Annotated in this window: 98 protein-coding genes and 2 pseudogenes (1 of these 100 running past the window's edge); 51 read left to right on the top strand and 49 right to left on the bottom strand. The window is 65.5% G+C overall.

Features of this window, described 5'->3' with window-relative positions; translation table 11 throughout:
• The 3 genes from O6P39_RS04485 to O6P39_RS04475 all read left to right on the top strand — a co-directional run.
• Window positions 1-710, top strand: the 3' portion of a protein-coding gene (locus O6P39_RS04485; RefSeq protein ID WP_275610220.1) for a nucleotidyltransferase domain-containing protein. It extends 97 nt beyond the left edge of the window; the window shows 710 of its 807 coding nt (coding positions 98-807); its start codon lies off the left edge, out of view; it ends in the stop codon at window positions 708-710.
• The gene (gene rtcA / locus O6P39_RS04480; RefSeq protein WP_275610219.1) at window positions 710-1,735 is read left to right on the top strand and encodes an RNA 3'-terminal phosphate cyclase; all 1,026 of its coding nucleotides are present in this window, start codon (window positions 710-712) and stop codon (window positions 1,733-1,735) included. Before O6P39_RS04485 ends, rtcA begins: the two co-directional genes overlap by 1 nt.
• 103 nt (window positions 1,736-1,838) lie before the next feature.
• On the top strand, window positions 1,839-2,198 hold the full coding sequence (locus tag O6P39_RS04475) for a hypothetical protein (protein ID WP_275610218.1): 360 nt from the start codon (window positions 1,839-1,841) through the stop codon (window positions 2,196-2,198).
• Between the two features lie 150 nt (window positions 2,199-2,348).
• On the opposite strand, the gene gdhA is transcribed toward O6P39_RS04475, so the two are convergent.
• Window positions 2,349-3,683, bottom strand: coding sequence for an NADP-specific glutamate dehydrogenase (gene gdhA, locus O6P39_RS04470; RefSeq protein WP_275610217.1), 1,335 nt, complete (start codon window positions 3,681-3,683; stop codon window positions 2,349-2,351).
• A gap of 213 nt (window positions 3,684-3,896) precedes the next feature.
• Here gdhA and O6P39_RS04465 point away from each other — a divergent pair, with 213 nt between their 5' ends.
• Window positions 3,897-4,196: a hypothetical protein gene (locus O6P39_RS04465; RefSeq protein ID WP_275610216.1), complete on the top strand. Its 300-nt coding sequence runs from the start codon at window positions 3,897-3,899 to the stop codon at window positions 4,194-4,196.
• A gap of 67 nt (window positions 4,197-4,263) precedes the next feature.
• Here the strand turns inward: O6P39_RS04465 and ettA are convergent, their stop codons facing one another.
• On the bottom strand, window positions 4,264-5,928 hold the full coding sequence (ettA, locus tag O6P39_RS04460; protein WP_275610215.1) for an energy-dependent translational throttle protein EttA: 1,665 nt from the start codon (window positions 5,926-5,928) through the stop codon (window positions 4,264-4,266).
• A 384-nt stretch (window positions 5,929-6,312) separates the two neighbouring features.
• Here ettA and O6P39_RS04455 point away from each other — a divergent pair, with 384 nt between their 5' ends.
• Together O6P39_RS04455 and glyA are read left to right on the top strand one after the other, a co-directional pair.
• Window positions 6,313-10,479 carry an EAL domain-containing protein gene (locus O6P39_RS04455; RefSeq protein WP_275611886.1) on the top strand — a complete coding sequence of 1,389 codons (4,167 nt, stop codon included), beginning with the start codon at window positions 6,313-6,315 and terminating at the stop codon, window positions 10,477-10,479.
• Between the two features lie 199 nt (window positions 10,480-10,678).
• On the top strand, window positions 10,679-11,932 hold the full coding sequence (glyA, locus tag O6P39_RS04450) for a serine hydroxymethyltransferase (RefSeq protein WP_275610214.1): 1,254 nt from the start codon (window positions 10,679-10,681) through the stop codon (window positions 11,930-11,932).
• A 187-nt stretch (window positions 11,933-12,119) separates the two neighbouring features.
• On the opposite strand, the gene O6P39_RS04445 is transcribed toward glyA, so the two are convergent.
• Window positions 12,120-12,611, bottom strand: a complete 492-nt coding sequence (locus tag O6P39_RS04445) for a hypothetical protein (protein ID WP_275610213.1) — start codon at window positions 12,609-12,611, stop codon at window positions 12,120-12,122.
• Between the two features lie 277 nt (window positions 12,612-12,888).
• On the opposite strand from O6P39_RS04445, the gene O6P39_RS04440 reads away from it, so the two are divergent.
• The 3 genes from O6P39_RS04440 (at window position 12,889) to O6P39_RS04430 (ending at window position 15,986) form a co-directional block, all read left to right on the top strand.
• Complete coding sequence (locus O6P39_RS04440; protein WP_275610212.1) at window positions 12,889-14,184, top strand: NCS2 family permease; 1,296 nt, start codon at window positions 12,889-12,891, stop codon at window positions 14,182-14,184.
• 124 nt (window positions 14,185-14,308) lie between these two features.
• Window positions 14,309-15,394 (top strand): tRNA (uridine(54)-C5)-methyltransferase TrmA, encoded by a 1,086-nt coding sequence (trmA, locus tag O6P39_RS04435; RefSeq protein WP_275610211.1) that lies wholly within the window; start codon window positions 14,309-14,311, stop codon window positions 15,392-15,394.
• A gap of 97 nt (window positions 15,395-15,491) precedes the next feature.
• The gene (locus O6P39_RS04430; protein WP_275610210.1) at window positions 15,492-15,986 is read left to right on the top strand and encodes a DUF4136 domain-containing protein; all 495 of its coding nucleotides are present in this window, start codon (window positions 15,492-15,494) and stop codon (window positions 15,984-15,986) included.
• A 15-nt stretch (window positions 15,987-16,001) separates the two neighbouring features.
• On the opposite strand, the gene O6P39_RS04425 is transcribed toward O6P39_RS04430, so the two are convergent.
• Both O6P39_RS04425 and O6P39_RS04420 read right to left on the bottom strand, forming a co-directional pair.
• Window positions 16,002-16,304, bottom strand: coding sequence for a DUF1883 domain-containing protein (locus tag O6P39_RS04425; RefSeq protein WP_152220377.1), 303 nt, complete (start codon window positions 16,302-16,304; stop codon window positions 16,002-16,004).
• A 122-nt stretch (window positions 16,305-16,426) separates the two neighbouring features.
• Window positions 16,427-16,900: a DUF4345 family protein gene (locus O6P39_RS04420; protein WP_275610209.1), complete on the bottom strand. Its 474-nt coding sequence runs from the start codon at window positions 16,898-16,900 to the stop codon at window positions 16,427-16,429.
• Between the two features lie 201 nt (window positions 16,901-17,101).
• Between O6P39_RS04420 and O6P39_RS04415 the strand changes: the two genes are divergently transcribed.
• Window positions 17,102-17,536 carry a DUF411 domain-containing protein gene (locus O6P39_RS04415; RefSeq protein WP_275610208.1) on the top strand — a complete coding sequence of 145 codons (435 nt, stop codon included), beginning with the start codon at window positions 17,102-17,104 and terminating at the stop codon, window positions 17,534-17,536.
• A 63-nt stretch (window positions 17,537-17,599) separates the two neighbouring features.
• Here O6P39_RS04415 and alaC read toward each other — a convergent pair whose 3' ends face one another.
• On the bottom strand, window positions 17,600-18,817 hold the full coding sequence (gene alaC / locus O6P39_RS04410) for an alanine transaminase (protein ID WP_275610207.1): 1,218 nt from the start codon (window positions 18,815-18,817) through the stop codon (window positions 17,600-17,602).
• A 173-nt stretch (window positions 18,818-18,990) separates the two neighbouring features.
• Between alaC and O6P39_RS04405 the strand changes: the two genes are divergently transcribed.
• Complete coding sequence (locus O6P39_RS04405) at window positions 18,991-19,851, top strand: PhzF family phenazine biosynthesis protein (protein WP_275610206.1); 861 nt, start codon at window positions 18,991-18,993, stop codon at window positions 19,849-19,851.
• 66 nt (window positions 19,852-19,917) lie between these two features.
• The gene (locus O6P39_RS04400; RefSeq protein WP_275610205.1) at window positions 19,918-20,826 is read left to right on the top strand and encodes a neutral zinc metallopeptidase; all 909 of its coding nucleotides are present in this window, start codon (window positions 19,918-19,920) and stop codon (window positions 20,824-20,826) included.
• A gap of 182 nt (window positions 20,827-21,008) precedes the next feature.
• Here O6P39_RS04400 and O6P39_RS04395 read toward each other — a convergent pair whose 3' ends face one another.
• A complete protein-coding gene (locus tag O6P39_RS04395) occupies window positions 21,009-21,449 on the bottom strand; it encodes a response regulator (RefSeq protein WP_275610204.1) in 441 nt (146 codons plus the stop codon).
• 139 nt (window positions 21,450-21,588) lie between these two features.
• A complete protein-coding gene (locus O6P39_RS04390; protein WP_275611885.1) occupies window positions 21,589-23,484 on the bottom strand; it encodes a propionyl-CoA synthetase in 1,896 nt (631 codons plus the stop codon).
• A 234-nt stretch (window positions 23,485-23,718) separates the two neighbouring features.
• On the opposite strand from O6P39_RS04390, the gene O6P39_RS04385 reads away from it, so the two are divergent.
• Both O6P39_RS04385 and O6P39_RS04380 read left to right on the top strand, forming a co-directional pair.
• A complete protein-coding gene (locus tag O6P39_RS04385) occupies window positions 23,719-24,600 on the top strand; it encodes an AraC family transcriptional regulator (RefSeq protein WP_275610203.1) in 882 nt (293 codons plus the stop codon).
• 105 nt (window positions 24,601-24,705) lie between these two features.
• Complete coding sequence (locus tag O6P39_RS04380; protein WP_275610202.1) at window positions 24,706-24,885, top strand: hypothetical protein; 180 nt, start codon at window positions 24,706-24,708, stop codon at window positions 24,883-24,885.
• A gap of 6 nt (window positions 24,886-24,891) precedes the next feature.
• Here the strand turns inward: O6P39_RS04380 and O6P39_RS04375 are convergent, their stop codons facing one another.
• The 3 genes from O6P39_RS04375 to O6P39_RS04365 form a co-directional block, all read right to left on the bottom strand.
• Window positions 24,892-26,067 (bottom strand): Bcr/CflA family multidrug efflux MFS transporter, encoded by a 1,176-nt coding sequence (locus tag O6P39_RS04375; RefSeq protein ID WP_275610201.1) that lies wholly within the window; start codon window positions 26,065-26,067, stop codon window positions 24,892-24,894.
• A gap of 188 nt (window positions 26,068-26,255) precedes the next feature.
• Complete coding sequence (locus O6P39_RS04370) at window positions 26,256-29,402, bottom strand: efflux RND transporter permease subunit (RefSeq protein WP_275610200.1); 3,147 nt, start codon at window positions 29,400-29,402, stop codon at window positions 26,256-26,258.
• A gap of 12 nt (window positions 29,403-29,414) precedes the next feature.
• Window positions 29,415-30,599, bottom strand: coding sequence for an efflux RND transporter periplasmic adaptor subunit (locus tag O6P39_RS04365; RefSeq protein ID WP_275610199.1), 1,185 nt, complete (start codon window positions 30,597-30,599; stop codon window positions 29,415-29,417).
• 155 nt (window positions 30,600-30,754) lie between these two features.
• Between O6P39_RS04365 and O6P39_RS04360 the strand changes: the two genes are divergently transcribed.
• On the top strand, window positions 30,755-31,387 hold the full coding sequence (locus O6P39_RS04360) for a TetR family transcriptional regulator (protein WP_275610198.1): 633 nt from the start codon (window positions 30,755-30,757) through the stop codon (window positions 31,385-31,387).
• Window positions 31,388-31,444: 57 nt separating this feature from the next.
• Here O6P39_RS04360 and O6P39_RS04355 read toward each other — a convergent pair whose 3' ends face one another.
• Window positions 31,445-31,642 (bottom strand): cation transporter, encoded by a 198-nt coding sequence (locus O6P39_RS04355; protein WP_275610197.1) that lies wholly within the window; start codon window positions 31,640-31,642, stop codon window positions 31,445-31,447.
• Window positions 31,643-31,795: 153 nt separating this feature from the next.
• Between O6P39_RS04355 and O6P39_RS04350 the strand changes: the two genes are divergently transcribed.
• The 4 genes and pseudogenes from O6P39_RS04350 to O6P39_RS04335 form a co-directional block, all read left to right on the top strand.
• Complete coding sequence (locus O6P39_RS04350; protein WP_275610196.1) at window positions 31,796-32,248, top strand: hypothetical protein; 453 nt, start codon at window positions 31,796-31,798, stop codon at window positions 32,246-32,248.
• A 98-nt stretch (window positions 32,249-32,346) separates the two neighbouring features.
• Window positions 32,347-34,749: a heavy metal translocating P-type ATPase gene (locus tag O6P39_RS04345; RefSeq protein WP_275610195.1), complete on the top strand. Its 2,403-nt coding sequence runs from the start codon at window positions 32,347-32,349 to the stop codon at window positions 34,747-34,749.
• A 46-nt stretch (window positions 34,750-34,795) separates the two neighbouring features.
• The gene (gene cueR, locus O6P39_RS04340) at window positions 34,796-35,197 is read left to right on the top strand and encodes a Cu(I)-responsive transcriptional regulator (protein ID WP_275610194.1); all 402 of its coding nucleotides are present in this window, start codon (window positions 34,796-34,798) and stop codon (window positions 35,195-35,197) included.
• A gap of 113 nt (window positions 35,198-35,310) precedes the next feature.
• Window positions 35,311-35,502, top strand: a pseudogene (locus tag O6P39_RS04335) (type II toxin-antitoxin system HicB family antitoxin); the annotation flags it as partial.
• Window positions 35,503-35,581: 79 nt separating this feature from the next.
• Here O6P39_RS04335 and O6P39_RS04330 read toward each other — a convergent pair.
• The 5 genes from O6P39_RS04330 to O6P39_RS04310 form a co-directional block, all read right to left on the bottom strand.
• Window positions 35,582-36,472, bottom strand: coding sequence for an EamA family transporter (locus tag O6P39_RS04330; protein WP_275610193.1), 891 nt, complete (start codon window positions 36,470-36,472; stop codon window positions 35,582-35,584).
• Window positions 36,473-36,683: 211 nt separating this feature from the next.
• Complete coding sequence (locus O6P39_RS04325) at window positions 36,684-37,184, bottom strand: nucleotidyltransferase family protein (RefSeq protein WP_275611884.1); 501 nt, start codon at window positions 37,182-37,184, stop codon at window positions 36,684-36,686.
• Between the two features lie 56 nt (window positions 37,185-37,240).
• A complete protein-coding gene (locus O6P39_RS04320) occupies window positions 37,241-38,137 on the bottom strand; it encodes a PA4780 family RIO1-like protein kinase (RefSeq protein ID WP_275610192.1) in 897 nt (298 codons plus the stop codon).
• Between the two features lie 73 nt (window positions 38,138-38,210).
• Complete coding sequence (locus O6P39_RS04315; protein WP_275610191.1) at window positions 38,211-39,392, bottom strand: two-component system response regulator; 1,182 nt, start codon at window positions 39,390-39,392, stop codon at window positions 38,211-38,213.
• Window positions 39,393-39,459: 67 nt separating this feature from the next.
• The gene (locus tag O6P39_RS04310; RefSeq protein WP_275610190.1) at window positions 39,460-41,802 is read right to left on the bottom strand and encodes a transporter substrate-binding domain-containing protein; all 2,343 of its coding nucleotides are present in this window, start codon (window positions 41,800-41,802) and stop codon (window positions 39,460-39,462) included.
• A 124-nt stretch (window positions 41,803-41,926) separates the two neighbouring features.
• Between O6P39_RS04310 and ada the strand changes: the two genes are divergently transcribed.
• From ada to O6P39_RS04265, 9 genes are all read left to right on the top strand, one after another.
• Window positions 41,927-42,988, top strand: coding sequence for a bifunctional DNA-binding transcriptional regulator/O6-methylguanine-DNA methyltransferase Ada (gene ada, locus O6P39_RS04305; protein WP_275610189.1), 1,062 nt, complete (start codon window positions 41,927-41,929; stop codon window positions 42,986-42,988).
• Between the two features lie 317 nt (window positions 42,989-43,305).
• Window positions 43,306-44,214: a glutamate/aspartate ABC transporter substrate-binding protein gene (locus O6P39_RS04300; RefSeq protein ID WP_275610188.1), complete on the top strand. Its 909-nt coding sequence runs from the start codon at window positions 43,306-43,308 to the stop codon at window positions 44,212-44,214.
• A 219-nt stretch (window positions 44,215-44,433) separates the two neighbouring features.
• A complete protein-coding gene (locus O6P39_RS04295) occupies window positions 44,434-45,180 on the top strand; it encodes an amino acid ABC transporter permease (RefSeq protein WP_275610187.1) in 747 nt (248 codons plus the stop codon).
• Window positions 45,177-45,845, top strand: a complete 669-nt coding sequence (locus tag O6P39_RS04290; protein WP_275610186.1) for an ABC transporter permease subunit — start codon at window positions 45,177-45,179, stop codon at window positions 45,843-45,845. The genes O6P39_RS04295 and O6P39_RS04290 overlap by 4 nt, the downstream gene beginning before the upstream one ends.
• Window positions 45,842-46,576 carry an amino acid ABC transporter ATP-binding protein gene (locus O6P39_RS04285; RefSeq protein WP_275610185.1) on the top strand — a complete coding sequence of 245 codons (735 nt, stop codon included), beginning with the start codon at window positions 45,842-45,844 and terminating at the stop codon, window positions 46,574-46,576. The genes O6P39_RS04290 and O6P39_RS04285 overlap by 4 nt, the downstream gene beginning before the upstream one ends.
• Window positions 46,577-46,660: 84 nt before the next feature.
• Window positions 46,661-48,334, top strand: coding sequence for a gamma-glutamyltransferase (ggt, locus tag O6P39_RS04280; RefSeq protein ID WP_275610184.1), 1,674 nt, complete (start codon window positions 46,661-46,663; stop codon window positions 48,332-48,334).
• An 83-nt stretch (window positions 48,335-48,417) separates the two neighbouring features.
• Complete coding sequence (locus O6P39_RS04275; protein WP_275610183.1) at window positions 48,418-50,310, top strand: ATP-binding protein; 1,893 nt, start codon at window positions 48,418-48,420, stop codon at window positions 50,308-50,310.
• Between the two features lie 47 nt (window positions 50,311-50,357).
• Window positions 50,358-51,641, top strand: a complete 1,284-nt coding sequence (locus O6P39_RS04270; RefSeq protein ID WP_275611883.1) for a sigma-54 dependent transcriptional regulator — start codon at window positions 50,358-50,360, stop codon at window positions 51,639-51,641.
• 190 nt (window positions 51,642-51,831) lie between these two features.
• Window positions 51,832-52,281 (top strand): hypothetical protein, encoded by a 450-nt coding sequence (locus O6P39_RS04265; RefSeq protein WP_275610182.1) that lies wholly within the window; start codon window positions 51,832-51,834, stop codon window positions 52,279-52,281.
• Between the two features lie 373 nt (window positions 52,282-52,654).
• Here the strand turns inward: O6P39_RS04265 and O6P39_RS04260 are convergent, their stop codons facing one another.
• Window positions 52,655-53,623 (bottom strand): AraC family transcriptional regulator, encoded by a 969-nt coding sequence (locus O6P39_RS04260; RefSeq protein WP_275610181.1) that lies wholly within the window; start codon window positions 53,621-53,623, stop codon window positions 52,655-52,657.
• Window positions 53,624-53,792: 169 nt separating this feature from the next.
• On the opposite strand from O6P39_RS04260, the gene O6P39_RS04255 reads away from it, so the two are divergent.
• Both O6P39_RS04255 and O6P39_RS04250 read left to right on the top strand, forming a co-directional pair.
• On the top strand, window positions 53,793-54,686 hold the full coding sequence (locus O6P39_RS04255) for an NAD(P)H-binding protein (protein WP_275610180.1): 894 nt from the start codon (window positions 53,793-53,795) through the stop codon (window positions 54,684-54,686).
• A 116-nt stretch (window positions 54,687-54,802) separates the two neighbouring features.
• Window positions 54,803-55,045, top strand: a complete 243-nt coding sequence (locus O6P39_RS04250) for a hypothetical protein (protein WP_275610179.1) — start codon at window positions 54,803-54,805, stop codon at window positions 55,043-55,045.
• Window positions 55,046-55,051: 6 nt separating this feature from the next.
• Here O6P39_RS04250 and O6P39_RS04245 read toward each other — a convergent pair whose 3' ends face one another.
• Entirely contained in the window at window positions 55,052-55,717 is a 666-nt protein-coding gene (locus tag O6P39_RS04245) for a class I SAM-dependent methyltransferase (protein ID WP_275611882.1), read from the bottom strand.
• 176 nt (window positions 55,718-55,893) lie between these two features.
• Here O6P39_RS04245 and O6P39_RS04240 point away from each other — a divergent pair, with 176 nt between their 5' ends.
• From O6P39_RS04240 to prpF, 5 genes are all read left to right on the top strand, one after another.
• Window positions 55,894-56,616 (top strand): GntR family transcriptional regulator, encoded by a 723-nt coding sequence (locus O6P39_RS04240; protein ID WP_275610178.1) that lies wholly within the window; start codon window positions 55,894-55,896, stop codon window positions 56,614-56,616.
• Complete coding sequence (prpB, locus tag O6P39_RS04235; RefSeq protein ID WP_275610177.1) at window positions 56,613-57,500, top strand: methylisocitrate lyase; 888 nt, start codon at window positions 56,613-56,615, stop codon at window positions 57,498-57,500. The genes O6P39_RS04240 and prpB overlap by 4 nt, the downstream gene beginning before the upstream one ends.
• A gap of 215 nt (window positions 57,501-57,715) precedes the next feature.
• Entirely contained in the window at window positions 57,716-58,876 is a 1,161-nt protein-coding gene (gene prpC / locus O6P39_RS04230; protein ID WP_275610176.1) for a 2-methylcitrate synthase, read from the top strand.
• Window positions 58,876-61,485, top strand: a complete 2,610-nt coding sequence (gene acnD, locus O6P39_RS04225; protein ID WP_275610175.1) for a Fe/S-dependent 2-methylisocitrate dehydratase AcnD — start codon at window positions 58,876-58,878, stop codon at window positions 61,483-61,485. Before prpC ends, acnD begins: the two co-directional genes overlap by 1 nt.
• 190 nt (window positions 61,486-61,675) lie before the next feature.
• Entirely contained in the window at window positions 61,676-62,863 is a 1,188-nt protein-coding gene (prpF, locus tag O6P39_RS04220; RefSeq protein WP_275610174.1) for a 2-methylaconitate cis-trans isomerase PrpF, read from the top strand.
• Window positions 62,864-63,108: 245 nt separating this feature from the next.
• On the opposite strand, the gene O6P39_RS04215 is transcribed toward prpF, so the two are convergent.
• The 3 genes from O6P39_RS04215 to O6P39_RS04205 are packed head-to-tail and all read right to left on the bottom strand — an operon-like array spanning window position 63,109 to window position 64,794.
• On the bottom strand, window positions 63,109-63,699 hold the full coding sequence (locus tag O6P39_RS04215) for an LON peptidase substrate-binding domain-containing protein (RefSeq protein ID WP_275610173.1): 591 nt from the start codon (window positions 63,697-63,699) through the stop codon (window positions 63,109-63,111).
• Window positions 63,700-63,718: 19 nt separating this feature from the next.
• Entirely contained in the window at window positions 63,719-64,432 is a 714-nt protein-coding gene (locus O6P39_RS04210) for an LrgB family protein (protein ID WP_275610172.1), read from the bottom strand.
• On the bottom strand, window positions 64,432-64,794 hold the full coding sequence (locus O6P39_RS04205; protein ID WP_275610171.1) for a CidA/LrgA family protein: 363 nt from the start codon (window positions 64,792-64,794) through the stop codon (window positions 64,432-64,434). Before O6P39_RS04205 ends, O6P39_RS04210 begins: the two co-directional genes overlap by 1 nt.
• Window positions 64,795-64,976: 182 nt before the next feature.
• Between O6P39_RS04205 and O6P39_RS04200 the strand changes: the two genes are divergently transcribed.
• From O6P39_RS04200 to O6P39_RS04185, 4 genes and pseudogenes are all read left to right on the top strand, one after another.
• Complete coding sequence (locus O6P39_RS04200) at window positions 64,977-65,432, top strand: MaoC family dehydratase (protein WP_243805255.1); 456 nt, start codon at window positions 64,977-64,979, stop codon at window positions 65,430-65,432.
• Between the two features lie 79 nt (window positions 65,433-65,511).
• A pseudogene (locus tag O6P39_RS04195) lies at window positions 65,512-65,634 on the top strand (TM2 domain-containing protein); the annotation flags it as partial.
• 175 nt (window positions 65,635-65,809) lie between these two features.
• Window positions 65,810-67,528: a C13 family peptidase gene (locus O6P39_RS04190; protein WP_275610170.1), complete on the top strand. Its 1,719-nt coding sequence runs from the start codon at window positions 65,810-65,812 to the stop codon at window positions 67,526-67,528.
• Window positions 67,529-67,569: 41 nt separating this feature from the next.
• Complete coding sequence (locus O6P39_RS04185; RefSeq protein ID WP_275610169.1) at window positions 67,570-68,211, top strand: oxidoreductase; 642 nt, start codon at window positions 67,570-67,572, stop codon at window positions 68,209-68,211.
• A 168-nt stretch (window positions 68,212-68,379) separates the two neighbouring features.
• Here the strand turns inward: O6P39_RS04185 and O6P39_RS04180 are convergent, their stop codons facing one another.
• The 4 genes from O6P39_RS04180 to O6P39_RS04165 all read right to left on the bottom strand — a co-directional run bounded on the left by O6P39_RS04180 (window position 68,380) and on the right by O6P39_RS04165 (window position 73,017).
• On the bottom strand, window positions 68,380-68,667 hold the full coding sequence (locus tag O6P39_RS04180; protein ID WP_275611881.1) for a YceK/YidQ family lipoprotein: 288 nt from the start codon (window positions 68,665-68,667) through the stop codon (window positions 68,380-68,382).
• Entirely contained in the window at window positions 68,657-69,286 is a 630-nt protein-coding gene (gene ubiX, locus O6P39_RS04175; RefSeq protein ID WP_017521701.1) for a flavin prenyltransferase UbiX, read from the bottom strand. The genes O6P39_RS04180 and ubiX overlap by 11 nt, the downstream gene beginning before the upstream one ends.
• Window positions 69,287-69,289: 3 nt before the next feature.
• Window positions 69,290-70,642, bottom strand: a complete 1,353-nt coding sequence (gene mpl / locus O6P39_RS04170) for a UDP-N-acetylmuramate:L-alanyl-gamma-D-glutamyl-meso-diaminopimelate ligase (protein WP_275610168.1) — start codon at window positions 70,640-70,642, stop codon at window positions 69,290-69,292.
• A gap of 458 nt (window positions 70,643-71,100) precedes the next feature.
• Window positions 71,101-73,017, bottom strand: a complete 1,917-nt coding sequence (locus O6P39_RS04165) for a sigma-54-dependent Fis family transcriptional regulator (RefSeq protein WP_275610167.1) — start codon at window positions 73,015-73,017, stop codon at window positions 71,101-71,103.
• A 320-nt stretch (window positions 73,018-73,337) separates the two neighbouring features.
• On the opposite strand from O6P39_RS04165, the gene O6P39_RS04160 reads away from it, so the two are divergent.
• Window positions 73,338-74,858, top strand: coding sequence for an aldehyde dehydrogenase family protein (locus O6P39_RS04160; protein WP_275610166.1), 1,521 nt, complete (start codon window positions 73,338-73,340; stop codon window positions 74,856-74,858).
• A gap of 314 nt (window positions 74,859-75,172) precedes the next feature.
• Here the strand turns inward: O6P39_RS04160 and O6P39_RS04155 are convergent, their stop codons facing one another.
• The gene (locus tag O6P39_RS04155; protein WP_275610165.1) at window positions 75,173-76,225 is read right to left on the bottom strand and encodes an AraC family transcriptional regulator; all 1,053 of its coding nucleotides are present in this window, start codon (window positions 76,223-76,225) and stop codon (window positions 75,173-75,175) included.
• A 331-nt stretch (window positions 76,226-76,556) separates the two neighbouring features.
• Between O6P39_RS04155 and eat the strand changes: the two genes are divergently transcribed.
• The 8 genes from eat to ppa all read left to right on the top strand — a co-directional run bounded on the left by eat (window position 76,557) and on the right by ppa (window position 84,205).
• Window positions 76,557-77,921 (top strand): ethanolamine permease, encoded by a 1,365-nt coding sequence (eat, locus tag O6P39_RS04150; RefSeq protein WP_275610164.1) that lies wholly within the window; start codon window positions 76,557-76,559, stop codon window positions 77,919-77,921.
• 11 nt (window positions 77,922-77,932) lie between these two features.
• A complete protein-coding gene (locus O6P39_RS04145; RefSeq protein ID WP_275610163.1) occupies window positions 77,933-79,327 on the top strand; it encodes an ethanolamine ammonia-lyase subunit EutB in 1,395 nt (464 codons plus the stop codon).
• Window positions 79,328-79,337: 10 nt separating this feature from the next.
• Window positions 79,338-80,135, top strand: coding sequence for an ethanolamine ammonia-lyase subunit EutC (gene eutC, locus O6P39_RS04140; protein WP_275610162.1), 798 nt, complete (start codon window positions 79,338-79,340; stop codon window positions 80,133-80,135).
• A 340-nt stretch (window positions 80,136-80,475) separates the two neighbouring features.
• Window positions 80,476-80,940, top strand: a complete 465-nt coding sequence (locus O6P39_RS04135; RefSeq protein WP_275610161.1) for a GNAT family N-acetyltransferase — start codon at window positions 80,476-80,478, stop codon at window positions 80,938-80,940.
• Between the two features lie 93 nt (window positions 80,941-81,033).
• Window positions 81,034-81,906, top strand: a complete 873-nt coding sequence (locus tag O6P39_RS04130; protein ID WP_275610160.1) for a transporter substrate-binding domain-containing protein — start codon at window positions 81,034-81,036, stop codon at window positions 81,904-81,906.
• Window positions 81,907-82,108: 202 nt separating this feature from the next.
• On the top strand, window positions 82,109-82,768 hold the full coding sequence (locus O6P39_RS04125) for a DedA family protein (RefSeq protein WP_275610159.1): 660 nt from the start codon (window positions 82,109-82,111) through the stop codon (window positions 82,766-82,768).
• Window positions 82,769-82,775: 7 nt separating this feature from the next.
• Entirely contained in the window at window positions 82,776-83,594 is an 819-nt protein-coding gene (locus O6P39_RS04120) for a zinc-dependent peptidase (protein WP_275610158.1), read from the top strand.
• An 80-nt stretch (window positions 83,595-83,674) separates the two neighbouring features.
• Window positions 83,675-84,205: an inorganic diphosphatase gene (gene ppa / locus O6P39_RS04115; protein WP_254471204.1), complete on the top strand. Its 531-nt coding sequence runs from the start codon at window positions 83,675-83,677 to the stop codon at window positions 84,203-84,205.
• Window positions 84,206-84,459: 254 nt separating this feature from the next.
• Here the strand turns inward: ppa and O6P39_RS04110 are convergent, their stop codons facing one another.
• The 22 genes from O6P39_RS04110 to tssB all read right to left on the bottom strand — a co-directional run bounded on the left by O6P39_RS04110 (window position 84,460) and on the right by tssB (window position 112,836).
• Window positions 84,460-85,683, bottom strand: a complete 1,224-nt coding sequence (locus O6P39_RS04110; protein ID WP_275610157.1) for an OmpA family protein — start codon at window positions 85,681-85,683, stop codon at window positions 84,460-84,462.
• Window positions 85,684-85,703: 20 nt separating this feature from the next.
• A complete protein-coding gene (gene tssE / locus O6P39_RS04105; RefSeq protein WP_275610156.1) occupies window positions 85,704-86,141 on the bottom strand; it encodes a type VI secretion system baseplate subunit TssE in 438 nt (145 codons plus the stop codon).
• 3 nt (window positions 86,142-86,144) lie between these two features.
• Window positions 86,145-86,684: a type VI secretion system lipoprotein TssJ gene (gene tssJ / locus O6P39_RS04100; protein WP_275610155.1), complete on the bottom strand. Its 540-nt coding sequence runs from the start codon at window positions 86,682-86,684 to the stop codon at window positions 86,145-86,147.
• A complete protein-coding gene (gene tssG, locus O6P39_RS04095) occupies window positions 86,665-87,747 on the bottom strand; it encodes a type VI secretion system baseplate subunit TssG (protein WP_275610154.1) in 1,083 nt (360 codons plus the stop codon). Before tssG ends, tssJ begins: the two co-directional genes overlap by 20 nt.
• Window positions 87,711-89,480, bottom strand: coding sequence for a type VI secretion system baseplate subunit TssF (gene tssF, locus O6P39_RS04090; protein ID WP_275610153.1), 1,770 nt, complete (start codon window positions 89,478-89,480; stop codon window positions 87,711-87,713). The genes tssG and tssF overlap by 37 nt, the downstream gene beginning before the upstream one ends.
• Before the next feature lie 25 nt (window positions 89,481-89,505).
• Entirely contained in the window at window positions 89,506-91,089 is a 1,584-nt protein-coding gene (gene tssA, locus O6P39_RS04085) for a type VI secretion system protein TssA (RefSeq protein ID WP_275610152.1), read from the bottom strand.
• Entirely contained in the window at window positions 91,086-94,157 is a 3,072-nt protein-coding gene (locus O6P39_RS04080) for an ImcF-related family protein (RefSeq protein WP_275610151.1), read from the bottom strand. Before O6P39_RS04080 ends, tssA begins: the two co-directional genes overlap by 4 nt.
• 302 nt (window positions 94,158-94,459) lie before the next feature.
• Window positions 94,460-95,653: a hypothetical protein gene (locus O6P39_RS04075; protein WP_275610150.1), complete on the bottom strand. Its 1,194-nt coding sequence runs from the start codon at window positions 95,651-95,653 to the stop codon at window positions 94,460-94,462.
• Between the two features lies 1 nt (window position 95,654).
• A complete protein-coding gene (locus tag O6P39_RS04070; protein ID WP_345774675.1) occupies window positions 95,655-95,834 on the bottom strand; it encodes a PAAR domain-containing protein in 180 nt (59 codons plus the stop codon).
• 108 nt (window positions 95,835-95,942) lie between these two features.
• Complete coding sequence (locus O6P39_RS04065) at window positions 95,943-96,413, bottom strand: hypothetical protein (RefSeq protein WP_275610148.1); 471 nt, start codon at window positions 96,411-96,413, stop codon at window positions 95,943-95,945.
• 43 nt (window positions 96,414-96,456) lie between these two features.
• Complete coding sequence (locus O6P39_RS04060; protein ID WP_275610147.1) at window positions 96,457-96,666, bottom strand: hypothetical protein; 210 nt, start codon at window positions 96,664-96,666, stop codon at window positions 96,457-96,459.
• A gap of 22 nt (window positions 96,667-96,688) precedes the next feature.
• Window positions 96,689-97,693, bottom strand: coding sequence for an SUMF1/EgtB/PvdO family nonheme iron enzyme (locus tag O6P39_RS04055; RefSeq protein WP_275610146.1), 1,005 nt, complete (start codon window positions 97,691-97,693; stop codon window positions 96,689-96,691).
• 36 nt (window positions 97,694-97,729) lie between these two features.
• A complete protein-coding gene (locus tag O6P39_RS04050; protein WP_275610145.1) occupies window positions 97,730-98,728 on the bottom strand; it encodes an SUMF1/EgtB/PvdO family nonheme iron enzyme in 999 nt (332 codons plus the stop codon).
• Between the two features lie 15 nt (window positions 98,729-98,743).
• Window positions 98,744-101,110, bottom strand: coding sequence for a hypothetical protein (locus O6P39_RS04045; protein WP_275610144.1), 2,367 nt, complete (start codon window positions 101,108-101,110; stop codon window positions 98,744-98,746).
• Between the two features lie 17 nt (window positions 101,111-101,127).
• A complete protein-coding gene (gene vgrG / locus O6P39_RS04040) occupies window positions 101,128-103,647 on the bottom strand; it encodes a type VI secretion system Vgr family protein (RefSeq protein ID WP_275610143.1) in 2,520 nt (839 codons plus the stop codon).
• Between the two features lie 2 nt (window positions 103,648-103,649).
• Entirely contained in the window at window positions 103,650-106,310 is a 2,661-nt protein-coding gene (gene tssH, locus O6P39_RS04035; protein WP_275610142.1) for a type VI secretion system ATPase TssH, read from the bottom strand.
• A 140-nt stretch (window positions 106,311-106,450) separates the two neighbouring features.
• Window positions 106,451-106,942 (bottom strand): Hcp family type VI secretion system effector, encoded by a 492-nt coding sequence (locus tag O6P39_RS04030; protein WP_275610141.1) that lies wholly within the window; start codon window positions 106,940-106,942, stop codon window positions 106,451-106,453.
• Window positions 106,943-106,957: 15 nt separating this feature from the next.
• Window positions 106,958-108,697: an OmpA family protein gene (locus tag O6P39_RS04025; RefSeq protein WP_275610140.1), complete on the bottom strand. Its 1,740-nt coding sequence runs from the start codon at window positions 108,695-108,697 to the stop codon at window positions 106,958-106,960.
• A 9-nt stretch (window positions 108,698-108,706) separates the two neighbouring features.
• Complete coding sequence (gene tssL / locus O6P39_RS04020) at window positions 108,707-109,387, bottom strand: type VI secretion system protein TssL, short form (RefSeq protein WP_275610139.1); 681 nt, start codon at window positions 109,385-109,387, stop codon at window positions 108,707-108,709.
• Entirely contained in the window at window positions 109,384-110,739 is a 1,356-nt protein-coding gene (gene tssK / locus O6P39_RS04015; RefSeq protein ID WP_275610138.1) for a type VI secretion system baseplate subunit TssK, read from the bottom strand. Before tssK ends, tssL begins: the two co-directional genes overlap by 4 nt.
• A gap of 24 nt (window positions 110,740-110,763) precedes the next feature.
• Complete coding sequence (gene tssC, locus O6P39_RS04010) at window positions 110,764-112,302, bottom strand: type VI secretion system contractile sheath large subunit (protein WP_275610137.1); 1,539 nt, start codon at window positions 112,300-112,302, stop codon at window positions 110,764-110,766.
• Between the two features lie 30 nt (window positions 112,303-112,332).
• On the bottom strand, window positions 112,333-112,836 hold the full coding sequence (gene tssB, locus O6P39_RS04005; protein ID WP_275610136.1) for a type VI secretion system contractile sheath small subunit: 504 nt from the start codon (window positions 112,834-112,836) through the stop codon (window positions 112,333-112,335).
• Window positions 112,837-113,355: 519 nt separating this feature from the next.
• On the opposite strand from tssB, the gene O6P39_RS04000 reads away from it, so the two are divergent.
• The 3 genes from O6P39_RS04000 to O6P39_RS03990 all read left to right on the top strand — a co-directional run bounded on the left by O6P39_RS04000 (window position 113,356) and on the right by O6P39_RS03990 (window position 115,290).
• A complete protein-coding gene (locus O6P39_RS04000) occupies window positions 113,356-113,601 on the top strand; it encodes an exodeoxyribonuclease VII small subunit (protein ID WP_024764669.1) in 246 nt (81 codons plus the stop codon).
• A complete protein-coding gene (ispA, locus tag O6P39_RS03995) occupies window positions 113,598-114,485 on the top strand; it encodes a (2E,6E)-farnesyl diphosphate synthase (RefSeq protein ID WP_275610135.1) in 888 nt (295 codons plus the stop codon). The genes O6P39_RS04000 and ispA overlap by 4 nt, the downstream gene beginning before the upstream one ends.
• A gap of 136 nt (window positions 114,486-114,621) precedes the next feature.
• Window positions 114,622-115,290, top strand: a complete 669-nt coding sequence (locus tag O6P39_RS03990) for a GntR family transcriptional regulator (protein ID WP_275611880.1) — start codon at window positions 114,622-114,624, stop codon at window positions 115,288-115,290.
• Window positions 115,291-115,343 lie beyond the last annotated feature (53 nt).

Here is a 115,343-nt window from a genome sequence, read left to right as displayed (position 1 = left end):
TCTACGCGTGCGAATCCGGCAGCCGTGCCTGGGGCTTCGCCTCACCGGACAGCGATTACGACGTGCGCTTCGTCTATGTGCATCAACCGGAGTGGTACCTGCGCGTGAGCGAGCCGCGCGACGTGCTGGAGCGTCCGCTGACCGACGAGCTGGACCTCAGCGGCTGGGAGCTGCGCAAGACACTGCGTCTGCTGCGCAAATCCAACCCGACGCTGCTGGAATGGCTGGACTCGCCGCTGGTGTATCGCTGCGAGGCCGCAGCGACTGACGGGTTGCGCCAACTGGCGCAGGCGTTCTACTCGCCCGCTGCGGCGCGGGCGCACTACCTGTCGATGGCGCGGAAGAACTTCCGTGGCTACCTGCAAGGGGCGGAAGTTCGCTACAAGAAGTACCTCTACGTGCTGCGCCCGTTGCTCGCCGTACGCTGGATCGACCTGGGGCTTGGCATGCCGCCCATGGTGTTCGAAAGCCTGCTCGAAGCCACCCTGCACGATGCAGCGCAACGGGCCGAGGTGGACGAGCTGCTGACGCTCAAGAGGCGGGCCGTGGAGGCCGAATACGGGCCGGCACGCCCGGCCCTGCATCGGTTGATCGAAGCGGAATTGCAGCGGGCGGAAACACTGAGCGCGCCGCGCGAAGGGAGCAACGACATGTCGCGGCTGGATGAGTACCTGCGCGAGCAGGTATGGACGTACGCAAGGAGTACGTGATGAACAAGGACAGGATCGAACTCGATGGCGCCGAAGGCGGCGGCCAGATCCTGCGCAGCGCGCTGAGCCTGTCGATGATCAGCGGACAGCCGCTGCGCATTATCAACATCCGTGGCCGGCGTTCGCGGCCAGGGCTGTTGCGCCAGCACCTCACGGCGGTGCGGGCGGCGGCGGAAATCTGCGGCGCGACGGTGGAAGGCGCGGAGCTGGGTTCGCGCAGCCTGACCTTCCGTCCTGGTGCGATCCTCGGCGGCGACTACCGCTTCGCCATCGGTAGTGCGGGCAGCGCCGTGCTGGTGCTGCAGACCCTGCTGCCGGCGCTGCTGTTCGCCGACGCACCGAGCAGCCTGGCGATCAGCGGTGGCACCCACAACCCGCTGGCGCCGCCGGCCGATTTCATCGAGCGCACCTGGCTGCCACTGCTGCGGCGCATGGGTGCGAGGGTGGATTTCGAGCTGCTGCGCCACGGCTTCATGCCGGCGGGAGGCGGCGAGCTGGTGGTGAGGGTGCTGCCCAGCGAGCTACAGCCGTTGCACCTGATGGTCGCTGGCGCCGAGCGCTCCCGCTCGGCCCGCGCCCTGCTGACGGGCGTACCCGGCCACGTTGCCGAACGCGAACTGGAACGGGTCCGCCGCCACCGTGGATGGAGCGCCGCCAACACCAAGGTAGTGCGCCTGCCCGAGGACCAGGGGCCGGGCAACGCCCTGCTGCTGGATATCGAGTGCGAGCACCTGACGCTGGTGTTCTGCGCCTTCGGCCAGCCGGGCGTCAGCGCCGAGCGGGTTGCCGGCCAGGCGCTGCAGCAGGCGGATGCGTGGCGCACCAGCGGTACCGCCGTCGACGAACACCTGGCGGATCAGTTGCTGCTGCCGATCGCCCTGGCAGGCGGCGGCAGCTTCACCACTCCGCTGCTGAGCGATCACTTGCGGAGCAACCGCGCGGTAATCGAAGCTTTCCTGCCCGTACGAATCGACTGCCAGGCCCATTCGGCAGGTGGCCAGCACATCCGCATCACACCGGTTTGACGCGTTCCTCACAGCTCGCCGGATAGATTGCTGACACGTCCCCTGCCGGGACGTGCCTCTCCATCCGGCGCGTGCGCCCGCCCATTGGCACACGGGAGTTCCCATGGCGCCCCGCGCCATCCTCATTCTGCTTCTGCTCGCACCGCTGGCCGGCTGCGAGACCACCCACCAGACGCTCATCGCCCAGGGCTATCCGCCCGCCTACGCCGACGGCTTCGACGACGGTTGCAGCAGTGGTCGCCAGGCGGCGGGTGCCATCACCGGTGAGTTCCGCAAGAGCGTGCCGCGCTACCTGGCGGACAAGCAGTATGCGTTGGGCTGGGGCGACGGTTTCCAGCAATGTCAGGGGCAGTACGTCAGCCAGGAGCGCCAGCGCTATGAGTCGCAGCGCCAGAGCGATCGTGACCGCGAGTGGAAACAGGAGAAGGACCGCGCACTAGGGCGCGCCCTGCGTGGCGAATGAAACGTCGATATCGCAAACCCGTAGGAGCGGACTCCGTCCGCGATGCTCGTTCGCTCGGGCGATCGCGGACAAAGTCCGCTCCTACGGCATGCTCCTCAACTGGAATGAAAAACGGGCCCGATGGGCCCGCTCTTCATGCTGCCGGAATGATCAGACCACGCCCTGCGCCAGCATGGCGTCGGCGACCTTGACGAAGCCGGCGATGTTGGCGCCTTTCACGTAGTTGATCCGGCCATTCTCTTCGCCGTAGGCGACGCAGGCATGGTGGATGTTCTGCATGATGCTGTGCAGGCGCTGGTCCACTTCACCGGCGGTCCACAGCAGGCGCATGGCGTTCTGGCTCATTTCCAGGCCGCTGGTGGCCACGCCGCCGGCGTTGGAAGCCTTGCCCGGTGCATAGAGGGTGCCGGCCTCGAGGAAGATATCCACAGCCTCCAGGGTCGACGGCATGTTGGCGCCCTCGGCCACGCAGACACAGCCGTTGGCCAGCAGGGTGCGCGCGTCGTTGGCATCCAGTTCGTTCTGGGTGGCGCAGGGCAGCGCGATGTCGCAGGCGAGCGCCCACGGACGCTGGCCGGCGAGGAAGCGCAGGCCGGGGCCGGACATTTCGCTGAGACGACCACGACGGACGTTCTTCAGCTCCATGACTTCCTCCCACTGCTCCAGGGTCAGGCCCGCCTCGGCGAACAGGGTGCCTTCGGAATCGGACAGCGAGATCACCTTGCCGCCCAGTTCCATCACTTTCTGTGCCGCGTACTGGGCAACGTTGCCGGAGCCGGAAATCGCCACGCGCTGGCCGTCGAAGCCGCTGTCGCGCGCCTTGAGCATTTCCTGGGCGAAGTACACGCAGCCGTAGCCGGTGGCCTCCGGGCGGATCAGGCTGCCGCCGTAGGCCAGGCCCTTGCCGGTCAGCACCGAGGTGAATTCGTTGGACAGGCGCTTGTACTGGCCGAACAGGTAGCCGATCTCGCGGGCGCCCACACCGATGTCACCGGCCGGCACGTCGAGGTCCGCGCCGACATGGCGGAACAGCTCGCTCATGAACGACTGGCAGAAGCGCATGACTTCGGCGTCGCTCTTGCCCTTGGGGTCGAAGTCCGAACCGCCCTTGCCGCCGCCCATGGGCAGGGAGGTCAGCGAGTTCTTGAACACCTGCTCGAAGGCCAGGAACTTGAGCACGCCCAGATTCACCGAGGGATGGAAACGCAGGCCGCCCTTGTACGGGCCGATGGCGCTGCTCATCTGCACGCGGAAACCACGGTTGACTCGCACACGACCGGCGTCATCCACCCACGGTACGCGGAACAGGATCGCGCGTTCGGGTTCGACGATACGCTCGACGATGCCGGCTTCCAGGTAGTGCGGATTGGCTTCGAGGAACGGCCAGAGGGAGCGCAGCACCTCTTCCACCGCCTGGTGGAACTCGGGCTGATCGGGGTCGCGCCGCTTGAGGCGCTCAAGGAACGAGTCAACGGATTGCGTCATGTCTACACCGGTACTTTTCTGGTTATGTGATGCTTTTTTGCCGGCAGACTCTAACAAGCTGAAACGCACACAGATAGTGCAAGGTGACGCTTTTATGAATCTTTTTGGTGCAAATATATAAACCAAGGCTCGCCGGCATGTGCAGAAAACCAGATTTTTGTATACAAAATCAATAGAAATCGCATGCAAACAAATAGCCGAATGAGGAGCGCCATGACCACCCGACTCGCCGTTCTCCTGCTGAGCACAGCACTCGCCAGTGCCAGCCTTCCCGCCCAGGCGGCCATGAAGCTGGGCAACTTCACCCAGTCCGGGACACTGCTGGTGGCGGATACCTTCGACAGCGAGACGCTTCACAAGTCGGACTTCAGTACCGACGACCTCAAGCGCATGGCCCGGCAACTCGAAGAACAGCAGCGCACCCTGGCGGACCAGGCACGGCTGATCGACAAGCTGGAGCGCCGGCTGGAAGAGCAGCAACGCGCGCTGGACGATCTCAAGCGCAGCCGCTGAAGAGCCGGGAAGAAAAACGCGGAAACGAAAACGGGGCCCGAAGGCCCCGTTTTCATGCAGCAGCGGCTTACGCCAGCTTCTTGTAGCGCACGCGGTGCGGCTGGGAAGCCGCGTCGCCCAGACGCTTCTTGCGGTCGGCTTCGAACTCGGTGTAGTTGCCTTCGAAGAAGGTCACCTTGCCGTCGTCCTCGTAGGAGAGGATGTGGGTGGCGATACGGTCCAGGAACCAGCGATCGTGGGAAATCACGATGGCGGCGCCGGGGAAGTCCAGCAGTGCTTCTTCCAGCGCACGCAGGGTTTCCACGTCGAGGTCGTTGGACGGTTCGTCGAGCAGCAGCACGTTGCCGCCCTGCTTCAGGGTCAGGGCCAGGTGCAGACGGCCACGCTCACCACCGGAGAGGTCCTTGACGAACTTCTGCTGGTCGGCGCCCTTGAAGTTGAAGCGGCCGACATAGCTGCGCGACGGGACTTCGTAGTTGCCGATCTTGATCTGCTCGAAACCGTCGGAGACCTGCTCCCATACGGTCTTGGTGCCTTCCAGGCTGTCGCGGCTCTGGTCGACGCTGGCGATCTGCACGGTATCGCCGATCTCGATGGTGCCCGAGTCCGGTTGCTCCTTGCCGGTCAGCATGCGGAACAGGGTGGATTTACCCGCTCCGTTACCACCGATCACGCCGACGATGGCGCCCTTGGGAATGCTCAGGGACAGGTCGTCGATCAGTACGCGATCGCCGTAGCCCTTGCAGACGTTGTGCAGCTCGATGACCTTGTCGCCCAGGCGCGGACCGGCCGGGATGTAGATCTCGTTGGTCTCGCTGCGCTTCTGGAATTCCTGCGACTGCATTTCCTCGAAGCGCTGCAGACGGGCCTTGGACTTGGCCTGACGGCCCTTGGCGCCCTGGCGCACCCATTCCAGTTCGGCCTTCATGGCCTTGGCGTGGGAGGCTTCCTGCTTGGCTTCCTGGGCCAGACGGTTGGCCTTGGATTCCAGCCAGCCGGAGTAGTTGCCTTCGAACGGGATGCCGTGGCCACGGTCCAGTTCCAGGATCCAGCCAGCGACGTTGTCGAGGAAGTAACGGTCGTGGGTGATCGCCACCACGGTGCCCGGGAAGTCGTGGAGGAAGTGTTCCAGCCAGGCGACGGAGTCGGCATCCAGGTGGTTGGTCGGTTCGTCCAGCAGCAGCATGTCCGGGGCGGACAGCAGCAGACGGCACAGTGCTACACGGCGCTTCTCGCCACCGGAGAGGTGTTCGATCCTGGCATCCCACGGCGGCAGGCGCAGGGCGTCGGCGGCGACTTCCAGCTGGCGCTCCAGGTTGTGGCCGTCGGAGGCGTGGATGATGGCTTCCAGCTTGGCCTGCTCGGCGGCCAGGGCGTCGAAGTCGGCATCCGGATCGGCGTAGGCGGCATAGACTTCATCCAGGCGGGCCTGGGCGGCCTTGATCTGGCCGACAGCCTCTTCGACGATTTCACGCACGGTGGCCTGCGGGTCGAGCTTGGGCTCCTGCGGCAGGTAGCCGACGTTGATGCCCGGCATCGGGCGGGCTTCACCTTCGATCTCGGTGTCGACGCCAGCCATGATGCGCAACAGGGTGGATTTACCCGCGCCGTTCAGGCCGAGCACGCCGATCTTGGCGCCGGGGAAGAATGACAGGGAGATGTCCTTGAGGATTTCACGCTTGGGCGGTACGACTTTGCCGACCCGATGCATGGTGTAGACGTATTGAGCCATGGATACCTGACTTCTGAGATGAAAAGTGATCGGAATGAGCCGGAATGGACTGCGGCAGTGCCGGCGCTGCTGGCCGGATACGGTGGAGCGCCCCACCGGCGGGCGCAGAAGGCCGGTTCAGGGCCTTCGCGCGAATCATGGCGCGGTCATGTTTACCCGCGCGCGTGCGGCAAAGCTACCGGAATGGGCCAGGAAGGGCAAACGACGCTCGTCGGCCGTACTGGCACATCGCCGTACTTCCGGGCATCCTAACCGTGCCGAATTCCGCCGTATCGCCCCCCAGGTAACAGGTCCTTGTCTACAACACCCCGCCCATCCCCGGACACCCTGACCCGACCTGGCCGCGTGGCGACCCGGACCGCCCTGTTGCTGCTGGTGCTGCTGATGCTCGGCCTGCTGGCCTGGCAGCTGCACCAGGAGTTCCGTAACCAGGAGCGCTTCGAACGCGAGCGAGTGACGCTGCACAGCGAGCAACTGGCCCAGCGTATCTCGCTGACCCTGGAGCTCAAGGCCATGGCTGCGCAGGCCCTGCTCAAGCAACGCGACGACCGCGGCGACATCGACGGCGAGCCCGCCCTGCTCAGCGGGCTGCGCCGCATCTATCCGGCCTTCCACAGCCTGGTGCGCCTGGGCAGCAACGGCGTACCGCGGCGTGACTCCGCCATCGGCTTCAAGGACGCAGCCTTCCTGGTCGCCCTGCGCGAGCGCGGCGGCCACCAGGACTATCACTACGCCTTCAGCGAAGAGAACGGCGGCGTGTTCTACATCTGGCTGCGCGCCACCGAGCCCGGCGAAGGGGACAGCATCATCCGCCTCGACGAGCGGCTCGCCCGCCGTGGCTGGAGCGCGCAACTGCGCCCGAATGCGCCGCCGTGGATTCTCGAAGACCAGGTACGGCACAAGGTCCTCGGCCGTTCCAGCGGTTCGCGTCCCGGCCCGCTTACCGCCGCCTCGCCGCTGGAACAGGCGCAGAGCCTCGCCGCACTGCCGATCCCGAACACCGACTGGCAATTGCGCCCGCTGTTCGACGCCCAGCGCGTGCGCACCGCGCTGCTGCCGCGGCTGGTCGGGGAACTGGCGCTGCTGCTGTTGCTCGCCGGCGTCACCGGCGGCGCCCTGCTGCGCCTGCAGCGTGAACAACAGAACCTGCGCGCGCTGACCGTCGACTCCCAGCAACGCCTGCGCCAGGCCGCGCAGGCGCTGGGCGCCATCGACGAACGGGTGCTGGTGACCCGCGCCGACGGCCGCCTTGCCTACCTCAACCCGCAGGCGGAGCAACTGTTCGGCATCCCGGCCGACCAGGCCGCCAACCATCATCTGCTGGAACTCCTGCCGGGGCTGGGCGCCCAGCAGGGCGGCGAGGCCAGCCTGCTGGACAACGGCAGCACAGAACTGGTCCGGGTCACCCACACCGGGCAGGCGCGCCTGTTCGCGGTCAGCCGCCGCCCGCTGGACGACAATCCCCTCGCCGCCGAGCTGCCATGGCTGCTGCGCGACAACTTCGCGCATGGCGGCCAGGTCTGGGTGCTGCGCGACGTCACCGAGGAGCAGCAGGCGCTGCACATCCTCGAAGAGACGCGGCGACGCTACCAGGACATCTTCGACGGCGTCGGCGTCGCCCTCTGTGTGCTCGACCTGTCGGCATTGCGGCAGAACCTGGTGGACCTCAACCTGCGCCGGCAGAACGATCTGCAGGACTGGATTGCCGCGCAACCCGAGCGCCTGCCCGGGCTGCTGCGCCAGGTGCGCATCACCGAAATCAACAACGTCGCCAAGCGCCTGATGGGCGTCAGTACCACCGAGCAGGCCTGGCAGGTGCTGTTCGGCAGCGCCGGCATGCGCCCGGACGGGGTGCGCAGCAAGATGCTCGACGCGGTGCTGGCCGGCCACGGCATGATCGAGCTGGAAGCCTGCATCCAGACGCGCCAGGGCGAGCAGCGCCACCTCTGGCTGCAACTGCGCGTGCCGGAGATGATCCAGGACTTCCACGCGGTCACCCTCAGCCTTTCCGACATCACCTCGCGCAAGCAGGTCGAACTGTCGCTGGTGGAGCGCGAGAAGTTCTGGTCCGACGCGGTGCGCGCGGTGCCCGACACCCTGTACATCCACGACATCGCCGCGCGCCGGGTGATCTTCAGCAATCACAACCTCGGCTACCAGCTCGGCTACAGCGCCGACGAACTGCGGGCGATGGGCGAGCGCTTCTGGGAAAAGGTCCTGCACCCGGACGACGTCGAATACTACTGGCGCGTGCGCAACCTGCAGCAGGTGGTGGGCGACGGCCTGCTGCTCGACAGCCAGCTGCGCTGGCGCCACCGCGACGGCAGCTGGCACTGGTTCGACGTCCGCGAGCAGGCCTTCACCCGCGATGCCGCCGGCCGCGTGGCCCGGCTGATCGGCGTGGCCAAGGACATCACCGACACCGTCGAGGCGCACAACTCCCTGCGCGAGAGCAGCCGCCGCTACCGCATGCTGGCCGAGAGCATCAGCGACGTGATCGTCTCCACCGACGCCCAGGTCAAGCTCAACTATGTCAGCCCGTCGATCCAGCAGGTGTTCGGCTACAGCGCCGACTGGGTGCTGCACAACGGCTTCCAGCAGGTGGCCGCCAACCCGGCGCAACTGGAACGCCTGAGCGCACTGCTGGAGCGGCTGCACGACGCCATCGGCGAGCCCACGCGCCTCGCCGAACTGCGCGAGAACACCGAGCCGCAGCTGTTCACCCTCGACTGCATACATGCCGATGGGCACAAGATTCCGGTGGAGCTGCGCATCGCCCTGATGTGGGACGACCACGGTTGCTTCGAGGGCCTGCTCGGCGTCGCCCGCGACATCAGCCAGCAGCGCCGCGCGGAACGCGAAATGCGCATGGCCGCGACGGTATTCGAGCACTCCACGGCGGCGATCATGGTCACCGACCCGGTCGGCTACATCGTGCAGATCAACGACTCCTTCACCCGCCTCACCGGCTACCAGGCCGAGGAAGTGCTGGACCAGCTGCCGCGCCTGCTCACCGCCGACCGCCAGGAGGCCAACCAGCTCAAGCACGTGCTGGACAGCCTGCGCAAAAGCGGTAGCTGGGAAGGCGAGATCCTGCAGAAGCGCAAGAACGGCGAGCTGTATCCGTCCTGGGTCGGCATCACCGCCGTGCACGACGAGGAAGGCGACCTGGTGAGCTTCGTCTGCTTCTTCAGCGACATCAGCGAGCGCAAGGCCAGCGAGCGGCGCATTCACCGCCTGGCCTACTACGACGCCCTGACCCACCTGCCCAACCGCACGCTGTTCCAGGACCGCCTGCACACCGCGCTGTTGCAGGCCGAGCGGCACCAGCAGTGGGTGGTGCTGATGTTCCTCGACCTCGACCGCTTCAAGCCGATCAACGACTCCCTCGGCCACGCCGCGGGCGACCGCATGCTCAAGGAAGTGGCCGAGCGCCTGAGCCACTGCGTCAGCGACGACGACACCGTGGCGCGCATGGGCGGCGACGAGTTCACCCTGCTGCTGCCCGGCCAGGGCGACCGTGAGCGGGCGCTCCGGCAGGCGATCCAGGTGGCCGAGCAGATCCTCGCCAGCCTCGCCCGTCCCTTTACCCTCGAAGGCCGCGAATTCTTCGTCACCGCCAGCATCGGCGTGGCGCTGTCGCCGCAGGACGGCGCCGAGCTCAGCCAATTGATGAAGAACGCCGATACGGCGATGTACCACGCCAAGGAGATGGGCAAGAACAACTTCCAGTTCTACCAGGCCGAGATGAACGCCCGCGCGCTGGAGCGCCTGGAACTGGAAAGCGACCTGCGCCGCGCCATCGAGCAGGAAGAATTCATCCTGCATTACCAGCCGCAGTTCACCGGTGACGGCCGCCGCCTCACCGGTGCGGAGGCGCTGCTGCGCTGGCAGCATCCCAAGCGCGGGCTGATCCCGCCGACGGAGTTCGTCCCGGTGCTGGAAGAGCTCGGCCTGGTGGCCCAGGTCGGCGACTGGCTGCTGGAGCAGGCCTGCCTGCAGCTCAAGGCCTGGCACCGCGACAAGGTGCGGGTGCCGAAGATCTCGGTGAACCTCTCCGCCCGGCAGTTCGCCGACGGCCAGTTGGGCGAGCGCATCGCCGGCATCCTCCGCGACACTGGCATTCCGCCGGCGTGCCTGGAGCTGGAGCTGACCGAAAGCATCCTGATGAGCGACGTGTCCCAGGCCATGCAGATTCTCCGCGGTCTGAAGCGCCTGGGCCTGGCGATCGCGGTGGACGACTTCGGCACCGGCTACTCCTCGCTCAACTACCTCAAGCAGTTCCCCATCGACGTGCTGAAGATCGACCGCAGCTTCGTCGACGGCCTGCCCCACGGCGAACAGGACGCGCAGATCGCCCGCGCCATCATCGCCATGGCCCACAGCCTGAACCTGATGGTGATCGCCGAGGGCGTGGAGAGCCACGATCAGCTGGAGTTCCTGCGCCAGCACGGTTGCGACGAGGTGCAGGGCTTCCTCTTCGGCCGCCCGGTGCCGGCGGACCAGTTCGCTGCGCTGTTCGCCAGCAATGCCATCTTCCTGCTGGGCTGAGGCCCTGCGGTCTCCCCGCAGAGGTACGGCCTGCTCCTACATCCGGCCCGCCATCGGTGTTGAACCGCTCCCAATTCCGCGCGCCTACTGGCCTTGAACCCCGCTTGTCAGCCACATGACCGCCTTTCATGTGCCAGCACAGCCGCCTTGGGTTAGAATGCGCGCCTTTCCCCAGCACCCGATCCTTAAGAGGACCGCCATGTTCAGCCGTGATTTGACCCTCGCCCGCTACGATGCCGAACTCTTCGCCGCGATGGAGCAGGAAGCCCAGCGCCAGGAAGAGCACATCGAGCTCATCGCCTCCGAGAACTACACCAGCCCGGCGGTGATGGAAGCCCAGGGTTCGGTGCTGACCAACAAGTACGCCGAAGGCTACCCGGGCAAGCGCTACTACGGTGGTTGCGAGTACGTCGACATCGTCGAGCAACTGGCCATCGACCGCGCCAAGCAACTGTTCGGCGCCGACTACGCCAACGTCCAGCCGCACGCCGGCTCCCAGGCCAACTCCGCCGTCTACCTGGCCCTGCTCAACGCCGGTGACACCATCCTGGGCATGAGCCTGGCCCACGGCGGTCACCTGACCCACGGCGCCAGCGTTTCCTCCTCCGGCAAGCTGTACAACGCCATCCAGTACGGCATCGACGCCAACGGCCTGATCGACTACGACGAAGTCGAGCGTCTGGCTGTCGAGCACAAGCCGAAGATGATCGTCGCCGGCTTCTCCGCCTACTCCCAGGTGCTGGACTTCGCCCGCTTCCGCGCCATCGCCGACAAGGTCGGTGCCTACCTGTTCGTCGACATGGCCCACGTGGCCGGTCTGGTCGCCGCTGGCGTCTACCCGAACCCGGTGCCGTTCGCCGACGTGGTCACCACCACCACCCACAAGACCCTGCGCGGCCCGCGCGGCGGCCTGATCCTCGCTCGCAAGAACGAAGAGATCGAGAAGAAGCTGAACTCCGCCGTCTTCCCGGGCGCCCAGGGTGGCCCGCTGGAGCACGTGATCGCCGCCAAGGCCGTGTGCTTCAAGGAAGCCCTGCAGCCCGAGTTCAAGGCCTACCAGCAGCAGGTCCTGAAGAACGCCCAGACCATGGCCAGCGTGTTCATCGAGCGCGGCTTCGACGTGGTTTCCGGCGGCACCCAGAACCACCTGTTCCTGCTGTCCCTGATCAAGCAGGACATCACCGGTAAGGACGCCGACGCTGCCCTGGGTCGCGCCTTCATCACCGTGAACAAGAACAGCGTGCCGAACGACCCGCGTTCCCCGTTCGTCACCTCCGGCCTGCGCATCGGCACCCCGGCCGTCACCACTCGCGGCTTCAAGGAAGCCGAGTGCCGCGAGCTGGCTGGCTGGATCTGCGACATCCTGACCAACATGGGCGACGAGTCCGTGGTGGACAGCGTGCGTGAGAAGGTCAAGGCCATCTGCGCCAAGTTCCCGGTATACGGCGCCTAAGCCGAACCCGCGAACCGCGATACGAAGAAGCCCGGCATCTGCCGGGCTTTTTCATTTGAGGTGGGAGTCAGCGTCGTAGGGCGCATAACGCGCCAGCGTTATCCGCCACCGGGCTATCGGCGGATAACCTGTTCCAGGTTATTCGCCCTACGAAAAGCCACTTCCCTCGGGCATCTCTATAAAGAAGCTACGGCTGCCCACCCGACTTCTGCTCCGGCTGCACCGGAACCTGTCGTAGCTCATTGAGCTGCCGCACCAGCGTTTCTGCCTCGGCCTGGCTGGCGAAGCCCTGCAGCGTGACCCGGCCATCGGTCACCGGACGCTCGACCCTGGGCAACAGGCGCAGTTGCCCATCGATCACCACCGCCAGGGCCTTGCCCTGCTCCTCGCGGGTCAGGCGTGCCAGGCGCTGGCTGGCGTCGGGGGTGAACTGCACCCGCACAGCCGGCTTGCCGTCGGCGACGCTGGCCAGTTCGGCCTGCTGTACGTCGCGCTGGGTCAGGGTCGGCTGGGTCGTCACCAGCACCGCCTTACCCTGCGGGTCGGCCAGGGTGCGGGTGCTGGCCGAGGGGCGCTCGGCCAAGGCGTGGACGTCGAAGCTGTGCTGCGGGGCGGTTGGCGGAGCACCGGCGCAGGCGGCCAGCAGCGTGGCGAATAGGAACGGTATCGAGCGTTTCATCGGATGCGAGTCAGGCAGAACGGCCAGTCAGGCCAGGGTCATAGAGAGTCAGACCACCTTCGTGGCACAAGTTGCACTCCCTTGGTCGGCACCCGCGACTATGCTGGATGACGAACGGATGCTGGCGGTCCGGTCAGAAATTCTCCGGTGCAGGACGAGCTGGTATCATGCGCGCCTTTTGCCGGTCACAAGAAAAGGCGCAGGGCCCATCTGGGCATGCACTTTGCTTTTCCCGGCCAGAACGATAACGGCGCGAGAGCGTCACGGGGAGCCAAACATGCTGGAAAAGCTGTTCCAACTCAAGGCGCACAACACCAATGTGCGCACCGAGATCCTGGCGGGTATCACCACCTTCCTGACCATGGCCTACATCCTTTTCGTCAACCCGAGCATCCTCGGCGAGACGGGCATGGACAAGGGCGCGATCTTCGTCGCTACCTGCCTTGCCGCCGCCATCGGTTCGGCAGTGATGGGCCTGATCGCCAACTACCCGATCGCCCTGGCTCCCGGCATGGGCCTGAACGCCTTCTTCACCTACACCGTGGTCCTGCACATGGGTCACACCTGGCAGGTGGCGCTCGGTGCGGTGTTCCTCTCCGCGTGCATGTTCTTCATCATTTCGATCTTCCGCATCCGCGAATGGATCATCAACAGCATCCCACTGGCGCTGCGCTCGGCCATTGCCGCGGGCATCGGCCTGTTCCTCGCGCTGATCGCGCTGAAGGAATCGGGCATCGTCGTCGCCAACGCTGCCACTCTGGTGGGCATGGGTGACCTGGCCAAGCCCGAGCCGCTGCTGGCGATCCTCGGCTTCATTCTGATCGTCGCCCTGGAAGCCCGCCGCGTGACCGGCGCGGTGATGATCGGCATCCTGGTGGTGACCTTCATCGCCATCGCCCTGGGCGTTTCCAAGTTCGGAGGCGTGGTGTCGATGCCGCCGTCTCTGGCGCCGACCTTCCTGCAACTGGACATCAAGGGCGCCCTGGACATCGGCCTGACCAGCGTGATCTTCGCCTTCCTCTTCGTCGACCTGTTCGACAACTCCGGCACCCTGATCGGCGTGGCCAAGCGCGCCGGCCTGATGGGCAAGGACGGGCACATGCCGAAGATGGGCCGCGCCCTGATCGCCGACAGCACCGCCGCCATGTTCGGCTCGCTGCTGGGCACCTCCACCACCACCAGCTACATCGAGTCGGCGGCGGGCGTTTCCGCCGGCGGCCGCACCGGTCTGACCGCCATTGTGGTCGCCGTGCTGTTCCTGCTGGCACTGTTCTTCGCCCCGCTGGCGGGCAACGTCCCGGCCTTCGCCACCGCGCCGGCGCTGTTCTTCGTCGCCGTGCTGATGGCCTCGGGCCTGGCCGAGATCGACTGGGACGACTTGACCGTCGCCGCCCCGGTGGTGGTGACCGCGCTGGCCATGCCGCTGACCTTCTCCATCGCCAACGGCATCGCCTTCGGCTTCATCACCTGGACGGCCTGCAAGATCCTGTCCGGCCGCTTCCGCGAGCTGAACCCGGCGCTGGTCATCCTGTCCGTGCTCTTCGTGATCAAGCTGGGCTGGTTCAACGCCTGATTTTTCTTTCGCGGCATGGGTATCGCTGCGCCCCACCCATCCTACAAGCGGCACTGATGTAGGATGGCGTGGAGCGAAGCGATACCCATCAAATGCCGCCGCCTCCACACGAGTTACCCGCCCCATGAGCAGTCCGCGTTTCGATCCCTCCCAATACGACAGCCAACTGGCCGACAAGGCCGCCCGCCTGCGCGAGCTGCTGGCGCCCTTCGCCGCGCCGGAGCCGGAGGTGTTCGATTCGCCCCGCGAGCATTACCGCCTGCGCGCCGAGTTCCGCCTGTGGCGCGAGGGCGAGGCACGCCATTACGCGATGTTCGAGCAGGGCGACAAGCACACGCCGATCCTGATCGAGCAGTTCCCCATCGCCAGCCAGCGCATCAACGAACTGATGCCGCGCCTGAAAGCCGCCTGGGCCGAGCCGACGCTGGGCCACAAGCTGTTCCAGGTGGAGTTCCTCACCACCCTGGCGGGCGACGCGCTGATCACCCTCTGCTACCACCGCCCGGTGGACGCTGCCTGGCAGGCCGCCGCCGAGAAGCTGGCTGCGGAGCTGGGCGTCAGCATCGTCGGCCGTTCGCGTGGCAAGCGCCTGGTCGTCGGCCGTGATTACGTGAATGAAGAACTGACCGTCGCCGGCCGCAGCTTCCGCTACCGCCAGCCGGAGGGCGCCTTCACCCAGCCCAACGGCGAGGTCTGCCAGAAGATGCTCAACTGGGCGTACGAAGCCCTGGGCCAGCGCGACGACGACCTGCTGGAGCTGTACTGCGGCAACGGCAACTTCACCCTGCCGCTGGCCACCCGTGTGCGCAAGGTGCTGGCCACCGAGATCAGCAAGACATCGGTGAACGCCGCCCTGGCGAACCTGGCCGACAACGCCGTGGACAACGTGACCCTGGTGCGCCTGTCCGCCGAGGAGCTGACCCAGGCGCTCAACGACGTGCGCCCGTTCCGCCGCCTGGCCTACGTGGACCTGAAGTCCTATGACTTCGGCAGCGTATTCGTCGACCCGCCGCGCGCCGGCATGGACCCGGACACCTGCGAGCTGACCCGCCGCTTCGACAGCATCCTGTACATCTCCTGCAACCCGGAGACCCTGGCGCAGAACATCGCCCAGCTGCACGACACCCACCGGGTCAGCCGTTGCGCCCTGTTCGACCAGTTCCCCTACACCCACCACATGGAAGCCGGAGTGCTGCTGACCCGCCGCTGAGCACTCTTCGCCCAACAGCGGGCCGCCCAACCAAGGGTTGGGCGGCACCCTCCGCGCCAGGGGCTAGGCTAGGGGGACAATAATCAGAGTACCGTCCATGTCCCGCCTGATCCTGCCCCTGCTCTTCCTCCTGCTGGCCGGCTGCGCCAGCGACCCCGCCACCGTCAGCGTCTCGCCGAGCGCCGACGGTCACCAGAGCACCTTCTTCATCCAGGCCGTGCGCGCGCCGGGCCACCGCGACGACCTCGAAGACCGCTTCGACCTCGGCGTCCGCCGGGCGCTGGAGGCCAAGGGTTATCGCTACCAGGAAAGCGCGGGGGACATGCGGGTGATCTACATGCTCGGGCTGGATACCCAGACCGGGGTGGTCCAGCGGCCAGTGGCAACCCAGGCGGGCGTGATCACCCAGACGCAGATCGCCGACTCCGAACAGGCCCGGCTGGCCCTGCGGATTCTCGACGAAGCCTCAGGTGAGGTGCTGCTCCAGGCCCAGGTGGCGCGCCAGCTGCACGATCCGTCCCTGACCCAGCAGGCGTTCGACGACGCCATCGCCCGGCTGCTGCAGGAATTCCCCGCGCACGCCGGACGCTGAGAGAGACTCTGGATATCAGCTGTAGTTGGACGGTGACTTGCGGACGAACTTGATGCTGTACTTGAAGTCGGCCTTGCGCGTGACGCTGATGGCGCGGCGGGTCACGGTGTCGATGGTGACGTTCCAGTAGCCGGTGCTGGGCACCTTGATCTTCGCGGGGAAACGGTCGAACGCGCCGCCGTGGTAGGCGTGGCGGCCGCCGTTCTTGAAGCTGCGGAAGTTGGCGTCGGTCATCAGGCGGATGTTGCAGGTCATGGAGCACTCGATGACCACCAGATCGCCTTCGTTCAGGTGTTCACGTTGATGTACGAACTTCATCTTTGGCCCCGCACCGGTTCTTCCGCAAAATCAATACGATAGCACGACACGCGGGGTAACCCGGCATTCCGGGTGCGTTGAGCCGCGCCGCTCATCCGGAGACAACCGTTGCCTCCCGCGGCTCACAGGCCTTCGAAGTCCGCGCGATGCTCGTCCGGCTCGTCATGGTCATCAGGCTTCCTGGTCGAGGGCGGGGTCGAGCGGTTGCGCGACTGCCGCTCCAGCCAATACAGCGCGAAGATCGCCAGTGCGGAAATCACCCCGCGATAGATGACGCCGGCCAGTTGCGCATCCACCGCCATCCCGCCTTCGGTCCAGGCGATCAGCAGGCGCGACAGGGTCAGGGTGAGCTGCACCAGGATCACCAGGATCAGCGCCGGGCGCACCAGCAGGCGGCGGCGCAGGGCGAATACCAGGAACAGGGCGAGGGCGAACTGGTGCCCGCCATAGAACACCCGGGCATCGCTCACGGAGGAAGGTTCCATCAGCAGCATGCCGCTGAGGTTGGCCATTTCGTAGGGGCGTATCCAATACAGCAGCCCCAGGCCACCCCACACCAGAGCCTGGACCAACAGGACGAGACGGGCGAAGAGCATGCTCTTTCTCCTTGGCCGAACAGCCATTTCCAACACGTCCACACCTGCGACCCAGTGCCGCGGACGCATCACCGATCAGCTAGAGACCCCGGAAGACGCGGCAAGTTCGGGGCCTCCGTCATATATAGATACAGCTGATGGATGGGGTGGTCCAGCCACCGGGAGTATCCTCGAGCGCTTCCGGTCCTCGAGGTTTCCACCATGCGTACCCTGCTTCTGCTCACCGCCCTTGTCGCCGGCGCCGCCCAGGCCGCCGAGCCGCTGACCATCGACGTTCACCGCGATGCCAACTGCAGCTGCTGCAAGGACTGGATCAAGCACCTGGAAAGCAACGGTTTCACCGTCAACGACCATGTCGAGGCGGACATGAGTGCAGTGAAGACCAGACTCGGCGTGCCTTACAGCATGGGCTCGTGCCATACCGGGGTGATCGACGGCAAGTTCGTCGAGGGCCATGTGCCGGCAGCCGACGTACTCAAGCTACGCGAGCGCGCGGACCTGGCCGGCGCCGCCGTACCCGGCATGCCGGTGGGCTCGCCGGGCATGGAAATGGGCGACCGCCACGACGCCTACCAGGTGGTTGGCCTGACCAGGACCGGTAAGCGTGAAGTGCTGGCGGACTACCCCGCGCACTGACTCGGCTCGCTGCTACCGGGAAATGCTGCAAATGAAAGGGGCGGCCAGTTGGCCGCCCCTTTTTTATTCCGCCTTCGCCGGCAACAGGCCGTCGGCGCGGAACATCGCCTTGATCCCCCGCACCGCCTGGCGCAGGCGGTCGCGGTTCTCGATCAGGGCGAAGCGCACATGGTCATCGCCGTAGTCGCCAAAGCCGATGCCCGGCGACACCGAGACCTTGGCGTCCTTGAGCAGCTTCTTGGCGAACTCCAGCGAGCCCAGGTGTGCATACGGCTCGGGGATCTTCGCCCAGATGTACATCGATGCCTTGGGGTTCTGCACCATCCAGCCGGCTTCGTGCAGGCCTTTCACCAGCACGTCGCGACGCTTCTGGTATTGGTCGGCGATGTCACGCACGCACTGCTGATCACCTTCCAGCGCGGCGATGGCCGCCACCTGCAGCGGGGTGAAGGTGCCGTAGTCGTGGTAGCTCTTGATCCGCGCCAGGGCCGAGACCAGCTCCGGGTTGCCGACCATGAAGCCGATCCGCCAGCCGGCCATGTTGTAGCTCTTGGACAGGGTGAAGAACTCCACCGCGATGTCCTTGGCGCCGGGCACCTGCATGATCGACGGGGCCTTCCAGCCGTCGAAGGTAATGTCCGCATAGGCCAGGTCGTGCACCACCAGTACGTCGTAGCGCTTGGCGAGATCGACCACGCGCTCGAAGAAGTCCAGCTCCACGCACTGCGCGGTGGGGTTGGACGGGAAGCCGAGGATCATCATCTTCGGCTTGGGAATCGATTCGCGGATCGCCCGCTCCAGCTCGTTGAAGAAGTCGATCCCCGGCACCAGCGGCACCGAGCGCACCTGGGCACCGGCGATCACCGCGCCGTAGATGTGGATCGGGTAGCTGGGGTTGGGCACGAGGATGGTATCGCCGTGGTCCAGGGTGGCGAGCATCAGGTGCGCCAGGCCTTCCTTGGAGCCGATGGTGACGATGGCCTCGGACTCGGGGTCGATCTGCACGTCGTAGCGATCGCGGTACCAGTGCGAGATGGCGCGGCGCAGGCGCGGAATGCCACGGGAGGTGGAATAGCCGTGGGTGTCCTCGCGCTGGGCGACCTGGCAGAGCTTCTCGACGATGTGCGGCGGCGTGGCCCCGTCCGGGTTGCCCATGGACAGGTCGATGATGTCCTCGCCACGGCGGCGGGCAGCCATCTTCAGTTCGGCGGTGATGTTGAAAACGTAGGGGGGCAGGCGATCGATGCGCGCAAAGCGACGAGCTGAACGGGGTTCAGTCATGGTGTCCTCTGATGAACGTAGGCGCCCGGAACCGTCCGAGCGACGCCGGCCACTGCGGTGGCCTGGAAAGCGCGGCGCTGTGACCTGCGCTTTCTTGTCGGCGAACATATAGCTCGCTAGGCTGGCTGTCGAGTTTTTCTTATCGGCCGCTCAAATGCGGCCCCTGGAGTCCCATGTCCCCCCTTCAGTACTGGCAGCTCGACGTCTTCGCGCAACAGCCGCTGAGCGGCAACGGCCTGGCGGTGTTTCCCGACGCGCGCGGCCTGCCAGACTCGACGCTTCTGGCGCTGACGCAGGAGCTGCGTCAGTTCGAGTCCATCTTCCTGTTCCCCTCCGCCTCGCTGGATACCTATTCGGCGCGCATCTTCACCGTCGACGAGGAGCTGCCCTTCGCCGGCCACCCGGTGCTGGGTGCCGCAGCGCTGCTGCACCACCTGCACCAGCGCGGCGAGGAAGAACTCTGGACCCTGCAACTGCCCGCCAAGGACGTGAAGGTCGCCACCCGCAAGCGTGGTGCCGGCTTCCACGCCGAGATGAACCAGGGTGCGGCGGATTTCGGCGATGTGCTGGATGACGAGACGCGAAGAGGGTTTGCCGAGGCCTTCTCGCTGTCCGCCGCCGACCTCGCCGACTACCCCGCCGCCGTGGTCAGCACCGGCCTGCCCTACGTGCTGCTGCCCGTGAAAGGCGAAGCGCTGGGACGGGTGCGCCAGCGCGCGGACCTGAGCGCCGAGCTGGCGAAGCTCCACGCCGCCTTTGTCTTCGTGCTGGATGTGGATAACCGCGAGGGCCGTACCTGGGATGGCGCCGGCATCATCGAGGACGTCGCCACCGGCAGCGCCGCGGGCCCCGTCGCCGCCTACCTGGTGGAGCTGGGCAAGGCCCGCCATGGCGAGCCGTTCCACCTCTCCCAGGGCCGCTTCGTCGGCCGCCCGAGCCGCCTCGACGTACTGGTCGGGCACGACGACGAGGTCCGCGTTGGCGGCGATGTACAACTGCTCGCCCGCGCCGAACTGCTGCACCGCCTGGCCTGACGATCGGGCTGGCGGCGCACGCCCCTCGCGACAACACTGAATCAACTTCCTCAAGGAGACGCCGCCATGCTCTGGCGCAAAGGACGACGTAGCGACAACGTGGTGGACGCACGGGATGGCTCTGATGGCGGGGCAGGCGGCATGGGCGGTGGCGGCGGCCCGCGCATCGGCGGACGCGGCCTCAGCCTGGGCGGCGTGGCCATCGTCGTGGTGGTCGGCCTGCTGATGGGCCAGGACCCCATGCAGATCCTCGGCTCGCTGCTCGGCCAGATGGATGTCTCGCAACAGGCGCCGAGCCGCCCGGTGCAGGGCAAGCCGGCCAACCCGAACGACCCGCAGGTGGAATTCGTCCGTTCCATCCTCGGCGACACCGAGGACACCTGGGGCGAAATCTTCGCCCGCAGCAACGCACAGTACGAACAACCCAAGCTGATCCTGTTCAACGGCGGGGTGAACTCCGCGTGCGGTTTCGCCTCCTCGGCGGTCGGGCCCTTCTATTGCCCGGGCGATCATCGCGTCTACCTCGACCTCGGCTTCTTCCGCGAGATGGAGCAGAAGTTCTCCGCCGCCGGCGACTTCGCCCAGGCCTACGTGATCGCCCACGAGGTCGGCCACCACGTGCAGAACCTGCTGGGCATTTCCGCCAAGATCCAGGCAGCCCGCCAGCGCGGCGCGCGCATGGAGGGCGCCGACGGCCTGTCGGTGCGCCAGGAACTGCAGGCCGACTGCTTCGCCGGGGTCTGGGCCAACCACGCCCAGCAGCGTCTGAACTGGCTGGAGCCAGGCGACGTGGAAGAAGCGCTGAACGCCGCCAACGCCATCGGTGACGACCACCTGCAGCGCCAGGCGCGCGGTACTGTGATGCCCGACTCCTTCACCCACGGCTCGTCGGCGCAGCGCGTGCGCTGGTTCAAACTGGGCTTCCAGAGCGGCTCGCCGAGCAAGTGCGATACGTTCAAGGCGCAGGCGCTGTAATCCCCCGTTCGCGGTTGTACGCCCTACACGCTCGCCGCCATCCGTAGGGGCAACTGTCTATCTCCGGACAATCTGTGCCTGCGCTTTCCCCCTCACCCCGGCCCTCTCCCTCAGGGAGAGGGGGCAGACCGTGCAGACTGACACCGCGTTTTCATCCTGCACCGAGCGGACAGAGTCCGCTCCTACAAACAACGATTGAGCGTGCTCAGGAAGTACGCCGGGTCCACCGGCTTGAGCATGAAATCCATCACGTTCAGCCGCATCGCCTCGATCACATCGCGGGTATCGGCCTGGCCCGACAGCACGATGATCGGCAGGAAGGTGCCGATGGCGTTGAGTTCGCGGATCAACTCCAGCCCCGCCCCCTTGCGCTCCATCTGCAGGTCGGTGATCAGCAGGTCGATGTCCGACTCGTCCCGGCGGATGCGGCGCAACGCGCTGGCGGCGCTGTGTGCAACCAGGCAATGGATGTTGGCGGTCTCGATCAGCTCGCGCATCTCAGCCAGTACCGCGGGGTCATCATCGACCAGCAGTACCACGGGCTTGCGCGGGGTCGACGCGGTGACTTCCCGCAGCGCCGCCCGTTCTTCCTCGTCGAGAATGTCCTGGGTGACCGTGACCATAGCCGCAATACCACTCGTAGAGGCTCATCGAACAGTATAGAAGCACCTGGCCACCACCCACCCTGACCAGGGACGGCGGATAAAAAAGGGCCGCCCGAAGGCGGCCCTGGAAAGACGCCGGCAAGGCCGGCGCGTGGGATCAGCTCGCCTTGGCCAGCCCGGCCGCGCCCAGGCGCTCGGCGATCTCGCCAAGGATGCTCGGGTCGTCGATGGTGGAAGGCGGCGCGTATTCCTCGCCATCGGCGATCTTGCGCAACACCGCGCGGAGTATCTTGCCGGAGCGGGTCTTGGGCAGGCGCTTGACCACCACCGCGCGCTGGAAACAGGCCAGTGCACCGATGCGTTCGCGCACCAGCGCCACCAGCTCGCGCTGCAACACGTCCTCGGCAATCCTGGCGTCGTCCTTGAGCACCACCAGGCCCAGCGGCACATGGCCCTTGAGATTGTCCGCCACGGCCAGCACCGCACACTCGGCCACCGCATCATGCAGCGCCAGCAGCTCCTCCATCTCGCCAGTGGAGAGGCGGTGGCCGGAGACGTTAATCACATCATCGGTCCGGCCCATGATGTAGACGAAGCCCTCCTCGTCCACATAGCCGCCATCGCCGGTGTGGTAATAGCCGGGATAGGTCTTCAGGTAGGCCTGCAGGTAGCGCGGATGATCATTCCACAGGGTCTGCGCGCAGCCGGGCGGCAACGGCAGCGCGATGACGATGGAACCCTGCTCGTTCGGGCCCAGCACGTGGCCTTCGTCGTCCACCACCTGCACGTGGTAGCCGGGCACCGCACGGTTGGTGGAGCCGGCGCGCAGGTCGTGGCCGTCCAGGCCGGTACAAGGCGCGGTCACCGGCCAGCCGGTCTCGGTCTGCCACCAGTGGTCGTGCACCGGCTTGCCGGTGAGTTCCTCCAGCCAGTGCTGGGTGCTGCTGTCGAGCTTCTCGCCGGCGAGGAACAGGTGGCGCAGCGAGCTCAGGTCGTAGCGTTTGAGCAGATCGCCGTGGGGGTCTTCCTTGCGGATCGCGCGGATCGCCGTGGGCGCGCAGAACAGGCTGTTGACCTTGTGCTCCTCGATCACCCGCCAGTAGCTGCCGGCATCCGGTGTGCGCACCGGCTTGCCCTCGTAGAACACCGTGGTGCAGCCGTTCATCAACGGGCCATAGACGATCAGCGAGTGGCCAACCACCCAGCCGACATCCGAAACACCCCACCAGACATCACCCGGCTGCAGGCCGAAGATGGTCGGCAGCGCATAGTGCAGCGCCACCGCATGGCCGCCGTTGTCACGCACGATGCCCTTGGGTTTCCCGGTGGTGCCGGAGGTGTACATGATGTACAGCGGGTCGCCGCTGGCCAGTTCCACCGGCTCCGCCGGCTGGGCGCGGGCCAGGGTTTCGCGCCAGTCGAGATCGCGCCCGGCGAACAGTTCTGCCATCGCCTGCGGGCGCTGTAGCACCAGCACATGGGCGGGCTGGTGCAGCGCCAGCTCCAGGGCCTTGTCCACCAGCGGCTTGTATTCGATGACCCGGTCGAACTCCAGCCCGCAGGAGGCGGTGAGGACCAGCTTGGGCTTGGCGTCGTCGATGCGCAGCGCCAGTTCGTAGGGCGCGAAGCCGCCGAATACCACCGAGTGCACCGCGCCGATGCGCGCGCAGGCGAGCATCGCCATCGCGGCCTGCGGCACCATCGGCATGTAGATGATCACCCCATCGCCCCGCTCCACCCCCAGCGCGCGCAGGGCGCCGGCCAGGCGGGCGACTTCGTCGCGCAGCTCGAGGAAGGTGAAGCGTTGCTGGGTCCGGGTGACGGGGGAGTCATAGATCAGCGCGGTCTGCTCGCCGCGACCGAGTTCGATCTGGCGGTCGAGCGCGAGGTAGCTGGAGTTCAGGCGGCCATCGGCGAACCAGCGGTGGCTGCCGTCGGGCAGGGACTGCAGGGTGTCCTGCGGGGCGCGGTACCAGGCCACGCGGCGGGCCTGCTCGGCCCAGAAGGAGGACGGCTCCGCAATGGAGCGGTCGTAGCACTGCCGGTAGTTCATCATCTGAGCCTCTTATTTGTTGTTATCGAGGTCGAACAACGAGTATGGCCGGGGTTTACCACCCCACCATCAACCTTTGGTCGTACGCCGACCGCTCTCAGACGACAGCCGGCTTTTATTGCGCAAGGGACGGCAGAACACTTCGCGCAAAGGCAAAGCTATCACCGGCACACAGCGCCGGAGATCGACTAAATTGTGCTCTTGCTGGATTAAATTGCTGAGCGGACTACTCATATGTCGAGAACCTCGGACTGGCCCCTTCCCGCCGACAGCCTGCGTCTGGTGCTACCGCCGACACTGCTGCAGAAGCTCTCCACCCACCCGCTCAGCCGCGACCTCTATCCCAGTTCCCTGGGCCACTACCGGCGCGCCCGCGACCACCAGATGAGCCGCGAGCAGCACGACGATCACCTGCTGATCTACTGCAGCGAAGGCCAGGGCGAACTCGCTGCCCAGGGGCGGACCCAGGCGGTCGGCTGTGGCGACCTGATCTGGCTGCCACCGGGCATGGCCCACGCCTACCATGCCGATCCCGCCAATCCCTGGACGATCCACTGGGTGCACCTGCGCGGCGACGGCGCCGACTGGCTGCGCCATGCCGCCGGCTACGAAGATTCGCCGGTCCGCCACTGGGGCCTGCAGCACATCCTGGTCAGCGGCTTCGCCCAATTGCTGGAGGCGCGCCTGAGCGGCTACCGCTTCCAGCCGTTCCTGCTCGCCGCCAGCCGACTGCGCGCCCTGCTCTGCCAACTGCCGCTGCTGCGCCCGGTTCGCGATGCCGGGCTCGACCTGGATGGCCTGCACTCCTACATGCGCGACAACCTGCACCAACGTCTGGAACTGCCGCAGCTGGCGGCCTTCTGCAACCTCTCCAAGTTCCACTTCGTCAACCGCTACCGGGCGCTCACCGGGCGCACGCCGATCCAGCACTTCCTGCACCTGAAAATCGAATACGCCTGCCAACTGCTGGACAGCAGCGCCTGCGGCATCGCACAGGTCAGCCAGGCCGTCGGGTATGACGACAGCTATTACTTTTCAAGACTTTTCAGCAAGGTGATGGGGCTCTCGCCCAGCGCCTACCGCAGGCGCCTGAGCCAGGGCCGCGGCGGCGCATGAAAGGCGGACCGGCCGGCCGTCGGCGACCCCGTGTCGCATCCTTTACCGTTCGGTGACGGGTCTACACTGAGATTCCCTTCAAGAGACCGTCCAGGGGTGCCCATCATGCACATCCTCGTTCGCCCGTCCTCCGCCAACAAGAACCAGCCGTGGGAAGTCTGCCTGGATCAACAGGCCGTCGGCTTCCGCAGCGAGCGGGAAGCTCGCACCTTCGTCGATACCCTGGAAGCCCGGTTGCGGGCACCGCACCACTTGCCCGAGCTGCGCCAGCGCGCCGCGGGCTGATTCAGTTCAGGCGGCGCGTTCGCTGATCTGTCCGCTGGACCAGCCGAGCAGCGCGGCCGCCAGACCACAGGCGGTGATCACCAGGGCCATCGGCAGCGCCGAGCCATCGTGCAGCGCGCCGACCAGCGCCGAGGCGCCCGCCGCCACGGTGAACTGCAGACTCCCCATCAGGGCCGACGCGCTTCCGGCGTGCCGCCCCTGGCTGGCCATCGCACAGGCCGAAGCATTGGGCAGCAGGAAGCCCAGGCAGGCGATGGCGCCGAACAGCGGGATCAGCAGCGGCCACAGTTCAGCCGGCCTCGCCAGGGTGATCGCCAGCAGCGTCGCGCCGCAGGCGAAGTACACCCACACCGCCCTGCGCAACCAGAAACCCGGCCCGCGATAGCGCAGCAGCCGTGCGTTCACCTGCGCCATCAGGATGAACCCCGCCGCGTTGCTGCCGAAGATCCAGCCGTAGTGCTCGGCCGGTACGCCGTAGAGCTGGATGAACACGAAGGGCGAGCCGGCGATGTAGGAGAACATCCCCGCGACGGCGACGCCGCCGGTCAGCGCGTAGGTGAGGAAGGAGCGATCGGAAAACAGCGACAGATACTGCCGCCCTGCCCCACGCAAGGGGGCGCGTGGGCCCGCCGGGATGGTTTCCGGCAACCACAGGGCGATGGCCGCGCCGGCCAGCGCACTGAACAGCATCAGGCAATAGAAGATCGACTGCCAGCCGGCCAGGTCCAGCAGCAGGCCGCCGCACAACGGCGCGAGTATCGGCGCCAGCCCCATCACCAGCATCAGTTGCGAAAAGGCCTTGGCGGCGGCAATCGGGTCGCACAGATCACGCACCACCGCCCGCGAGATCACCATGCCCGCGCAGCCCCCCAGCGCTTGGACGAATCGCGCAGCGATCAGCCACTCAAGGTTCGGCACGAAGGCGCAGGCCAGCGAGGCCAGGGTGAAGATGCTCACCCCCAGCAACAGCGGAATGCGCCGGCCAATGCGATCGGCCAACGGACCGTAGAGCAGTTGGCCAATGGCAAGGCCGGCGAAGTACGCCGACAGGCTCAGCTGAATGTGCTCGACGTCGGTGTCGAAGGCGTGCGCCAGCGCCGGGAAGCTGGGCAGATAGAAATCGATGGCCATTGGCCCGAAGGCACTCAAGGCGCCAAGGATCAGCAGGATACGGAGATTCATGAAGTCACCTGGGCACACACCGGCGATGGCGGCTCAGGCGCCAGGGCGGACGGGGTGTAAGGTTCTGCCGCGAGCGCGCTGCGCGACGAAGCCTTGCATTGTGACAATGGTCGGGAAATTAGCAAGCTCACTAATCAATTCCCGAAAAGATGGTAGGCGGACCGGCGCATTGCCGGTCCGCCCTGGCTTCAGGCCTTGTGACCCTCGGCCTCCGCAGGCTTCTTCTTGCGGGCGGCGAGCTTGTCGGACAGCGACTCCACCAGCATGTAGAACATCGGGATGAGGAAGGTCGCCAGCAGGGTAGCGGCGAGCATGCCGCCGATCACGCCGGTACCGATCGAGTGACGGCTGGCCGAGCCCGCGCCGGTGCTGATCGCCAACGGCACGCAACCCAGGATGAAGGCCAGCGAGGTCATGACGATCGGGCGGAAGCGCAGCTTGGCCGCTTCCAGCGCCGCCTGCATCGGGCCCATGCCCTGTTCTTCGCGGCAGAGCACGGCGAACTCGATGATCAGGATGGCGTTCTTCGCCGCCAGACCGATCAGCGTCACCAGGCCCACCTGGAAGTACACGTCGTTATCGAGGCCGCGCAGCCAGATGGCGAGGATGGCGCCGAATACCGCGAAGGGCACCGCGGTGACCACCGCCAGCGGCAGCGACCAGCGTTCGTACTGGGCCGCAAGGATGAGGAACACCAGGATCAGGCCGAAGAGGAAAGCCTGGCTACCCGAGCCCTGTGCTTCCAGCTCCTGGTAGGCCGAACCGATCCAGGTCAGCATGTAGTCCTCGCCGAGGGTCTCGTCGGCCACCTGCTGCATCGCCGCCAACGCCTGGCCGGAGCTGTAGCCCGGCGCCGGACCGCCGAGCAGCTTGGCCGCCGGGAACACGTTGAAGCGCGAGAAGGTATCCGGACCGAGGATGCGGCGTACCTCCACCAGCGTCGAGAGCGGCACCAGGTCGCCGGTGGCGGAGCGCACGTAGACCTGCTTGAGGTCCTCCGGCTTGCGGCGGAAGTCCGACTCGGACTGCAGGTTCACCTTCCAGGTACGGCCGTAAAGGCTGAAGTCGTTGACGTAGTATGCGCCGAAGGTCGCCTGCATGGCGGTGAACACATCGTCGATCGCGACACCGAAGGCGCGCGCCTTGGTGCGGTCCAGGTCGATGTAGTACTGCGGCACGTCAGCGTTGAAGGTGGTGGTCACGCCAGCCAGTTCGGGGTGCTTGGCCGCCGCGGCCATGAACTTCTGCACCATCGCCTGCAACTGTTCGGGGGTGCCGCCGCTGCGGTCCTGGATATAGGCCTCGAAGCCGCCGGTGGTGGACATGCCGGTGATCGGCGGCGGGTTGAAGCTCAGGGTCACGCCGTCCTGCTCACGCATGCCCATGCCCATGAAGGTGCGCGTCAGGTTGCGCGCGTCCAGCGACGGTTCCTCACGTTCCTTCCAGTCCTTGAGGGTCACGAAAGACACACCAGCACTGGTGACGTTGGTGTTGGTCAGGATGTTCAGGCCGGAGAAGGTCACCACGTCCTTGACCGCCGGGTGCTTGCGCAACTGATCGGAGACCGCCCCGGTCAGATCCTCGGTACGCTTGAGCGAGGAAGCCGGCGGCAGGAGGTAGGCGTTGAGCACGTAACCCTGGTCTTCGTCAGGCACCAGCGAGCCGGGCACCCGGCCGAACAGCACCACCAGCAGCGCGATCATCCCGCCGACCAGCAGCAGGCCGATGGAGGCGCGCTTGAGGAAGAACTGCACACCGGCGCCATAGCCTTCGGTGGCCTTGTCGAACATGCGGTTGAACCAGCGGAACGGTGCTGCCGGCTCCTTGTGCTCGGGTTTGAGGATCAGTGCGCAGAGCGCCGGTGACAGGGTGAGCGCGACGATGCCGGAAATCACCACCGACACCGCGATGGTGATCGCGAACTGCTGGTACATCTGCCCGGCGAGACCGCCAAGGAAGCCAACCGGGATGAACACCGCACAGAGCACCAGGACGATGGCGACGATCGGCCCGGTCACCTCTTCCATCGCCTTGATCGCCGCCTCCCGTGGGCCGAGCTTCTCCGTTCGCATCACCCGTTCGACGTTCTCCAGCACCACGATGGCGTCGTCGACCACGATGCCGATCGCCAGCACCAGGCCGAACAGGGTCAGAAGGTTGATGGAGAAGCCCAGCAGGTACATGCCGGCGAAGGTACCGACCAGCGACACCGGGATCGCCAGCACCGGAATCAGGGTGGCGCGCACGTTCTGCAGGAACAGGTAGACCACCAGCATCACCAGCACCAGGGCCTCGAAGAAGGTGTGCACCACCTCCTCGATGGACACCTTCACGAACACCGTGGTGTCGTAGGGGATGGTGTAGACGATGCCCTGCGGGAAGCGCTTGGACAGCCGGTCCATGGTGCTGCGCACGGCCTCGGCGGTATCCAGGGCGTTGGCGCCGGGTTGCAGGTACACACCGAAGGCCGCGTTCTGCTGGCCGTTCAGCGTGGTTTTCATCGAGTAGTCCTGGGCCCCCAGTTCGACCCGGGCGACGTCCTTGAGCAACAGACTGGCGCCGGTGCTGTCGGTACGCAGGATGATGTTCTCGAACTGTTTAGGATCGGAGAAGCGGCCCTGGGTGCTCACCGTGTAGGTGAAGTCCTGCGGAGTGTGCAGGGGCTCCTTGCCGAAGTTGCCGGCGGCGAACTGCGAGTTCTGTTCTTGAACGGCGTTGACCACGTCGGTCGGCGTCAGGTTGTACTGCGCCAGCTTGTCCGGGCGCAGCCAGATGCGCATGGAGTAGTCCTTGGCGCCGAACTGGGTGACGTCGCCCACGCCGGGCAGACGCTTGAGTTCATCGATCACGTTGATCAGCGCGTAGTTACTGATCTGCACCGGATCGACCGAGTTGTCCGGCGAGTACAGGATGACCAGCTGCAGAATGTCCGAGGACTTCTTCTGCACCTTCACGCCCTGCCGGCGCACTTCCTGCGGCAGCTTGGCCAGCGCGGCCTGCACCTTGTTGTTGACGTTGATGGTGGCCTGGTCGGGATCGGTACCGACCTGGAAGTACACGGTGAGGGTCATGGCACCGCTGCTGTCCGAGGTGGACAGCTGGTAGATCATGCCTTCCACGCCGTTGATTTCCTGCTCCAGCGGCGCAGCGACGGTCTCCGCGATCACCTGCGAACTGGCGCCCGGATAGTTGGTGGTCACCGACACCTGCGGCGGCAGGATCTCCGGGTACTGGGCAATCGGCAGGGCATGCATGGCCGCCATCCCGCCGAGCAGGATGACGATGGAGATCACCATGGCAAAGATCGGACGATCGATGAAGAAGCGCGAAATCACGATGGGCGCTCCTTAGGACTGGGTCTGGGCAGTATTGGCCGCAGAGGGCTGCGCACCACCTTCGACCGGCTTCACCGGCTGATCGGGACGGACCTTGATCAGGCCATCGACGATGACCCGGTCACCGGCATCCACGCCGGCGTCGATGATCCAGCGGCCATCCACGGTCTGCGAGGTGGTGACCTGCCGCACGCGGGCGAAGCCGTCCTTGTCCACGACGTAGACGAAGGTGCCGCGCGGGCCCTGGGCCAGCGCCCGCTCGGGCAGCGTGACCGCGTTCTTGCGGGTGATGCCCTTGACCAGCACACGTACGAACTGGCCGGGAATCAGCTGGTTTTTCGGGTTGGGCACCACGGCGCGGGCATTCACAGTGCCGGTGCCGGTGTTGACGAAGCTGTCGGTGAAATCGACCACGCCCTCGATGGGGTACTGGCTACCGTCGCCGAAGTGCAGCTCGGCGCTCAGCTTGCCGTCCGCGGGCAGGCTCAGCCGGCCACTCTGCACGCCGTCGCGCAGGCGCGCCGCCTCGGTGTCGGGGTAGGCGAAGTTGACGTACACCGGGTCGAGCTGGGTGAGCTTGGTCAGCAGGCTGGAGCCTGGATCAGCCGCGGCCACCAGGCTGCCTTCGGAGCGGACTTCCTTGCTCGCCATGCCGGAAATCGGCGCGGTCACCGTGGTGTAGTTCAGGTCGATCTGCTTGGCCTGCACGTTGGCGCGGGCAGCTTCGACGTCGGCCTTGGCCTGTTCGAAGTTGGAGATGTAGCGGTCCAGCTCGCTCTCGCTGGCGAAGCCTTTCTTCTGCAGTTCGCGGATACGGCGCAAGTCGCGGTCGGTCTGGCGGTAGCGCGCCTGGGCCTGCGCCAGCGCTCCCTGGGCCTGGCCCAGCGCGGCCTGGTAAGGACGCGGATCAATGCGGAACAGCACCTGGCCTTCCTTGACCGGACGGCCTTCTTCATAGGTGCGGCGTTGCAGGATGCCGCTGACCTGGGCACGCACCTCGACTTCGCGGTAACCGGCGGTGCGGGCGGCGTATTCCAGCGTCACGGGGACGACGGAGCTCTTGGCGACTTCCACGGTCACCGGCGGCGGAGGCGGTGCGGCAGCAGCAGGTTTGTCCTCAGCCTGTAGCGCCGTGGCGAACAAGGCAGGTATGCCGAATACAGCAATTGCAACGGGCAAACGGCGGACGAACTGCATGTAACCTCTCCATGGAATGACAAAAATAACGAAGCGGTAGGAATATTGACTGAGAGGAGTTCACTTGCGCCAGTGCCTGCAAGGGACTGTTCGTACTTTAAAATCAGTAAACTGCCAACTGAGTAGTGATCCTAGCCTGTATACCAGTAAGTGCCATGCGAAGAACTAAAGAAGATTCGGAAAAGACGCGCCAAACGATTCTCGACTCGGCCGAGCAACTGTTTCTGGCCAAGGGCGTCTCCAACACGAGCCTGGAGGAGATCGCCAGAAGTGCCGGCGTGACCCGTGGCGCGGTGTATTGGCACTTCCAGAACAAGGCTCATCTGTTCAACGATCTGCTCAACCAGGTACGCCTGCCGCCCGAGCAACTGGCACAACGTCTCTCCGGCTGCGACGGGCACGACCCGATACAGTCATTGTTCGAATTGAGCGTGGAAGTCATCGAGAACCTGGCGCGCCACCCGCAACGCCGGCGCATCCTCACCATCCTGCTGCAACGCTGCGAGTTCACCGACGAACTGCGCGATGCGGAGGAACGCCACAACCACTTCATCCGTCAATTCATCGAACTGTGCGAGCAGTTGTTCACCCGCGAGAGCTGCCGTAGTCGGCTGATGCCGGGCGTGACGCCGCAGATCGCTTCGCGCGCGGTGCATGCGATGATTTTCGGCCTGCTCAGCGACTGGCTGCGCGACCCGGAACTGTTCGACGCGGAGCGGGAGACCCGTTTCCTGTTCGATGTGCTGTTCAGAGGGCTGGTGCGCGACTGGAACGCGCCCCCGGCCTGATGGGCCGGCGTGGAACCGGCCCGGAAGGAACGAAAGAAGGACAGAAGGAAAGAAGACTCAGGCCGCCTTGGCCTCGTAACCCTCTTCGCGGATCGCTGCGAGAATGGCCGCCTCGTCCAGGCGGCTGGCGACGCGCACTTCGCCCTGCCCCAGGTCGACCTGGACTTCCGCGGCCGCATCCAGAGCCTGGACAGCCTGGGTGATGGCGCGGACGCAGTGACCACAGCTCATGCCTTTGACTTGGAAGGTATGCATGGGAAAGCTCCTGTCGTGTGATGATTCGCTGGACGCAGTCTCGACCTTCCCCTCGTGGCAAGGTCAAGCCCCCTGGTGATTTGTTTCCACACGCTTGTCCTGCGTCAGGCTCTCAGCCAAGCTGCCCGGATGATCCCCTCCCGGAGAACGCCCATGCGCCGTTCCCTCCTTTTCACCCTCGGCCTGCTGGTCTGCGCACTGGCGCAGGCCGACGGCTCGTCCGATACGCCACCGGCCCCGCCGCCTCCTGCCCAGCCGGCGCCCGCCACGCCCAGTCCCTGGCCGGTCCCCGATGCCCAACCAGTGGCCTACGCCGTGCTGATCGTCAGCCGCGAACGCCTGGACACCGGCACCGCCTGCGACATCGACCTCTACGTGCAGGACCAGAAGGTCTCGCGCCTGCAGCCCGAAGGCGAGGTCGCCCTCAACCTGCCGCCGGGCGAAACCTCCCTGCGCCTGCAGACCGCCAACTCCGGCCTCTGCCACGGCGGCATCGAGCCGCTGCGCGCACAGTCGGTGATGCTGCGCGCCGGCGAGGTGCGCAAGTTCCGCATTGCCAACAGCGAGAGCGGCCTGTACCTGACGCCGGTTTCCAGCGGCGGTTGAACGGGGAGCAATGACCTGCGGCAAGGGACCGCAGGGAAGGGGTTGACCTTACCCTTGTGTCAAGGTTGATCCTGTTGGGGAACTTCAGGGAGAGCCCCATGAACAGCGCAACCTCCATCGAACTCGACCTCCCGGTCTCCGGGATGACCTGCGCCAGCTGCGCCGGCCGCGTGGAACGCGCCCTGCGCAAGGTACCCGGCGTGCAGGAAGCCAGCGTCAACCTCGCCAGCGAGCAGGCACGCATCCAGTTGGCCGGCCCCTCCAACGGCGACACCCTGCCCGCCCTGGTGGCAGCTGTCGAACAGGCCGGCTATGCAGTGCCGGCGCACAGCCTGGAGCTGGCCATCGACGGCATGACCTGCGCCAGCTGCGTTGGCCGCGTCGAGCGCGCCCTACGCAAGGTCCCCGGCGTACGCGAGGTCAGCGTGAACCTCGCCAGCGAGCGCGCCCACCTGGACCTGCTCGGCGCGGTAGATATCGCCGAGCTGATCGCCGCTGTCGACAAGGCCGGCTACAAGGCCCGCCCCATTGAATCCGACCAGCGCAGCGTCGACCCGCAGGTAGCCCGCCTGGCTCGCGAACGCTGGTGGCTGGCTGCCTCCATCGCCTTGTCGCTGCCGCTGGTGCTGCCGATGATCGGCGACTGGTTCGGCCTGCACTGGATGCTCCCGGCCTGGGTGCAGTTCCTGCTCGCCACACCCGTGCAATTCCTCATCGGCGCGCGCTTCTACGTCTCCGCCTGGAAAGCCGTGCGCGCCGGCAGCGGCAACATGGACCTGCTGGTCGCTCTCGGCACCAGCGCCGGCTACGGCCTGAGCCTGTACCTCTGGTACGCCGCAGCGCCAGGGCAGATGCCGCACCTGTACTTCGAAGCCAGCGCCGTGGTCATCACCCTGATCCTGCTCGGCAAGTACCTGGAAAGCCGCGCCAAGCGCCAGACCGCCGCCGCCATCCGCGCCCTCGAAGCCCTGCGCCCGGAACACGCCACCCGCGTCCGCGACGGCATCGAGGAAGACGTCGCCATTGCCGAGCTGCGCCTGGGCGATGAAGTGCTGGTGCGCCCCGGCGAGCGCTTCCCGGTGGACGGCGAGGTGCTCGACGGCCAGAGCCATGCCGACGAGGCGCTGATTACCGGCGAGAGCGTACCGGTGGCCAAGGGCGTGGGCGATGCCGTCACCGGCGGGGCCATCAACGGCGAAGGCGTGCTGCGGGTGAAGGCCACTGCCCTGGGCGGCGAGACCGTGCTGGCGCGGATCATCCGCCTGGTGGAAGACGCCCAGGCCGCCAAGGCACCGATCCAGAAGCTGGTGGACAAGGTCAGCAACGTGTTCGTCCCGGTAGTGATCGGCATCGCGCTGGTTACCCTGGTCGGCTGGCTGCTCGCCGGCGCCGGCTGGGAACATGCGCTGATCAACGCCGTGGCGGTGCTGGTGATCGCCTGTCCATGCGCCCTGGGCCTGGCCACTCCCACCGCGATCATGGCCGGCACCGGCGTGGCGGCGAAACACGGCATCCTGATCAAGGACGCCGAGGCCCTGGAAGTCGCCCATGCGGTCGACGCCGTGGCCTTCGACAAGACCGGCACCCTCACCTCCGGCCAGCCGCGCGTCACCAACCTCGCCGCCTCTGACGAAGCCCAGGCCCTCGCCCTGGCCGGCGCCCTGCAGCGCGGCAGCGAACACCCGCTGGCCAAGGCCGTGCTCGATGCCTGCACCGAGCGCGGTCTGGCCCCCACCACCGCCGACGCCATCCAGGCGCTGGCCGGACGCGGCATCCAGGGCCAGGTCGACGGTCGCCTGTTCGCACTGGGTAACCGCCGCCTGCTGGACGAACTGCAACTGCCGCCCGGCGACCTGGCGGAATCCGCGCAGAAATGGGAAACCCAGGGACGCACCTTGTCCTGGCTGATCGAGCGCGAGCCGCAGGCCCGCGTGGTGGCCCTGTTCGCCTTCGGCGACAGCCTCAAGGACGGCGCCAAGCCCGCCATCGACGCCCTGCGCCAGCGCGGCATCGCCAGTCACCTGATCACCGGCGACAACCGCGGCAGCGCCAAGGTCGTGGCCGATGCACTGGGCCTGGACGACGTGCACGCCGAAGTATTGCCCGGCGACAAGGCCGAGGTAGTCGGTGCCCTGCGCAAGAACGGCAAGGTGGTGGCCATGGTCGGCGACGGCATCAACGACGCCCCGGCGCTCGCCGCCGCCGACGTGGGCATCGCCATGGGCGGTGGCACCGACGTGGCCATGCACGCTGCCGGCATCACCCTGATGCGCGGCGACCCGAGGCTGGTGCCGGCGGCGCTGGACATCTCCCGGCGCACCTACGCGAAAATCCGCCAGAACCTGTTCTGGGCCTTCATCTATAACCTGGTGGGCATCCCCCTGGCCGCCTTCGGCCTGCTCAACCCCATGGTCGCCGGCGCGGCGATGGCCGCCTCCAGCGTCAGCGTGGTGAGCAACGCCCTGCTGCTCAAGCGTTGGAAACCGCAGGATCACCAGTGACACCCACGCCCCGCGCAAGCGGGGCGTTCGATCGAGAGGAATCGGCATGAACATCGGCGAAGCGGCGAAGAAGAGCGGCCTGACCGCAAAGATGATCCGCTACTACGAATCCATCGGCCTGCTCGCCCCCGCCGGCCGCAGCGCCAGCGGTTACCGCCACTACAGCGAGCAGGACCTGCACACCCTGGCGTTCATCCGCCGCTCGCGGGACTTCGGCTTCTCCCTGGAGGAAGTCGGCCACCTGCTCGCCCTCTGGCAGGACCGCCAGCGCGCCAGCGCCGATGTGAAGGCCCTGGCCGCCCGGCACATCGACGAACTGAACCGCAAGATCGCCGAACTCAGCAGCCTGCGCGACACCCTGCAGGAACTGAGCGACCACTGCCAGGGAGACCATCGCCCGGACTGCCCGATCCTGAAGGACCTCGAGTCGGGGAATTGCTGTCATTGAGGAGCTTTCGGACAGGGCTGAGCGCCCCGTCCGATTTGTGGTCATCGCGGTTACCGATAGATACCAAAGCCCGAGGGCAGAACGACTGCCCAACAGAGCGGGACAATTCCTTCATGAGATATCAAGGCTACGCCGCCCGCATCGAATACAGCGATGACGACGGGCTGTTCATCGGCCACATCGCCGGTATCCGCGACGTGATGGGTTTTCACGGCGAGTCGGTGAGCGAGTTGCGTGGGGCGTTCGAAGAGGCCGTGGACGACTACCTGGCTACCTGCGAGAAACTCGGCCGCGAACCGCAGCGGCCAGTCTCTCACTGATGCCCCAAGACAACTGGTGATGGATCACCGCGGCACAGCAATCTGACGCTTTTGTAGGTACGGGTCAGCCTTGGGCGCTCACTGTCGTACGGCGGCGCCACAGCGACGCCGGCAGCACGGTCACGGCGAGGCCGACGAAGACCAGTACACAGGCCATCCAGTCCTGGGTGGTCAGCGCTTCGCCAAGGAACAGCCACCCCGACAGCAGGCCGGAAACCGGCACCGCCAGCGCGAACGGCGTGACCTGGCTGGCCGGGTAACGGCGCAGCAGGAAGCTCCACAGGCCGAAACCGACGGTGGTGGCGAGGAAGGCGATGTAGAGCAGCGCGCCGGCGCCGGTCCAGTTGATATTCAGCACGGCATGCTCGATCGTCTCGGGACCTTCGAATATCCACGACAGCACCAGCAAGGGCAGCGGCGGGATCAGGCTGACCCAACTGATCAGGCGCAACATGTCGCTGGCGCCGGAGCGCTTGGTGGCGATGTTGGAGAAAGCCCAGGCCAGGGCCGCGGCAATCACCAGCAGGAAGGCCAGCAGGCTGTCGCCCAGCGGGCGCTCCAGACCGATCAGCAGCAGCCCGCCGGCGGCCAGCGCCAGGCCCAGCAAGGCGCGCGGGGTGGGGCGTTCACCCAGCAGTGCGGCGGCGATCAGCACGGTGAAGAAGACCTGGCTCTGCAGCACCAGAGAGGACAGCCCGGCGGGCATGCCCAGGTGCATACCGACGAACAGCAGGCCGAACTTCACCACACCCAGCAGCAGGCCGATCTGCACGATGCGCCAGAACGGCGCGGGCAGCGGGCCGCGCAGGAAGATCAGCGGCAATGCGGCCAGGGCGAAGCGCAGGGCGCAGAACAGCAGCGGCGGGAAGTCGTGCAGGCCGACCTTGATCACGACGAAGTTGACGCCCCAGATCAGGGTGACCAGCAGGGCGAGCAGGATATGGCGCAGGGGCATGGCGGGTAGCTCGGGGTGGGATGGGGTAACGCTACCAGTCTGGCCGGCCGCTGTATGGATACAGTTGGCGCCGTACAGTTTGCCTCGTTACGTCGCCGCGACCGGGCTGGACTCGGAAGGCCCTGAAGCCGGGGGCAAACAGAGCGTCAGGGCTTTTGCTCTCGTAGGGTGTGGGGGAAAGCCCAGGCACAGACTTCCCGGATAAGGACAATTACAGGAGCTCGATCTGCAGGTTGGGCCAGTGGGTCAGCCAGTTCTTGGCGGCGAGGCGCTCGCGGTATATTTCGGGCTTCGTGCGGAAGCGTTCGGTTGGCCGAACACGCAGGTTCAGCAGATCGTCGACGCCCAACGGTGCCAGCAATTCCAGCGCGTCGCCACGCAAACGCACCGCCACCGCCGTGCAGACTTCCGCCCAGTGCCGCAGTGCGTCGGCGCAATCCCGGTAAGCTCTATCGCCATTGCGCAAATGCATGCGTGCCTGGTTGCGCACCGACCAGGGCGCGCCCGGGCAAGCCTCCCGCAAGCGGCGCTCCCAGGTGTCGTCCGCTTCGGCGTCCAGGCAGTCTTCGGCGAAATACAGCACATCCACATCGGCCAGCGGCGTCGGGTCGATATAGCCGTGCAACGCATCCCACACGGCATTGCGCACGAAGCCGGCGCCGATCCAGGCGTCGGCCGGGCCGTGATCGCGCACGCCGCGCAGCAGGCGCATGCGCTCGGGCTGGGCCGCGATCAGCGTCAGGATGTCAGAAGGGTCGTTCAACCCGATCAAGCCTGCTCCCACGGCGGAGGCGGCGGTTCGTCGCGGGTCTGCGGCGTGTCCTGGGCGGCGCGACCGGCCTCGCGGCGGGCCTGTTCGCGCAGGGCGTCGGCGATTTCGCGCAGTACGGAGTCGACGTCCGCTTCGTCCTCGGGATCGTCGAAATGGCCGGTCAGCGGGGTATCCGGCAGCAGTTTCCCTTCCTCGTAAAGCGCCCACATTTCCTTGGCGTAGTGGGTGTACTTCAGTTCCGGGGCGAAGCGGCCGAAGTAGGCGGCCATGTTGCCCACGTCACGCTCCAGCATGCGGAAGGCGTGGTTGTTGCCGGCGGCGTCCACCGCCTGGGGCAGGTCGATGATCACCGGGCCATCCGGCCCTACCAGCACGTTGAACTCGGACAGGTCGCCATGCACCAGGCCGGCGCAGAGCATCATCACGATCTGGCGGATCAGGAAGGCGTGGAATTCGCGCGCCAACTCCGGCTCCATCACCACGTCGTTCAAGCGTGGTGCGGCATCGCCGTCCTCGTCGGCGATCATTTCCATCAACAGCACGCCGTCGAGGAAGTCGTAGGGCTTGGGCACCCGCACGCCGGCATTGGCCAGGCGGAACAGCGCGGCGACCTCGGCGTTCTGCCAGGCCTCCTCCTGTTCCTTGCGGCCGTACTTGCTGCCCTTGGCCATGGCGCGCGCCTGGCGGCTGTTGCGCACCTTGCGCCCTTCCTGGTACTCGGCGGCCTGGCGGAAGCTGCGCTTGTTGGCTTCCTTGTAGACCTTGGCGCAGCGCAGCTCATCGCCGCAGCGCACCACATAGACCGCTGCTTCCTTGCCACTCATCAGCGGTCGCAACACTTCGTCGATCAGTCCGTCTTCGATCAGCGGCTCAATGCGTTTCGGGGTCTTCATCGGGCTTCCTGGCATACCTCTCTACGGGCGCTGCGCACCTTATACGGCAATCCCCGGCAGTCGCCCAGCGCCATCAGGGGGCGGGCGGCGTCAGTTCGATGTTTTCGATCACAGCGTCCTCCAGGCGCAGCAATTCCAGCCCCAGGGCCTCGTCGCTGTCGGCGTAGCGCAGGGCGATGCTGGCGAAGCCTTCGGCGGCTTCGCTGAAGGCCTCCACCATGCGCGGGTCGAACTGGCTGCCGGCGCCGGCCTTGATCTTCGCCGCCGCTTCGTCCGGGCCCAGCGAGGTGCGGTAGGCGTGGCGACTGGTCATCTCGTCGTAGCAGTCGATCAGCGTCAGCATTCGCGCGGCCATCGGAATACGTTCGCCGGAGAGGCCTTCCGGATACCCCGCGCCGTCCCAGCGCTCATGGTGACTGCGGGCGATCTCCTTGGCATAGCGCAGGAAGTCGGCCGGATAGCCCAGCTTGCGCTCGGCCGCCGCCAGGGCGTCGTGCCCCACCGTGGTGTGGCTTTGCATGATCGCCTGGTCAGCCTCGTCGAGCTGGCCGGGGTGGTGCAGGATGCGGTCGGGCACCGCGACCTTGCCGATATCGTGCAACTGCGCCGAGCGCGCCAGCAGTTCGATGTTTTCCACCGAGAGCTCGTTGGAGAACTCGTTGCGCAGCGCCAGGGTGCTGCCCAGCAGGCGCATGTAATGCTCGATGCGTACCAGGTGCTGGCTGTGGGCGTTGTCGCGCAGGTCGCAGAGGGTCGCCATGGCCTCCAGCGTGGCGTCCTGGATGGCTTGCAGTTCGCGGGCGCGGCGGCGCACTTCCAGCTCCAGGTACTCGCTCTTGTCGCGCAGGAAGTCGGCGTTGGCCTTGAGGTTGAGGTGCGCGCGGATGCGCGCCAGAGTCACCGGCGGGCTGATCGGCTTGGTGATGTAGTCCACTGCTCCCAGGTCCAGGCCCTTCTGCTCATCGGCGGCGTTGACCATGCCGGTGAGGAAGATCACCGGGATGTCACGGGTAGCCGGGTCGCCCTTGAGTTGGCGGCAGACCTCGTAGCCGTCCATCTCCGGCATCATGATGTCGAGCAGCACCAGGTCCGGGCGCGGATCGCTCTGCACCAGGCGCAGCGCCTTGGCGCCGCTGGAGGCGACGCGCACCTGATAGCGATCCATGAGCAGCTCGCTCATGAGCATCAGGTTGTCCGGCTGGTCATCCACCACCAGGATCAGCTCCTGTTCGGGCCGGTCCAGCATGCTATCCATCGCATTCCCCTCTAATTGTTCAGACTGCCACGCGGCGCCGGATCGGACCATTCATCCGCGCCGGCGTTCAGATCCTGATATCGCACTCCCTCGCGAGATTCACCAGATGCTCCAGGGCGCGTTCGAACTCGAAGCGCCTGACGTTCGTCGCGATGCCCTCGTATCCCTCATTGAAGACGCTGCGCAGCAGGCTTGCACGCTCGCCCAGCAAACGCCCGGCACGCGGGTCGTCGGCCGCCAGCAACTGCGCCAGGCGCCGGCAGACGCGCTCAACCTCGACCCCGTCGCCGCTGGAGGTCGGCGCGGGCGCCACCGTCTTTGCCGCTGGCTCGGGGAGCGGGGGCGCGGCATGGCTGATGCTGTCCAGGTTCACTTCCGCCGCATCGTCCACCCGTCCCATCGGCAGGCGGCACCAGAACAGGCTGCCCTGCCCCGCCTCGCTTTCCACGCCGACGCTGCCGCCCATCGCCTCGGCCAACCGCTTGCAGATCGCCAGCCCCAGACCGGAGCCGCCGTAGCGCCGGGTGATCGAGCTGTCGGCCTGGCGGAACGACTCGAACAGCCGGCCCTGCTGCGCCGGGGAGATGCCAATGCCGGTATCGCGCAGGCCGAAGTACAGCTGCAGGCTGTCCTCGTCTTCCTCCTCCAGTTCGACGACCAGCACCACCTCGCCGTGCTCGGTGAACTTCAGCGCGTTGTTGGCGTAGTTCATCAGGATCTGCCGCAGGCGCAGCGAGTCGCCCACCACCTTGGCCGGCACCCGCGGGTCGATCTCGCAGCGCACCGCGAGCCCCTTGCTCGCCGCGCGGATGCTGAGCAGGTCGAACAACTCGCCGAGCATGCGTTCAAGGTCGAAATCGATGTGCTCGAACTCCAGCTTGCCGGCTTCCACCCGCGACAGGTCGAGGATGTCGCTGATCAGCTCCAGCAGGTACTGACCCGAGCCCTGGATCTTGCCCAGGTAGTCCAGCTGCTGCTCGTCCAGGGTGGTTTCCTGCAGCAGGTGGGCAAGGCCGATGATGATGTTCAGCGGCGTGCGGATTTCGTGGCTCATGTTGGCCAGGAAGTCGCTCTTGAGCTGCGCGGCCTCCTCAGCGAGGTCGCGGGCCTGGGCCAGGGCGACTTCGGTGGACTTGCGCGCGGTGACGTCGCGGCTCACGCCGACCAGCCCCAGCAGGCGCCCGTGGTCATCCTGGAACGCGCTGCGCAGGGTATCGAACAGCACCTGCCGGCCATCCGGGTAGATCACCCAACCCTCGCTGGCATAGGGCCCGCTGCCGGTCAGCGCCTGGTGGTCGCGGTCGTGCCGGCCGGCGGCGGCAGTGCGGCTGAACAGCTGGCGGTCGCTGCGCCCGACGATCTCGTCCGGGCGACGCCCCAGGCAGTCGGCGAACGCCTGGTTGACCCCCAGGTAGCGGCCCTGGGTGTCCTTGAACCAGATCGGGTCGGGGATCGCGTTGATCAGCGCCAGCAGCGTGCTGCGCTGGCGGCGCTCCTCGGCTTCGGCACGGGCGCGCTCGGCGACCTGGATCGACAGCCGCCGGTTCCACACCAGGACGAAGGCCAGCAGGGCGAGCACACCCACCACCCAGGGCCAGGCGATCTGCAACAGGTGCATCCAGTCGAACACGTTCAGAGACGGCAGCCAGCGCGCCTGGATCGCCTCCTCCTCGCTGCGACTGATGTTGCCCAGGGCGCGGTCGAGCAACGGTACCAGCGGCTCCAGTTCCTTGCGCACGGCGAAGCGCACCTGACTGTTGCCCAGGCCGCTGTCGCCCCGGACTTCCAGGTTGCTCAGGCTCAGTTTCTCGATCAGGTAAGTGGAGGTGATCAGGTTGCCTACATAGGCATCGGCCTTGCCGGTGGAAACCGCCTTCAAGGCGCTGGAGGAATCGTCGCTGACCACGAAGACGACGCCAGGCACGGCCTTCGTCAGCAGCTCCTGCACGGCATAACCCTGCTCCACCGCCACCCGCCGCCCGGACAGGTCGTCGAGCACGCGGATGGTGCTGTCGCGGCGGGCGAAGATCAGGCTGCTGGTCAACAGGTACGGCTGGCTGAAACTGAGGAAGCGCTTGCGCTCCTCGGTCATCGCCACCGACGGCACCAGGTCCACCTCGCCGGCATGCACGGCGGCCAGCACGTCTTCCCAGGTGTTGTAGATCACCGGCCGGACCTGCATGCCCAGGCGCTCGGAAATCAACTGCAGGTAGTCGGCGCTGATACCGTGGAACTGGTCGAACTCGTCGATCACCTCGAATGGCGGCCAACCGGCGCGGAACAGGCCGACGCGGATCGGCTCGTGGGCACTGACGAAGGCCCGTTCCTGTTCGTTCAACGCAAGGCTCGCCGCATGCACCGGGGCATACAGCGTGACGAGCAGCAGGCAGCAGAAGCAGAATCGCAGCAAGGCAACGCTCTCTGAAGGCGGACATCGGCAAGCGTAGCCCGCAGTTTGAAAACGCGATGCGGATTGCCCGCCCGCAACGGCGGACAGACAATTTCCCCATCGCCGAATTCCATGGAGACCCACCATGATGAGCCTCGAACTGAACCCTGAGCGTTGCTGGCAGGCCGTCTGCGAGCGGGACGCGCACTTCGAGGGGCGCTTCGTCTTCAGCGTGCGCTCCACCGGCGTCTACTGCCGCCCCAATTGCCCGGCCCGCCGGCCTTCGCGTGGCAATGTGGCCTTCCACGAAAGCCCGGCCGCCGCCGAGGCCGCCGGTTTCCGCCCGTGCAAGCGCTGCTCGCCGAACGGCCCGAGCCCCCGCGAGCAGCTGGATGCACTGGTCGCCGCGGCCTGCGACCTGCTCGACCGCGCGGAGAAGCCACTGACCCTGGACGAACTGGCTGGCCGCATCGGTCTCTCCGCCTCGCACCTGGCCCGCGCCTTCAAGGCACGCACCGGCCTGACCCCGCGCGCCTGGGCCGAGTCACGCCGCGAACAGCGCCTGGCCGCCGCCCTGCCGCAAGCGCGCTCGGTACTGGATGCGGCGTTGGAAGCCGGCTACTCCGGGACCCGCGCCCTCTACGAAAGCGCCACCCCGCTGACCCCGGCGCAGCGCCGGCAAAAAGGTGCAGGAGAACGCCTGCGCTACGTCATCGCACCCTGCCCGCTCGGACAGATGCTGCTGGCGGCTACCGACAAGGGCGTCTGCGCCTTGCTGTTCGCCGACGAGGCCAGCGAGCTGGAACAACAACTGGCCGAGCGTTTCGGCGCCGCCGAGCGCGTGCGCGACGATGCGGGTCTGGGCGACTGGCTGCAGCAGGTCCTGGCGCAGCTGGCGGAGCCCGAACAGGCCGCCCACCTGCCGCTGGACCTGCACGGCAGCGCCTTCCAGCTGCGCGTCTGGCGCGCCCTCACGCGCATCCCCAGCGGCGAAACGCGGCGCTACGGCGAGCTGGCCGAACAGTTGGGCAGCCATCCCCGCGCCATCGCCCGCGCCTGCGCCAGCAACAATGTCGGCCTGCTGGTGCCCTGCCACCGGGTGGTCGGCGGTACCGGTGAAGGCGGCTACCGCTGGGGGCTGCCGCGCAAGCGCGAGCTGTTGCGCCGCGAGGGACTCGCCGCCGCACAGGCCAGCGACCAGGACTGAAGCCACTCCCCCTGGAACCGCCGCCTCGCTCCGGCGGTTCCGACACTGGCGCGGCCTCCAGGCAAAGTTCCCAGGCGAAGCTCCGGCAGCAATCGTTCGGATTTCCGAACGTGAATTCGTCGAATATCCGGATTACCGAACAGCGCGCCACGCACCAGTCTCGGCTATAAATCAAAATATCCTTTATATTCAGTCACTTAAAAACAGGTGCAGAAGTTGGCACAGAGCCTGCTCCTGTCAATCCCGAGCATGCGGCATGGCTACCCCTCGCCAGTCGCAGGACTGAATAACAAACACAACCAGTCGAGGTAGATTCCATGCGTTTCGCACCCCGTGCGTTGGGCGCCGCCATTGTCGCAGCCCTGCTCGCCACTCCCGTCGTCGCTGAAGAGCTCACCGGTACCCTGAAGAAGATCAAGGACTCCGGCACCGTCGTCCTCGGCCACCGTGACGCGTCCATCCCCTTCTCCTACCTCGCCACCGATCCGCGCCAGCCAGTGGGCTACTCCCATGACCTGCAGCTGAAGGTCGTCGAAGCCCTGAAGAAAGAGCTGAACCTGCCGGACCTGAAGGTGCGCTACAACCTGGTCACCTCCCAGACCCGTATCCCGCTGGTGCAGAACGGCACCGTGGACATCGAGTGCGGCTCCACCACCAACAACCTGGAGCGCCAGAAGCAGGTCGACTTCTCCGTCGGCATCTTCGAAGTCGGCACTCGCCTGCTGACCAAGACCACCTCGGGCATCAACGATTTCGCCGACCTGAACGGCAAGAACGTGGTGACCACCGCCGGCACCACCTCCGAGCGCCTGCTCAAGCAGATGAACGCCGAGAAGAAGATGGGCATGAACATCATCTCGGCCAAGGACCACGGCGAGTCCTTCCTGATGCTCGAATCCGGCCGCGCCGTGGCCTTCATGATGGACGACGCGCTGCTCTACGGCGAAATGGCCAAGGCCAAGAACCCGGCCGACTGGCACGTGGTCGGCAAGCCGCAGTCCTACGAAATCTACGCGTGCATGGTCCGCAAGGGCGACGCACCGTTCAAGAAGGTGGTCGACAAGGCCATCGCCGACACCTTCGCCTCGGGTGAAGTCAACAAGATCTACGACCAGTGGTTCATGAAGCCGATCCCGCCGAAGAACCTGAACCTCAATTTCCCGATGAGCGATGAGCTCAAGAAGCTGATCGCCACTCCGACCGACAAGTCTGCCGAGCAGATGTAACGGTCGCGCGCGGCTGCGCCCATAAGGCACAGCCACGCGGGGGATCGGGAGCGCAGGCCCTGCGCTCCCGGCCCACTCCTCCTGATGACGATGCCGGAACACCCGCTACCCGCGGGTGGCGGGCCGCTGCATGCCCGCTTCCGGCTTCGTGCCGTGAATACAAATACCTGTTCACTCTCCGCGCAACGGAGCGTGAACGACTCTGAGGGGAAACCCGACATGGACTACAACTGGGACTGGGGCGTGTTCTTCAAGTCCACCGGGATCGGCGATGAGCGCTACCTGGACTGGTACATCACCGGCCTTGGCTGGACCATCGCCGTCTCGCTCGCGGCCTGGGTCATCGCCCTGGCGCTCGGCTCGCTGCTGGGGGTGATGCGCACCCTGCCCAACCGCTGGCTGTCCGGCATCGCCACCGCCTACGTGGAGCTGTTCCGCAACGTGCCGCTGCTGGTGCAGCTGTTCATCTGGTACTTCCTGGTGCCGGACTACCTGCCGCAGCCGATCCAGGACTGGTTCAAGCTGGGCCTGGCGCCGGAAACCTCGGCCTTCGTCAGCGTCGTCGTGTGCCTGGGCCTGTTCACCGCCGCGCGGGTCTGCGAACAGGTGCGCACCGGCATCCAGGCGCTGCCCAAGGGCCAGCTCGCCGCCGCCAGCGCCATGGGCTTCCGCCTGCCGGCGATCTACCGCCACGTGCTGCTGCCGCAGGCCTTCCGCATCATCATTCCGCCGCTGACCTCCGAATTCCTCAACGTCTTCAAGAACTCCTCGGTGGCGTCGCTGATCGGCCTCATGGAGCTGCTGGCACAGACCAAGCAGACCGCCGAGTTCAGCGCCAACCTGTTCGAGGCCTTCACCCTGGCCACGCTGATCTACTTCACCCTGAACATGAGCCTGATGCTGTCCATGCGCATGGTCGAGAAGAAGGTCGCGGTACCGGGCCTGATTTCCGTGGGAGGTAAATGATGGACTTCAGTCAGATCGTCCCCGCCCTCCCCGGCCTGTGGGAAGGCATGCTCACCACCCTGCAGCTGATGGCGCTGGGCGTGCTGGGCGGCGTGGTGCTGGGCACCATCCTGGCGCTGATGCGCCTGTCCAACAGCAAGCTGCTGTCGAACATCGCCGGCTTCTACGTGAACTACTTCCGCTCGATCCCGCTGCTGCTGGTGATCACCTGGTTCTACTTCGCGGTGCCCTTCATCCTGCGCTGGATCACCGGCCAGGACACCCCGGTGGGTGCGTTCACCTCGTGCCTGGTGGCCTTCATGATGTTCGAGGCGGCCTACTACTGCGAGATCGTCCGCGCTGGCATCCAGGCCATCCCGAAGGGCCAGATCGGCGCGTCCTACGCCCTGGGCATGACCTATGGCCAGGCCATGCGCCTGATCATCCTGCCCCAGGCGTTCCGCAAGATGACCCCGCTGCTGCTGCAGCAAAGCATCATCCTGTTCCAGGACACCTCGCTGGTGTACTCGGTGGGCCTGATGGACTTCCTCAACGCCGCTCGCTCCCGTGGCGACATCATCGGCCAGCCCCATGAGTTCCTGATCTTTGCCGGTCTCGTCTACTTCGTCATCAGCTTCGCCGCGTCCTTCGGCGTGAAGCGCCTGCAGAAAAGGTTAACCGTATGATCTCCATCGATAACGTCAGCAAGTGGTACGGCGACTTCCAGGTTCTCACCGACTGCAACACCCAGGTCGCCAAGGGCGAAGTGGTGGTGGTCTGCGGTCCGTCCGGCTCGGGCAAGTCGACCCTGATCAAGTGCGTCAACGCGCTGGAACCCTTCCAGAAGGGCGACATCACCGTCGACGGCACCTCCATCGCCAACCCCAAGACCGACCTGCCGAAACTGCGCTCGCGCGTCGGCATGGTGTTCCAGCACTTCGAGCTGTTCCCGCACCTGTCCATCACCGAGAACCTGACCATCGCCCAGCGCAAGGTCCTGGGCCGGAGCAAGGAAGAGGCGATGGACAAGGGCATGAAGCTGCTCGACCGCGTCGGCCTCAAGGCCCATGCCCACAAGCACCCCGGCCAGCTCTCCGGCGGCCAGCAGCAGCGCGTGGCGATCGCCCGCGCGCTGGCCATGGACCCGATCGTCATGCTGTTCGACGAACCGACCTCGGCGCTGGACCCGGAGATGGTCAACGAGGTGCTCGACGTGATGGTCCAGCTCGCCCAGGAAGGCATGACCATGATGTGCGTGACCCACGAGATGGGCTTTGCGCGCAAGGTCGCCGACCGGGTGATCTTCATGGATCGTGGGCAGATCGTCGAAGACTGTCCGAAGGAAGAGTTCTTCGGCGACCTGCAGAACCGTGCCGAGCGCACCCAGCAGTTCCTCGCCAAGATCCTGCCGCACTGATCCAGCTTCTTGTTCTACCCGAACGCCCCGGTTCGCCGGGGCGTTCAGCCTCACCGCAAGCACAACAATAAATAAGGAAAACCCATGCGCCTGCTTCACTTCACGAAACTTCCCCTGGGCGTCGCGATCCTCGCCGCCAGCTCCTCGGTCTTCGCCGCCACCCTCGACGGCGGCGCGGTGGCCGCGCCTGACCAGTACGGCGCCAAGGTCGCCGCCGAGATCCTGAAGAAGGGCGGCAACGCCGTCGACGCTGCGGTCGCCACCGCCTTCACCCTCGCAGTCACCTACCCCGAAGCCGGCAACATCGGCGGCGGCGGCTTCATGACCCTGTACGTCGACGGCAAGCCGTACTTCCTCGACTACCGCGAGATCGCGCCCAAGGCCGCGACCAAGACCATGTACCTGAACGACAAGGGCGAGGTGATCGAGAACCTCAGCCTGGTCGGCACCAAGGCTGCCGGCGTGCCCGGCACCGTGATGGGCCTGTGGGAAGCCCACAAGCGCTTCGGCAAGCTGAAGTGGAGCGAACTGCTGACCCCGGCCATCGGCTACGCCAGGACTGGCTTCAAGGTCGCCGACCAGCAGTACCAGTACCGCCAGGACGCCATCGCGCTGTTCAACGGCAAGACCAACTTCGGCGACTACTTTGGCACCATGAAGCCGGGGCAGACCTTCAAGCAGCCTGAGCTGGCCAAGACACTGGAGCGCATCGCCGACAAGGGCCCGGACGACTTCTACAAGGGCGAGACCGCCAAGCTGCTGGTCGCGCAGATGAAGCACGACGGCGGCCTGATCACCCAGGAAGACCTCTCCGGCTACGAGGCCAAGTGGCGCGAACCGATGCGCATCGACTGGCAGGGCAACAGCCTGTACACCGCGCCGCTGCCCAGCTCCGGCGGTATCGCCCTGGCCCAGCTGATCGGTATCAAGGAGCAGCGCGCCGCTGACTTCAAGGGTGTGGAACTGAACTCCGCCAAGTACATCCATCTGCTGGCCGAGATCGAGAAGCGCGTGTTCGCCGACCGCGCCGACTACCTGGGCGACCCGGACTTCTCCAAGGTGCCGGTGGCCCAGCTGACCGACCCGGCGTACATCGCCAAGCGCGCCACCGAGGTCAACCCGAACGCCATCTCGCCCACCGAGAAAGTCCGTCCGGGCCTGGAGCCGCACCAGACCACGCACTTCTCCATCGTCGACAAGGACGGCAACGCCGTCAGCAACACCTACACCCTGAACTGGGACTTCGGCAGCGGCGTGGTGGTCAAGGGCGCCGGCTTCCTGCTCAACGACGAGATGGATGACTTCAGCGCCAAGCCGGGCGTGGCCAACGCCTTCGGCGTAGTGGGCAGCGACGCCAACGCCATCGAGCCGGGCAAGCGCATGCTCTCCTCCATGAGCCCGAGCATCGTCACCCGCGACGGCAAGGTCAGCCTGGTGCTGGGTACTCCCGGCGGCTCGCGGATCTTCACCTCGATCTTCCAGGTGCTGAACAACGTCTACGACTACCACCTGCCCCTGGAGAAGGCCGTGGCCGCGCAGCGCGTGCATCACCAGCTGCTGCCCAAGGACACCCTCTACTTCGACGCCTACGCACCGCTCACCGGCAAGGTCGCCGACGAGCTGAAGGCCATGGGCTACACCCTGGAAGACCAGGGCTGGAACATGGGTGACATCCAGGCCATCCGCGTCGACGGCAAGTCGCTGGAAACCGCCTCCGATCCGCGTGGCCGCGGCGTCGGGCTGGTGGTCAAACCCTGATCCCCGGAACGCGCACCATGTGGTATCCGAACCAGTCCATTGCCGCACCCCGGCACTGGGCTGGTTCGGCCCGGACGACTGTGATGCAATGCCCTCCCAGCCCATTGCCACCGCCGCTCACCGTGAAACCACGCCTGCTGCGCAACCTCCTCTTGCCTATCCTGCTGCTCCTGCTCACCCTGGGCTTCGGCTACGGCGGCTACCTGATCAGTGATGGCGCCGGCACCCGCGCCCTGATCGGCAGCGGCGAACGCCAGCTGGAGCTGCACGCCCGCGGCGTGGAAAGCGAGATGAGCCGCTACTCCTACCTGCCCAGCGTGCTGGAGCTGGAAAAGAACGTCACGCGCCTGCTGCTCGACCCCACCCCCTACAACCGCAACCTGGTCAACGCCTACCTCGAAGGCCTGAACCGCCGCGCCGGCAGCCGCGCCATCTACCTGCTGGATACCTCCGGGCGGGTGCTGGCCACCAGCAACTGGCAGAACGTGGACAGCTACCAGGGCGAGGACCAGTCCTTCCGCGCCTACTTCCAGGACGCCATGGCCGGCCGCCCGGGGCGCTTCTACGGCATGGACAGCACCACCGGCGAGCCCGGCTACTACCTGGCCCATGGTCTGGTCAGCGGCGACCAGATCATCGGCGTGGCGGTGGTCAAGGTGAAGATGGATGCGCTCGAAGAGCGCTGGCAGAAAGCCCGCCTGCAAGCCTTCGTCAGCGACGAGAACGGCATCATCATCCTCTCCAGCGATCCCGCCCTGCGCCTGAAAGCCGTGCGCCCGCTCAGCGCCGACGACAAGGAACGCATGGCGCGCAGCCTGCAGTACTACTGGTGGGCGCTCAACGAATGGCAGCCGCTTACACGCCGTTCGCTTGGCGACGGCGTGGAGGAAATCAGCTTCCCGCCACAGTCGCCGGAAGCCGACGGCCACAACCCCGTCAGCTACCTGATGCAGACCCGCCGCCTCAACGACACCTCGTGGAACTTCACCCTGCTCAGCCCACTGCACGACGTGCGCCGCGAAGCCATGATCCACGGCATGCTCGCCGCGCTGGGCTTTGCCCTGCTGGCCTTCCTGCTGATCGCCTCGAACGAGCGGCGCAAGGTCATCGCCACCCGCCTCGCCGCCCGCGAGGCACTGGAGCAGGCCAACAACGCCCTGGAGCGACGCATCGCCGAACGCACCAGCGACCTGCGCGCCAGCAACCAGCACCTGCGCGAGCAGATCCGCGAACGCCGCCAGGCCGAGGACACCCTGCGCAAGGCCCAGGACCGCCTGGTGCAGGCCGGCAAGCTGGCGGTGATCGGGCAGATGTCCACCAGCATCGCCCACGAACTCAACCAGCCGCTGGCGGCGTTGCGCACCCTCTCGGGCAACACCGTGCGCTTCCTGGCGCGCGGCAAGCTGGATATCGCCAGCAGCAACCTGGTCGCCATCAACGAAATGGTCGACCGCATGGGTCGCATCACGGCCAGCCTGCGCGCCTTCGCCCGGCGCGCCGACGACCACGGCCAGGCCAGCCTGGGCAAGGCGGTGGACGCCGCGATGATGGTCCTGCAGGTGCGCCTCAAGGAGGTGCCGGTAAGCCTGCACCGCGACTTCCCCGACGCCCGCCTGGCCATCGACCAGACCCGCCTGGAGCAGATACTGGTCAACCTGATCGCCAACGCCCTGGACGCCATGAGCCCGCAGGACGACCGCCAGCTCTGGCTGGAAGGCCGCATCGAGGGTGACGACCGCTATCGCCTGATCGTACGCGACAACGGCCCCGGCATCCCCCAGGATGCCCGCGCGCACCTGTTCGAACCCTTCTTCACCACCAAGCCCGGCGAACTCGGCCTGGGCCTGGGCCTGACCCTTTCGGCCAGCCTCGCCACCGCCGCCGGCGGCAGCCTGGGCGTGGCCTACCCGGAGGCCGGCGGCACCGCCTTCGAGCTCTACCTGCCGCTGCTGCCTGCCCTGGAGAATCCCGTATGAGCGAAGAATCCCTGCGCGTACTGATCGTCGAGGACGACCCGCACGTACTGCTCGGCTGCCAGCAGGCGCTGGCCCTGGAAGACATCGACAGCGACGGCGTGGGCAGCGCCGAGGAAGCGCTGAAGAAGATCGGCGCCGACTTCCCCGGCATCGTCGTCAGCGACATCCGCATGCCCGGCATGGGCGGGCTGCAGTTGCTGGAGAAGCTCAAGGCGCTGGACCCCAGCCTGCCGGTGGTGCTGATCACCGGCCACGGCGACATCGCCATGGCGGTGAAGGCCATGCGTGACGGCGCCTATGACTTCATGGAGAAACCCTTCTCCCCCGAACGTCTGGTCGACACCGCGCGCCGGGCGCTGGCCCAGCGCGCGCTGACCCGCGAGGTCAGCCAGCTGCGCCGCCAGTTGGCCGGCCGCCAGGCCCTGGAAAGCCGGCTGATCGGCCGCTCGCCGGCCATGCAGGCGCTGCGCGAGCTGATCACCAACGTCGCCGACACCTCGGCCAATGTGCTCATCGAAGGCGAGACCGGCACCGGCAAGGAACTGGTCGCCCGCTGCCTGCACGACTACAGCCGGCGCCAGGCCAAGCCCTTCGTCGCGCTCAACTGCGGCGGCCTGCCGGAAAGCCTGATCGACAGCGAAATCTTCGGCCACGAAGCCCACGCCTTCACCGGCGCCGGCAAGCGCCGCATCGGCAAGATCGAGCACGCCGACGGCGGCAGCCTGTTCCTCGACGAAATAGAGAGCATGCCGCTGAACCTGCAGATCAAGCTGCTGCGCGTGCTGCAGGAGCAGCAGCTGGAACGCCTGGGCTCCAACGAGCTGATCCGGGTGGATTGCCGGGTGATCGCCGCCACCAAGTCCGACCTCGCTGCCATGGGCCGCGACGGCAGCTTCCGCAGCGACCTCTACTACCGCCTCAACGTGGTTACCCTCAACCTGCCGCCGCTGCGCGAACGCCGCGAAGACATCCTGATGCTCTTCGAACACTTCCTGCAGCAGTCCTCGCTGCGCTTCGACCGCCCGGCGCCGGTCATCGACAACGCCACCGCCGCCACCCTGATGGCCCACGACTGGCCCGGCAACGTGCGCGAACTGCGCAACGTCGCCGAACGCTTCGCCCTCGGCCTGCCGGTGCTGGCCGGCGGCAACCTCGGTCCGGACGCCGGCGAGCCGCGCTTCGCCGAAGCCGTGGAGGCCTTCGAGAAGAGCCTGCTGTCCACCGCCCTGGAGCGCCACGCCGGCAACCTCAGCCAGGCCGCGCACGCCCTGGGCATGGCCAAGACCACGCTGTTCGACAAGGTGAAGAAGTACGGCCTGAAGGGCGAGTGAACGCAAATTCTTTTGGTAGGAGCGAGCTTGCTCGCGAACCTGCCTGAAGCCGTGGTATCCACCTGAAAGCGTTCGCGAGCAAGCTCGCTCCTACAAAGGTAATGCCACGCGGCGGCGCGCCCCATTGATCTGCCGGGAACTGTCCCCGACACTATCGCCCTTTCCACCGGCCGCACGAGCGGGAGCCCCCATGTCCACCCAAGCCGAAATCCTCTGGAACCAGCTCTGCGCCGATGCCGGCGTCGACCCGCAGCAGCGCATGGCCGCACGCCGCGCCATCCTCGCCAGCGCCGACGCGCTGGATGCCGACGTCTACCGCCCGGACGACAACGATCCGGACGCCGAAGAGCTGGACATGGGCACTGCCAAGGTGCTCTTCCTCGGCCCCTTCGAAGCCCCCGCCGAGTGGGACGCCGCCGAACGCGAAGACTTCTACGACGACGCCGACCCGGCGCTGTTCTTCAACGCACGCCTCGAATCCGAAGCCGAGCCGGGCACGCCGGGCTTCTTCGTTCCGGAAGTCGGCGACTTCCTGGCGGTAATGGACGCCGGCAAGATCCAGATGTACTTCCTGCACGACTGGAGCGAAGACAACGACGGCTGCACCTGCGTGCTGATCCGCGACGATATTCAGCTCTGACGCCGGCGCCGTTGCAGGAGCAACTGCCTTCTTCCGGGGAGTCCGTGCCGATGCATCCCCCTCACCCCAGCCCTCTCCCTCAGGGAGAGGGGGCAGTCCGAGCCGACTGACACGAAGGTTTCATCCTGCACCGAACGGTTCCCTCTCCCGTTGGGAGAGGGTTAGGGTGAGGGCCGTCCGGAGTGCAGATGTATGTCGTAGGAGCGGACCTTGTCCGCGAAGTCCCGCCGCCGCTCTCTCACGGAAGGCTGAATGCCGTAGAGCAATCTCGCGCAACGCCAACGCGTGTCCCCGCCAGAACGAATTCCGCCGCGATGGATTTCGCGGACGAGGTCCGCTCCTACGAATCAACGCCGACGCGAGCGGCAGGCTCTTATGCACTGCGCCGCACGCTCCCCGGCGATACCCCGATACAACGCTTGAACGCCCGGCTGAACGCCGCCTCGGACTGGTAACCGAGGCGCTCGGCCAGCTCCGCCACGGCAATCTCCCGCTCCTGCAGCCAGCCCAGCGCCACGTGCATGCGCCAGCGGGTGACGTAGTGCATGGCCGGCATCCCGACCTTCTCGGCGAAGCGCGCGGCGAACGCCGAGCGCGACATCGCCGCCGCCCCGGCCAACGCCGCCAGGCTCCAGGCCCGCGCCGGCTCGCGGTGGATCAGACTGAGTGCGCGGCCCAGCTGGCGGTCCTGCAGGGCACCGAGCCAACCGGTCTGCGCCGCCGGGTCCTGCTCGATCCAGGCGCGGATGGCCTGGATCACCAGGATATCGGCCAGGCGGGTGATCACCGTTTCCCCGCCCGGACGCATCGCCCGTGCCTCGTTCTCCATCAGCCGCAAAGTGCTCAGCAGCCAGTCGCGCTGTCCGGGATCGCTGATCCGCGCCTCCAGCACAGGCGGCAGCAAACGCACCAGTTGCAGCGCCGCGGGATGGTCGAAACGCACCGCGCCACAGATCATCGCCGTCGGCTCGCCGCCCCCGCCTTGGCGCAGCACCTCGTAGCGATCACTGGCATAGGCGCGCGGCAGGTCGAACAGCCCCGCCGCCGCTTCACCCGGTGCGCTGACCAATCGATGTCCCTCGCCATGGGGCGCCAGCACCAGGTCGCCGGGCACCAGACGGCGCGGCTCGGCGCCGTCGGCCTCCAGCCAGCACTTGCCCACCGTCAGCACATGGAACATCAGGCACTGCGGCATGGCCGGCAGGTCCAGCCCCCAGGGCGCGGTGAATTCCGAGCGACAGTAGAAGGTGCCGCTCATGCGCAGGAAGTGTAGGGCCTCGCCCAGGGGATCGACGGAGGCCCAGGGGGCGGTGGCGTCAGGAAGGGTTTCAGGCTGGCTCATGGATTCGAGACTGGCCCTCGTCCCGTGGATCGTCCAGCACATTTGGACGAATGAGCATGAAGCGGCGACCTCCAGGCATTAACCGTCCAGCCCTCCAGCGAGAGACTGAACCCAGGCCAACGAACCCACGGCGGGCGCCGCGGGACAGGCCCTCCACGAGGACATCGCCATGATCACCGTAATGGGCGCCACCGGTCGCACCGGTTCGAGAATCTGCCAGACCCTGCTCAACGCCGGCGTGCCGGTCCGCGCCCTCGGCCGCAGCGCCGAACGCCTCGCCCCGCTGGCCGCCGCCGGCGCGCAGATTGCGGTTGGCGAGCCGGACGATGCCGACTTCCTCGGCCAGGCCTTCCAGGGCGCCGAGGCGGTCTACACCCTCCTGGCCTATGGCCCGGACACCGAAGACTACCGCCAGCAACAGGCCACCCAGGGCGAGGCCATCCTGCAGGCCATCCGCCGCAGCGGCGTGCGCCGCGTGGTGTTTCTCAGCAGCGTCGGGGCGGACGTACCGTCCGGCAGCGGGCCGATCATCAGCATGCATGACCAGGAGCAGCGCCTGCACACGCTGCCGCCAGAGGTGAGCGTACTGATGCTGCGTTCCGGCGCACTGTTCGAGAACCTCTATGGCGCGCTGGAAGTGGTCCGCGCCTACGACTGCTACAGCGACGCGGTGGCGCCGGACGTGCCCGTGCCGATGGTCGCCACCGCCGACGTGGCCGCCGCCGCCAGCCACGCCCTGCTCGAAGGCGACTGGCAAGGCGTGGTGACCCGCGAAGTGCTCGGCCAGCGGGACATCAGCTACGCCGAGGCCACCCGCCTGCTCGGCGCCGCCATCGGCAAACCGCAGCTGCCTTATATCCAGGTATCGCCAGAGGAACTGGCCGGGGTCCTGCAACAGGCCGGCTTCTCCGCCAGCGTGGCAGGCTGCTACGCGGAGCTGGCCGAAGCGATCAACAACGGGCGGGTACGGGCACGGGAGCAACGTTCGCCGGCCAACACCACGGCGACTCCGTTCGAGGCCTTCGCCAGGGACTGGGCAGCGGCTTATGCCGCGTCGCTGTAGGGCGCACGGCCTGGAGAAAATAATTTTCTACAAATTTATCGGGGCCCCCTGAGGAATTTGGCGCAGGTCCGGTGTCTCAGGGTAGGCACGCTACTTTTCCCACCGGACCATCCGCCATGCATGACGATCCCGAAAGCCTCTGGGTCGAAGTGGAGACCTGGTCTCCCTACCGCCCGCAACGCATTCTTCGTGGCCGCATCAGCCGGGAAGACTTCCTCGCCCTGTACCAGGGCCATGCGCCCGCCATGGTACGCCTGGACGACTGCCAGAGCCGCGAGGCGCCCAGCGGCGCCGTACAGGACCTGTTCCTCGCCAGTTCGCACATCCTCAGCGTCACTCCGCTGCACCGCGCCGCCTGAGTTCGCTCAGTCAGCCATGCCGCGGTAGACGTAGGTCATCGGCCGGGGGCCCGGCAGGTAGTCCTGGACCAGCTCGCGCAGCGTGAAGCCGCCGGCCTGGATCAACGCCGGCATGTCGCGGTCGAGGTGACAGCCACCGGCCAGTGGCTTCCACACCGGTGTCAGTCGGTGCTGCCAGGCGCGCACGCTGGCGTCCGGGGCCAGGCCGTGCTCACAGAAGAGGAACTCGCCACCCGGCTTGAGCACCCGGCGCATTTCCTTCAGCGCCGCCACGGCATCGGGAATGCTGCACAAGGTAAAGGTGCAGACGATGCTGTCGAAGCTCGCGGTGTCGGCACGGATCTCGCCCAGCTCCAGCGCCACCATCTCCACCGGAATGCCAATGCGCCCGACGCGCTCGCGGGCGAGCTTCTGCATCTGCGCCGCGGGGTCGACCCCGACGATTGTCGACACTTTCGCCGGATCGTAAAACGACAGGTTCAGCCCGGTGCCCATGCCGATCTCCAGTACCCGGCCATGGGCGCGGGGCACCAGCAGCGAGCGCTGCTTCATCACATCGCCCAGGCCGCAGGCGAAATCGATCAGCCGGGGCAGCACATAGCGGTCGTAGAGTTGCATGCACGCGATCTCCGTTTTTCCCCCGATCCTAGCGGGCCTGAGCGGCGCCGGCACAGCGGCTGACGAGGGGATATCCGCCATTTTCGCGGACAGCATCGCCGCCGGACCTGTCCACACGGGTATAAACCCAGGGGCCTGTTAGACGATTGTCGACACTTCATCAAATCTTCATTGACCAAGGCGCATTGGAGAGGTAGCTTTCGCCGCACATCAAGAAGATTGTCGACACCATGAACGATAGCCTGACTCTGCCAAGCCTGGTTTCGGACGACAGCGAGACCCTCTCGGAACACGTGTTCCGCAAGATCCAGTCCGCCATCGTCAAAGGCGAGATCGCCCCCGGCAGCAAGATTTCCGAGCCGGAGCTGGCGCGCACCTACGGCATCAGCCGGGGCCCGCTGCGCGAGGCAATCCACCGCCTGGAAGGCCAGAAGCTGCTGGTGCGCGTACCGCACGTCGGCGCGCGGGTGGTGTCGCTGAGCCACGAGGAGCTGCTGGAACTCTACGAGATCCGCGAATCCCTCGAAGGCATGGCCTGCCGCCTGGCCGCCGAGCGCATGAGCCAGGAAGAGATCGACGAGCTGCGCCGGGTGCTCGACACCCACGAGCGTGACGAGGCCTTCCAGGCCGGGCGCGGCTACTACCAGCAGGAAGGCGACTACGACTTCCACTACCGGATCATCCAGGGCAGCGGCAACCGCACCCTCACCCGCATGCTCTGCGGCGAGCTGTACCAGCTGGTGCGCATGTACCGCCTGCAGTTCTCGGCGACGCCCAACCGGCCGCGCCAGGCTTTCGCCGAGCACCACCGGATTCTCGATGCCATCGCCGATCGTGACGGCGAACTGGCCGAGTTGCTGATGCGCCGTCACATCGGCGCCTCGAAACGCAATGTGGAGCGTCACTACCTGGACGCCCAAGCCAAGACAGCCAACGTACGAGGTGAACAATGAGCTACAAGACCGCCGGCCAACGTTTCCGTGACGCCCTTGCCGAAGAAAAGCCGCTGCAGGTGATCGGCGCGATCAACGCCAACCACGCGCTGCTGGCCAAGCGCGCCGGCTTCAAGGCCATCTACCTCTCCGGTGGCGGTGTGGCGGCGGGTTCCCTCGGCCTGCCGGACCTGGGCATCAACACCCTGGATGACGTGCTCACCGACGTGCGTCGCATCACCGACGTCTGCGACCTGCCGCTGCTGGTGGACATCGACACCGGCTTCGGCCCCAGCGCCTTCAACATCGAGCGCACCGTGAAGAGCCTCATCAAGGCCGGTGCCGCCGCCGCCCACATCGAAGACCAGGTCGGCGCCAAGCGTTGCGGCCACCGTCCGGGCAAGGAAATCGTCTCCGTCGAGGAAATGGCTGACCGCGTGAAAGCCGCCGCCGATGCCAAGACCGACCCGAACTTCTTCCTGATCGCCCGTACCGACGCCATCCAGGCCGAAGGGGTGGACGCCGCCATCGAACGCTGCCAGCGTTATGTCGAAGCCGGCGCCGATGCCATCTTCGCCGAGGCCGCCTACGACCTGCCGACCTACAAGCGCTTCGTCGATGCGCTGAACGTGCCGATCCTGGCCAACATCACCGAGTTCGGCGCCACCCCGCTGTTCACCCGCGACGAGCTGGCCTCGGTCGGCGTGGCCATCCAGCTCTACCCGCTGTCGGCCTTCCGCGCCGCCAACAAGGCCGCCGAAGCCGTGTACACCGCAATCCGCCAGGAAGGCCACCAGCAGAACGTGATCGAGCTGATGCAGACCCGTGCCGAGCTGTACGACCGCATCGGCTACCACGCCTTCGAGCAGAAGCTCGACGCGCTGTTCGCTGCTGGCAAGAAGTGATTTCCGTTCGTTCAGGCCAGGCCTGGACGAATCGTAGGGTGCATAACGCCCCAGGCGTTATCCACCATCGGCTGTAACGGCGGATAACGCTTCGCGTTATTCGCCCTACGCCACGGCGAAGCCCGAGCGGCTTTCGCCAACCAGATTCGAACCGACCGTACGGCCTGTGCCGGCGGAACAAGAACAAGCAACCGGATTTGATGAGGAGACACGCGATGAGCGCTACCGCAGAAACCACCACCGCCTTCAAACCCAAGAAGTCCGTGGCCCTGAGTGGCACCGCCGCTGGCAACACTGCCCTGTGCACCGTCGGCCGCACCGGCAACGACCTGCACTACCGTGGCTATGACGTCCTGGATTTCGCCAACCGCTGCGAATTCGAGGAAATCGCCCACCTGCTGGTCCACGGCAAGCTGCCCAACGCCGCCGAACTGGCCGGCTACAAGGCCAAGCTGAAAGCCCTGCGCGGCCTGCCGGCCGGCGTCAAGGCCGCCCTGGAAACCCTGCCGCCGTCCGCCCACCCGATGGACGTGATGCGCACCGCCGTGTCCGTGCTCGGCTGCCTGTCGCCGGAGAAGGACGACCATAACCATCCGGGCGCCCGCGACATCGCCGACAAGCTGATGGCCTCCCTGGGTTCCGCCCTGCTCTACTGGTACCACTTCAGCCACAACGGCAAGCGCATCGACGTCGAGACCGACGACGACTCCATCGGCGGCCACTTCCTGCACCTGCTGCACGGGCAGAAGCCGCGCGAGTCCTGGGTGCGCGCCATGCACACCTCGCTGAACCTGTACGCCGAGCACGAGTTCAACGCCTCCACCTTCACCTCCCGCGTGATCGCCGGTACCGGCTCGGACATGTACTCCTGCATCGCCGGCGCCATCGGTGCGCTGCGCGGCCCGAAACACGGCGGCGCCAACGAAGTGGCCTTTGAGATCCAGAAGCGCTACGACAACCCGAACGAAGCCGAGGCCGACATCCGTGCCCGCGTCGAGCGCAAGGAAGTGGTGATCGGCTTCGGCCACCCGGTCTACACCGTATCCGACCCGCGCAACAAGGTGATCAAGGAAGTCGCTCACCAGCTGTCCGTCGAGCAGTCCAACACCAAGATGTATGACATCGCCGAGCGCCTGGAAAGCGTGATGTGGGAAATCAAGAAGATGTTCCCCAACCTCGACTGGTTCAGCGCCGTCAGCTACCACATGATGGGCGTGCCCACCGCCATGTTCACCCCGCTGTTCGTGATCGCCCGTACCGCCGGCTGGTCCGCCCACGTCATCGAGCAGCGCATCGACGGCAAGATCATCCGCCCGAGCGCCAACTACGTTGGCCCGGAAGATCTGCAGTTCGTGCCGCTCAAGGACCGCAAATGATGAACACTCAATTCCGCAAACGCCTGCCCGGCACCGCGCTGGATTATTTCGACGCCCGCGAGGCGGTCGATGCCATCCAGGCCGGCGCCTGGGACAAACTGCCCTATACCTCCCGCGTGCTGGCCGAGCAGCTGGTGCGCCGCTGCGAGCCCGCCGACCTGACCGCTTCGCTGGAGCAGCTGGTCTACCGCAAGCGCGACCTGGACTTCCCCTGGTACCCGGCGCGCGTGGTCTGCCACGACATCCTCGGCCAGACCGCGCTGGTCGACCTCGCCGGCCTGCGTGACGCCATCGCCGAACAGGGTGGCGACCCGTCCAAGGTCAACCCGGTGGTGCCGACCCAGCTGATCGTCGACCACTCGCTGGCCGTGGAAGCCGCGGGCTTCGACCCGGACGCGTTCGAGAAGAACCGCGCCATCGAGGACCGCCGCAACGAGGATCGCTTCCACTTCATCGACTGGACCAAGACCGCGTTCAAGAACGTCGACGTGATCCCGGCCGGCAACGGCATCATGCACCAGATCAACCTGGAGAAAATGAGCCCGGTGATCCAGGCGCGTGGCGGCGTGGCCTTCCCCGACACCTGCGTCGGCACCGACTCGCACACCCCGCACGTGGACGCCCTGGGCGTGATCGCCATCGGCGTCGGCGGCCTCGAAGCCGAGACCGTGATGCTGGGCCACCCGTCGATGATGCGCCTGCCCGACATCGTCGGCGTCAAGCTGACCGGCAAGCGCAAGCCGGGCATCACCGCCACCGACATCGTCCTGGCCCTGACCGAGTTCCTGCGCAAGGAACGCGTGGTCGGCGCCTACGTCGAGTTCTTCGGCGAGGGAGCGGACAGCCTGACCATCGGCGACCGCGCGACCATCTCCAACATGTGCCCGGAATACGGCGCCACCGCCTCGATGTTCTACATCGACGGCCAGACCATCGACTACCTCAAGCTCACCGGCCGCGAGCCCGAGCAGGTAGCGCTGGTGGAGAACTACGCCAAGACCCTCGGCCTGTGGAGCACCGCGCTGGAAACCGCCGAGTACGAGCGCGTGCTGGAGTTCGACCTGGGCAGCGTCGTGCGCAACATGGCCGGCCCGTCCAACCCGCACCGCCGCCTGCCGACCTCGGCACTGGCCGAGCGCGGCATCGCCGACGAAGCCAAGCTGGCAGCCGGCAAGAGTGAAGAAGCCCAGGGCCTGATGCCCGACGGCGCGGTGATCATCGCCGCCATCACCAGCTGCACCAACACTTCCAACCCGCGCAACGTCATCGCCGCCGGCCTGGTGGCGAAGAAGGCCAACGCGCTGGGCCTGATCCGCAAGCCGTGGGTGAAGACTTCCTTCGCGCCGGGTTCGAAGGTCGCCAAGCTGTACCTGGAAGAAGCCGGCCTGCTGCCGGAGCTGGAGAAGCTCGGCTTCGGCATCGTCGCCTATGCCTGCACCACCTGTAACGGCATGTCCGGCGCGCTGGATCCGGCGATCCAGAAAGAGATCATCGACCGCGACCTGTACGCCACCGCCGTGCTTTCGGGCAACCGTAACTTCGACGGCCGCATCCACCCCTACGCCAAGCAGGCCTTCCTCGCCTCGCCGCCGCTGGTGGTCGCCTACGCCATCGCCGGTACCGTGCGCTTCGACATCGAGCAGGACCCGCTGGGCACCGACAAGAATGGCAACCCGGTCACCCTGAAGGACCTCTGGCCGTCCGACGAAGAGATCGACGCCATCGTCGCCTCCAGCGTGAAGCCCGAGCAGTTCAAGCAGATCTACATCCCGATGTTCGATCTGGGCAGCGTGCAGGAAGCGGAAAGCCCGTTGTACGACTGGCGCCCGATGTCCACCTACATCCGCCGTCCGCCGTACTGGGAAGGCGCACTCGCGGGCGAGCGCACGCTCAAGGGCATGCGTCCGCTGGCGATCCTCCCGGACAACATCACCACCGATCACCTGTCGCCGTCCAACGCCATCCTGGCGGACTCGGCCGCCGGTGAGTACCTGGCGAAAATGGGCCTGCCGGAGGAGGACTTCAACTCCTACGCCACCCACCGCGGCGACCACCTGACCGCCCAGCGCGCCACCTTCGCCAACCCGCAGCTGGTCAACGAAATGGCCGTGGTGAACGGTGAGGTGAAGAAGGGTTCGCTGGCCCGCGTCGAGCCGGAAGGCAAGGTCATGCGCATGTGGGAAGCCATCGAAACCTACATGAACCGCAAGCAGAACCTGATCATCGTGGCCGGCGCCGACTACGGCCAGGGCTCGTCCCGCGACTGGGCGGCCAAGGGCGTTCGCCTGGCGGGCGTGGAAGTGATCGTGGCCGAAGGCTTCGAGCGCATCCACCGCACCAACCTGGTGGGCATGGGCGTGCTGCCGGTGGAGTTCAAGCCGGGCACCACCCGCCTAACCCTGGGCCTGGACGGCACCGAGACCTACGACATCAAGGGCGACGTCTCGCCGCGTTGCGACCTGACCCTGGTCATCCATCGCAAGAATGGTGAAGTCGTCGAAGTTCCGGTCACCTGCCGCCTCGACACCGCTGCCGAAGTGAAGGTGTACAAGGCCGGTGGCGTGTTGCAGCGCTTCGCCAAGGACTTCCTCGAGTCGTCCGTGGCGTGATGTAACGGCTCCGGCCTGCCGAGTGCGGGCCGGGTTGAAAGCCCCTCTCCCCCGCCCTCTCCCTGAAGGGAAAGGGAGCTGTCCGTGCCGGCTGATGCCATGGTTTCAACCTGCACCCAACGGTCCCCTCTCCCTTCAGGGAGAGGGTTAGGGAGAGGGCAGCCCCATCGAACAATCAGGGACCCGACCCATGCCCCACGTACCCCAAGTGAAGATCCCCGCCACCTACATCCGTGGCGGCACCAGCAAGGGCGTGTTCTTCCGCCTGCAGGACCTGCCCGAGCGCTGCCAGGTGCCCGGCGCGGCGCGCGACAAGCTGTTCATGCGCGTGATCGGCAGCCCCGATCCGTACAGCGCGCACATCGACGGCATGGGCGGCGCGACCTCCAGCACCAGCAAGTGCGTGATCCTGTCCAAGAGCAGCCAGCCGGATCACGACGTCGACTACCTCTACGGCCAGATTTCCATCGACAAGGCCTTCGTCGACTGGAGCGGCAACTGCGGCAACCTCTCCACCGCCGCCGGTTCCTTCGCCATCCACGCCGGCCTGGTCGACCCGTCGCGCATTCCGGACAACGGCACCTGCGTGGTGCGCATCTGGCAGGCCAACATCCAGAAGTCCATCATCGCCCACGTGCCCGTGACCAATGGCCAGGTGCAGGAAACCGGCGACTTCGAACTGGACGGCGTGACCTTCCCCGCCGCAGAGATCGTGCTGGAATTCCTCGACCCGTCCGACGACGGTGAAGACGGCGGCGCCATGTTCCCCACCGGCAACCTGGTGGACGACCTGGAAGTCCCCGGCATCGGCACCTTCAAGGCGACCATGATCACCGCTGGCATCCCGACCATCTTCGTCAACGCCGAGGAGATCGGCTACAAGGGCACCGAGCTGCGCGAAGCGATCAATGGCGACCCCGAGCAGCTGGCGCGCTTCGAGAAGATCCGTATCGCCGGCGCACTGCGCATGGGCCTGATCAAGACCCCGGAAGAGGCCGCGACCCGCCAGCACACGCCGAAGATCGCCTTCGTCTCCCCGCCCAAGGACTACCTGTCCTCCAGCGGCAAGCAGGTGAAGGCCGGCGACGTCGACCTGCTGGTGCGCGCGCTGTCCATGGGCAAGCTGCACCACGCCATGATGGGCACCGCCGCCGTCGCCATCGGCACCGCCGCCGCCATTCCCGGCACCCTGGTGAACCTCGCCGCCGGTGGTGGCGAACGTACTGCGGTGCGCTTCGGCCACCCCTCCGGCACCCTGCGCGTAGGCGCCGAGGCCAAGCAGGTGGACGGCGAGTGGACCGTGACCAAGGCCATCATGAGCCGCAGCTCGCGCATCCTCATGGAAGGCTGGGTGCGGGTGCCGGGGGATTCGTTCTGATCGCAGGCTCTACCGTTGAAAGCACAAGGCCCGCATTCGCGGGCCTTGTCGTTTCCGGTGAGGATGGTGCCCGGGCTTTCCCTCACCCCAACCCTCTCCCAGAGGGAGAGGGGGCCGTTCGGAGCAGGCGAAAAATGCGTCGTTCCCTGGAGACCCGATCTATCAAGCGCGGACTCCCTCTCCCCTTGGGAGAGGGCCGGGGTGAGGGCCAACCAGCGCGCCGATGTATCCCTGTAGGAGCCCCATCAGGCAACAAAATCGCCCTGCAACTGCTCCAGCAAAACCTGAATCCGCGCCAGGCGCACGGTCGGGTCGTCCATCTCCAGCAGCACCTGCTTCTGGTCGCGCTCGAAGGGCAACAGGTAGGCGAGCTGACAGGCCAATTCCTGTTGACCGTTGACCTCCCCGCCCATCTCCAGCGCGGAAACCATGGGGTGCATGGACAGCGCCTCCAGCAGCGCAGCCAGGTCGTCGTGCTCCTTGGTCAGCGGCTGGTCGGGCTGTTCGTCCAGCCACTCCACCTCGGCCACGGTCAGTTGATCCGGCTGCACATTGGCGGAAAGCACGCGGAAACGCCGGCCACCTTCGACGCGAATACCCAGCAGCCCATTGGGTCGCTGTTGCCAGTCGCGGATACGCGCTTCGCAACCAACCAGGCTATAGCGCTCCGGCGCATCACCGACCTCCTCGCCCTCGACGATGGCCACCACCCCGAAACCGGCGTCCTGCTTCATGCAGCGGCCGATCATGTCCAGGTAGCGCGCCTCGAAGATCTGCAGGTCGAGACGGCAACCGGGGAACAGCACGGTATTGAGGGGGAAGAGCGGAAAACTCATGGGTACTCCATTGGGCAATTCAGGCAATCAGCGCTACCGCCAACGGTAGCAGCACTGCAGTGGCCACGCCCATCAGGCTCATCGCCAGGGCGGCGAAGGCGCCGCATTCCTCGCCCTCCTGCAGCGCGCGGGAGGTGCCCACGGCGTGGGCGGTCATGCCCAGCGCCATGCCCTGCGCGGCCGGATGATGCACGCCGACGCGACGCAGCAGTTCCGGACCGAGGATGGCACCGAGCACGCCGGTGATCAGCACGAACACCGCCGCCAGCGCCGCCACGCCGCCGATCTGGCTGGCCACCAGCATGGCGATGGGCGAGGTCACCGACTTGGGCGCCAGGCTCATCAGCAGTTCGTGGTCGACGCCGAACAGCCAGCCCAGGCCGATGCCCAGTCCGGTGGCGAACAGCCCTGCCACCACCAGGGTGATCAGGGTCGGCCAGAACAGCTGGCGGATGCGCTTGAGGTTGAGGAACAGCGGCACCGCCAGGGCCACGGTGGCGGGGCCGAGAAGAATGGTGAGCACCTTGGCGCTGGTGCTGTATTCGGCGTAGTCGATGCCGCAGGCCAGCAGCACGCCGATGACGATCAGCATCGACACCAGCACCGGTTGCAGGAACACCCAGCGCGTACGCTCGTAGGCGGCCAGTGCCAGCTGGTAGGCACCCAGGGTGACGCCGACGCAGAACAGCGGATGGTGAATGACGGCGTTCACCGCACCTTGCCAGTCGAACATCAGGCGTTCTCCTTCTGCTTGCGCTGGCGGTCGATGAGCTTCTGCATCAGCCAGCCGGCGAACACGAAGGACACCAGCAGCGACAGCGCAAGCGCCCCGACGATGGCCCAGAAGTCCGCGGCGATCTGCTTGGCGTAAGCCATCACCCCGACCGCCGCCGGCACCAGCAGCAGCGGCAGATAGCGCAGCAGCGAGCCGGCCGCCTCGTTCACCGGCGCACTCACTTCCCCGCTCCACACCAGGTACAGGAAGAGCAGCACCAGCCCAATGATGGGGCCGGGAATCATGTGCAGGATGAGAGCATTCAGACCCGTGCCGAGCAGTTGGAACAGCACCAGCCAGGTCAGGCCACGTAACAGCATGGGGACATCTCCAGCGCAAGGAGGCGCCATTATGCCCAGCCGGGCGCCGCTATGGCACGGCATTCGCCCAAAGCATGAATGTCCGGCCGGCTTGACCGCACCCGGTACCCATGCTGATCTACGGGCTGCTTTACGCTCTGCTGGACGCACTAGAAGAAAAAAACGCACTCCCCGGAGGAAACATGGCATTCGTACCCGTAAGCGCACTGAAGGACTACATCGGCAAGGACCTGGGCCACTCGCAATGGATCACCATCGATCAGGAGCGTATCAACCAGTTCGCTGAGTGCACCGAGGACCACCAGTTCATCCACGTCGACCCGGAAAAGGCGAAGAAGACCCCGTTCGGCGGCACCATCGCCCACGGCTTCCTCTCGCTGTCGCTGATCCCCAAGCTCTGCGAAGGCCTGCTGGTGCTGCCGGAGAACCCCAAGATGGTGGTCAACTACGGCCTGGACAGCGTTCGATTCATCCAGCCCGTGCCGGTCAATTCCCGCGTGCGCCTGCAAGTGACCATCAGCGACATCACCGAGAAGAACCCCGGCCAGTGGCTGATCAAGGCCCGCTGTACCCTGGAAATCGACGGCCAGGCCAAACCCGCCTACATCGCCGAATCCCTGAGCCTGTGCTTCGTCTGAAATATTTCCTGACGGTAATGGACTAGAATGTCGGCGGTCGCCAGTCAGGGCGGCCCCGGCCATTCACAAGGACAGTCCCATGACCGAAAAACGCATTCTCCCCGCCTTCCTGCTGTGCTTCTTCCTCGGCACCTTCGGCGCCCATCGCTTCTATGTGGGCAAGATCGGCACCGGTATCCTGCAGATCCTCACCCTGGGCGGCCTGGGTATCTGGACGCTGGTCGACTTCATCATGATCATCGTCGGCGCCTTCAAGGACAAAGAGGGCAACAAGCTAACCCAGTGGACCTGATCGGGACTCGCTGAAAAAAGCCCGCGCCCGCGGGCTTTTTTGCGTCCACACTGAAGGCGCGTCCCTCCTCCGATTCGAGATTCCCATGCCTCGCCACCTCCTGCCCCTCGGCCTCGCCCTGCTCCTTGCTGCCTGCGGCGAAGGCGAGCCCCTGACACCGCCCGACGGCCGCCTGCCCGATGGTGCGCGCTACCGTGGCGAACTGGTGCACGGCCAGTTACAGGGAAAAGGCCGCCTGGATTACCCCAACGGCGCCTGGTACGACGGCGAATTCGACAAGGGCCTGCAGAACGGTCAGGGCAAGTGGCGCGGCGGTGACGGCTCGACCTACGTCGGCGCCTTTCGCGAGGGGCTGTTCGAGGGTCGGGGGCATCTGCAGTTCGCCGACGGCAGCACCTATGACGGCCAGTTCAAGCAAGGCGAGTTCGACGGCGAAGGTCGTCTGACCCAGGGCCAGACCCGCTACAGCGGCGGCTTCCGCAAGGGCCGCTACGAAGGCGCGGGCACCCTCGAACTGCCCGACGGCACCCGTCACCAGGGCTGGTTCGCAGGCGGCGAAGCCAATGGCGAAGGCGCGCGCGTGGACAGCCTCGGCAACCAGTACACCGGACAATTCAAGAACGGCACGCTCAACGGCAAGGGCACCTTCCGCGACGATGCCGGCGACCACTACAGCGGCGAGTTCCGCAACGATCAGTTCGACGGCAAGGGACGCTTCCAGAACCTCGCCGGCGACGTCTGGCTCGGCAACTTCAAGGAAGGTTCGCTGGACGGCACGGGCGAGTTCATCGGCAGCGACGGCAGCCGCTACCAGGGCGAGTTCCGCCAGTGGCGCTTCGACGGCAAGGGCACCCTCAGCCAGGCTGACGGACAGGTCTACCGCGGCGGCTTCGCCCGTGGCGAATACTCCGGCGACGGCACCCTCACCCGCAGCGACGGCAGCGTTCAGCGCGGCAGCTGGAGCCGCGGCCAGCGCACACGCGACGAGCACGGCGCACTACTGCCCAACGCGCTGGAAATCGGCCTGCTGGAACAGGGCCCGCTGCTGCAGAAGGCGCTGACGGCCATCCCGCCGTCCACGCCAGCCATCGAGCTCTACGGCCTGAGTCTGGGCGGCGACGGCAAGCAGAGCGTCTTCCTGCGCGAGGCCGACTATGTCGCCAACCTGCTGGGCAAGCGCTTCGGCGCCCAGGGTGTGGTGACGCTGGTGAACCACCGCGACCATCTCACCGACCGGCCGATGGCCACCCGCGAAAGCCTGGCCCGCACCCTGCGTATGCTGGCCGAACGTAGCGGGCCCGAAGACATGATCTTCCTCTACCTGACCAGCCACGGCTCCCAGGACCACCAACTGGTGCTCGACATGCCGGGCCTGAAGCTCGACGACCTGCCGGCCAGCGAACTGGCCACCCTGCTTGCGCCGTTGAAGGACCGCTACAAGGTGCTGGTGATATCGGCCTGCTACAGCGGCGGCTTCATCCCCGCGCTCAAGGACGACAAGACCCTGATCATGACCGCCGCCCGCAGCGACCGGGTATCCTTCGGCTGCTCCGAAGAGGCCGACTTCACCTACTTCGGTGACGCGCTGTTCGCCAAGGCCTTCCAACAGACGGACGACCTCAAGGAAGCCTTCGCGCAGGCCAGCGACACGGTCGCCCGGCGCGAGAAGGAGGAACAGTTCGAACCATCCGAGCCGCAACTTTGGGCGCCAGCGGCGGTTCTAAACCATTGGAAGGCCCTGCGTGCCCAGCAGCGCCATATGCCACTCGATGCCAAGAGCGTCGCCGTACAAGCAAAACAGTAGGCCGGCAACTAAGCTTGTCAGTGTGTCAGGGAGAAACACAGATGTACTCAACACCGACGAATATCCTGCTTGCCGGAGCAACCGGCCTCACGGGTGAACACCTGCTCGACCGGATGCTCAACGAACCCACCGTGAAGCGCGTGCTGGCCCCCACCCGACGGAAGCTGGCCGAACACCCGCGCCTGGAAAACCCCATCGGCCCGCTGGCCGAGCTGATCCCGGACCTGACCCGGCCGGTGGACACCGTGTTCTGCTGCCTGGGCACCACGATCAAGGAGGCCGGCTCCGAAGAGGCCTTCCGCAACATCGATTTCGACCTGCCCCTGGCGCTGGGCGCCCGTGGCCTCGAGCTGGGCGCGCGGCACTATGTGGTAATCAGCGCGCTGGGCGCCGACAGCAAGTCGTCGATCTTCTACAGCCGGGTCAAGGGCGAGCTGGAAGACGCCCTGCGCCAGCAAGGCTGGCCGCAGCTGACCATCGCCCGCCCCTCCCTGCTGCTGGGCCAGCGCGAAGAGGTACGCCTGGCCGAACTACTCGCCGCCCCCTTCGCCCGCATCCTGCCGGGCAAGCTGCACGGCATCGAAGCCTGCGCCCTGGCCCGCGCGCTCTGGCGCCTGGCGCTGGAAACCGGCAAGGGCACCCGCGTCGTCGAATCGGACGAACTGCGCAGGCTGGGCAAGTAACTCCCGCCATCGCCTATCCGCTCCAACGTAGGGCGTACAACCGTTCGCGGTTGTACGCCGATAAGCCGTTACTGATCATCGACGCCGGGGTGACACTCGGAGTGCCCTGAAATCAAGGTCAAACGGCGTATAACGTCGAACGTTATACGCCCTACCTCCCTGCGGCCGTCAGTTCCCGCCGCGCACCTGCAGGCCGACACCCAGTTCCGCGGCGATGGAGAACGGCAGCAACAGCGTATCCAGCAGCGCACTGCCCGGCAGGTCCAGCGCGGGATAGGCCGGAGCCTCGACGCCGAAGCGGTCCATCGGGCAGCAGCCGCCATTGAGCGAATACCAGTCCAGCCGGGTGCCGGCATAGATCAGCGGCGCGTCGGGCTTGGCGGCGTTGAGGGTCTTCACGGTGGCGCAACCGCCCAGTTGCAGCAGCAACAGGGCGGCGAGGAGCTTATTCGTCACTGACAAGATGGTGTTCGCCCCAGCGCGGCAACATGTCCTGGGGGATGCCCAGTTGATTGAGGATGCGCGCGACGACGAAGTCGATCAGGTCGTCCACCGTCTGCGGCTGGTGGTAGAAGCCCGGTGCCGCGGGCAGGATCACCGCGCCCATGTTCGAAAGCTTGAGCATGTTCTCCAGGTGAATGCTGGAGAACGGCGCCTCGCGCGGCACCAGGATCAGCTGGCGGCGCTCCTTCAGCGCCACGTCGGCGGCGCGTTCGATCAGGTTGTTGCAGGCACCTGTGGCGATGGCCGAGAGCGTCCCCGTCGAGCAGGGCACCACCACCATCGCGCTCGGCGCGCCGGAGCCGGAGGCCACCGGGGCCATCCAGTCTTCCTTGCCGTACACGCGGATCTGCCCGGGAGCGGCGCCGGTGTATTCGCTGAGGAAAGCCTGCATCGCCTGCGGCTTGCTCGGCAGGGTCACGTCGGTCTCGGTGGCCACCACCAGTTGTGCGGCCTTGGAGATCAGGAAGTGCACCTCGCGGTCCTCCTGCACCAGGCAGTCGAGCAGGCGCAGGCCGTACTGGGCGCCCGAGGCGCCGGTCATGGCGAGGGTGACGCGTTCGGCTCCGGCCATGGATCAGCCCTCCAGCGCCTGGGCGAGCTTGCCATGCAGGCCGCCGAAACCGCCGTTGCTCATGATCACCACCTGGGTGCCTGGCGTGGCGATGGCTTTCACGCCCGCGATGATGGCGTCCAGCGAGTCGCACACCTGGGTCGGCACGGTGGAGCTGGCGACGGTGGAGGCCAGGTCCCAGCCGAGGTTCGGCGGGGCGTACCAGAACACGCTGTCGGCCTGCACCACGGACTCCGGCAGGCCGTCGCGGTGGGCGCCGAGCTTCATGGAGTTGGAGCGCGGCTCGACCACGGCGATCACCGGCGCATCGCCGACGCGCTTGCGCAGACCGTCGAGGGTGGTGGCGATGGCGGTCGGATGGTGGGCAAAGTCGTCATAGATGGTCACGCCGTTGACTTCGGCAACCTTCTCCATGCGCCGCTTGACGCTCTTGAAGGCCGACAGCGCGGCGCAACCCAGCTCCGGCACCACGCCGACATGGCGGGCCGCCGCAAGGCACGCCAGGGCGTTGGCGACGTTGTGCTGGCCGGTCAGCTCCCAGTCCACGGTGCCCTGCACCTGGCCGTCGAACAGCACCTCGAAGTGCGAGCCGTCTTCGCTGAGCAGGCGCGCCTGCCACTGGCCGCCTTCACCGGTGGTCTGAACCGGAGTCCAGCAGCCCATGTCGATCACGCGCTTGAGCGCGGTTTCGGAGGTGGGATGGATGATCAGACCTTCGCCGGGGATGGTCCGCACCAGGTGGTGGAACTGGCGCTCGATGGCGACGAGGTCGGGGAAGATGTCCGCGTGGTCGAATTCCAGGTTGTTCAGGATCGCCGTGCGCGGGTGGTAGTGGACAAACTTGGAGCGCTTGTCGAAGAAGGCGCTGTCGTACTCGTCGGCCTCGACCACGAAGAACGGCGTGCCGCCCAGGCGCGCGGAGACACCGAAGTTCTGCGGCACGCCGCCGATCAGGAAGCCCGGGCTCATCCCGGCGTGCTCCAGCACCCAGGCCAACATGCTGCTGGTGGTGGTCTTGCCGTGGGTGCCGGCGGCGGCCAGTACCCAGCGGCCTTGCAGCACGTGGTCGGCCAGCCACTGGGGGCCGGAAACATAGGGCAGGCCCTTGTTCAGGACGTATTCCACAGCGGGGTTGCCGCGCGACAGGGCGTTGCCGACCACCACCAGGTCCGGAGCCGGATCGAGGTGCGCCGGGTCATAGCCCTGCATCAGCTCGATGCCCTGGGCTTCGAGCTGGGTGCTCATCGGCGGGTAGACGTTGGCGTCGGAACCGGTCACGCGATGGCCAAGCTCCTTGGCCAGGACGGCCAGCGACCCCATGAAGGTGCCGCAGATGCCGAGGATGTGGATATGCATGCAGACTCCTGCAATCAAGCCTTTCCAGGCGCTTCGAATGGGCGGCAGAGTAGCACAGCGCGCCCCCGCGCGGCCCGCCGCCGGGGCATCAGACGACGAGGTGGGAAAGCGGTTCCCAGTGGGCGGAGAATGTCGTCACGGGAGCGAACCGTAGGGCGTACAGCCGTTCGCGGTTGTACGCCGCTACACCGTTGTTTGCCGCCAGCGCCTGGTTGAGCCCGGAGCGCCCTGCGATCAAGGTCAAACGGCGTATAACGTCGAACGTTATACGCCCTACGCTCCTTCGGTGAAGGGGCGAAGTCAGCCGGGGGAATCCATCTCAAGCCTGGCATCTGTTCGCGAGCAAGCTCGCTCCTACAGGTTCGCGCGCGTGCTCTTCGTAGGAGCGAGCTTGCTCGCGAACCGCATGGCACCGGGCCAATCGCGGACAGAGTCCGCTCCTACGGGGACCGTCCTGTTCAGGTTCGGCGACTCAGTCCGTGGCGGTTGAGCTTGCGGTACAGCGTGTTGCGGCTGATGCCCAGTTGCTGCGCCACCCGGCTGACGTGCCAGTGATGCGCCTCCAGCACTTCCAGCAGGGCCAGGCGCTCGGCATTGCCCAGTGCATCGCCACCCTCCTCGCTTGCCACGACGGGCGTAGCGACGGCAGCGGGGGCCGGCGCGCGGCGCAGGTCCGGCGGCAGGTCGGCCATCTGGATGCGCCCGCCCTCGCACAGCGCGCACAGCGTCCGCAGCACATTGCGCAACTGACGCACGTTGCCCGGCCACGGATAGTCGAGCAGGTGGCGGCGGACATCTGCCTCCAGGCGCACCGCACGGCCCTTGCTCTCCTCGGCCAGCAGATGGTCGAGCAACGCATCCCGGTCTGCCCGCTCGCGCAGCGGCGGCAAAGCCACTACCAGGCCGTTGAGCCGGTAGTAGAGGTCTTCGCGGAACTGCCCGCTAGCCACCAGTGCCTCCAGGTCGCGGTGGCTGGCGCTGATCAGGCGGATATCCACGTCCTGCGGCTCGCCGCCGATGGGCACCACCTGGCGCTCCTCCAGCACCCGCAGCAGGCGTGTCTGAAGGGCCAGCGGCATGTCGCCGATTTCGTCGAGGAACAGGGTGCCGCCGTCAGCCTGTTGCAGCTTGCCGCGCATGCCTTCCTTGCGTGCGCCAGTGAAGCTGCCGCCGCGATAGCCGAACAGTTCGCTCTCGATCAGGGATTCGGGGATTGCCGCGCAGTTCAGCGCGACGAAGCTCTTGCCGGCGCGCTCGCCGCCTTGATGCACGGCGCGGGCGAAGGCTTCCTTGCCGGTGCCGGTCTCGCCCTGCAGCAACAGCGGCACGTCGTGGGCGTAGACCTTCAGCGCCCGGCGGAAATCATGGGCCAGTTGCGGATCATCGATGCACAACCCCTTCGCCAGCGGTGCACGCGGCAGCACCGGCGCCGCGGGTACCGGACGCTGCCCGCGCAGCAGAGCGTACAGCATGCGGCCGGAATGGGTGCGCAGCGGCCAGCTGGCACTGGGCTGCGGATCGGCGCGGCTGAAGAGGTCGTCCAGCCGGCAATCGAAGAACTGTTCCAGCGAGCGTCCGAGCAGGCTCTCGCGATGACTGCCGAGCAGGTTGATGGCGCTCTGGTTGGCCGCCAGGATGCGGCCGTTACCGTCGAAGGCCAGCATGCCTTCGCTGAACAGTCCGAGACCGTCCGGTTGCAGGTGGAAGCGCAGCAGCCATTGGTCCTCGAAATGGCGCAGGAAGTAACAGCCCTCGATGGCCTTGGCCGACAGGTTGACCAGCGCCATGGTGTGGAACTGGCTTTGCCGCGAGGCATCGCGACGGGCGGAGGACACATCGAGCACCGCCAGCAGTTCGCCCTGGGGGTCGAAGACCGGGCTCGCCGAGCAGGTCAGGCCGGTGTGGCGGCTGCGGAAATGTTCGTCCTGGTGGATAGTCAGCGCCTGGCGCTCGACCAGGCAGGTGCCGATGCCGTTGGTGCCTTCGCGCGCCTCGCTCCAGTCGGCACCCAGCCAAAGGCCGGCCTGCTCGAAGGTGCGTCGTTCGGCCGCCTCGCTGACACAGTTGAGGATGACGCCACGGGAGTCGGTGAGGAGCACGGCATGGCCGGCGCCGGAGAGTTGCTGGTGCAGGCTGTTCATCTCGCCGCTGGCAATCTCCAGCACCTGCTGCAGGCGCTCGCGGCGCTCCAGCATGCGGGCATGTTCCAGCACGGTGGGCGCCATGGTCTGCGCCGGGTCCAGGTGGTACTGCTCCAGGCAGCGCATCCAGGAACGGGCGATCGACGGGTCGGCGCCGGGAGCGCCGGCACGAGCACGGCCCTCGGCGACGGTCATGACCTGGCGGGCGTGGCGGCTCATATCGTTGGCACGCATTCTTGTTGTTCTCCGCAATGGGGACGGGGAGGCAGCCCCGAAGGTCCGTCGCCGTCATGAATCGGCCACGAACCTCGGACAGCATCCTCCACGTGCCCGGGCAATGCAACGCCTGTCCGACCGTCAGGTCACGACTGTCACGAATATGGGACAAAGTGTCACGACGCACTGTCCCAGGCCTGCCACAGCGGGCGTTTCAGCAACCCCCGGCGAAAGTCCCGAGGCCTTGTGCGGCGCGGCTTGCGCTGGCATGGCCCGGCCCTTGCTCTACGCTTGTTCAACGTCCTCCCCAACAAGCACAAGACCCAGGAGATTCGACCATGCGTTATGCCCACCCCGGTACCGAAGGCGCCATCGTTTCCTTCAAGGCGCGCTACGGCAACTACATCGGCGGCGAATTCGTCCCGCCGGTAAAGGGTCAGTACTTCACCAACACCTCGCCGGTGAACGGCCAGGCTATCGCCGAATTCCCCCGCTCTGACGCCTCCGACATCGACAAGGCACTGGACGCCGCCCACGCCGCCGCTGACGCCTGGGGCCGCACCTCGGTACAGGACCGCTCCAACATCCTGCTGAAGATCGCCGACCGCATCGAGCAGAACCTGGAACTGCTGGCCATCACCGAGACCTGGGACAATGGCAAGCCGATCCGCGAAACGCTGAACGCCGACATCCCGCTGGCCGCCGACCACTTCCGCTACTTCGCCGGTTGCATCCGCGCCCAGGAAGGCTCTGCCGCCGAGATCAACGACAGCACCGTCGCCTACCACATCCACGAGCCGCTGGGCGTGGTGGGTCAGATCATCCCGTGGAACTTCCCGCTGCTGATGGCCGCCTGGAAACTCGCCCCGGCCCTGGCCGCCGGCAACTGCGTGGTGCTCAAGCCGGCCGAACAGACCCCGCTGGGCATCTGCGTGCTGATGGAAGTGATCGGCGACCTGCTGCCGCCGGGCGTGCTCAACGTCGTCCAGGGCTTCGGCCGCGAAGCCGGCGAGGCGCTGGCCACCAGCAAGCGCATCGCCAAGATCGCCTTCACCGGCTCGACCCCGGTGGGCTCGCACATCCTCAAATGCGCCGCCGAGAACATCATTCCGTCCACCGTGGAGCTGGGCGGCAAGAGCCCGAACATCTACTTCGAAGACATCATGCAGGCCGAGCCGACCTTCATCGAGAAGGCCGCCGAGGGCCTGGTGCTGGCCTTCTTCAACCAGGGCGAGGTGTGCACCTGCCCGTCCCGCGCGCTGGTGCAGGAGTCCATCTACCCGCAGTTCATGGAAGTGGTGATGAAGAAGGTCAAGGCGATCAAGCGCGGCGACCCGCTGGACACCGACACCATGGTCGGCGCCCAGGCTTCGCAGCAGCAGTACGAGAAGATCCTCTCCTACCTCGACATCGCCCAGCAGGAAGGCGCGCAGGTTCTCACCGGCGGCCAGGTCGAGCGCCTGAGCGGCGACCTCGCCAGCGGCTATTACATCCAGCCGACCCTGCTCAAGGGCAACAACAAGATGCGCGTGTTCCAGGAGGAAATCTTCGGCCCCGTCGTCGGTGTCACCACCTTCAAGGATGAGGCCGAGGCGCTGGCGATTGCCAACGACACCGAGTACGGCCTGGGCGCCGGCCTCTGGACCCGCGACATCAACCGTGCCTATCGCATGGGCCGTGGCATCAAGGCCGGCCGTGTGTGGACCAACTGCTACCACCTGTACCCGGCGCATGCCGCGTTCGGTGGCTACAAGAAATCCGGCGTGGGCCGCGAGACTCACAAGATGATGCTCGACCACTACCAGCAGACCAAGAACCTGCTGGTGAGCTACGACATCAACCCGCTGGGCTTCTTCTGATCCACCCGCCCGGCGCGAGCCGGGCATTCTCTCCAATCGATCTTTGCGCGGCCTGCGGGCCGCGCTTTTTTATGCCCGGGAAAAGGGTTCGACGGGATGTCTTTCGTAGTAGCGGACTTCGTCCGCGATGTTCTACGGCGGCTCGGACCATCGCGAACGAAGTCCGATCCTGTACCTGGTTTGAATATCGTGCGGAATTGTAGGAGCGAGCTTGCTCGCGAACCCGCCCAGCTCAGGTGCCGCCAGGAAATCCGTTCGCGAGCAAGCTCGCTCCTACAGAGAGGGATCGGTTCGCAGGACCGGATCGCGGCCGATCAGCTCGCGTCGCTACGCCACTGCCGCGGACTCACGCCGAACCACCGGCGAAACGCACGAGAAAAAGCGCTGGTCTCGGAATAGCCCAGTAGCGGCGCCAGTTCGGAAATCGGCCGTTGCGGCTGACGCAGGTAATGCAGCGCCAACTCGCGACGGGTGTTCTCCACCAGTTGGCTGAAGCTCAGCCCGGCCTCGCGCAAACGGCGCTGCAGGCCGGCCGTAGTCAGTTCGAGCTGCTCGGCAATGATCTCCAGCGACGGCTCGCCCTCACTCAACGCCAGGCGAATCTGCGTGCCGGCATCCTCCACCAGGTTCGGCGCGCCGCCCTGCTCGCCCAGGCGACGGATCACGTCCTGCACCAGGAACAACAGGTTGGCGTCGCGCTCCGGCATCTGCCGGCCGTAGAGGTCGCGTTTGGGAATCAGCATGGAATTGCAGCCGCGCTGGAACAGCACCGGCGCGTCGAACACCCGTCCATGCTCCTGCCAGCCTTCGGGGCGCGCATGCTCGAAGCTCACCGCGCGCGGCGCCCACTCGGGGCCGAGCACATGGCGCATCAGGTTCAGCACCATGCCCAGGGTCAGCTCGGCATCCTGGCGGCGGTCGAGAATGGCGCCATGGCGCACCTGGTAATCGAAGCGATAGCACTCGCCGCAGTCCACCAGGCGGATCAGGGTGTCGTGCTGGTGATAGGGGAAGGCGGCGGCGAAGTTCTTCAGCGCGCCCTCCAGCGTCTCCGAGCAGAGCCCGACATAGCCCAGCAGGCCCAGTTCTCGGGGCCGGAACTGCTCGCCGTAACGGAGCCCGAAGTTGTCGCAACCGGACTGTCGCGCCGCTTCCTCAAGCACCTGGCAATAGTTGGTCAGCGCCAGGCTCAGGGTGGGATGCAGCAGGCGTTCCGGATCGATGCCCGCGCGACCGAAGACCCGATCGATGTCGCCACCCTGGTCGCCGATGAAGCGCCCCAGGCCGCTGGCCGCAGCGGACAGCACGCCGATGTTGTTGGCCAGAGGCACGCTCAGGCCGGGATGGGAGAACAGGGGCTGGCTCATGACGGTTACCGATCTTGTTATGAAACACACAAGGCACTCGATCCCCCTGAAAACGGGGACCTTTATACAAAGCAAATCCCGTGCCTCTCGCGCATTGGCCAAAGCGCCGGACACAGCGCCACGCCTGGCCTGCAGCTGCCACAGCTTGGGGCACCTGGCACGATTTCAGCACCATGATCGGGCGCTACGCCCTGTGTGGGGCGATGGGTAACAGCCAGTTGACCCTGCGCGGCGAAAGCCGGTTCCAGCGGTCAAGTCTCGCGAGGCTTTGCGCCACTACCATCGAGGCTCAGGTATCCGTCCACGCCCCCTGGGGGAAAGAGGAATCACGATGAGCGCATCACAACTAAAACCGACGCTTGGAACCTTGCATCTCTGGGGGCTCGCCGTGGGCCTGGTGATCTCCGGCGAGTACTTCGGCTGGAGCTACGGCTGGGCCGCCGCCGGTACCCTGGGCTTCCTCGTCACTACCCTGCTGGTGGCGGTGATGTACACCTGCTTCATCTTCAGCTACACCGAGCTGACCACCGCCATCCCCCACGCCGGCGGTCCCTTCGCCTACAGCCTGCGCGCCTTCGGCAAGACCGGCGGGATGATCGCCGGCGTCGCCACCCTGATCGAATTCGTCTTCGCCCCACCGGCCATCGCCATGGCCATCGGCGCCTACCTCAACGTGCAGTTCCCCGGACTCGATCCGAAGTGGGCGGCCACCGGCGCCTACGTGATCTTCATGACCCTTAACATCCTCGGCGTGAGCATCGCCGCCACCTTCGAGCTGGTGGTGACCGTGCTGGCGGTGGCCGAGCTGCTGGTGTTCATGGGCGTGGTTGCACCGGGCTTCAGCTTCAGCAACTTCGTACTCAACGGTTGGGCCGGCTCCGACGTGTTCGGCGCCCCGGCGATGGCCGGCATCTTCGCCGCGATCCCCTTCGCCATCTGGTTCTTCCTCGCCATCGAAGGCGCGGCCATGGCCGCCGAGGAAGCCAAGGACCCGAAACGCACCATCCCGCGCGCCTACATCGCCGGTATCCTCACCCTGGTCGCGCTGGCCATCGGCGTGATGATCTTCGCCGGCGGCGTGGGCGACTGGCGCACCCTGTCGAACATCAACGACCCGCTGCCGCAGGCGATGAAGGCCGTGGTCGGCAACAACTCCACCTGGATGCACATGCTGGTCTGGATCGGCCTGTTCGGCCTGGTGGCCAGCTTCCACGGCATCATCCTGGGCTACTCCCGGCAGTTCTTCGCCCTCGCCCGCGCCGGCTTCCTGCCCCGCGGCCTGGCGAAACTCTCGCGCTTCCAGACCCCGCATCGGGCGATCCTCGCCGGCGGCGCGGTGGGCATCGCGGCGATCTTCAGCGATGGTCTGATCAGCCTGCAGGGCATGACCCTGACCGCTGCGATGATCACCATGAGCGTATTCGGCGCCATCGTCATGTACATCATGAGCATGTTCAGCCTGTTCAAGCTGCGCCGCAGCGAGCCGAACCTGGAGCGCAGCTTCCGCGCCCCCGGCTACCCGGTCGTGCCCGGCATCGCCCTCGCTCTGGCGCTGCTGTGCCTGGCCGCTATGCTCTGGTTCAACAGCGTCATCGCCTCGGTGTTCCTGGTGCTGATGATCGGTGGCATCTCCTGCTGCAGCATCGTGGTCAGCCTCAATCGCGGCACCGACGCATCCTTCGCCAGCCAGGGCTGAGAGAGGTCTGCATGTCCGGATTCGTCCACAGCGTCGGAGGCCAGACCTGGCGCTTCGACAGCCTGCGCGAGGTGATGGCCAAGGCCAGCCCGGCGCGCTCCGGCGACCGCCTCGCCGGGGTCGCCGCCGGCAGCGACGCCGAGCGTGTCGCCGCACAGATGGCGCTGGCCGACATCCCGCTCAAGCGTTTCCTCGATGAAGCGCTGATCCCCTACGAGAGCGACGAAGTCACCCGGCTGATCATCGACACCCACGACCGTCAGGCCTTCGCGCCGGTCAGCCACCTCACCGTGGGAGGCCTGCGCGACTGGCTGCTGGGCGAGCAGGCCGACGAAACCAGCCTGCGCGCCCTGGCGCCAGGGCTGACGCCGGAGATGGCGGCGGCCGTGTCGAAGATCATGCGCGTGCAGGACCTGGTGCTGGTGGCGCAGAAAATCCGCGTGGTCACGCGCTTCCGCAACACCATGGGGCTGCGCGGGCGGATGTCCACACGGCTGCAACCCAACCACCCCACGGACGACCCGGCCGGCATCGCCGCCAGCGTGCTCGACGGCCTGCTCTACGGCAACGGCGACGCCATGCTCGGCATCAACCCGGCCACCGACAGCCTGCAATCGATCTGCACCCTGCTGGAAATGCTCGACGCGATCATCCAGCGCTACGAGATTCCCACCCAGTCCTGCGTGCTCACCCACGTCACCAGTTCCATCGAAGCGATCAACCGCGGCGCACCGCTGGACCTGGTGTTCCAGTCCATCGCCGGCACCGAGGCGGCCAACGCCAGCTTCGGCGTGAGCCTGTCGATCCTCAAGGAAGGTTATGAGGCGGGGCTGTCGCAGAAGCGCGGCACCCTGGGCGACAACCTCATGTACTTCGAGACCGGCCAGGGCAGCGCGCTGTCGGCCAACGCCCACCACGGCGTCGACCAGCAGACCTGCGAAACCCGCGCCTACGCGGTGGCGCGGCACTTCAAGCCGTTCCTGGTGAACACCGTGGTCGGCTTCATCGGCCCGGAGTACCTGTACAACGGCAAGCAGATCATCCGCGCGGGCCTGGAAGACCACTTCTGCGCCAAGCTGCTCGGTGTGCCCATGGGTTGCGACATCTGCTACACCAACCACGCCGAGGCCGACCAGGACGACATGGACATGCTCCTGACCCTGCTGGGCGTAGCCGGCATCAACTTCATCATGGGCATCCCCGGTTCCGACGACGTGATGCTCAACTACCAGACCACCTCCTTCCACGACGCGCTCTACGCGCGCCAGGTGCTGGGCCTGAAGCCCGCGCCGGAGTTTGAAGCCTGGCTGGAACGCATGGAAATCCTCCACCAGCGCGACGGCCGGGTACACATGGCCGGCCAGTTGCCCACCGCCTTCCGCCACGCGCTGGCGCAGTTGTCCTGAGGAGGCCTCGATGAGCGACAGCTACATCCCCAACCCCTGGCAGGAACTGCGCCGCCTGACCTCCGCGCGGATCGCCCTGGGCCGCGCCGGCACCAGCCTGCCAACCCGCGCGCAACTGGACTTCCAGTTCGCCCACGCCCAGGCCCGCGATGCCGTGCACCTGCCCTTCGACCGTGAAGGCCTGGCCCGGCAGTTGGCCGAACGCGGCCGCGAATGTCTGCAGCTGCACAGCGCCGCCGCCGACCGCGACATCTACCTGCAACGCCCCGACCTGGGCCGCAGGCTGAACGAAGAGTCGGCGGAAATCCTGCGCCGCCATGCCGACCGCCATCCCCAGGGTTACGACCTGGCAGTGGTGATCGCCGACGGCCTGTCCTCGCTGGCGGTGCAACGTCACAGCCTGCCCTTCCTCGAACGCCTGGAAGAACAGGCACGCAACGAAGGCTGGAGCCTCTCGCCGGTGGCACTGGTACAGCAGGGGCGCGTTGCCGTGGCCGACGAAGTGGCCGAACTGCTGCGGGCGAAGATGGTGGTCATCCTGATCGGCGAGCGTCCGGGCCTGTCGTCACCCGACAGCCTCGGCCTGTACTTCACCTGGGCGCCGAAGGTCGGCCTGAACGACGCCTACCGCAACTGCATCTCCAACGTGCGGCTCGAAGGCTTGAGCTACGGCCTGGCCGCCCACCGCCTGCTCTACCTGATGCGCGAGGCGTGCCGCCGGCAACTGTCGGGGGTGAACCTGAAGGACGAGGCGGAACTGCCGACGCTGGAAGGCACAGGGCCCGGAGCGAATTTCCTGCTGACCTGAAGCCCTGCGACAGCCGACATGAACGGCTCTTCGTAGGAGCGAGCTTGCTCGCGAACCCTCCAGCCGGGGAGCTCGGCGCCTTGCGGTTCGCGAGCAAGCTCGCTCCTACAGCCCTTGCCTACCACCAGCACATCGACACCCTGTCACCACCCCGCAAACCTTCGCGAGCAAGCTCGCGCCTACAGGCTGCGGGGAATGGTCTGCCAACCAGACCAGATCAAACGCTTGCTTGGATTGCGCTTTCAACAATTTCTGGTGCAGCATCGGACGTGTTGGCTATCCGCTGGCATAGCCCCTGCATTGCCATACCAGCCCATTCACACCACGCCGAGGCCCGCCCATGCGTATCGTGCAAGCCACGCTCGACCACCTCGATCTGCTCGCGCCGCTGTTCGTCAAATACCGTGAGTTCTACGGCAAGCTGCCCTACCCCGAATCCTCGCGGAAATTCCTGGAAAAGCGCCTGCGCCGCAAGGAATCGGTGATCTACCTGGCCCTGCCGGACGACGATGACGGCAAGCTGCTGGGCTTCTGCCAGCTCTACCCGAGCTATTCCTCCCTGTCCCTCAAGCGCGTATGGATCCTCAACGACATCTACGTCGCCGAGGAAGCGCGCCGCCAGCTGGTAGCCGACCACCTGCTGCAGACCGCACGACAGATGGCCCGCGAGACCCAGGCAGTGCGCATGCGCGTCTCCACCAGCGTCAACAACGAAGTGGCGCAGAAGGTCTACGAGTCCATCGGCTTCCACGAGGACACCGAGTTCAAGAACTACATCCTGCCGATCAGCGACGACCTGACCTGACGGCGGCCCCGAGGCCCGCTGGCGTCGGCGGGCCGGGCGCACTAGAGTGATGACCGGCCATCGCCTCGCCATCCTCACCAGCAAAGGGAAGCCATGCGTCGTCCCCTGCTCGCCAGCCTCCTCCTCGCGCTCCTGTGCTCCGCCGGCCAGGCGCAGACCCTGCGCATCGCCACGCTGGACTGGGCCCCCTATGTCGGCCCCGACCTGCCCGGGCACGGCCTTGCCGCCCGCATCCTCGACGAGGCCCTGGCGCTCAATGGCGACCAGGCCGAACTGATCTTCCTGCCCTGGCAGCGGGCACTCAACGAAACCCGCGAAGGGCGTTTCGATGCGCTGATGCCAGCCTACCTCTCCGCCGACCGCAGCCGGGATTTCTACACCTCGATGCCACTGCTGGACTCCCAACTCGGCTTCTTCCGCCGCCGCGACCATGCGTTGCCGATCGTCCCCGGCGATCTCGACAGCCTGCGCCCCTATCGCATCGGCGTGGTGCGCGGCTACGTCAACCAGAGCGCCTTCGACGCCGCCGACTTCCTCAGCAAGGAAGTGGTCAGCAACGACTGGCAGAACCTGGAAAAACTCCTGCGCGGACGCATCGACCTGGCGGTGGTGGACCGCTATACCGGCTATCAGCTGCTCGCCCAGAACGCCCCGGCCCTGCGCGACCAACTGGTCTTCGTGGAGCCGCCGCTGGACATCAAGCCGCTCTACGTCCTGGTCCCCAGAAAGCGCGCCGATGGCGAGGAGCTGGCGGCCAGCCTCGACCGCAGCCTGCGCACCCTGCGCCGCAGCGGGCGCCTGCAGCAACTGATCGCCGAGGCGCACCTGGAAACCGCCATGCGCTCCCGGGAAGTGGCGGACCATCCCATCGCCAAACAGTTGCCGAGGCCCTCCACCGCGCCTGCGCAGCACTTCGGCGGCGCCCCCAGGCCTGAGCTGCTGAGCTGGCAGGCGAGCCTGCTCTGACGTTGGCCTATCGCCAAACGAGGCGGGCCGCCCCATTTGTCACAGGGCATTTCAGCCATCACCCCAACCGAATTTTCACCTTCCACCTGTAATATCCTGAGTTGACGTTCGTCGCAGGACGCGATGAACCGCGTTCCCGGCGCGCAACCGTCCCTATAATGCGCACCCCGGCTGTTCACCCCGCTGTCAAAACAGGCTTCTCATGGATTTCAACCCGATCGACCTGATTCTCCACCTCGACACCTACCTGTCGATGCTGGTGGCCAACTACGGCACCTGGATCTACGCCATCCTCTTCCTGGTGATTTTCTGCGAGACCGGCCTGGTCGTAACGCCCTTCCTGCCGGGCGATTCGCTGCTCTTCATCGCCGGCGCCATCTGCGCCACCGGCGGCATGGACCCCTGGCTGCTCGGCAGTCTGCTGCTGGTTGCGGCCATCACCGGCGACAGCACCAACTACGTGATCGGCCGAACCCTGGGCAAACGCCTGTTCAGCAACCCGGACTCCAAGGTCTTCCGCCGCGACTACCTGGACCAGACCCACGCCTTCTACGAGCGCCATGGCGGCAAGACCGTGACCCTGGCGCGCTTCCTGCCCATCGTGCGCACCTTCGCGCCCTTCGTCGCTGGCATGGCGTACATGCCTTACCTGCGCTTCCTGGCCTTCAGCGTGGCCGGCAGTGTGGCCTGGGTCGGCGGCCTGGTGACCCTGGGCTACTTCTTCGGCAACGTGCCGTTCATCAAGCAGAACCTCTCGCTGATGATCATCGGCATCATCGCCTTCTCCCTGCTGCCCATGATCATCGGCGTCATCCGCCACAAGCTGCGCCCGTCGGCCAAGGCCCAGACCGGCGAGCGCTGAGCCACCCATGTGGTCCTTCAGCGACTGGCGCCGCCGGCGCTTCCTCGCCCGCCATCCGCTGGATGCGCAGCTGTGGGCGCAGGTACGCCGGCACCTGCCGATCCTCGATGGCCTGAACGATGACGAACTGCGCCTGCTCGGCGAGCGGGCGTTGCTGTTCCTGCGCGACAAACACCTCTCCGCCCTGCCCGGCGTCGAACTGGACGACTTTCGCCGCCTGCTGCTCGCCGCCCAGGCGCAACTGCCGCTGCTGCACCTGCCGGAGCTGAACTGGTACCAGGGCTTCCACGAACTGGTGCTCTACCCCGACGACTTCGTCAGCCCGCAGAAACACCGCGACCCGGCCGGCGTCATTCACGAATTCGACGACGAGCGCGCCGGCGAGACCTCGCTGCAAGGCCCGGTGATCCTTGCCTGGCCCGGCGTGGAAAGCGGCGGCGGCTGGGACGCCTACAACCTGGTGATCCACGAACTGGCGCACAAGCTGGACATGCTCAACGGCGACGCCAACGGCCTGCCACCGCTGCACCGCGACATGCGCGTCACCGACTGGGCCTCCGCCATGCAGAGCGCCTACGACGACATGAACCGCCAGCTCGACCGCGATCCGCAGGCGCACACCGCCATCGACCCCTACGCGGCCGAAAATCCAGCGGAATTCTTCGCCGTCACCAGCGAGTATTTCTTCACCGCCCCCGACCTCCTTCAGGAGGCCTATCCCAAAGTCTATGAACAGCTTTCGCTGTTCTACCGGCAAGATCCGCTTTCGCGCCTGCACCTGCTTCAGGCCGAGCACCCCGAATATCAGGAAACTCAGGCGCACTAGGCGATGTCTGTGGCTTGGACACGGCAATCTGCCTATAATCCGCCGCACTTTTTCGGCCCGACCACTATCTGGAGTCGTCCATGAGCTACAGCAGCATCCCGGCTGGCAAAGACCTGCCGAACGACATTTACGTCGCCATCGAGATCCCGGCCAACCACGCGCCGATCAAGTACGAAATCGACAAGGACACCGACTGCCTGTTCGTCGACCGTTTCATGGCCACCCCGATGTTCTACCCGGCCAACTACGGCTTCATCCCGAACACCCTGGCCGACGACGGTGACCCCCTGGACGTGCTGGTCGTGACCCCCTACCCGGTCGCTCCGGGTTCCGTGATCCGCGCCCGTCCGGTTGGCGTGCTGAACATGAGCGACGAAGCCGGCGGCGACGCCAAGCTGATCGCCGTACCGCACGACAAGCTGACCGTCCTGTACAAGGACGTGAAGGAATACACCGACCTGCCGGCCCTGCTGCTGGAGCAGATCAAGCACTTCTTCGAGAACTACAAGGATCTCGAAAAGGGCAAGTGGGTGAAGGTCGAGGGCTGGGGCAACGCTGCACAAGCTCACGACTACATCACCAAAGCCGTCGCCGCCTTCCAGGCCAAGTGATGGTCGCGCGGATTGTCCGCGCAGCGAAAAGCCCCGCCCAGGCGGGGCTTTTTCATGACCGGGATTAGGTTTTTCGTTCCGGCTTTGCTACTATCTGCGCCCCGCGAGCAGCTCACTGCGTCGCCACAGAATCAAGGCGGTCTGCTTTACCAGAAGTAAGGTTGGACCACCCCCTGAAAGCCGGCCACAAGCCGGCTTTTTTAATGCCCGCGAAAAGCGCTACCACCGCCCGAGCCAGAGCGCCTGAGATCGAGCTATTCCCTATTGACCCTGCAGGCCTCGCGCTCGGGCAGCAGCCGGATATCGACACGTCGATTGGCAGCGCGACCAGCCTCGGTCTCGTTGCTCTCGATCGGCTGACTAGCTCCATAGCCCTGAACGGCGAAGCAGTCCTCGGGGATGTCCCCCATCTTCTGCATCCAGTCACGCACCGCGGCGGCACGCTCGCGCGACAACTGCAGGTTTCTCTGTGCATCGCCCGAAGCATCGGTATGACCGGCAACGACGATCCGCCATCCCGGCTGGGCCTTGACGTGCGCGAGCGCATTGACCAGCACCTTGGTCGCATCGGACTTGAGTTGCGCGCTGCCGGAGGCGAACAACAGTCGGCTGTCCAGCCGGAGCGGTTCGGTGATGGCAGCCGGAGCTTGCTCGGCGGACATAGGTTCGTTCGCCCCGCTCGCCTGCTGCGCCCTCCAGGCGGGCTGTCCATGAAGCCATCCCAGAATCCCGATCAACAGGAACGCCGCGGCGAGGGCCGCCAACCATACTCCTCGACGAACGCTGGCGCGCCTGGGCTCCTCAGGATTTTGGGCCAATGCCGGAGTCTCCAGCATCATCACCGCTGGTACCGGAACGGCAGGACTGATTACTACTTCAGTCTCCGACACCCGTATCGCTGGCTCGCCGAGCGCAACTCGAGCCACCACCCGACCACTCGATGTCGCCTTGCCGGCGCTGCACTCCAGACGCGTAGCGAGGGTGTCGAGCTGCTGACGGAACGCCTGGAGGGGTGCAAGCGGGATTTCGCTGCATCGGCGAATATCCTCATCTAGCTGCGCGAGCCCCGTTGCCACCTGGTCGACTGCCGGCAGATCCCGCGCACCGACGTCCAGCCCCCGCAGCAGCGGCTGCAACTGGGCAAACAGCCACGCCAGTATGTCCACCCGCGCCGACATCTGTGGCGGCCACAGTCGCGCAGCGCCATCGGCCCACAACCGCTCCAGCAGTTGCAGTCCCTCAGCCAGGCCGGCAATCCCATGCCGATGGCCAAGCGCCAGAACGAGGAAGGCGACCGTCTGCAAGTCGCCGCCGTTGCTCTGCAATAGCCCCAGGCAATAGTGCTCGACCTTCGCCCAGTCGACGTCCGGGCGGGCGGGATGGCTCAGCTTCGCCAGCTCATCGCACAGCACAGTAAATTCACGACGTCCACGGGGGTCGCTTCCGGGGCGGATTCCGAGTTCAGCCAGGGCGCTCATTTCCCATCCATCCGTGAGGGCTATAGCGGCAGGTAGTTCTGCCGTTTCAGGTGGCGCAGCAGGACCTTGCCCGCCGGCGCGAGGGTGGTGCCGAAGGTCGCCCGTTCACCGCTCTTCAGGCGCACATCGAGGCTGTACTCCAGGTGCCCCGGCCGGGATTGCGGCAGCAGCTGGATGCTCAGCTCCGCCAGGCGCGGCTCGTACTTGAGCAACGTGAGGGTCAGGCTGCCCATCACCCCGTGCGCCGCGGCCGGCAGGCCCTGGAGTATCTGGCCCATGTCGGGCAGGCCGAAGTCCGGCAGATGGCTGAGCGAGCCCGCGCGGCTGTTGAGGATGCGCTGCAGGTTGTCGAGGACCGACAGAATCGGCTGGTCCTCCTCGCGCACCCGGTATAGCTCCAGCTCGCCGGTAAAATTCTGCAGGAGCATTTCGTAGAGCGATGGACTGTGCTCAGCCATCGGTTACTCCTGCTTGGACAGCGGGCGCAGGCTCAGGCGGTTGTCGCCCAGCTCGATCACCCGCGCCTTGTCAGGGTCCAGCTCGTCCCTGGCGAGCACCAGGCGCCAACTGTTCTCCGTCGTATCCGGCTGACGGAACAGCGCCACCACGGCGACCACCTGCGCGGCCTTGTCCATCGGCACATTCAGTTGCGCACCCTCGTCGGGCTTGACCACCACGGCCCGCTCGTCCAGAAGGTCGGCGCCCAGCGCGGCGCTACCACCGCTCAGCAGGCCATCGTAGCTGGCCGCCGCGAAAGTCTTGTCATCGCGCAACTGATAGACCCGCACCAGCGTCGGCACCGACAGCCCGGACATGTCGCGGCTGTCCGTGTTCATCGCGGCGCGGCCGGTGAAGTCCAGGTGAAGGGTCTTCACCTGCTTGTAGAACACCGACTTGGCAATGGAGGCGGAAGTATCCGAAACGGTCTGGTAAAGGCCGCAGCCGCTGAGCACCGAGCCCAGCAGGGTCAGCAGCAACAGCTTAAAAACGGTAGGCGACATGCTCTGTCTCTCTGTCCTCGGGATTGAGCACCAGGCCCTGGTAACGGCCCAGATTGATGGTGACGAACTCCTGCCCGCACACGCGGGTGCTGCCATCCAGGCCCAGCACCCCGGTCATGCCCAGCAGTACCGGCGCCCGCCCCAGGCGCGGCTCCGGCAGGCAGGACAGCGGCAGTGACAGCTGCAACCGCGCCGTGCAACGCCAGCCGAGATAGACGCGCAACAGCACCCGCAGATCGTTGTGCAACGGCGCGCCGGGCAGCCAGCCCTGGGCTTCGTCGCGGTCCTCGGTGAACAGCGCCAGGTGCAGCTGGTTGTTGGCGTCGTGCCCCACGCTGCCCAGCGGCGTGCCCTGGGACAAGCTGACCGGCCGGCTCGACGACAGGCTCGCTGGCTGCGCCAGCTCGACCCGCTGCGGCCAGTGCGGCGTCACCCTTGCCCGGGTGTTGGGCGCCAGCAGCTTGACCAACGCCACCACGCCTTCGGCATTGCGGGTCGGCAGGCGCATCACGCTAAGCAGGGCCAGGAAGCGCGAAATGGGCGTGGCGACGTGGCCGGCAGTGCCGGGAATGCCCAGGCCGATGAGCCCGAGCAGGCACTGGGAGGTGGCATCGGTGCCACCGGCCTCGAAGGTGGCCGGGTACGAATACTTGCGCCAGATCCGGTAGAACTGGGTGAACACCCGATGATTGAAAATATCGAGGAAGGCTTCCAGCGCCTCGTGCCCTTCGCGGCGCTGGGCGATGTCGTCCAGGTAGGCGGTCGGCAGCGGCGCATCCACGCCATACAGGCCGAGCAGGCGCGTACGCACCGTGGCGGGGCCCTCGCCCGCCTCGATGGCTTTCAGTTCGCTCGCGGGAAACCCCATGCCGGGGTCGGGACGGAAGCGTACCGGATCATCCCCTGGGCGCGAGGTGCTGCCCAGCGGCGGCTGCCCCGGCAGTGCCCGCTCCAGCAACTGGCAGAAGCGAAACAGGTTGGCCTGCGCCACGCGCCCATCCAGGGCTTGCAGCAATCCGCTGGCGTTCAGCCGGGAATACGCTGGCTGTGGTTCTCGTTCCATCGCAAACACTTACCGGTGGGTTGAAGGATCAGCGTAAGCCGGTTGAACAGGTGAATGTCGGCATACAGGGCGAAGAAACGGCTGAGCATTTCGCCGAACAGGCTGATGTCGCCCTCGCCGGAAAAACCATTGGCATCCAGGGTGACTTCGATATCCACCCCGCGCAGCAGGAAGCCTTTCTCGAAGCGCTGGATCAGGTGATGACGGACTTCGACGATGCCCTCCAGCCGTCGGCGATTCAGCTCGCTGCCGGTCCAGTCGTAGAGCGCCAGGGTGCCGCGAAGAACATCGGCGTTGTCCAGCATCGGCAGGAAGTTCGAGCCCAGGTGGCTGAGCACTCGCCAATGGAAGCGGTCGCGGTTGGGCGGGTAACAGGGCAGCGTCGGCGCGCACAGGTTGCGCACCCGCAGACCGGCCTGGGTGGACTGCACCAGGGTGTCGAGCAGGGTGCTCTGCAACGCCTTGCGCGGCAACTGGCCGTTGGTGCCGGTCAGCCGCAGCGAGAGACTCTCGTCCAGCCGCAGGCGATCGGCGTCGAAACCTTCGCCGCCGAGGATCAGCCAGGTATCGTGCAGCCCGTTCGCGGCCCGCCGCAGGCGCGTATGGAAGTAGCGCTCCGGCGCCTCGTCGCGCAGCATCCCGCCCTTGTGGCGGAAGCTGGTGAAGGGCACATAGTCCTCGCGCTCCGCATTCCGGGAAGCAGTGACCCGGTCCACCGAATAGATTTCCGTATGGCCGTCCTGCAGGCGCATGGGGCGCAGCAGGTATTCGCTCTGCAACGGGTCCAGTTGCAGCGGGTCGGCCTCCAGCGCGAACAGGTTGATCACCGGCACGGCATGCAGGCGCAGATGCTCGGCCCTTGGCTCGAAATCACGCGGCCAGGCCTCGGCCAGCACCACGTCGAGCTCGAACCAGGGCGCCCCCGCCGGAACGCGCACCTGCTCCAGTCCATGCAGGGTGACGAACATGAACTTCTCGCGGAAGCTGAAGTACTCCAGCAACAGCTGATAGCCGCTGAAGGCGCTGTCGCCCTTGGGCCAGAGACGATCCTTCTCACCGAAGCCGCCGGGAGCGAAATGCCCCTCCAGCGGCAGGCGTTCGGGTGCGCCCGGGAAGCGCACGTGGAGCGCCTGGGCATGACGGGTCAGGGCCAGGTGCAGCGCGCTGGCCAGCGGCGCATCGGCATTGAGGTACAGCGGCAGGTCGCTCAGGTCCACCTGCGCCCAGTCCGTCATCGGGCCGCAGGCGAAGCGCAGGCGCAGCACGGCGCGTCCGTCGGGCTCGTAGGCCAGGCGCAGCGAGTCCAGCGCCAGGGGCTGCAGGGTCAGGTCCCGGGTGGTGGTGTAGCGGCAGCGGGTGCGTTGCGGCCCGATCGGTTGCGACAGGACTTCGAGGCCCTTCTCGATCGGCTCGCTGCGCTTCATGTGTTGCAGATCGGGGGCCAGTTCGATGATCGACAGCGAGGGAATGGTGCGCAGGTAGTGCGGCCAGAGCAGGCTGACCAGTCCCTCGGTCAGCTCCGGCAGATCGTCGTCGAGCTTCTCGCGCAGCCGCCCCATGAGGAAGGCGAAGCCCTCGAAAAGGCGCTCCACGAAGGGGTCGCGGGCGCCCGGCTTGTCGAGGTTGAGCAGCGCCGCGCGGTCCGGGAAGGCTTCGGCGAATTCCTGCCCGGCTTCGCGCAGATAGCGCATCTCCGCGTCGAAGTAACGCAGTGTCAGATTGTCCATGTCCACAACACGCATCCTGAAATAGTGAAGCTCAGCCGCAGAGCACGGCGGCCCGTACCGGGTCGATGCCGACCAGGGCGGCCAGCAAGGCATCCATGCGCCGGCCCAGCGCCTGCCGGTCCGCATCATTGCGCTGGGATTTGAGGCGCAGCAGCTTAAGCAGACGAGCCTGAACCTCGAAGGTCAGATCGGGCTCCCACTCGGCCAACGCCTGACGTTGTGCGGTGGATTCCAGTTCGTCGAGCAGGTGGATGGCCAGGTCGGCCTTGCCGCACTGCTCGGCCACCCGCGCCATCAACAGCCGCACCAGCCAGCGCTGGCGGCCGGTCTGCACGCCCGGCCGGCTGCCGAGCCAGGCCAGGGCCGCTTCCGCGCCGTCGCTGTCGGCCTGGGCCAAGGCCTCGCCTTCCAGGGCGAGGATGTCGGCATCCACCGGCACCGGGTTGGCGGGCGCCGGCAGCCATTGCAGCGGACGGTTGCCGCTCACATGCTGGGCGATCCAGTCGCGGGTGGTCTGGTCGGCGAAGGGGGTGCCGTCATTCCAGCGCAGGGTCTCCAGGCCCGGCAGGCGATCGAGGAACATGCCCAGGTCGCGCTTGACGATATCGGCCCAGCCATCCTGGGGCGCCGGTTGCTTGCCCAGCGCCTGGCAGAGGTACCACTGCAGGTCGAGCCAGAAGTGGTTCACCCCTTCGGCATAGATACGCTCCACCTGATCGAGCAGCTCGCTCCAGCTCTGTTGCAGGTACAGCCGCTTGAGCTGCGCCCGGTAGTCGCTGCGCGGCGGCGCCAGCCGGGTGTTGCCGCTGGCCTCCTCGGGCGGCGCCTGGTGCACCGTGTCCCAGCGCAGGCTCTTCATCAACCGATGCGCCGCCAGCCAGCCCAGCGGCTGGTCGCGCAGGTATCCGGCGAGCGCCCGGCCGCCGTCCAGCAGGTCACGGCCGGACTTGATGGCGGCGACCACCGGCGCGTTGCTCTGCACGTTCGCCTCGTGGGTGGCGCTATTCTGTGGCACCAGCGCATCCACCCCGCCGGACTGCGCCAGGCGGCTGGACAACGCGGCATACAGGGGCCCCAGCGCCGGCCGCTGATCCTCCGGCCAGGCCTTCAAGCCATGCTCCAGCCAGGCCAGTGCGGCGACCGTACGTTCGGCCTCGGCCTTCACCACCTCCGGATACAGCGACAGGCTGTCCAGCACCTTGCCGCTGGCGAGCCACTCCACTGCCATCCGCCGGCTGTTGCCACGGGTCGGCAGCACCTCGGCGGCAAAGCGCTCCACCAGGGCGGCCAGCAGGCTAAGACCATCGGCCAGTCCCGCCTCGCCGTCCTTCTGCAAGCGCGCCCAGAGGTAATAGGTCGCAACGCGCAAGTCCTTGCAACGCCCCTTGAGGAGCTTTTCCGCCAGCTCCGCCACCCGCTCCGCATCGGCGCCGGAGAGCTTGTTGACCTCCTCGCGCATACGCTGGAAGTCATCGTCGTAACCCGGGTCCTCGCCAACCGCCGAGCGCTTGTCCACGGGCTCCAGCCAGGACTCCCAGTCCGACGCCTGTTGGCGGGCCATGGCCAGCGCATCGCGCTCACCCAGGCAACTGCTGATCAAGGCCGACAGGCTCATTGGAAAGCTCCCGTATCGGCGACCGGCATCGGCGCCGCGCCCTCATCGAGGAAAATCTGCGCCGGCAGTTTGAAGCCGCGCAGTTGCAGCAGCGCCAGCGGGCCGGCGCCCAGTTCGGTGCGCAGGTTCCAGGTCAGCTCCAGCTTGTCAGGGGCCGTGAGGACCAGGCGGTAGCGGGTCTGGCTGTCGTCCAGCGCGGTGACCTGGGCCTGCTCCAGCAGACGGATCAGCCCCCAGGTGCCGGGGTAATCGCCGAACAATCGCTCACCGGCCTTGACGCTGGTCCAGCTCAGGCTGGCACCGGGGTGGTCGCTGGCGCCGGGCCAGTCGAAGCGTTGCCAGCTTTCCAACTGGTTGAAGTACTCCAGCCGGGTGCCATCGAGGATGAAGGTGGTCTGCACCACGTTGCGCACCGGCTTGGCCTGCAGCTCGAAACCAATGCCCATGCCGCCGTCGGTATAGAGCACGTCGGCAAGATCGTTGAGCTGGTTGACCGCCCGCAGGAACTCGGGGTTGAAGCGCAAGCCCTGGCTGTGGGCGGTGTCGGCCACCCAGTGGTTGCCTTCCTTGCGCAGCACGCCGCCCAGTTGCTGGGCAAGAAACTGGGCGATGCGCCCGGAGTCGGTGCGGATCATCTGCCCGAGCATCGGCAGCGAGGCGTCGCTGGCGGTAGCGGCGAAGGGATAGCGACCGGCGAAGGCGCTGTCCCAGGGGTGCACGATCGCCCGCTGCCACTGGCTGTTGAGGCCGGCCGCGGAGGGTTGCAGCACGCGCCGCCAGGCCTGCTCCAGGGGCTGGACGAACAAGCTGTGACCGAAGCCGCCCCACTCCGCCCCCAGGCTGGCGGCCATCAGGCTGCCGTAGGACTGGGTATCGGTAAGGTCGACACTTTTGCCCTGGAATACGGTCTGTGCCAGGGCTTGGGTCATGGCCTGCGGGTCGGGGGCGTTGCTCACCTGCTGAAGCTTGAGGCGCACACGGGTGACGCGGGTGAGGAAGGCTTGCAGGCTGAGGCTGTCGTCGTTGCCCCTGGGCTCGACGCTCTTGCCGAGCAGGGCGAGCAGCGGACCGAAGCTGTCGTCCAGCGGGCTGCGCGGCCGCTCGGTGTTCTGCTCGATGGCAGGGGCGTTGTCCTGGCCAATGAGCTTCTGCGCGGACTTCATCAGAGAATCGCTCAGCGCCTGGCTACGCTGGCCGGCCTGGCCCTGGTAGGCCAGGGTGTTCATCAGAGCGATCAGCGGGGACTGGCGCACGTCGGCCATCAGGGTGAACTGGTCGATGACGTCGGCGAGGCTGTCGGCTTGGTGCCAGCGCAGGCTGTTGAGGACCTCGAGCCAGGCGCTGCCGTAGTCCTGGAAGTAGCGCGAGGTGAGGTGTTCGCGCAGGACCTCGGGCGTCAGCTCGGCGGCCAGGGTCCTGCGGTCATCGCTGAGCACCCAGTCGATCTCTTCGCGGCGTGCTTCGGCGACCTGGTCGATGGCCTGGCGAATCTGCCCTTCCCAGGCCTGGCGGGTGAAGACGCCGGGGACTTCTGCCTCGGTGGAGAACAGCGCGAGGGCGTCGGTATCACCGACCATCTGTTGCAGGCCCAGCGGCGGATAGTGGTTGGCCGCCTCGTCGAGGACCTTCTGGTAGAGGGCGCTTTCGCCGTTGCGCTGGCCCAACTGGCCGAGCAGCAGTTGGCGGGACTGGGCGACCAGGACCGGATCGGCCGGGATGCGCCAGTCGGGGTGCGCCGCCAGGTGCTCGGCATAGAAGCGCCAGAGGTTGGGGGCGATGCCCTGCCAGGCGCCCGTGGTGATGTCGGCGCGGCCCGGCTCGGCGGCGGTGAGGGTCCTGGTCAGGAAGGCGGCGTCGGTCCGCTCCGGGCGGGCCATCATCAGATAGGCCTTGAGCTGGTCGTAGGCCAGCTTGGCGCCGGCAGCGCGCTCGGGGCTGGCAGGTGGCAGGCGGAGCAGGTCGGCCAGCTCGGCCTTGAGGTTGGCCGCCGCCGGGTCGCGCATGAGTCGGTTATTGGCGCTCACGTAGCGCGGCCAGAGCGCCTCGAGCAGGCCGTCGTTCTGGCTCAGGCCGAAACGCTGGTACCAGGGCACGCCGTGACTGGCGCGGTAGTCCAGGCGGTCGAGTTCGTGGACCAGTTGGTTGAGGGCGATCAGTTGCGCATCGCCTTCGCGGGGCTGGTCGAGGGTCGCCAGGGCGACTTGCATCTCGGCCACCTGCGCGCGGTTGCTGGCGAAGGACAGCAGCATACCCAGGCCCCAGAGCGCGGCCAGGGCGAGCAGCACGGCGCTGCCGGCGCGCGGCAGGGTCCAGCCGCGTGGCCGGCCGCCCAGGGTCTTGCCATCGAGCACGCCGCGCCAGGCGGGGTCGACCTGCCAGCGGTTCTTCATGCCAACGCCGGTCTCGCGCAGCGGCAGGCTGAACCACAGCCCGCTCACCGCCACGCCGCGCCCGCGTTGCAGCTGGGCCCAGGCGTGCGTCCAGCGGGTAATACCTTCGGCCCGCAGGTCGCGGGACAGGCGCAGGAGGAAGTCGTGACGAGGGTCATCCTGCATCTGCGCCAGGCCGGCTTCGCGCAGGGGCGGCTCGAGGCGGCTCAGGCTGCTTTCCAGCTGCGCCGAGGTGAGCCGTGGGGACAGCCGGCAGCCCACCGGCTCGACCGGACGCTTGTCCTGTCCCCATGAACTTTCGCGGACTTCCCAGAGATGCACCGGAGCCTGCCAGCGCATCAGTTGGGTGATGTTCTGCAGATGAGAAATGGCGTTGCCAATATGCACGGGCTCGGCGCTCTGCTCCCGGCTCAGCGCCCAGACGATGCCGTCCAGCGGCCGGCGCGGGCAGAGCTTGCGCCATTGCTGGAGCAAGGTTTCATCCACAGCACCCTGCAAGCTGCCGCCCCAGAGCAGGACAGTGCCCTCGCCTTCCAGCCACTTTTGCTCGGCCAGGGTGGGGGCTATGGCCTTGATCTGATCGGGCTCGCCAACGACGAGAAGGAGACGAACCTTGTGGCGCCAGAAGAAGCCGAAGGTGCCAAGGTTGCGACGTAGGTGGGTTATAATTGCAACCATCCAATCGGCTGAAGACCCTGCGGGCTTTGAACGCAGCTTCTTCTCAGCAGCACCACTACGGGAGAAAACATCCAGCGCTCCTACCCGTCGATATCCCCAACGCCCCAGACCTGCGAAGAACAACAGACCGATACACCCTGACAACAGTGCTATCGACCACTTCAACTTCTCCGCTTCACCCCTCGTCCCGAGCAATGGGTTATCCACCCAAATGAAAATCAGGCCGACAACCAGCGCGCAGAGCACCACTATCCAGATACTGCTTCGCTTCTGTTTCACGTTACATCCCTATACACATCCGTTCAGGCAGACCTGACGACACACCATTGCGATGAGGTATCTCCGAGCAGAACCAGCTGAGCCTCACGCTCTGTCCTGGCCTGCTCACTTGCCACGATCAAAGTCAGGTTGCCGACGGCACAGCCAGCCAGACCCAGCACTCCGTCGAGATCCAGTGTCTTGCCCTGATCCGGAGGATGGCCAGCCCCCGACATGACAATGGCCATTTCCCCTGCCAAGGACTCCGGCAACTGGCTCAACCATAAGAAGTAACCATCCTCAGCATCGAGCAGGCCGCCCCAACGCAGGGCGTCCTCGAACGACGCCTTGGGTTCGCCGATACGCACCGGACGATGAACAACGACCTCGGGCGTGACCTTGCACTTGGTGCACCACTCAGGCCGCCCCAGCAGGACGGCTGACACCGACTCCGCATAGCCATCCATCGGTTCGAGGTAGGCGTTGATCTCCAGCGACAACAGCAGGTCAACGGGCTCGGACATGTCCAGCCAGTCATCCAGCCAAAGCAGGCCGTCGTCCTGCTCCGCAAAAACGACTGGTCCGACGGTATGCCGATCACCTCCGGCCGCATTCCACAGCATTAATACCTGCTCATCTGAAAGCACGCCGCTATGTCGAATACGCAGACGGGTGGAGACGCCCTGAGCACAGGTGCGCCATTCCTCTTCGATCCCTTGGACGACCTGCCGCAGGTATCCCGATAACCGCTGGATGTACTCATCCACGGAGAGGCTCGCCGCGGCGGGCTGCAATTGGCTCAGCCGTAACGTGCAGGCCTGTGCTTCCTGATAGACCGGCTGCAAGGGGATACTTCCCGCGCGCAACGCCTGTGCCAGCTTGTTATTCCCAGCCGCCGTACAACAGGCGCCCGCCAGCAACACCAGACGACGCTGGCCACGCTCGATCAATGCCTGCCGCTGTTCGTCACGGGCCTCGTTCCAGCCTTCCACGTAGTCCAGTTGCCCCTCGAACAGTTGTCGGCGGAGGGCGTAGAGCATCAGGCCCGCGATCAAGGGAAAGACCACTGCACAACACCAGAACCAGAGGGACGCACCACGGCTGTCCAATGGCCAGAACAACGTCACCAACAAACCGCCCACAGCGGCACAAAGCAGAATGATCAGCCACCAGCGCAAGCCATTGGGCTCTGGCGGTATAGACAGCGGCTCGGGCAATGCCCGCAGGTCAATCGGCACGTCACCCTCTCCCCGCGTTGGGCAACGAAGAAATCAAAGTGCAGCCGCAGAGACAACGATGCCCATGCAGGGCAATGGGCCGGCCATTTCGCCTGGAAGCTTCATCGCCCTCGGCGATCTCGTTCACCCCATGCAGCGCGCAGCGTACCCTGTCGCCCTTGCAAGCCACATCGCGCCCCATGAATTTCATACCGCTGGCAGCGGCCAGGACTTCGCCGCCGGATGAAAGTTTGTCGCCTATGCGAATAACACCGCGCATACCCCCCCCTTGCCATCCCTCTTCAGAGGGTCAGTTCGCCAATCGCGGAAGAAACGAGATATCGACGTGGTACTTGCTGGGATTACCACGATCGACCAACACCTCGATGGTGTCGCGCTCGATATAGTCCGAAGGATCGAACCATATATTGTCGCTTTCAAACAAATGAAGCTCGGAGGTTTCCTTGTTGAGCCACTGGCAGACAATCACATAAGGGTTTCGACCATTGACGGACACGCTCTGGTTTATCTCTACGGATTGAAAATCCGCAGAGACCAGCACACCATTCTGCTGCAAATAAGCTATGCGCGCGGCCTTCCATCGTCCCGCCAGGATGATTCCGCCACCAATGGCCAGAAACACTACCCCCAAAATAACCAGAACAGCAACGCTCATCGCTTCTTGTGTACGGCCATAGATGAAAACAGCTCCTATCAGAAGCAAAAGCCCAACCGCCGCGAACACATATTTTATGATATTTATTAACTTATTTCCGCTCACACGTTCCTCCTTGAAAAACCCAAAGTAACAACCAATGACATGCTCACTGACCATCAAGACATAACATCGTTTTTCGACGCCACATGCTGGCGGCATATTTCACAGGCGCATCACCATTCACCACGCAATGCGCCGAGAAAACGGCTTCAGCCGCGCCGTGCTGGGTCTCGGCCTTTGGCTCACAGCCCAGCAACGCCGGACCAATACAACAACCCGCCAGGAGTTTTAGGTTATTCATGATGACTCTGGGCATTCACGCGCCTTGACCGACATTGCTACTTAATGGGATCGGAACTGTTTACAACACAACGAACAGTTTTGTCGGAAAGCGATATTAAATCCCGATTATTAACCACACTATAAAAATCCGCCTCCTGATTAGCATATTTTCGCTGAACATTCAGACCACCGCCCCAGCGGGCATTAGGATAATCAATACCCCGCATTACCTTGGCATATTTATTATTGGTTGATTCAGCTTTGAAAACAGGTTCTTTCGGCCCCTGCGGGTCCTTGACCGGGGACGTTTGATAGTAGTTCGGGTCATACCAATCCTTGACCCACTCCCAGCCATTATCGGTCATCGAATATAACCCTAACGGATTGGGGGGAAACCGGTCGACCGGCAGCGGAGTCAAGATTCCCGTATTCCAGCCCTGTTCCTCAGCAAATTCGCCACGATCCCGAAATGTGGAAATATTGATGCCTCTTGGGCGCTCATCGGTATCCGTGGTTTTATAAGTCCCATCGTCCGTAGCCACCATCAGGAATTGGCCGCGGCTGCGGGCGGCATACTCCCATTGCGCCTCGGTGGGCAGGGCAAAGGGCAGGTCGGTGACCTTGGCCAACCACTGGCAGTACCGTTCGGCCTCATGCCAGTCCATATGCGCGGGGTTCATCGGGAAGCTACTGATCTGCGTAAGTTTGTCGTCATCATTTCGCATGGATAAGCCATTCAGCTTCAGATACAGTTGATACGCCTGATTGGTGATCTTGAACCTGTCGATGGAATAGCTGGTAAGTTCGACCCGATGCAGCGGGCTACTGTCCGGATTTGAATCATAAGGAAGCTTTTCCGGCCCGTATTCGACACCAAAGTCACCCATCAGGAATTCGCCACCCTTCACGAATACCAGATTGGCTTTGGTGGTACGGATGAAGTCGTCCAGGTTCACCGGGGAAATGGCTTCCGCTGCGCCATGTTGGGTTTCGGCCTTTTGCTCACAACCCAGCAAAGCCATACAAATACAACAAGCCAGGGTGAGATTGAAGTTATTCATGATGATTCCTGACATTCGCACACGTGACCAGCAGATCTACTTAACCGGATCAGGGTTATTAACAGCACAGCGGGCCGTTTTATCAGTAATCACTACAGAAGTTTCCCCGTCAAACAAACCATTATCTGCCTCTGGATTATCATAACTTCTCTTTACACTTAGCCCCCCTCCCCAGCGAGCATCGGGATAGTCAATACCTCTCAATACCTTGGCGTATTTTTCATTCGAGGACTTATCTTTGAAGGTAGGCTCTTTCGGCCCCTGTGGATCCTTAATCGGAGAAATTTTATAGTAATTTGGGTCATACCAGTCCTTTACCCATTCCAGGCCATTATCAGTCATGGAATACAGCCCCAACGGATTGGGAGGAAATCGGTCGACTGGTAGCGATATCAGGATTCCTGTCTTCCAGCCCTGCTGCTCAGCAAAATCGCCACGGTCTCGCGAGGTGGAAATATTGATGCCTTTGGGGCGATCATCATCTGTGATCTTATAAGTCCCATCGTCAGTGGCCACCATCAGAAATTGGCCACGACTGCGGGCGGCGTATTCCCACTGCGCCTCGGTAGGCAAGGCAAAGGGCTGGCCGGTCACGCTGGCTAGCCACTGACAGTAATGCTCGGCCTCATGCCAGTCCATATGCGCTGGGTTCATGGGTGGGCTACTGATTAGCGCAAGTTTTTTATTTCCACTTCTCAACTGTAATCCATTGGCCTTGAGATAAACCTGATACGCCTGATTGGTGATCTTGAACTTTTCGATGGAATAGCTGGTGAGTTCGACCCGATGCAGCGGACTGCTGTCCGGGTTCGAATCATAGGGAAGCTTCTCCGGCCCATACTCCACGCCAAAGTCACCCATCAGGAATTCGCCGCCTTTCACGAACACCAGATTGGCTTTGGTGGTACGAATGAAGTCATCCAGATTCGCCGAGGAAACGGCTTCTGCAGCGCCATGTTGCGTCTCGGCCTTTTGCTCACAGCCAAACAAAGCCAGACAAACACAACAACCCACCGCGAGTTTGAGGTTACTCATGATGATTCCTGATGATCACGCCAACTGACTGGGTTCAGACTCGCACGGGCCAAACGTACAGCGCTGAGGAAAATGCGGGTTCGACTCCTGGTGAAGCCTGTAAAAATCCGTATTGTTCATTGCCAAGGCGTAGCCCAGTGTTGGCGTTTTCTTCAGCCTCGCATAAATGCGATCCAACTCAACCGCGCCCGTCTCCTGGGAAACAGTCGCCCCCAGGGACTGTTCTTTCTTGATCAAGTCACCGCTGCGGTTGAAGCCTTCGTCGAGAAATTCGATCAACTGCTGCCTGTGCTGCCTTACCTTGTCCATATCGCAACCTCTATTATCGGTCGCAGTAGCCGTAGAGGCAGTCATCCGGCAAAGCACCAGGTCCCACTCCCGGCGGGTCTGGATGCTGCGGAGCACACAGATAATTGCGTCTTTTCGCTCGGGGTAGATGTCCAGCAACGCCGTGCCACGGTTATCGGTATCCAGATGATCCCAAGTACCATGACGGGTGAGCAGGTAAAGCAACAACCCCTTGGCCTCCGGGGTGAAGTGCAGGAGATCGCCTTCTTTATTGATCGTATTTCTGGCCAATTGATTCCGTCTCTTCGACGCTTCCCTATTCCTTTTTGTTTCATCCACCATTAAATCAAAGAACACTGAAAATTCTTTAAAAACGCTTTCTGCTGAATATTTCAGATCTCCATATCTCTTATAAACATCATCGGCCACAGCGTCGATTTGCAAAATGCAATAATGAGTAAATGCATTGAATGCGTCTTCGGCGACAATCTTAAAAAACGCATAATCCAAGCTGTACAGTTGATAGGCGAACCAGACCTGAAACTCCAGGATATTGAGCACGCCCACCTCGCCAATGAATCCCCCCTTGGCACCCAGCCCCCAGCACAGACTGGCGGCGGCGTGGAAACAGAACTTTCCGTTGATGAAGGTGCAGTGAAACTTCCCTCCGGCCCCCGCACCGGCCAACCCTGCGATATTGCCTCCGATGGTGCAGAAGTCGGTAAAGTCGCCGGTGGATTTAAGCAACCCGCCCCATGCTTTTTGCATATTCTCCGGAGCGGTAGGCTTCAACCACTGCATGCTGCCTTTGAGCGCACCCTCAGCGCGGGCGCCAACGAACACTTCAGCGGACGCTTGCAGGCCTTGGTCCTCTTTATCCAGTTGCTGGAAGAACACCTTTCCCGTCGTGGCCTGCTCCCGGAAGCTTGGCAATCGCCCACCGGGCAGGCCGGTGAGGGCCTGTTGTTGTTTATTGGGCGAGGTCACGACTTGCAACTGAGCCTCCAACTGCACCGAGGCGCCCACGAAAGCGGCGGCTTGCAAGGCCACTTTCACGCGGAACTTGCCCAGGTCGAACAGCCGGGTGTCGTTGTTGTATTTCAGCGAAAGTGGCCAGCCAACGCGGCTTGGCACAAAAAGCTCGATGGCCGCGGCACCTGATGCCACGGCCAGGCTGGCTTTGGCCTCTCCTTGAATCGACGCTTTACCTTCGGCTGGGTTGAACTCCGCACTGGCGCCAAGGTTGGTGGCGTAGCGCATGAACTGCGCACCAGCCGAAATATCCACGTCGACTGCGGCGGTAACTGCCTTGTTGTAGTTGGCACTCTTGTTCCAGGTATCAGCCCAGCCGAACAGGTCAGTGCCGAAGACCTCCCAGGATGCTGTTCCTTCCTTGTTAGTCGCCTTGAGCAGCTCTTCCATGCCCGGCACGTCTTTGAGTTCGGCCTTGAGTTTGGGCCATTTCAGTTTCAGCTGTTCTTTGAGTTTTTGCGTATCGATGCGTACGCGGCCATGGCTGTCCCGCGAGTAGATACTTTCCTTGCCGGTTTTTTTATCAGCGGACTTCAAGGAAACCTGACGGAACTTCTTTTGGTTCTGGTCGTAATATTTCTTGGTCACGTAGACGTAACGCTGGCCCACGGCTTTGCTTTTGCCATTGGCCTGTTTCTCTTTCCTGCGGGTGTCCTTGAGCGGCAGCAGTTCAACAACGTCGTTGTATTTCATGCCATCGAGGGAAAACTCACCGAGCTTCTTCTGTAGCGCTTCGCGCTTCTTCTGTAAGTCCTGCTCGGCCTGGGTGACCGACATCATTTGCTTGTCCGAGGCGGCCGGCACCGGTTGGGATTGCGAATGAGCCACTCCATAGCGCTCCACCGCGGCGGAAAACCTGGCCTTGGCCTGGTGGAAGGCATCCATGAGGAGCAACATGTCCTGCCAATGCTCTTCGAATTCTCCCGCCGCCTCGGCACCGATAATGACCACCTCTTCAGTATCGGTGCGGAAGTAGCACTGCCCCGATTGATGCTTGACCTGCACGATAGTGTTTTGCTTAGAGGTCTTACCCTCGCCCACAGGTTTTTCTGGTTCAGACATGATTTCTGCCTCCTTGCTCATTCAAAGAACAATTTCATGTTCTGGGACGTGAGGCCGTAGTGGCTCTGGGTGTAGCCGTTCTCGTCGGTAACGCCGCGAATAACGGCGCCGTCCTCGGCTTCGAGGCGATAGGCCACGTAAGGTTTGGGTTTGCCGGTGACCTGGTCCAACACCTGGAAGCCGCCCTGGGTCGGATTCGTGTAGATCGGGTCTTCCAGGGTCATGGGAGCCAAGGCTTTGTCGAGGGAGGCTGATCCTCCCCAGGTGATCTGATCATTGCGAATACGCAGCTCACCGGGAGCGCCAATTTCGATGGAGCCATCCTTGAGTTTTATGTATGCGCCGCGGCTGACCAGGGTGATGCCGTGCTCGGCATTGAGGACCATTTCGCCGTTGATGCTGCTCAGGCTCATGTTCTTGTCGGCTTGCATGGTCATGGCGTCGCTTTGCGCCTGGATATCCACAGGACCACGGGAAGCGAACAGTTTGAGGCCCAATTTCTGGGCGAACAGGCTGATGGCCTCTCCGGCGGCCACGGTGAAGCGTTTGAACACGCTGAAGTCGGCGCACTCACCTGCTGTCGCGGTAAGACATTGACCGCTGGTAAGTTGCAGGTTCTTTGGGGTGGTCAGCGCCATGCCCGCCGGCGCCGATGCAACCAACCCGGCATCGGCCAGATTGGTCAAGGCTTGCTTGAGTGCTTGCTGTGCCTGTACATCAGCCGCCAGAGCCCCCGACACCGAAACGCTTTGGGCCAGCGCCTTAACCAGTTCCAGAGAGTTGTTGAGTTGGGCTACAGCGGCGCTCATGTCCAGAACGTGCCCTTGACCCTTGGCCTGCACATCTGCGCTGATGAACATGCCCTTGCCGCTGCGGATGGCACCCCAACCATCGGTGCGCAGCTCGAAGCCTTCGCCGCGCTTCTGCCGTTGCGCGTCCACCAGATGACCGAGGTTGAGCTGGCTCTTGCCGCTGTGCTCGGTGCTGAGCTTGATGTGCTCTTCGCCGCGCCGGTCCTCCATGCGCAGCTTGTTGTTTGAAGGAGTTCGTAGGACGTTTCTCTGATAGTTCTTCAGAGTGACGTGGTCGGGGTGCTGACTATCGTGGAGGGTCGCGGCGATGTAGGGCTTGTCGATCTGGCCCTCGAAAAAGGCCACGGCCACTTCGGTGCCCTGGATCAGCGGGAAATGCAGGCCGTAGGTTTCCCCGGCATAGGGCCGCGCCAGGCGCAACCACATGCTCTCCTGGCCGGCGGGCCAGGTATCGCGATCGAACAAGAAGTTGACCTTGTAGCGGCCTTCGATATCGATGTGGCCGTAGAGGTCGTTGGGCTGCGGGCTGGTGACGCGGGCGGGGATGGTGCCGGCGATGATCGGTTTGGGCAGCAGCGGCGGACGGAAGCAGACAGCCTCCGAATAGGGGATGGCGTCGAAGCGGGCCTCGAAGCTGCGATCCCGGGCGGCGCTGGTGCGCAGGTGGGTGATCACCGCGCCGGGGCGGAAAGCCTCCGGTGCGCTGCCGTCGATTTTCAGGACCTGGCCGGGCGCCAGGGCGGCGCTGCTGGTGTGGCCGCTGAGGCGGGTGTGGTCGTTGAGGTAGCGCTCGTGGCGCAGGCGGGCATAGAAGTAGCCCGACTCGCTTTGCAGGTCTTCGGCCTGGTCGATGGCGTCGCCCAGCACCGTGTAGGGCTCGGCGTAGTGATAGGCCTCGCCGTAGGTGGTTTTGTCGCCGCGGGTCTGGTCGACCTCGCCTTCCAGATAGACGTTGGCCTGACGCGGGTCGTAGGAGCGGATGTGGAGATTTTTCTCAACCACGCCGTGGCGCGATTGCAGTTGCCAGACGGCATCCTGCCCGCTGCTGCTGGTGCCCGACTGCGGGCGCAGCGGCAGGCTGACGTCGAACTGGTAGTTGCGCTGGTCGTCATGAAACTCGACCACGTCGATGTTCAGGCGCTCGTCGGCGGTGAAGCGGTACCAGATGCCGATGTCGGCAAGCAGGCGCTGGATGAAAGCCAGGTCGCTCTCGCCGTACTGCATCACCTGTTCGCGCTTGGGGTACTCGCGCTTCAAGTCGAAAAAGAAGTCCTGGCCTTCGAAGTCGTGGCGGCTGCGCAGGATGCCTTCGACGATTTCCGGCACCGACTGGTGCTGGTAGATGCGGTACTGCCGGCCGCGCCCGAGCAGTGCCAGGCGCGGTTGCAGGGTCACTTCATAGAGGGCTTCGTCGTTGGAACCGGAGAGGCGGCGCAGGCCGGTGATCACGCCATGCAGGGTACGCAGAGGCTGTTCCGCTGGCACTTGCAGCCCCACGAAGGGCACGGGCGTGGGCGGTGGGCAAAGGCTGAAGCGGGCGTCCTGGCCGAGCAGTTGGTCGGCGGGGATGTCCTTCTGCGTCGAGGTGAATTCGATGCGGTAGTCGAAGGGCCGGCTCAACGCTTCCTCGCCGACGAAGGCGAGCACGTCGAGCGGGGCGTCGAGGTTGCGGACCCAGAGCTTGTGGCGGCTGTGATCGAAGAAGGGACGAATGTTGTCGAGCATGATCAGGCCTCCTCAAGGACGGGCTGTGCCTCGTCCTGCGGATCGGTGAAATGCAGGGTGATGCCGTCTTCGTCGCTGTAGCCCAGGATCACGCCATGGGTCTTGCGGCGGGCGGCCTGACGTTGCAGCAATTGCTGGCTGAGTACAGGGAGGATCTGCTGGTTGAGCAGGCTGTCGATGTTGCGGGCGCCGGTGTCGGGCAGCAGGCAGGCAGATACCACCGCATCGCTCAGCGCTTCGTCGATGTGGCACGCCAGGCCGTAGTGGCGTTGCAGGCGACGGACGACCTGGGCGAGCTTGATGGCGACGATGCGCTTGAGCGAATCGCCCAGCAGCGGCCGGTAGATCAGGGTCTGGAAGCGTGCCAGGAGTGCGGGCTGGAAGTGGTCGCGCAAGGTGGGGCGCAACAGCTCCTGCAAGTCTCCGTCGGTGGCGTCGGGCCGCTCTTGCAGGCAGGCCTGCAGCAGGTCGCTGCCGAGGTTGGAGGTCATCAGGATGACGGTGTTGCGGAAGTCAATCTCGCGCCCCTCGCCGTCGCGCATGAAGCCGCGGTCGAAGACCTGGTAGAAGAGGTTGAGCACGTCGCGGTGGGCCTTTTCCACTTCGTCGAGCAGCACGACGCTGTAGGGCCGTTGGCGTACAGCCTCGGTGAGCACCCCGCCCTGCCCATAGCCGACGTAGCCCGGCGGAGAGCCCTTGAGCTGGCTGACGGTATGGGCCTCCTGGTATTCGGAGAGATTCAGGGTGATCAGCGACTTTTCGCCGCCGAACAGGCAGTCGGCCAGCGCCAGCGCGGTTTCGGTCTTGCCGACGCCGCTGGTGCCGACCAGCAGGAATACGCCCTGCGGGGCCTTTTCCTCGGTCAGCCCGGTGCGCGCGGCGCGCAGGCGCTGGGCCAGGGCAGCGAGTGCGTGGTCCTGGCCGATCACTCGCTCACCGAGGTGCTGCTCCAGCTCCAACAGGCTGGCCTGTTCGTCCTTGAGCAGGCTGCCCAGCGGTACGCCGGTCCAGTCGGCGATCACCTCCGCGACGCTGCGCGCGCCAACATCCAGCGAGAGCAAAGGCTCGCCATCCTGGGCAGCCTCCAACTGCCGCTGCAGGTCGGCGCAGCGGTCCGCCTGCACCGGCTCGGCTTGCCGAGCGGCCAGCAGTTGCAGGCTGAGGTCGAGTTCCTGGCGGTATTGCCGTTCCAGTTCGGCATGCCGCTGCTGCAATTCGGCTTGCTGTGTGGCGATCTCGCCCAGGCGTTCCGTGGCGGGATTGCCGCTGAAGCGAGCATCGGCTTCCAGCGCCTGCTGCTCCAGTTCGAGCGCCGCCTGCCGGGCCTTGAGGCGCACCAGTTCCTGGGGCTCACAATCGAGGCTCATGCGCACCCGGGCGCTGGCGGTGTCCAGCAGGTCCACGGCCTTGTCGGGCAGTTGCCGGCCGGTCAGGTAACGGCGTGACAGGCTGACGGCGGCCTGCACCGCCGCATCCTCGATGTGCACGCCATGGTGGCTGGCATAGCGCGCCTTGAGGCCACGCAGCATCAGGCAGGCATTGGCGTCGTCCGGCTCGTCGACCTTGACCTGCTGGAAGCGGCGCTCCAGCGCCGCGTCACGCTCGAAGTACTGCTTGTATTCGCTCCAGGTAGTCGCGGCGATGGTGCGCAGCTCGCCGCGTGCGAGGGCGGGTTTGAGCAGGTTCGCCGCGTCGGCGCCGCCTGCCTGGTTGCCGGCGCCGATCAGGGTGTGGGCCTCGTCGATGAACAGCAGGACCGGGGTTTCCGATTGCTGTACCGCATCGATGACGTTCTTCAGGCGCTGCTCGAACTCGCCCTTGACCCCGGCCCCGGCCTGCAGCAGGCCAAGATCGAGGGTGCGCACGCTCACCGGCTTGAGGCTGTCGGGCACGTCGCCGTTGGCAATACGCAGGGCCAGCCCTTCGACCAGAGCGGTCTTGCCGACCCCGGGCTCGCCGACCAGGATGGGGTTGTTCTTGCGCCGGCGGCTGAGGATATCGATGACCTGGCGGATTTCGTCGTCACGACCGAACACCGGGTCGATGCACCCTTCCCGCGCCTTGGCGGTGACATCCTGGGTGAACCGGTCAAGCACGGCGACCAGGGCATCGTTCCCGGCCACAGTGGTGGTCGGGGCGGAAAACCCTCCCGCTTCGCCTTCCGCCAGGGCCGCCTCCTGCTGGACTTGCGGACGCTCCTCGGAGTGCTGATCCAGCAGCGGCAGGAGGCGCTGCAACTGGACCTCGCCCAGGCTCAGCAGCGGCCAGGCCTCCTGGCATTCGAGCAGGCTGGGTGTATCCATCAGGGCCGCGAGCAGGTGCACGGAGCGCAGGCGGTCGGTGTCCTCTTCCAGCGAGGCACGAAGCCAGGCGTTCCTGATCAGTTGCTGCAGCTTCGCGCAGAGCTGGGGTTTGTCGCGCACGCTGCGCGGCAGGCGGTCCAGATGCTCGAGCAGCCCTTGCCAGAGGGCATCCAGGTCCCACTCATAGCGACGCGCGATCAGGGTCAGGTCGCCCTCGCCCTGCTCCAGCAGCTTGAGCAGCCAGTGTTCGATGGTGATCTGTGCGTGGGCGCGGCTCTGGCACAGCGATGCGGCTGCGCTGAGTGCCTGCGCGCAATACGGGTTGAGTCGACGGAGCAGGCTGGCGGAGTTCTGGACCATGGGGGTGCTTCCTTGTACGGGCGTGGCGCTGGAGTATCCGGAGGGCGACTCGATGTGCCTGGCTGAGCGCCCGCGAACGGACGCTCAACCCGGCGCACCGGAACCGGCAGAATGGGGCCGTCTACCGGTCTAACCTGGCATCACGCACTCTGGCGCTCGTTCCAGGAGTCGGCGTGGATGATGTTTCCGTCCTTGTAGGTCCAGGTGATCTTCTCGTAGCGCAGCTCGACCTGTTCCAGGTGGTTGTGCTTCTCCTTGGCCGGGTCCTTGATGTCGTGCATCTTCGGCGCGACCTTCACCACCTTCACGTTCTCCAGCTTGGTGATGAAGTACTCGACCTCCTGGCCGGCGTCGTCGATGCGATACCACTTGAACTCGGCGCTCTTCAGGGTCTGGCCAGTGGTGACGGCCTTGTACAGGTACGGGCTGGAGGCATCGATTTCCTTGGTGAACAGGAACGGGGTGTGCACCCGGGTTCCGGTCAGCTTGCCGGTGTTGTTGTCGGTGGGGATGTACAGGCTGTGATCCTGGGCGACGACCTCGATGCTGCCCTCGCGTTTCTGCACGTCCACCGAACCCTTGATGTCCGCGCCGCCGTCGTCCTGCAGCCAGAGGTATACGGGAATTGCCATGTGAAGCTCCTTCTCTCAGAGGTTGAAAGCCGCGGAATGCGACTGATGCTTTCGATCCGGCGCCGCCGCGGTGGGCACGCAGGCCCCCACTTCCGGAACCAGACGAATATCGACGCGCCGGTTCGCGGCGCGTCCGATCTCGGTGTCGTTGCTGGCGATCGGCTGCTGGGCGCCGAAACCCTGTACGGCGAAGCAGCTGTCGGGGATGTCGCCCATGCGCTGCATCCAGTCGCGCACGGCGCCCGCGCGGGCACGGGACAGTTCGAGGTTGTGCTCGGCGTTGCCGGTGGCATCGGTATGCCCGGCGATCACGATCAGCCAGCCCGGCTGGGCCTTGATGTCGACCAGGGCGTTGATCAGCACCTTGGTGGATTCAGGCTTGAGCTTTGCGCTGCCCACGGCGAACAGCGACAGGCTGTCCAGGCGGACAGGGGCGGGAATCTTCGCCACGACTGGAGCCTTCGGCGGCAACCGGTAGGCGGTGATGGCCGCCAACAGCAGATTGCGCAGGCGTTCGCCCTGGTACAGGCCAAGGCCCAGGTGTAACGGCTCACCATGGCGGTAGTAGGCGTCCAGGCGGGCGGCGTCCTCGCGCAGTACCGTCATGGCCGCCTCTCGCTGGGCGAACTCGGGCTGGTCGCGATGCTCGGGCTGGGGAATGTCGTGGTAGCGGCGAAGGTCATCGCTGACCTGGCGCGCCAGCAGTGTGTTCTGCCAGGCCGAACTGGCCATCGCCACCAGTCCCGCGGCCACGAACAGCCAGAGTGCGGCAAGGCCGGCACGACGCAGCGGCGTGGCTTGCGAGGTCACCGGCAGCAGAGCCAGCAAGGAGTCGGGCAGAGGCAGCGCAGCTCCCTTGCCTGGCTCCCGCCCCGGCGCCTCGACCAGCGCCGTCCGCTCCTGCAGCCAGTGTTGCCAGAGGTTGCCGGCGACACGACCGGGCAGCGCCGGCACGAGCGCGATTGCGCAAGCGGTGGCGACACAGGCGGGATCACTCGTGCCGCGGCTGACGAGGTGATCGAGTACGTTCTCGGCCAGCCATCGGGCGAGGCCGTCCAATTGGACGGCGCTGCGCAGGCGTGCCGCCGCGCCCTGGTGGTCCGGTGCCTGTCGTTGCCATTCGGCAAGGCCGGCAAGCGCGCCGGCTTCACGCACAACCGGCTGCTGCCCCCCCGCCTCCCAGCTGAACCAGGAGCCCGTACCTTGGCCGCTTTGCAGGTAGGTCGCCAGTAGCAACGGCAAGGCGCCACCTCGCCGCCGGGCCAGCGCCAGCTGGTGACGGAAGGCACGGACCTGTCCGGCCAGTGCCCCTGCATCGGCATGCTCCCCCGGGTTGATGACATGGAGGACGCAAAGCTGTCGGCTCCAATGCGGCCGATGGGCGAGGATGCCGTCGACCATGCGCGGCAACTGATCGAGGTCGTCCACGGGCAGATAGCAGCCCCGCTGGGTGGTGCGTGGGGTGATCGCGTCGCCCCTGCTCATCTCGAACAGGCTCCGCAGGCCGTCACCGCAGACCAGCACCACGGGTTGCCGATAGCCAGCCGGCGGCAACGAGGCACCATCGGCCAGCGCCAGATCCTGACGGTGTCTGGCGGCTTGCCGCCCCGCCCAGAGCCACACCAGCAGGAGCAGGACGGCAATGACCAGCGCACCCAGCCCCCGTTGCCAGGCGGCCAACGGAATGACGAACAACAACCCCACGGCCAGCAAGGCTGCCCAGGTCCAGAGGGCTCGCGTCAGCTTCAACCTCATGCGCGCTCCTCACACCAATCCGGGCAGCAACCGGGCAATCGCCTTGCCCAGCAGGTGGTTCAGTCCCCACCAGGCGCCGGCCAGCAGCAAGCCGGCCAGCATGATCTGCAGCAACGGGGCAGCAAGCCAGCGCTGCAGGAAGAGACCGCCCGTACGGCCGGCGCGCGAGATCAATGCGGAGTGCGTTGCCAGGGGCGCGACCTGCGCGTTCAGCGTCGCCAGGAGTTGCTCGCGCTCGGGGTGATTCGGTTCCGGGTAGCGCCCCTTGAATCCCAGCATCAGGACGCGCTGGAAAGCCGTCAGCACCTGTTGGTCCGGTGCCGGCTCGCGAAGGACCTCACGCATGTCCTCGTAGAGGAACACCCCCGCCTCGTGTCGATTGAAGAAGCTCGCCTGCAAGGGTTCTCCGGCCCATTCAGAGTGGGCGTCCCCCTCGACGGCGCCCAGCACCGTTTCGTCCAGCAGGGCACACTGGGCATAGCTGATGTAATCGATACTGCGCTGGCTCACGCCCGCATCCGCGAGTTGCTGGCGTACCTGTTCGACCTGGCTCGAACAGCGCTTCCATAGATCCCGGCCGCTCACTGCCGAGGCCCCCTCGCGAAGCTCCACGACCAGGAGGTAGCTGTCCTGCAGCAGTGCGTCGACATCCACCGACGACAGCTTCGGCTTTTCGGCTTTCAGACTCATGTGCGCAACACCGCGAACAGTTCCAGTTGGGCGTCGAGCAGCGTCGCGGGAACGTAGAAGGCACATACGCCCCCCTCCAGCATGGCCCTTCCTTTGGGGTGTCCCAGATCCAGCGCGAAGTACTGGTTCTCCAGGCGCAGCGGTATCGCGGCCGGGACGTGATTGAGCGGACGCAGGGGAACGCCATCGAGCGCGGCGTTGACCAGATGATCGACGTCATCCGGAGTGCCCACCTTGCACAGTCGCGGGAACTGGCTCTGCAGTTGCGCCACCGACAGTCGCGAGCGGACGGACAGGTAGAAATCGACGCCATCGGGATCGCGCAGGCGCGGGTCATCGAGCGAGACCTTCCAGCGATTGGCGCCGCTGGCTTCCAGCACCAGCGCGACGACCCGCGATGGCAGACTGGCCTCCAGCAGGGTCGAGATGGTGCTCATCAGCGGCGGGAAAACCGCCTCCAACTGTTCATGGCGATAGGCTGGAATCCGCTCGATGTCGTGCTCCAGGGAGAAGGTCAGCAGGCTGCCGGCCAGCTTCGCCAGCTCCAGGTAGACCTGCTCGGGATGACGGCCGGGATGGAGCTTGAGGTCCGCCAGGACGGGCTGGTAGGTGTTGAGGGCATTGAGCAGCCAGAACAGCGAGACATCGGCCACCGCGAAATCGGCCATGCGCTGGTTGCTTTCGCGGCGCATGCCCATCAGCCGTTGGCGCTTGGCCGAAAGCTGGGTCAGCAGATTATCGAGTTGCGTCAGCAGCCCCGGATGCGCGGCGAAGCTCAGCAGAGGCGGTACGTAAGACGCATCCAGTGTCCAGGCGCCCTGGCCGTCACGGGTCAACCTCTGGATCGGGCAGGTCAAGTAGTCGCCATTGTCGTCGCTGGCCAGGCGCAGGCTGAGCTGGTGCTCCAGCACGCCGATCGACTGCGACTCATCGCCGTAGAGGTCCTGAACCTGACGCCACTCCTGGCGATAGCGGGTCGGACGATCCGCCCGGCCGCCCTCGAGCACGCAGTTGTTGCCATTGGCCTGCTCCAGCGGCAAGGCCAGCAGCAGCTCCGCACTCTGGGTGCCGTCCGGCAGTAGTCGGGAGAGCTCCAGCGCCGGGGGCAGCTGATCGACCCGGTCGGTGTCGATCAGGGTGCCATCCGGCATCCGAACGTTCAGACGAGAAGCTTTCAGTTTCCCCAGGCGCAAAGCGTCCATGTCGAATGCCACCGCCAGCACTCCCCAGGGGTGCACCAGAGATAGATGGGCGAGGCATTCGTTGGTCCAGGCTTCCCAGCGCGCCTGCTGCTGGAACTGCTGCGGGGACAATAATGTCCCCGCAGCCCATAGGGGGCGGTCGATGTACATGACGTGTTTTCCCTATGGGATGGATCAGGCCTTGGCCTTGGGCATCTGGGAAACCAGCGACAGGTTGACGTCCATGCCTTCCACCTGGAAGTGCGGCACGGCATACAGCTTGACGCGGAAGAAGCCTGGGTTGTCCTCGATGTCCTCGACTATCACTTTGGCGTCGCGCAGCGGGTGAGAAGCCTGCAGGTCATCACTGGGGTCGGTCATCTCGGTGACCAGCCCGCCGATCCACTTATTGAGTTCCAGCTCCAGGACGCGGCGATCCTTGGTGGTGCCGATGTTTTCGCGCTGGATCAGCTTCAGGTAATGAGCGATGCGCGAGAGCAGGAAGATGTACGGCAGACGTGCGTTGATCCGGCTGTTGGCGGTGGCATCGGCGGTGTCGTACAGCGCCGGCTTCTGGGTCGAGTTGGCCGAGAAGAAGCAGGCGTAGTCGCGATTCTTGTAATACGACAGCGGGATGAAGCCCAGGTTGGCGAATTCGAATTCGCGGGTTTCCGGGATCATTACTTCCGAGGGAATTTTCACCTGGTTGCCGGTGCCGAGGTCGTACAGGTGGATGGGTAGGTCCGTTACCGCGCCACCGGATTGCGGACCGCGAATCTGCACGCACCAGCCATTGTTGATGAAGCTCTTCACCATGTTGGCGGCGAAGGCGAACGAGGCGTTGGTCCACAGGTAGCGGTCGTGGTCCGGGCCCTTGACGCTCTCGACGTAGTTGAAGCTGCGCACCGGAAGGGTGTCCGGACCATAGGGCAGGCGCCCCAGGACACGCGGCATGGTCAGGCCGATGTAGCGGGCGTCGTCGCTGTCGCGGAACGACTTCCACTTGATGTACTCGGCGCGGTCGAAGTAGTTGCCGATGTCCTTGATGGCGGCGACTTCCTCCATCGACTCCTTGCCGAAGAACGCCGGACCGACAGAGCCGATGAACGGCATGTGGGCCGCGGCCGCGACCTTGGAGATGTTGCGCAGCAGCGCGATGTCCTGCGGGCTGCGGTCGAACTCGTAGTTGGAGATGGCCGCCGCGATGGGCTCGCCGCCGGGGGTGTCGTACTCCTGGGTGTAGGTATGCACGTAGAGTCCGCTCTGGGCGATCTCCGGCACATCCTCGAAATCCTGCACCAGGTGTTCCTTGCTGATATCGAGTAGTTCGATGCGCACGTTCTGGCGGAAGTCGGTCTGGTCGATCAGCGACTTGACGCCGCGCCAGGTGGACTCGACGCGCTGGAAGTCCGGGTGATGCATGACTGCGTCGAGCTGCCGGCTGATCTGCGCGTCCAGCGAGGCGATGTGTTCGTCCAGCAGTGTCTTGTCGAGGCGCTCGACCTTCTGCGACGACTTCTTGAGCAGATCGAGGAACACGCTGACGGCGGCGGTGACGCGCTCATCGGCGGAGGCCTCGGACAGGGCCTCGGTATTCTGGTAGGCCTCGAGCCCACCCAGTTCACTGATGGGGCTGAGGTTGATCTTGCTGAACAGCGCGGCGTAGACGCCCTGGTTTTCTTCGCTCAGTACGGCGGCGCCGCGCGTGGAGGCGGAGGTATGTTCTACGGACATGAGGGACCTTCCTTCGAGTATCCGGATGCGTTATCGGGCGTCGTGCGGTGCGAGTGCGGCCAGTTCGGCGCGCAGTTCGTCACTGAGGGCGTCGTCCTTGAGGATGCGTTCCAGCTCGTGGCGGAAGGTGGCGTTGTCCAGGAGGTTGGACTTGAGGTCGCGCAGCAGGTTGCGCATGGCAAGCAGGGCGCGCAGTTGCGGAATCTGGCGGGCGACCTGCTCGGGCTCGAAGTCCTTCATGCTCTGGAAGGAGAGCTCGACGGCGGATTCCGAGGCGTCATTGGCCAAGGTATTTTCCACCGCCAGTTTCAGACTGGGGGAGAACTCGGCAAGCACGTTGTCGAAGTTGTTCTTGTCGATGTTGATCTTGCTGCGTTCGGACAACGGGCGGTGCTCTCGTCCGTTGCTGTAGTCACCCATCACCATCAGCTTGAGCGGCAGCTCGACCTTCTTCTGGGCGCCGCCGGTATGCAGGTCGAGCTTGATGTTGACGCGTGCCTTGGGTACTTCGTTTTGGAAGCTGTTCGAAGCCATATTCTCTCCGGACTCCCCCGCAGCAACCATGCGCTACGGAGGTACATGTGGCTGGAATCCACAGCTCAACACCCCTGCTCGCACCGTCGGTTCAGGGCCCATGAATTCCATTTCTCGGTAGTGGTCGAGCAATGCCCTGCGACGCGCCGCAGGGCATTGGCTCTTTCTCTACGATGGAGTAACTCGCCAACGGCAAACCAGAGAGGCACAGCCGTTCAGGACATTTCCCACTGCATTAAGGAAGTCGCCTACCCTGGCTCCAGACATTGACCACGGACGCATCTGTAAGAACTCGAACGCTCAATGAGGCGATATTGCGACCGAGGGACTTTCCTGCTTCTCGGTAGGGGTACAGATTCGGCGCAATCTTCTGAAGGACATGGGCGCCGCCCTTCAGAAACGGCGGACGTCGGGGTGCGAGGGACGGACGACGGGGTGCAAGTAGGCTTCCTGGTTTGCCCGCATGCCCCGTCTCTGCTAGTGTCGCGAGGTTTCCGAATACCCCGCCGAGATGTCCGCATGGCCCGCAAGAAAGCTTCCCTTGACTTCGAACAGTCCCTCGCCGAACTGCAAACGCTGGTGGAGCGTCTGGAAAGCGGCGAGTTGTCGCTGGAGGATTCGCTGGGTGCCTTCGAGCAGGGCATTCGCCTGACCCGTGATTGCCAGGCTGCGCTGACCCAGGCGGAGCAGAAGGTGCAGATCCTGCTGGAGCGCGACGGCGAGTTGAGCGAAGCGCCCTTCGATCCGGAAGGCGAAGACGCATGATTTCTGCCTACCAGGCGCGCTGCCAGGCGCGTGTCGATGCTGCGCTGGAAACCCTGTTCGTCGCCCCCCGTGAAGAGCTCACCCGCATCTATGCCGCCATGCGCTACAGCGTGGTCAACGGCGGCAAGCGCGTGCGCCCGCTGCTGGCCTACGCGGCCTGCGAAGCGCTGGGTGGGGAGCTTGAGCGCGCCGATGGCGCAGCCTGTGCGGTGGAGCTGATCCACGCCTACTCACTGGTGCACGACGACCTGCCGGCGATGGACGACGACGACCTGCGTCGTGGACAGCCGACCACCCATATCGCCTTCGACGAAGCCTGCGCGATTCTCGCGGGTGACGGTCTGCAGACTCTGGCCTTTGAGGTGATCGGTAACGCCGACCTCAATCCGCAGGACGCCCAGACCCGCCTGGACATGCTGTTGATCCTGACGCGCGCCGCCGGCTCCGCCGGGATGGTCGGCGGACAGGCGATCGACCTGGAATCCGTGGGCCGCAAGATCGACCAGGCGGCTCTGGAAACCATGCACCGGCACAAGACCGGCGCGCTGATCGAGGCCAGCGTGCAACTCGGCGCCCTGGCCAGCGGCCGTGCCGGCGCTGCCGATCTGGAAGCGCTGCGCCGCTATGCCGAAGCCATCGGCCTGGCCTTCCAGGTGCAGGACGACATCCTCGACGTGGAAAGCGACACCACCACCCTCGGCAAGACCCAGGGCAAGGACCAGGCCCACGACAAGCCCACCTACCCCGCCCTGCTCGGCCTCGACGCCGCCAAGGCCTATGCCCTGACCCTGCGCGACCAGGCGCTGGCCGCGCTGGAAGGCTTCGGCGACTCCGCCGAGCCGCTGCGCGCGCTGGCCCGCTATATCGTCGACCGCCGCAACTGATCCCTGTTACCGGGCACGCGCTTTGCGTGTCCATTGGCGTGAAGCGCCCGATCAGCGGGCCCTCCCTGTGCCCTGGTCGTTTCGTATACAATATTCGACACTATCCACCTGATCGGAGCGCCTCGTGACGCTACCCCTGCGCAACGCGCCCAACCTGGGCATCGTTCCTTCCGCCTCGGAGATTATCGCCAAGCATTTGCGGGAGGCGATCATTTCCGGTCAGTTGCCGGAAAACGAGCCGATCCGCCAGGACGATATCGCCCAGGTGTTCAACGTCAGCAAGATTCCCGTGCGCGAGGCGCTCAAGCGCCTGGAGGCCGAAGGCCTGGTGGAATTCCAGCGCAACAAGGGCGCGCTGGTGACGAAGATTTCCGAGCCGGAACTGGCGCAGATGTTCGAGGTGCGGGTGATCCTCGAAGCCCAGGCGATCCGCCTGGCGGTGCCGAACATGACCGCGGAGACCTTCGAGCGCGCCGAGCGCATCTGTGCCGAGTTCGTCGGCGAGGATGACGTGGGTCGCTGGGCCGAGCTGAACTGGGAGCTGCATGCATGCCTTTACGAGCCAGCGCAGCGGCCGTACCTCGTCGGCCTGATCCGCTCGATCCACGACAAGCTCGAACGCTACCTGCGGATGCAGATGAGTCTGTCCGCGGGCAAGGAGCGCGCTGACCACGAGCACCACGACATTCTCGACGCCTGCCGCGCCGGCGACGGCGAACTGGCGGCGCGACTGCTGGAAGAGCACATCAATGGCGTCTGCCGCACGCTCTACGAGCACCTGCCAAACCGACCGACGCCGAGCTGATCGAAAGACACCGCTGTGCCGATTTCATCATCGGCCCGGCGGAAAACCCTCAA

The sequence above is a fragment of the Pseudomonas sp. PSE14 genome (assembly GCF_029203285.1).
Taxonomy (GTDB): Bacteria; Pseudomonadota; Gammaproteobacteria; order Pseudomonadales; family Pseudomonadaceae; genus Pseudomonas.
This window is presented reverse-complemented; position numbering and strand designations above follow the sequence as displayed.

Bases quoted from the DNA above. Each gene is read 5' to 3' on its own strand.
- O6P39_RS04445 (WP_275610213.1), bottom strand. From the start codon at position 12,611: ATGAAACGCTCGATACCGTTCCTATTCGCCACGCTGCTGGCCGCCTGC.
- O6P39_RS04145 (WP_275610163.1), top strand. From the start codon at position 77,933: ATGTCCGGATTCGTCCACAGCGTCGGAGGCCAGACCTGGCGCTTCGAC.
- tssK (WP_275610138.1), bottom strand. From the start codon at position 110,739: ATGTACATCGACCGCCCCCTATGGGCTGCGGGGACATTATTGTCCCCG.
- O6P39_RS04110 (WP_275610157.1), bottom strand. From the start codon at position 85,683: ATGAGCGCCCTGGCTGAACTCGGAATCCGCCCCGGAAGCGACCCCCGT.
- O6P39_RS04240 (WP_275610178.1), top strand. From the start codon at position 55,894: ATGAACGATAGCCTGACTCTGCCAAGCCTGGTTTCGGACGACAGCGAG.
- ettA (WP_275610215.1), bottom strand. From the start codon at position 5,928: ATGGCTCAATACGTCTACACCATGCATCGGGTCGGCAAAGTCGTACCG.
- O6P39_RS04205 (WP_275610171.1), bottom strand. From the start codon at position 64,794: ATGCTGTTACGTGGCCTGACCTGGCTGGTGCTGTTCCAACTGCTCGGC.
- tssC (WP_275610137.1), bottom strand. From the start codon at position 112,302: ATGTCCGTAGAACATACCTCCGCCTCCACGCGCGGCGCCGCCGTACTG.
- O6P39_RS04190 (WP_275610170.1), top strand. From the start codon at position 65,810: ATGCCTCGCCACCTCCTGCCCCTCGGCCTCGCCCTGCTCCTTGCTGCC.
- O6P39_RS04475 (WP_275610218.1), top strand. From the start codon at position 1,839: ATGGCGCCCCGCGCCATCCTCATTCTGCTTCTGCTCGCACCGCTGGCC.
- ispA (WP_275610135.1), top strand. From the start codon at position 113,598: ATGATTTCTGCCTACCAGGCGCGCTGCCAGGCGCGTGTCGATGCTGCG.
- O6P39_RS04030 (WP_275610141.1), bottom strand. From the start codon at position 106,942: ATGGCAATTCCCGTATACCTCTGGCTGCAGGACGACGGCGGCGCGGAC.
- glyA (WP_275610214.1), top strand. From the start codon at position 10,679: ATGTTCAGCCGTGATTTGACCCTCGCCCGCTACGATGCCGAACTCTTC.
- O6P39_RS04215 (WP_275610173.1), bottom strand. From the start codon at position 63,699: ATGAGTTTTCCGCTCTTCCCCCTCAATACCGTGCTGTTCCCCGGTTGC.
- vgrG (WP_275610143.1), bottom strand. From the start codon at position 103,647: ATGCTCGACAACATTCGTCCCTTCTTCGATCACAGCCGCCACAAGCTC.
- O6P39_RS04360 (WP_275610198.1), top strand. From the start codon at position 30,755: ATGCGAAGAACTAAAGAAGATTCGGAAAAGACGCGCCAAACGATTCTC.
- tssB (WP_275610136.1), bottom strand. From the start codon at position 112,836: ATGGCTTCGAACAGCTTCCAAAACGAAGTACCCAAGGCACGCGTCAAC.
- O6P39_RS04285 (WP_275610185.1), top strand. From the start codon at position 45,842: ATGATCTCCATCGATAACGTCAGCAAGTGGTACGGCGACTTCCAGGTT.
- prpF (WP_275610174.1), top strand. From the start codon at position 61,676: ATGCCCCACGTACCCCAAGTGAAGATCCCCGCCACCTACATCCGTGGC.
- tssA (WP_275610152.1), bottom strand. From the start codon at position 91,089: ATGAGCCTGTCGGCCTTGATCAGCAGTTGCCTGGGTGAGCGCGATGCG.
- O6P39_RS04345 (WP_275610195.1), top strand. From the start codon at position 32,347: ATGAACAGCGCAACCTCCATCGAACTCGACCTCCCGGTCTCCGGGATG.
- O6P39_RS04200 (WP_243805255.1), top strand. From the start codon at position 64,977: ATGGCATTCGTACCCGTAAGCGCACTGAAGGACTACATCGGCAAGGAC.
- O6P39_RS04420 (WP_275610209.1), bottom strand. From the start codon at position 16,900: ATGCTCTTCGCCCGTCTCGTCCTGTTGGTCCAGGCTCTGGTGTGGGGT.
- O6P39_RS04000 (WP_024764669.1), top strand. From the start codon at position 113,356: ATGGCCCGCAAGAAAGCTTCCCTTGACTTCGAACAGTCCCTCGCCGAA.
- tssH (WP_275610142.1), bottom strand. From the start codon at position 106,310: ATGGTCCAGAACTCCGCCAGCCTGCTCCGTCGACTCAACCCGTATTGC.
- O6P39_RS04130 (WP_275610160.1), top strand. From the start codon at position 81,034: ATGCGTCGTCCCCTGCTCGCCAGCCTCCTCCTCGCGCTCCTGTGCTCC.
- O6P39_RS04210 (WP_275610172.1), bottom strand. From the start codon at position 64,432: ATGTTCGACTGGCAAGGTGCGGTGAACGCCGTCATTCACCATCCGCTG.
- O6P39_RS04025 (WP_275610140.1), bottom strand. From the start codon at position 108,697: ATGAGGTTGAAGCTGACGCGAGCCCTCTGGACCTGGGCAGCCTTGCTG.
- O6P39_RS04365 (WP_275610199.1), bottom strand. From the start codon at position 30,599: ATGCAGTTCGTCCGCCGTTTGCCCGTTGCAATTGCTGTATTCGGCATA.
- O6P39_RS04430 (WP_275610210.1), top strand. From the start codon at position 15,492: ATGTCCCGCCTGATCCTGCCCCTGCTCTTCCTCCTGCTGGCCGGCTGC.
- gdhA (WP_275610217.1), bottom strand. From the start codon at position 3,683: ATGACGCAATCCGTTGACTCGTTCCTTGAGCGCCTCAAGCGGCGCGAC.
- O6P39_RS04155 (WP_275610165.1), bottom strand. From the start codon at position 76,225: ATGAGCCAGCCCCTGTTCTCCCATCCCGGCCTGAGCGTGCCTCTGGCC.
- rtcA (WP_275610219.1), top strand. From the start codon at position 710: ATGAACAAGGACAGGATCGAACTCGATGGCGCCGAAGGCGGCGGCCAG.
- prpC (WP_275610176.1), top strand. From the start codon at position 57,716: ATGAGCGCTACCGCAGAAACCACCACCGCCTTCAAACCCAAGAAGTCC.
- O6P39_RS04355 (WP_275610197.1), bottom strand. From the start codon at position 31,642: ATGCATACCTTCCAAGTCAAAGGCATGAGCTGTGGTCACTGCGTCCGC.
- O6P39_RS04135 (WP_275610161.1), top strand. From the start codon at position 80,476: ATGCGTATCGTGCAAGCCACGCTCGACCACCTCGATCTGCTCGCGCCG.
- O6P39_RS04295 (WP_275610187.1), top strand. From the start codon at position 44,434: ATGGACTACAACTGGGACTGGGGCGTGTTCTTCAAGTCCACCGGGATC.
- prpB (WP_275610177.1), top strand. From the start codon at position 56,613: ATGAGCTACAAGACCGCCGGCCAACGTTTCCGTGACGCCCTTGCCGAA.
- O6P39_RS04125 (WP_275610159.1), top strand. From the start codon at position 82,109: ATGGATTTCAACCCGATCGACCTGATTCTCCACCTCGACACCTACCTG.
- acnD (WP_275610175.1), top strand. From the start codon at position 58,876: ATGAACACTCAATTCCGCAAACGCCTGCCCGGCACCGCGCTGGATTAT.
- O6P39_RS04300 (WP_275610188.1), top strand. From the start codon at position 43,306: ATGCGTTTCGCACCCCGTGCGTTGGGCGCCGCCATTGTCGCAGCCCTG.
- O6P39_RS04185 (WP_275610169.1), top strand. From the start codon at position 67,570: ATGTACTCAACACCGACGAATATCCTGCTTGCCGGAGCAACCGGCCTC.
- O6P39_RS04055 (WP_275610146.1), bottom strand. From the start codon at position 97,693: ATGAATAACTTCAATCTCACCCTGGCTTGTTGTATTTGTATGGCTTTG.
- O6P39_RS04375 (WP_275610201.1), bottom strand. From the start codon at position 26,067: ATGAATCTCCGTATCCTGCTGATCCTTGGCGCCTTGAGTGCCTTCGGG.
- O6P39_RS04320 (WP_275610192.1), bottom strand. From the start codon at position 38,137: ATGAAGACCCCGAAACGCATTGAGCCGCTGATCGAAGACGGACTGATC.
- trmA (WP_275610211.1), top strand. From the start codon at position 14,309: ATGAGCAGTCCGCGTTTCGATCCCTCCCAATACGACAGCCAACTGGCC.
- O6P39_RS04315 (WP_275610191.1), bottom strand. From the start codon at position 39,392: ATGGATAGCATGCTGGACCGGCCCGAACAGGAGCTGATCCTGGTGGTG.
- O6P39_RS04465 (WP_275610216.1), top strand. From the start codon at position 3,897: ATGACCACCCGACTCGCCGTTCTCCTGCTGAGCACAGCACTCGCCAGT.
- O6P39_RS04250 (WP_275610179.1), top strand. From the start codon at position 54,803: ATGCATGACGATCCCGAAAGCCTCTGGGTCGAAGTGGAGACCTGGTCT.
- cueR (WP_275610194.1), top strand. From the start codon at position 34,796: ATGAACATCGGCGAAGCGGCGAAGAAGAGCGGCCTGACCGCAAAGATG.
- O6P39_RS04405 (WP_275610206.1), top strand. From the start codon at position 18,991: ATGTCCCCCCTTCAGTACTGGCAGCTCGACGTCTTCGCGCAACAGCCG.
- alaC (WP_275610207.1), bottom strand. From the start codon at position 18,817: ATGACTGAACCCCGTTCAGCTCGTCGCTTTGCGCGCATCGATCGCCTG.
- eat (WP_275610164.1), top strand. From the start codon at position 76,557: ATGAGCGCATCACAACTAAAACCGACGCTTGGAACCTTGCATCTCTGG.
- tssJ (WP_275610155.1), bottom strand. From the start codon at position 86,684: ATGTCGCCTACCGTTTTTAAGCTGTTGCTGCTGACCCTGCTGGGCTCG.
- O6P39_RS04425 (WP_152220377.1), bottom strand. From the start codon at position 16,304: ATGAAGTTCGTACATCAACGTGAACACCTGAACGAAGGCGATCTGGTG.
- tssE (WP_275610156.1), bottom strand. From the start codon at position 86,141: ATGGCTGAGCACAGTCCATCGCTCTACGAAATGCTCCTGCAGAATTTT.
- ppa (WP_254471204.1), top strand. From the start codon at position 83,675: ATGAGCTACAGCAGCATCCCGGCTGGCAAAGACCTGCCGAACGACATT.
- O6P39_RS04060 (WP_275610147.1), bottom strand. From the start codon at position 96,666: ATGCCCAGAGTCATCATGAATAACCTAAAACTCCTGGCGGGTTGTTGT.
- tssL (WP_275610139.1), bottom strand. From the start codon at position 109,387: ATGAGTCTGAAAGCCGAAAAGCCGAAGCTGTCGTCGGTGGATGTCGAC.
- O6P39_RS04050 (WP_275610145.1), bottom strand. From the start codon at position 98,728: ATGAGTAACCTCAAACTCGCGGTGGGTTGTTGTGTTTGTCTGGCTTTG.
- O6P39_RS04070 (WP_345774675.1), bottom strand. From the start codon at position 95,834: ATGGGGCGCGATGTGGCTTGCAAGGGCGACAGGGTACGCTGCGCGCTG.
- tssG (WP_275610154.1), bottom strand. From the start codon at position 87,747: ATGGAACGAGAACCACAGCCAGCGTATTCCCGGCTGAACGCCAGCGGA.
- O6P39_RS04045 (WP_275610144.1), bottom strand. From the start codon at position 101,110: ATGTCTGAACCAGAAAAACCTGTGGGCGAGGGTAAGACCTCTAAGCAA.
- O6P39_RS04255 (WP_275610180.1), top strand. From the start codon at position 53,793: ATGATCACCGTAATGGGCGCCACCGGTCGCACCGGTTCGAGAATCTGC.
- O6P39_RS04325 (WP_275611884.1), bottom strand. From the start codon at position 37,184: ATGCGCCTGCTGCGCGGCGTGCGCGATCACGGCCCGGCCGACGCCTGG.
- O6P39_RS04415 (WP_275610208.1), top strand. From the start codon at position 17,102: ATGCGTACCCTGCTTCTGCTCACCGCCCTTGTCGCCGGCGCCGCCCAG.
- ada (WP_275610189.1), top strand. From the start codon at position 41,927: ATGATGAGCCTCGAACTGAACCCTGAGCGTTGCTGGCAGGCCGTCTGC.
- O6P39_RS04275 (WP_275610183.1), top strand. From the start codon at position 48,418: ATGCAATGCCCTCCCAGCCCATTGCCACCGCCGCTCACCGTGAAACCA.
- O6P39_RS04260 (WP_275610181.1), bottom strand. From the start codon at position 53,623: ATGAGCCAGCCTGAAACCCTTCCTGACGCCACCGCCCCCTGGGCCTCC.
- O6P39_RS04160 (WP_275610166.1), top strand. From the start codon at position 73,338: ATGCGTTATGCCCACCCCGGTACCGAAGGCGCCATCGTTTCCTTCAAG.
- O6P39_RS04385 (WP_275610203.1), top strand. From the start codon at position 23,719: ATGTCGAGAACCTCGGACTGGCCCCTTCCCGCCGACAGCCTGCGTCTG.
- O6P39_RS04165 (WP_275610167.1), bottom strand. From the start codon at position 73,017: ATGCGTGCCAACGATATGAGCCGCCACGCCCGCCAGGTCATGACCGTC.
- O6P39_RS04440 (WP_275610212.1), top strand. From the start codon at position 12,889: ATGCTGGAAAAGCTGTTCCAACTCAAGGCGCACAACACCAATGTGCGC.
- O6P39_RS04290 (WP_275610186.1), top strand. From the start codon at position 45,177: ATGATGGACTTCAGTCAGATCGTCCCCGCCCTCCCCGGCCTGTGGGAA.
- O6P39_RS04400 (WP_275610205.1), top strand. From the start codon at position 19,918: ATGCTCTGGCGCAAAGGACGACGTAGCGACAACGTGGTGGACGCACGG.
- mpl (WP_275610168.1), bottom strand. From the start codon at position 70,642: ATGCATATCCACATCCTCGGCATCTGCGGCACCTTCATGGGGTCGCTG.
- O6P39_RS04455 (WP_275611886.1), top strand. From the start codon at position 6,313: ATGCTCGGCCTGCTGGCCTGGCAGCTGCACCAGGAGTTCCGTAACCAG.
- ubiX (WP_017521701.1), bottom strand. From the start codon at position 69,286: ATGGCCGGAGCCGAACGCGTCACCCTCGCCATGACCGGCGCCTCGGGC.
- O6P39_RS04080 (WP_275610151.1), bottom strand. From the start codon at position 94,157: ATGGTTGCAATTATAACCCACCTACGTCGCAACCTTGGCACCTTCGGC.
- O6P39_RS04120 (WP_275610158.1), top strand. From the start codon at position 82,776: ATGTGGTCCTTCAGCGACTGGCGCCGCCGGCGCTTCCTCGCCCGCCAT.
- O6P39_RS04330 (WP_275610193.1), bottom strand. From the start codon at position 36,472: ATGCCCCTGCGCCATATCCTGCTCGCCCTGCTGGTCACCCTGATCTGG.
- O6P39_RS04395 (WP_275610204.1), bottom strand. From the start codon at position 21,449: ATGGTCACGGTCACCCAGGACATTCTCGACGAGGAAGAACGGGCGGCG.
- eutC (WP_275610162.1), top strand. From the start codon at position 79,338: ATGAGCGACAGCTACATCCCCAACCCCTGGCAGGAACTGCGCCGCCTG.
- O6P39_RS04380 (WP_275610202.1), top strand. From the start codon at position 24,706: ATGCACATCCTCGTTCGCCCGTCCTCCGCCAACAAGAACCAGCCGTGG.
- O6P39_RS04265 (WP_275610182.1), top strand. From the start codon at position 51,832: ATGTCCACCCAAGCCGAAATCCTCTGGAACCAGCTCTGCGCCGATGCC.
- O6P39_RS04390 (WP_275611885.1), bottom strand. From the start codon at position 23,484: ATGAACTACCGGCAGTGCTACGACCGCTCCATTGCGGAGCCGTCCTCC.
- O6P39_RS04350 (WP_275610196.1), top strand. From the start codon at position 31,796: ATGCGCCGTTCCCTCCTTTTCACCCTCGGCCTGCTGGTCTGCGCACTG.
- ggt (WP_275610184.1), top strand. From the start codon at position 46,661: ATGCGCCTGCTTCACTTCACGAAACTTCCCCTGGGCGTCGCGATCCTC.